Source organism: Arthrobacter sp. ISL-85, assembly GCF_018613675.1.
Taxonomy (GTDB): domain Bacteria; phylum Actinomycetota; class Actinomycetes; order Actinomycetales; family Micrococcaceae; genus Arthrobacter.
The window spans coordinates 1-87,100 of sequence record NZ_JAGGPQ010000026.1 but is presented as its reverse complement, the minus strand read 5'-3'; the positions used below and the strand labels follow the sequence as shown (position 1 = coordinate 87,100).

Below are 87,100 nucleotides of genomic sequence, written 5' to 3'. Positions count from 1 at the left end.
GCTCGTGAATGAGTCCATGCGAACTGCGCTTGCCTCCACCCGGGCAACCGCAGCCTTCCTCAGCACGGATTGGTTTCGTGAGTCCGTAATCAAGCCTGCAGTCCGCGAGGCGACGGTAGACGGATTATTTGAGACTCTTCGTGGGCTCCACGGTGCCGGCCAACTCACTGAAGAGATTGACGACATATTCAGCGAGATTCCTGGCTCGAGATTGTTGCTCGGCGAAGCGGAACAACAGCTATCGCTCGTGCTTCCTTTTGGGCACGACCTTGCAGTGAGACGCGCCCTCCAAATTGTCGTGATGATTGCCGTGGCAGCGGCAAATTTTCGGCATCAACCTGCTAGCAGGTCCTCTCCCAGCCATATTGGCGGCCGTGGGTACTCCAAAGCCGACGGAAACCTGGAAGGCAGTCGGCAACGCGTATGACCGCCTCTACGGTGTGGGCCAGTACCACCCCGGCAAAGCCATTGCCATCAAGGGAGATCAAAAAGGCCCGAACCTTTCGGAGCGACGAGGACGTAGTAGTTGGTAGCAGGGCGCGCCCAGGATTTAGGACGCAAGGCGATGTCCGCGTCTCTTGAGAGACGCGGACATCGGCATCCTGCTGTTTACACCATTGAGCATCCCACAGGACCCGCGCGGGAACGGAAAGCAAGGTGGTTATAAGCCGAACACCATCGGCTACGCCAAGGTATCGACCAGTGAGCAGGATCCGCAGCTCCAGCTAGAAGCGCTAAAGGCAGCCGGGAGTGTCCGCATATTCCAGGACACGTGGATCTACATAGGCAGTCCACTACGGGTCACCCTGATCGACGTCCTCTGCTTCGTTGAGGTCGTAGCGAGCCCCGGCAGTGGTGCTTAAGTAGAACAGGGCCACGATAATGTGGGGCTTGTTGAGTAAGCGTGCAGGTCAAGCCAGTCGATGTAGCTGCTAATGACCGCTGAAACACGCGTTGCCTGTTCATCTGAGGAGATTCACCATTTAGGCTCCAGAGAGAAGATCAATAGAGGAGTGGCTTTGGGGGATATGAACAGCAACTTCGCTTTACTGCAGGTGGAGTGGCCGGCTATTGCGAAGGAAGCACGGCTGGCCGAGCTATACGCGCGGAAGGACCCCCGCTCTTCCCTTCTCTATGCACGACGGACTATCGAATCCCTGCTGGCGTGGCTCTTTGAAGCCGACGCTTCCCTTACCTTGCCTTACAAGAGCGATCTTAACGCCTTGATGTCGGAGCCCACGTTCAAGCGGCTCGCAGGCGAGACGGTCGTCAGCAAGTTCCACCTAATTCGCAGAGTCGCGAACAGTGCCATCCACACGAATGCGTCGATCACCGTCCAGCATTCGGAGCAAACACTTCGGGAACTGTTCCACGTCTGCATCTGGCTAGCGCTCAACTACACCCGGAATCCCGCGAACCGCCCGAGCCCAACACTCATGTTCAACGGGCAGTTCCTGAGCCCGACACCGAAACAAGGTGTTCCAGCACCTGTTCTGAAACCCAGTACCGCGGACCAGACCGCGAAACTTGCCGAGGAGCTCGCGGCCAAGGATGCATCGCTGGTTGCACAAAAGCAGGACAATGAGCAGCTGCAGGCCCAGCTCGCAGCCCTGCGTGCGGAGATTGCCCGGGCGAAGGAAGAAAACAAGAAGCTCCCGGACAGCCACGACTACTCGGAAGCTGAAACGCGGGTCTACATCGACCTGTATTTGGGCGAAGCCGGATGGGCACTCGACAAGGACGAGGATCGCGAGTTCGAAGTTCACCACATGCCCACGCACGCCGGCCCCGTGACCGGCACTGGGTTCGTGGACTACGTCTTGTGGGGTTCCGATGGCAAGCCACTTGCCGTTGTTGAAGCCAAACGGACGGCCAAGTCGCCCTACGAGGGTCAGCAGCAGGCCAAACTGTATGCCGACGCGCTAGAGGTGGAGAAGGGCCAGCGCCCCGTTATCTACTACAGCAACGGGTACGAGCATTGGATCTGGGATGACGCGTCCGGCTATCCTCCTCGGCCACTCCAGGGCTTCCATACCCGGGATCAGCTCCAGCTCATGGTAGACCGCCGCACCACCAGGAAAGCCTTGTCCACAGCAGCCATCAATACCGAGATCGCAGGCCGCAGCTATCAACAAGCCGCCATTCGGGCCGTTACGGCTGCCCTGGAAACGGACAAGGAACGCAAAGCGCTGCTCGTTATGGCGACCGGTTCCGGCAAGACGCGTACCGTGGTGGCACTCTCCAACCTGCTGATGCAGGCCAACTGGGTCAAACGCGTATTGTTCCTCGCCGACCGTGTCGCACTCGTTGACCAGGCCGCCCGTGCCTTCAAAACGAACCTCCCTGGTTCCTCGCCTGCAATTTTGGGCTGGGACGTGGAGGCCGACAGCCGCATCCATGTCGCAACCTATCCAACCATGATGAACCTGATCAACGAACGGACCGATGACGGGAAGGTACTTACACAACGGTTCGGAATCGGCCATTACGACCTGATCATCATCGATGAGGCACACCGATCCGTGTACCAGAAATACCGGGCCATCTTCGAGTACTTCGATGCATACCTGGTGGGCTTGACCGCTACCCCTCAATTTGAAGTGGACCGCAACACCTACTCCCTGTTCGACATCGAAGACCATGTCCCCACGTTCGCCTACGAGCTGCCTCAGGCCATCTCCGATGGCTATCTCGTACCGCCTCGGACCGTGTCCATTCCGTTGAAGTTCCCGGTGGAAGGTATCCGCTATGAGGAACTTTCGGAGGAGGAAAAAGAGGAGTGGGACTCCGCCGAATGGGACGAAGAAGGCGAGATCCCGGACGCGGTGGATCCAGCCATCCTGAACACTTGGCTGTTCAACGCCAACACCGTGGACAAAGCACTAGAAGTGCTGATGACCCGCGGGCACAAGGTTGCCGGGGGAGACCGGCTCGGAAAGACGATCATCTTCGCCAAGAACCAGAAGCACGCAGAATTCATCGCCGAGCGGTTCAACATCAACTACCCCCGGTACGCCGGCGCCTTCGCGAAGGTCATCACGCACAGCGTCAACTACGTCTCCACGTTGATCGATGCTTTCAGCCGGAGCGAGGACAGTCCGCATATTGCAGTGTCCGTGGACATGTTGGACACCGGCATCGATGTGCCCGAGGTTGTCAACCTGCTCTTCTTCAAGGCGGTTCGCTCCAAGACAAAGTTCTGGCAGATGGTGGGCCGGGGAACGAGGCTCAGGCCGGAGCTGTACGGACCTGGTGAGGACAAGAAGGACTTCTTCATTTTTGACGTCTGCCAGAACGTTGATTATTTCAATGCCGAGCTGCCCGGTTCCGAAGGGTCCCTGGGACAGTCGCTGGCGCACCGCAGCTTTGCTGTCCGGACGCAGCTCCTGGCGGAAGCGCGCGCTGCAGGCTTAGACGGCGACTTTGTGCTGGTGCTTGAGTCAGGCCTGATGGGGCAGGTAGCAAGGCTGCCGAGGGAGAACTTTCTAGTACGACCGCAGCTGCAGTGGGTGGAGAAGTTCGCCCAAACCGAATCGTGGGCGGCACTTGGGACGCAAGACCTTACAGACCTGCAGGCAAAGCTGGCCCCCTTGGCGACGCTGTCTTCCGCTGCCGATACTGAGGAAGCCAAGCGCTTCGACCTGCTGATGTATCAGGCCCAGTTGGCGTCACTGGACTCTGCGGCCGCCGTTGAGCCCTACCGCAAGAAAATCGCCGAGATTGCTTCGGCACTTCAGGATCAGTCGAGTATTCCCGCGATCGCAGCCCAGCTGGTCCTTATCCAGTCGATCCTTGAGGGCGGGGAATGGGGCCAAGTGTCACCGCAGTGGCTTGAGTTGATTCGTGTGCGCCTCCGGGCGCTGGTGCACCTGATTGAGAAAAAGCGTCGCAAGGTTGTCTACACGAACTTCGAAGACACACTCGGCGAGCTTGCGGAAGGCGAGCTGAAGGGGACCCGGAGCGGATCGCTGGATCTTGCCCGCTACCGCGAGAAGGCGCGGGCGTACCTCCAGGGATTCCTGGACCACGTCGCAATTCATCGACTTCGCCGGGGACTTCCCTTGACTGAGACGGATCTCGCTGAGCTGCAACGGATGTTGATCGAGAGCGGCGCCGGTTCACCCGAGGAACTTGAAGCGGCCACCGCGCAAGCCCAAGGTCTTGGGCTATTCGTACGGTCTCTGGTTGGCATGGATAGGCAGGCCGCTTTGGATGCCTTATCCGATTTCATTGGGGACAAGACCCTCAACGCCAACCAGCTGCACTTCGTCGACATGATCGTCCAGCAACTGACAGAGAATGGTGTCGTGGAGATAGGCGCCCTTTATGAGTCTCCCTACAGTGACGCTGCTCCTGCCGGGCCCGAGAGCTTGTTCCAGGAGGAAGACATTGACCTGCTGGCGGAGGCGCTCCAGCGTGTTCGTTTTGCTGCGATGGCAGGCTAACGCGGCTTATCCGCTCCAATCTGAGCAGGGGCGATAGTGCTGGCTTCAGGAGAGGTTCAGGAAGGACTGGCAGGAGTTGGGCTCTTCTGGTCGATCCCATGTGTGCGCTCCAGCGTCGCTCCAGCTGGTAAGGCTGCTGGCTGATTAGGATCATCGGATGGCTACACGCACAGTGATTGAACTCATTGATGACCTCGACGGATCAGCGGCGACTGAAACTATCCACTTTGGGTTAGACGGCACTGACTACGAAATCGACCTTGCAGGACCAAACGCTGGCGAGCTACGCGGACTGTTGGCCCACTTCGTGGACGCGGGCCGCAAGACGGGCGCCACGAAGCAGGCCCCTTCTGTCCGTCTCCTCCCGCCGGCGGCCCACACAAAGGCCGTCCGTGCTTGGGCAGCAGAGAACGGCATCGAGGTGAACGCACGCGGCCGCATCAAGGGTGACGTCGTACAGCGCTACCAGACCAGGTTGAGCTGAGCGCCTTATCGGCAGCCTTGATCGTGCAAGGACTCGTTTGGCCTGAAACTTGCACTACCCGGAGTCTGACCCTGATACCTTCAACAGCGTCCCCATAGATGGGACAGGAGACGCAGGAGAGCAATGACAGCAGCATGGGTGGTCCGGCAGGGCCGCGGCGGACAGTTTGCCGACGAGATGATCCGTAACGGGTACATCGGCGTGGACTTCATCGGGGACTATGACATCCGGCCGCACCTGGGCGGGGGAGCGGAGGTATTCCGCGGAGCCATGAATGACATCTACCAGGAGATGTACCCGGAGAAGACCCGGGTATCGGTCGGCTTGGCCATGGGCAACCTGTGGGCCGCCTCCGAGGGCATCGCTGTCGGCGACCTGGTCCTGGCGCCCAAGCCGGACCGGACCTACCAGTACGGGACGGTGGCCGGCGGGTACGAATACCACCCCGGCACCGACCTTCCGCACCGGCGGCCCGTGGACTGGAAAGGCTCGATCAACCGGGACGACATGAGCCCGACCTTGGCCTCCACGGCCGCGGTCCCGATGACAGTGTTCCAGCTCGAGGCCCACGCCGCCGAGCTGGCCACCCTCACACAGCTTGCCGAACCTGGGCAGCCGGTAGTGCAGGCGATCGCGTCCGAGGTGCAGGAGCAGCTGGCCTTTCAGATGGAAAAGCAGCTCGAAGACTTCCTGGTGCACAATTGGGCCAACACCTCCCTGGGCCGCGAGTACGACATTTACGAAGAGGACGGGCAGCCCGTCGGCCGGCAGTACCCCTCCGACACCGGCCCCATGGACATCCTGGCCATCAGCAAGGACCAGACCCGGCTCCTCGTCGTGGAGTTGAAGAGGGGAAGGGCCAGCGATGCCGTCGTCGGCCAGATCCAGCGCTACATGGGCTTCGTCCATACCGAGCTGCTCGAACCGGGCCAGAGCGTGGAAGGCGTCATCATCGCCCAGGAAGACGACCTGCGGATCCAGCGGGCCCTGTCGATGACCAGCAACATCCGGTTCATGAAGTACCGCGTGGAATTCCACCTAGACGAAGCGGAGTGATGGCCCCGGTTTGACGGTCCGGCAAGAAGCGGCCTGGGCCGAGCGCATTCCACTTAAGGTTACCGGTCCAGATAGCTGCACGTCCTGCGGGTCCAGTTCTGGCAGGGGACGTATCGGAGTCCTCACTCAGAATCGTAGATATTCTCGGAGGCGGAAGCGATCCACGCGCGGGTACCCATGGCCGCCCTCGCGGCGCAAAAACGAGTACAGACATGTGTGGCGCGGGCCCACCGCGGAGTGCGAGCGTTGATGGACCACAGGCAATGCAGCAGGGCCCGAATAGGGGGACGTTATGAAGCTCGTATGGTTCTCACGCAATGATGGCAGTCTTTTCGCGAACTGCAGTGCGGGAAGGTATCGCATCCATTTCGACGATGAGCAGGGTGTCTATGTCCTCTCCCGCGGTGAACGACATATCTTCCAAACCGTAAGCCTGGAAGAAGCCAAGAGCTGGGCCGAAGAGTTTGTGGACTCGCTGCTGGACGTCGAACGGCGACTACGGCAGCTGCCGCGGCTGAAGGCGGGGACACAGCAAAAACCTACCCGGACCCGCCGCCCCAACGACGAAGCACTGGCCGATGAGTACCTAAACTACGATCCCGACACCGAAGCAATGCTGGAAGGGTACAGCCGCCGAATCAGCGAAGTCAGAGTCGAAGAGACGACGGACTGACTCCCGGAGTCAAACGGCACAGCCTTCGATCGCCAGCGTCCATTTGGATGTGGAAGCGCGCGGACCGGTTGTTGGCACCGGGTGTACCGCGTTTGGCGGGCCCCCTACGCATGCCTGTCGGCGACGGACCCACCTGCCACAGATAGGCTGAGACCATGACGTTGGGGGACGCGGCGGAGCCGCTTGTGCGCATTCAGGACTTCAGGATGGACTTCGGGGACACCACGGTCATCCGGGACCTGTCCTTCGATGTCCGGGCGGGGGAGACTTTCGGCTTCCTGGGCTCCAACGGGTCAGGCAAGACCACGACGCTGCGGGCACTGCTCGGCATCTACCAGCCCACGGCAGGTACCCTGCACATCGGCGGGAAAGTCTTCGAACCGCGTGACGGGGCACGGCTCGGATACCTGCCGGAAGAGCGGGGCCTGTAAGAAGGAACCGGTCCTGGACGTGATGGTCTACTTCGGCCGGCTCAAAGGCCTGTCCAAGGCCGCGGCCCGGTCCTGGTCGGAGTCCTACCTGGAGCGGGTCGGGATCCCGGAGAAGGCGAAGACCCGGCTGGACAAGCTCTCCGGCGGCCAGCAGCAGAAAGTCCAGCTCGGGGTCACCATCATGAACAACCCGGAGCTGCTGATCCTTGACGAGCCGACCAAGGGCTTCGACCCGGTGAACCGGCGGCTGCTGATGGACATCATCGACGAGCACCGGCGGGGCGGGGCGACGGTCATCATGGTCACCCACCAGATGGAAGAGGTCGAACGGCTCTGCGACCGGGTGATCCTGCTCAAGGACGGGGTCGCCCGCGCCTACGGCACGGTCGAGGAAGTCCAGGAGGAGTTCGGCGGCACGGTCTACCGGGTCACCTACGACGGCGTCCTGCCCGAATCGCACCTCTACGACATCATCTCCACCAGTGATGGACGTGCCGAACTGGCACCAGGGCAGGGAGCCTCCGAGGAGAAGGTCCTGCGCGAGCTGGTCGAGACCGGCGTGGGCCTGCGGCCCTTCACCCCGGCCCGGATTTCCTTGGATGAAATCTTCATCAAGGTCTACGGCGAGCAGAACGAACTGGCGGAAGCATAATGGCACTGGCACAGCACAACCTCGGCACCGTCGTCGCGTTCGAGTTCGTCCGCACCATCAAGAAGCGCGGCTTCGCCATCGCGACCCTGGCGATCCCGATCCTCCTGATCGTCGTCTTCGCCCTGGTCTTCGCCTCCAACGAGAGTTCGAAAAGCAGCGCCGAGGCCCAGAAGAACGCCCGCTTCGCCTTCACGTACAGCGACGCCTCCGGCATCCTCATGGCGCCCGGGGCCAAGGCCGCCGGCGGGACCTACACCGACAACCCGGCCGCCGCCATCGAGGCGGTGAAGAACGGCGTCAGTGAGGCGTACTTCCAGTTCCCCGCCGACCCGACCAAGGAGCCGGTGAAGGTCTACGGGGCCGACAAAGGCATGTTCGAGAACGGCAAGTACGAGGCCGTCGCCAAGCAGCTGCTGGAGGCCTCCGCCCAGTACGCGGTCGGGTCGCCGCAGCTGACGGCAGCCCTAACCGGCAAGGTGAAGTTCGACTCCGAGACGTTCAAGGACGGACAGACCGCGGCCGGCGTCGGCGGAGTGATCCCACCAATACTCTTCCTGGTCGTCTTCTACATCTCGATGATCCTGCTCTCGAACCAGATGCTGAACTCCACCCTGGAGGAGAAGGAGAACCGGGTCACCGAAATGATTTTGACCACCCTGAACCCGACCACGCTGATCACGGGCAAGATCATCGCCCTGTTCATGGTCGGGCTCGTGCAGATCCTGGTGTTCCTCGCCCCGGTCGGGCTGGCCTACCTGTTCTTCCGCGACTCCCTGGCGCTGCCGGAGCTGAGCCTGTCGTCCCTGGTCTTCGAGCCCGGGCCGATGATCCTGGGGGCGCTGCTGTTGCTGGGCGGGTTCACCGTCTTTACAGGCACCCTCGTGGCCATCGGCGCGATCATGCCCACCGCCAAGGAAGCCGGCACCATCTTCGGGCCGCTGATGGCCATGATGTTCATCCCCTTCTACACATTCAGCCTGGTCATCTCCAACCCCGGCGCCTTGATCGTGCAGATCTTCACCTACTTCCCGTTGACCGCCCCGGTCACCGCTCTGCTACGGAACGCCTTCGGTACCCTCACCACGGTCGAGGCCGGCATCGTCATCGTCGAACTCTTCATCGTCGGCATCGCCATCCTGCGCCTGGCCGTCCACCTGTTCCGGTACGGGTCCATCGAATACGGCCGCAAGCTCAACATCGCCGCCACCTTCCGGCGCAGTGAACTGGCCGCCAAATGAGCCTCCTCGACCATCTCGAGCAATTCCTGGGCACCTTTGCTGAGGGGTGGTCCAAAGATGCCGACGGCCACCCGCAGCCCGCGCAGGTCGTCAAATTCATCGACGGGCCTCTTGACGGTGTGACCTCGTACTCGACCCTAGGCCTGAGCCGGCGCCCGCTGGATTTGCCAGGCAAGGCGCCGGTCCGGGTGGAGTTTTTGATGATGGTCCGAAGCGGCCACTTTGAGCGCTACGTCCCGTCGATCATGCAGCAGCTTGTGGGTGAAGTAATCCACCGGGGGCAGGCTCCTCTGCGGGGTGAAGTCATCGGCCCGTGGGGGCCGCTGGATCCAGACACTCGCCTTGAAGCCTTCTACTTCGGTATCCCGGTTTACCAACCGGAAGAGTTCGCAACCTACGAGGACGCTGATGGACCGATCATCATCTCCTGGCTCGTTCCCCTCTTTCCTACTGAAGCCGCCTTCGTCGGCAGCCATGGTTGGTCCGCACTGGAGGACCTCCTCATCCAGCATGATCCGGATCTTACCGACTGGCGTCGGCTGCCACTGCCTGTGGACTCGCCATAGAGCAATGGATGCTGCCAGCCACCGGTCTTGGCCCCGGGCGGCGCCGTACACATAGAATCCGAATTCAATCACCCACAGAAAGACCCCCGTTGAAGCAGAGTATTTTCGCCCGCGTTGCCCAGCTCGCCAAGGCCAATCTGAACGCCCTCCTGGACTCCGCCGAAGACCCGCAAAAGATGCTGAACCAGATGGTCCGCGACTACTCCGAAAACATCCGCGAAGCCGAGGCCGCCGTCGCCACCACCATCGGCAACCTCCGGATGGCTGAGGACGATTACAACCGTGCCATGAACGACGCCAACACCTGGGGCAGCAAGGCCATCGCCGCCTCCAAGAAGGCCGACGAGCTCCGCGCCGCAGGGAATCCCGTGGACGCCGACAAGTTCGACAACCTGGCCAAGGTCGCCATCGGCCGGCAGATGAGCGCCGAAACCACAGCCAAGGCCCAGGAGCCTTCCCTGGCAGCCCAGAACGAGGTCGTCGACAAACTCAAGGGCGGCCTGGACCAGATGCGCGGCAAGCTCGGCGAACTGACCGCCAAGCACAACGAGCTCGTCAACCGGGCCCGGGTCGCCTCCGTCCAGACCCAGGTCAACGACGCCCTCCGTGCCCTCGACGCCGGAGACCCCACCTCCGCGATCGGCCGGTACGAGGAGAACATCCGCCGCAAGGAAGCCACCATCCGAGGCCAGCAGGAACTCGCCGCCTCATCCCTGGACGCCCAATTCGCCTCCCTCGAAGACCTCGGAGAGCAGACCGAAGTGGAAGCCCGCCTCGCCGCGCTCAAGTCCATGGACCGCAAAGCCATCGAATACTAAGACCGACCATTCTCGCCGTTTCGAAACCCTAGGTTTCCGAGGCGCTGAGGTTACGAGACACATGAGCCGGGCTGCGCGTAGCGCCGGGTGCCCATAAGGGGATCCCTGAGAGGACATGCTTTGGAGTTCCAAGTTGTGGAATGCGCATGATGGCAAAGACGCTAGGGACTTGTCGGCGTCTTTTCTCGGCACCTACTGTCCCCCGGGCTAGGGGGACAGTAGGTGCTGGGCGTGGTTTCTTGCCAACGACTTGGAGTTGGCTGCTCCATTTCGTTGGAACTCCGTATGGGCTGGAGTCGCAATCCGACCTAGCTACTTCACGAGGCTAGGGCCATATCCGCCTGTAGTTCCAGAGAGCAGCGCGGGCTGGCCCCCGGCACTGGCAACTTCAAAAAGGTGGAACGTATAGCAGTTTGGCGTGCCGTCCAAGCATCGGTCGTACCCGGCGAAGACCACCGTGCTTCCATCTGCAGAGACTCGGGGGTAGTAGTCCCGGTAAATGGTGCCCGGCATGAGCTGCTGCGGTAGGGCCGCGACGGGTGTACTGAATGCGTCGGTGGAAGCGACGTACTGGATCCCATAGATAGTTGTGTCGAAGTAGATCCGGTCCCCAGCCGGAGACCAATCGGGATCGAAATACTGACCGTAATCCCCACCAACCAAGAGCAGGTGTTCATTGGTGCCATCAACGTTCATGACCGCCTGGCCAGACGGGACTGAAGTGAACACAAGCCGTGCCCCATCGGGTGACCAGGAAACCGGGCCAACGCTCACGTGGTCCGAAGACAATTGGCTTAGTGAATGGCCGTCTGCCGAGAGCATGAACAGGTCAAGGTACCCATTACCGTTGTAGCCCCCCTGGTCCCACGCATAGTTTCTACTGATACAGATTTTCGTACCATCGGGCGTCCAACGTGGATTCGAGTCAGCGTAGTCGTATGTTTGCCCCAGAGGGTCCAGAGCAATGGGATTAGTGCCGTCGGCGTTCATTACCCACGTGACCATTGTTCCCACGTTAGGGTCAGGGTTTTTGGCAATGTAGGCTATCTTGCTGCCATCAGGGGACACGTCGGCCATAGTGCCGTCCCCCAGCTTTGCTGTCGAGCCGTCAGCGGAGTGCCTGATCCAGATCTGGGTTCCGGTTCCATCGGTAGGATCAACCTCGTAAACCACGTCACCCGTGTGCTGATTCACGGCCTCAGCAGTCAAGGTAGCGGTGCCGATGACACCGTTCATGACGCCCTTCACCGAGTGGATTCCCGCCGCACTGGTCGTACAAACCGCTCCATTACAGGAGCCTTCAGGTGAAATGCCGAACGTCGTACCCGTGGTTACATCGCCCAGCGGCTTCCCAAAGGGATCGATCGCGGTAGCAGCGTAAGTCTGGGGCGTGCCCACGGGAGCGGTCACCGTGGCCGGTGCGATCTCCAGATGGTCTACTACGCCAGGAAGCTGCTGCAGCAGGGTCGTCGCGATCGCGGAGCCGATGTTCTTGACCATCTGGTTGTTCTGGTAGCTCAGTACGTGGGTGTTGTAGGCAGCACTGAAACTGGTTTTACCGCTGATGGAAGCCCATGAAAAGTCACAGACGAGGTCGCCTAGATTGCAGATGTCGTAGGTACTCGATGGCGTCGGGACATCCCTTTCGCCTAGTTCTAGGGCGCTACGGATCCCTTGTGCGCTGAGGTCGGCGGTCCCGAAGTGCATTGCGGCAGTCTCACTCTTTTTTCCCGGGTCCGCTATCAAGGCGGTCGCGGTGATCCGTCGCAGAAGCGCGTTACTGGCCGGGTCGTTCTTGTCGCTTAAATTTAGAAGGAGGTCATGCATGACCAACGCGCCCTGCGAATATCCACCAAGGACGAATCGCGCGTTCGGGCACTGTTTTGCTTCTGTCGTGAGTTCATCGGTGGCGGATTTGAGGCCTTCCGCGACACTTGCCAAGTACACATCTACGTGGTTTTTCACGTAATAGTCGGTGAAGCCGGCAACTCCACCCAACGCAAGGGCTGTCGCAAGTTGTGTTGCTTCTGTCTTGGAGAGGCTCAGTGTTTTTTTGACATCGGCCGCTGCATAAACGACCAAGAGACTCTTCACTTTTAGGGTTCTGCCCAAGCTGGGTACGGGGGTCGCTGCTAGATCGGTTGCCATTTGTAGGTATAACGAGTCGACCTCCGGGCCCATCCCATGGTACGGGTGGTCTTGTTCGCCGGAACCGCGGGCCCCGATGAATAACACGTCCGGGCAACCTGGATTAGACGGCGTCGTTGCAGCGGGCACAGCTGTTGTTGGAACGGCAGCCGTCGCTGCTATCGCACCTTGCGAAACGCCTATCACGGACAGCATCAGACTCAATGCAACACTGAAGGCCAACATTCGGCCTGTTGGGTGGGTAGTGCTTGCCTGCGACCAACTTTTTGACTTTTGCCGCAACTCGACACGCGTGGAGTTGAGCTGGGCGCTCCTGCTTCCAAACAAGGTGAACATGGCTCCGCCTTTCGTGCGAGACCATGTTCATCGGAAGTTCCATATGACAGACTTTGGCTTCCCCAAACCGAAGATCCCCAAGTCATATCCGGCATCCGGCTGGCGGTCAAGAGCACGAGCATAATCTTGAGCTGTGCCCGTGTTGAAGAGGAGGCCGCATCAGACTCTGCACCGCCTTGCTCTACGCGCTGCCTATTTGTCCGTATGAGCTATAGCGGTCACCCTCTGCGCGCGGCTTTTGTCGGGCGTCTCATATCCCTTGGGTAGCGGGACGTCTCAATGAGTGCCTACTCTCCGCACCTTGACAGTCACAGATTTTCGGTCGAACTACGGACCCGCGATGGCAAGTGCAATTCTCGAAACTATGTCTCGTACCCTTTTGCTGGAATTCGCCCGGGGTGTTCATCGATAGTTACGAGACAGGTGACACGGCACCTGAAGGATCTCCTCGGTGCGCCCAGGTCAAGGCACCCTCCGTGCCCTCGACGCTGGCGACCCCACCTCCGCCGTCGGCCAGTACGAGGAGAACATTCGCCGCAAGGAAGCGACCGTCCGCGGTCAGCAGGAACTCGCCGCCTCGTCCCTGGACGCCCAGTTCGCCTCCTTGGAAGACCTCGGAGAGCAGACCGAAGTGGAAGCCCGACTCGCCGCGCTCAAGTCCGTGGACAGGAAAGCCATCGAATATTAGACGACGCCCACCTGCCTTGGGAGCTCTGCCTAGGGTTGGGCGTCGATAGTGCGATTCCGGGCCGTGATGAAGGCGTTTTTCCGGCGCAGGTATTCCAGGTATTCGTCTTTGGTTTTCGGGACCGCAGGAGTCTTGAAGTCATCGAAATGGTGAAAGTACTTGACCGTTGCGCCGTCTTCTTCCAGAAGGTCCTTCAATAGGAAGAACTCGACGTAACCGTCGAAGTCGCTGAACAGTTCGAAGAACGTCCCATACCTGTTGAGGACATCCTTGAGTGGGTTCGGCTCCATTCCGAGATAGTGGCGGCGGATGCACTCCAACGTGAGGTCAAAGCGGTCGGCGATTCGAGGGTGGAACCCCCGGGCGCCGTTGATCGTCATCTTTCTGTCAATGATGTTGCCAGGGAACACCAGGGCGCTTCCCGCCGTGTAGCCGCCGTAGGGAGGAATTTCTGCCTCGGGAATGGTGCGTATGACACGGGCGGCCCTGTGCAGCAGCCTGGTGGTAATGGCATCACTGGAGAGATGGAAACGCCCAGCGGGGATCGGTAGTCAAGTCTGGATCCGGCTTTCGGTGCCAGGCAAAGGGTGCCACGGCGCTTGGGCAGTTCCCTGCTCCAGAGGATCTGGTGATGCCTTCGAAGGGTTGGGCTGTACTTGTCCGGATCCTTTCCGTCAGAATCGTCGTGGTAGTTGAACGATGTATCAACGCCGGCGGTCATGCTCTTCTCCCTTGTCGGCTGGCGGCCAGAGCGGCGCGTCACGGATCAGGCGCCGTACTTCATGCTCCCGCCCCCTTCCGGTGGGGGCATCGGGTACCGCCCCCGGCGGTGGAACCGGCCGTGCCGTATGCGGCTGTCTACCGGTTTGAATCCCACTCATGCGAATACGTCCCCCTGACGTGCTTAGCCCTGATGCTGCCTGTGGGAACACTCTAGGAAGCGAGAGGATCGTGGCGGTAGGGATTCCTGCAGTCCTAGGGAACTCTTGTGCCGATCTTGAGCGGGCCCTCACTGGTCGATAACCTCAAGGCGGGTGCGCGGGCGGCAAGTCACAGCCCGGCGTGCCGGCCCTCCACATAGGATGATCCGGTGACTGACGTACGCCAAACCAAGCCGTCCCGCTTCATGACGCCCACCCAGGCTGCCGAAGAGCTGAACGTGAAGCCGGGCCAGATCCAGGCGATGATCAAGGCCGGGGAGCTCCGGGCCCTACAGGTTGGTGGCCGCGGGATGTGGCGCATCGGCCGCCAGGACCTCGAGGACTACATCGGCGAAGCCTACCGCCGCACCGCTGAACGAATTGCTGCCGGTGAGATCGCCGACGACCGATCAGGGGCTGAGCAGGTGTTTCTCAACCGAGGAGTAGTCGGCCTTCCCGACTAGCAGCGTGGGCTTGCCTTGCAAATTGACTTAGCGGTTGCCGCCAACCCCTCCAGCAGGCCCTCAGACTTTTGGGCGAGCTCACCAGAGCCTTTCAGGGCATTGCGTGCTTCTTCACCCACTTGGTTGAAGGAGGGGAGTGGAGCGGCAGTCGCGGCGGCTTCCTTTTCAGCGGCTGCCCAGGATGCTCCGCATGTCCCCGACGAGGTCGCTACGCCCAGTCCTTGTTTCAGCAGTTCCCCAGGGTCGTACTGAGGAGAAAGGACTTTTGGGACCTTCACAGCAGCGTCATAGACAGCTTTCGTGCAATCCCATACAGCTTTTCGAACCGCGGAGCCCGATGTTGCGCCCTTCTTGAGTGCGGCAGCGGCTTGCTTTAGCACGAATTCGTTGGTCATCCAAGCCAAGCTGAGATCAGGGTGGATGGCCCATTCGAACGAGTCGGGTGGAGAGTCGACACGGACTGTTTCCGATGGGGCCATGAAGCTATAAGCGTACATGCCCGCTGATGCCAAGGCGTGAAATTCTTGGACTTCAGGCTCAGCGGCCACCTGCGAGGGATACACCGGAGTGTCTGCATAGAACACCCACACCATGTCGCTCTTATTGGTCAGCGTGACTGATCCAGTCGCGTCGTTCACACAGGCCACAATAAGATCGACGTATTTGCGCCCCTCCGTGGTCTGGGCAACCGGCTGTTCTCTCCGCGGCCACTCGGGAGTGCACCCTGCATCGGGAATCACCGCCGCCGGCGTGCTTACGGCCGGCGCGGGGACATAGGGTGCCGGCGCGCTGCCGTGAGACCCGCTGTCGCCGTAGTCTTGGGGCGGCTGCTGCCCCCCACCTCCGCCACCGCCGTTGCATGCGCACAACTGAACGGCCAGCATCAAAGCTGCGCAAGCGGCAAGCAGACGCCTAGGACCGATGCATTGATGAAGGCTCTCCGCCCGATGTCTCCCCAGCTCATAAAGATTGCTGCCCATAGCGCCACCCCAATGGAGACGAGTGATGGGAAAAAAGTTACGTCGGCTGAGGCCTGTCTTCAAGGCATCTGACACCCCCCTTTTGCTAAAGGGGGTGCCCCTATAGCGTGTGTTCGGCTGCTTCTCTTCGGAGCAGTGAGCTTCCCGGTCCGGTCATTGATGAGATGGGTGTGCAAGCTCAACTCCTGGCGGCGCAGTTAAGTTATTGCCCTCTCCATTCCGAGACTTTGCTAATTCGAAAGGCCTTCCTTTTGAGGTTGAGGCTGAGAAACCCTCCCCTGAGCAGTTGCAATTTATGCCCTTAAGGAGTTTGACCATAGCGCAAAGACTGCTGCAGCAAGTAGAGTCGAGGAGAGGTCGTAAATGTGGCTGCGTCGAAACTTTGGAGGGGTTTATGGGCTTCTGGGATGAGCTTAAGCAGGGCTTGCGTGACCAGGCGGTAGGTGCCGTGAAGTATGGAGCATCGACTTCGCCTGGGCACAATCGACAAGCAATGCTTGCGGCGAGAGAGGAACGTTTAGCCCGCGAAGAGGCAGCGAGACGCAGAATGGCTGACGTTGCATTGTCTCAAAGCGACCTTACATCTGTGGCACGCGCGGCATATCGGGAAGCTCAAAAGCAAAAAGGACGAGACGTCCAGTTTGAACAGGGGGGCGTAAAAGTCCTTGTGCAGAATGGGTATAGTCGGAAATTCGACAAATACACTACTGACGTTATTGTTATTGACCCGGCGCGCCGCGGCGAACATCTGCATGTCGTCTATGACGAGAACGGTGCAGAGATTCATAATAAATGGACGAAGAACCATTAATCGTACCGAGCGGACCTGCATGGCAAGCGGTCCAGCGTCGGGACCAGCTCTCTGCAGCTCTTCTTCCTGGCTTGGGCGATCATCTTTGGCAATCAGCAACTTGGCGTAGGGCCCGATGATCTACGCTGCCGATCATTCTCGCCCTTTTGGTACAGCTATGGCCGTTATGCCTAGCAGGAAGAACGGCCTGGCACCGCGATCCCAGCGGGAAACCTTCTAGTACCGCGATGAGACGGGCGTCCGTTACTTCGGTGTCCGGTATGCCCACGAACGGAATCCGCCCACGGCATGACGGTGCCTGGGCCTCAATGCGAAGAACAGTACGCAAACTCTCCTGCGCTGGCACACTCCGGCGCAAGGAACTGGCAGCCATGTGACGCACAGCCTCGCTGGATCTTCCATGCCCGACCGCTGGGACTATTCGCCAACGAGACGACCACCGTTTTTTCTCTTTTCGGTCCCATGCGGGCCGAGTAGTGTGAGTTGTCTGATTAACCGACCATCGGCAACCTCCGGATGGCTGAGGACGACTACAACCGTGCCATGAACGACGCCAACACCTGGGGCACCAAGGCCATCGCTGCTTCGAAGAAGGCCGACGAGTTCCGCGCCGCTGGGAATCCCGTGGACGCGGACAAGTTTGACAACCTGGCCAAGGTCGCCATCGGGCGGCAGATGACCGTCGAGTCCACGGCCAAGGCACAGGAACCTTCCCTGGCAGCGCAGAACGAGGTTGTCGACAAGCTCAAGCAGGGCCTGGACCAGATGCGCGGCAAGCTCGGGGAATTGACAGCCAAGCGCAACGAGCTGGTCAACCGCGCCCGGGTCGCCTCCGCCCAGACCCAGGTCAACGACGCTCTCAAGGCTCTCGACGCAGGAGACCCGACGTCTGCCATCGGCCGCTACGAGGAGAACATCCGCCGGAAGGAGGCCACGGTCCGCGGTCAGCAGGAGTTGGCGGCCTCCTCCCTGGATGCCCAGTTCGCCTCCCTGGAAGACCTCGGCGAGCAGACCGAAGTGGAAGCCCGCCTCGCCGCGCTCAAGTCCATGGACCGCAAGGCCATCGACTACTAGAACGCTTGCTTCGGAAAGACCCTGGACTTGTGGCGGTCCGGGGTCTTCTGCTGCCGGGCGCGGGGCATGAGGTACAGCAGCTGTCCCCACATAGGATGGGCGGTGACCGAAGAACCAAAACCGCGCTTCCTGACTCCCACCCAGGTTGCCGAAGAACTGAACGTGAAGCCGAGCCAGATCCACGCCATGATCAAGGCCGGGGAGCTTCGGGCTATTCACCGGCTGCTTGGCGCTCATTAAAGGTTTCCACGCTCACCTGAGAGTTTCCCCCGCCACGCCGCGAACGTAACCAATCACACAGCCCAGTGGATGAGCCCGTTCACTGAACCGAAGCAACCAACCTGCACCAACAGACGAACGCAGGCTCTTTGAGATCCCCACCCGCCCGAGAGCACAGAAAAGGCTGCCCCTTTCGCTGAGCGCGCCCTTCCCGTAGTGCCTGGAGACATGACAAAGGCGTTATTGGATCCTGTTTCTGTCCTTTCACAATGCGCCGGCTTCGTCGAGGATGGCCCGTACCAGTGAGCGTGCTGTCCATGCAGCAATCTCCCGTTCACGCTCGGGCGCGTGTCCTCGAATATCTTCCAGGACGATCATTGCTTCCCACCCCAGGACGATGGACAGTGATGACACCAGGCGGTCGTACTGTTCGTCGGTAAGGCGTTCTCGTAAGGGCTCAACTGCTCGTTCGATCCAGTCGACCCGCCGATGGCCCCGTGTGGGGCCGGCCCGAGACGGGGTGGCTGCGGTCAAGGCGACCATCCGACGCCCCAGTGGCAGCCAGTCGCGGCCATGACCCCAAAGAGTGTCGACGATCATTTCAACCCGTTCGGTGGCGTCGCTTTCTGGCGCAAACTCGGCTCGGATTTCCCGGCCTGCAAGTGCCCCCATAGATGCGTCCAGAATCAGCTGATCGAGAGTGGGGAAGTGCATGTAGATCGTCCGGCGAGACACTTCCGCCGATGCGGCGATTTCGTCAAGCGTGGGCCTTGTCCCGTCTCGCAGTAAGCGCTCCGTGGCGTCAAGGATGGCAGTCCGTGTGCGACGGCGTTGGGCGGGCCGACCGGTTTTTCTGGGTGTTGACGCAGCAGCCATGACAGGAGTATACCGATGTGCATCAATTGCATAGCAGTGCAAATAGGAGGTTTTTCGATGTCCGGCTTTGATGATGCAATCGTCGAATTTGACCTTGCCCTGAACCACTACCTGAACGGGGATCCCGGCGCTGTCCAGGACGTCTTTTCCCGGGGAGAGGACGTCACCCTCTGTAATCCTGTCGGGCCGCCCTGCCGCGGACGCGAGGCCGTAGTTCGGGCAGCGGCTGAACCGAGCTCCCACTTCACCGGCGGGAATCTCAAAGGAGTCGAGGAGGTCTCTCGGTTCGTTGCCCCAGACCTGGGTTACGTGGTCCGGATCGAGCGGGGACAAGCCCACGTTGACGGAAGCAGTGAGCCAATCCCGTATGCACTACGGGTGACACTAGTCCTCCGCCGCGAGGGGGAGTCGTGGAAAATTTCTCATCGCCATGCGGACCCCATCATGGCGCCACGGCCACTTGCCACCGCAATGGAACAACCACCGGCATGACGTCCGAGCGAATTAAGGCGTGCGACCGCATGATCGCCAGGAGTAGACCCAGTTCGACTGTCATTGAGGCACGGGAAAGGCGCGCCCCGTTCGCTGAGCGCGCCCTTCATTTTCCCATTCCCCAAGCCGATCCCCTTCGGCTACAACCATCATAAGCACGCTTAGGAATGTGCTCGCAAGCCCATTTTCGTATTACCAGGCGAACGTTCGCCCCGAAATGTCTCGCTCCTTAGGGCAGGCGGCTGCTGCCCCTAGCCACTGCGTCGACCGCGGTCAGGTGTCACTGGGGCGTGGACGGGTCGTCAACGGGGACCAGTTCGAAGCCTTCCGCAAGTCGACAGCGTGGGACCCCTGATCCAGGGGCGGGACCCCTTCGGGGGCAAACTCTGTCCAAGCGAGGTTTGCCGGGCTGGTATCCACCATCGCCAGGAGTGCTCGCATCTCATCTCCGCCTGTCGGCTCCACACGGGGGGTGTCCAGTTCTGGAGAGTTGATTTCCGCGATCTCCTCGCCGCTTTCGCTGAAGACTGTGCAGCGGACAAATCGGTCACCATCCGGCTCAAGGACAACATAGGCGCCGTCCTCATGAGCAGCTAAGACAAGGCGGCCGAGGAGACCGACCCTGGACATTCCCAGTGCCGCGGACACTTGGTCGCCCATCCGCTCGGTTGCTGTGATCGCCTCCCTGACTTCGTCGTCGTTGAGCCGAGCGGGATTGATCTGCAGGTCGGGAAAGCCGTGCTCGCGGGTCCATTCCCAAGCCGCGTCTTCGCGGCCGGCCCAGTCGTACCCACCGGAGTTTCGCAGTTTCACGATCGGCCAGCCGCTCGCGTAGAGATGTGTCTCTGCCCAGAATTGAATTGCCTTCACGGTCGCCCATGGGAGGCGGTAGGCCCAGTCCGGGTGGTCCTCGCCGGTCTGGTAGATGTAGCAGCTAGCTGCCAAGTAGATTTGCACGAGATGCTTGGGTTCAAGCTTCCCCGTCAGGATTTCATCGACCGGCGTGAAGATGTACTGGGGCTCGGCCTTTTCTTCCTGGTAGTCCTCGGAGACCGCCACGTTGTTGAAGAGGGCCATTGCTTCTCCGATTGACTGAGCGGTAGCAGTGTCCTCGTAGTCGAAGAATTTGTCAGGCATTCTGCCGTTCCGTATCCTTCGGGCCGCTGTCGCCAAGAGGTCGATGTGATCCGTGCCGACGATGAACGAGCTCAATGCGTTCCCCCTGTCTCGCGAGCCGCCGCCGACCCGGTTTTCGCAGCCTATCTACGAAAGATGATCCTGCCTAGGACTGTGCCTGCCGCACCCAGCCAACCCGGGGACTACGTGTCCGACCGTGGAAGCCCCCTGGCCCAGAATGCGATCATGAGTCCGACGGTGGCGGCCCCGCCGGCGTAGGTCCAGGGCGAGGACCAAGAGCCTTCAGGGGTTGGAATGGCGAAGGCAATCGAGACGGTCGCTATGGCCAGGAGAAGCTCCACGGCCGCCTGCAGCCGCTGCCCGGGGTAGGCGAACCTGACCAGCGGAATGACCGGCAGCACGAACAGGCCCAGGCTCGGGAACGGGTAGATGACGTTGAACGTGAAGATCAGCATGCCCAAAACCAAGAGTCCGAGGAACTTCAGCAGCTGCACGGGCCGGAGTGGGCTCTGCCGGGTCCATCGGCTGAGCAGCAGCCCCCATGCCGGCAGGCCGAGCAGCCAGCCTCCGGCCCACCATCCCAGGTTCAGCAGCGCCAGGGGAACGAGCAGGGCGCCGGGCAGCAGGAACGCCACAACCTGGCGCGGCGACGGCATCTTCCTGGTGGGCCCGAAGATGCAGGACTTGATCAGCAGGTAGACGGCCACGTACCAGGGCACCAGCTGGATGGCGGGATCCGCCAGGCTGAACACGAGCCCGGCCAGCGCGGGCACCATGACGCACACCGCGGCGAAGGTCCATGGCGCGGTTCGGATCATCCTCCGCTAACCACAGGCCGTGACCCCTGCCCGACAAGGGCGGGGGTTGGCATGAAGCCCTTGAAGGTCAGGTACAGGCCCAGGGACAGTTCCCAGAGGAAAATCGGCAGGGTTGCCACCGCTGACAGAGTGGAGACTTGGGTGTTCAGGCCGAACATGGTCATGGCCGCGGACAGGAGCAGTAGAGGGGCGCCGATCAGGCCCAGGATGGGGATGGCGCGCGGGACGAGCCGGGACCGGAACAGCAGGTAGCCCAGCAGCAGCGCGTTGATCGCCGGGATGGTTCCAGGGCCCAGAAGGAACGTCCAGTCCCGGACGGCTACCAGCGCTTGGCCTGCGCCGATCAACGGCTCGGCATTGGCTCCTGCGGCCACCGACTGTCTGAGCGTCACCACCGCCAGTAGGCTGACCACGCCGATGGCGATAACAGCCGCCTCAAACAGGCGGGACGTAACGAAGCCCAATGCCAAGCTCTCACCGTGTCGCCTGATGCCCGGGAACAGCGCCACGGCCGTGCCCACGCAGGCGAAGGCATTGACCAGGTCCAGAACGCAGCCCCAGATAACACTGGCGTCGCTGCCGGTGCCGGCGACATAGTCCGGGTTGTCCAGCACAGGCCCCAGGAGGAAAACCGCCGGGATAGAGCTGGCAAAAGTGACGAGGTAAAACACTCCCGCGGCAAGCGCGGCCTTCCGTGCTGAATCCAAAGCGACTCTTCTCAAAGGACGGTCTGATAACTGTCGGGCGGTGATGCCACGAGGCACGCGTAAGCAGCCACGCCCGCCCTTATTTCGCACAATACAGTCGCGGCCTACAGGATTCAGTGGAACGCCGGCAGTGTTGGTGTCCTCTTCACCTGGACAAAGCCGTCGTGGAGTCAGGCTGACTACTCCGCACACATGCAGCCCATGACCAAGATTTCCGTTCCCACCCTCAACGTTTACCAGCCCGGCCATGAGGTCCTTGCCCCGGGGCTGCCGGAGGAGCGCTGCATTCTGACGGCAGAGGCCAGGGACAACCTCCCCGAGGGGACCATCACCATCGGCGCCGACAACTGCCTTGCTGTCGCCGACGGGCAGGGAGGGTTCAACGACGTGGGGCTGGAAGGACCCTACTCGCCCGAGGACAGTGTCGTCATCCCCGCATACGTCATCGCCGGCCCCGATCTTCCCGTCCTGATAGCCGGCCCCGGCGCGGTCTTCTCCAGCCAAGCCGAGGTCGACCAGATCAGCTTCGGGTTCCATGCCGTTGACGCCAACGGCTCACTCTTCAGCTGGGAATGGCTCGACAACTGGGAAGCCTTTGGGCCGATGGTCTGGGCGACGGCCGGCAAGGACGGCGTAGCGTCACCCGTCTTTCCGGTCACCGCCTGGCTCTGAAGCGGCGAAGCCCGCCTAAGGGCACGATTTGGGATCCCTTACTGGCACAGGATGTAGCGGAGTACCGGTCGGCCCCGGACTCGTGCATGAAAGGGGCTACGCGGGTGGACTGTAAAACAGACCCTTTGCCCCATCGCATTTACGGACTACGACATCGCGTCGATTTCCTGAGCGACCTCCTCGGGGTGGTTAGGGAAGCCCATGTGTCCGCCAGGTACTGTCCGGTGGCTGACACCAGCTGTGGAGGCTATCCACTGGGCAGCCTCCACGAAAAACGGCGCTGTCTGCTCGGCACTGAGTATGGTAAGCGGAAGGCTCATTTCCGCCAATGCCTCCGGCTCGGGCCGCCATGACGAGAATGATCCGAACTCCGCTTCCAGCAGGACCCTGGCGTTAGTCCGCAGACCTTCGAGAAAGTCCGGAGGCAGCAGGGCGGCGGCGTCGCCTGCGGCGAACTGGACGAAGGACTCGGCGCCGCCGGCAAGTCCACCGGCCTCCACGCCTGCCGCGATGACCGGCTGCACTGTGGCCATGGCGTCGTCGGGGTTGGCCAGAACGCCCAGCAGCGCAGGCTCGTGCAGCACGACGCCGGTAAAACGCCCGGGTGCCTTCAGGGCAGCGGCCAGCGCTATCAGTGCACCGGTGCTGTTGCCGAATACGACGCCTGGTGACGTCCCGAGCGTTTCCAACAAGGCAATTACGTCGCCCGCGTGCTGGTCCACTGAAGTCTTTGACCAGTCCGGTTGCTGTGGACTGCGTCCATTGTTCCTGCGGTCGTAGGCGACGACTGTGTGCTTTTGGGCCAATACTTGGGCCAGTTCGGCGTATTGCCTAGCGTCACCTCCAGCGCCGGGGACCAGGAGAACAGGCGTGCCGTGACCTGCCACGTCAACGTGGAACGTAGCGCCGCCAGCCTTCACCAGGGCGGTGCCATCAATTGTGCTCATTGTCTTCACCTTTCCGAGCGGTTTACCTGTCCCCTTTATTGGACGTCCGGCCGCACCCTGCCGTCCAAGACCGCTATGGACTCGGACGATCACAAATTCTTATGATGAGCCATGGAACTCCGCCAACTCCGGCGATTCCTTGTACTGGCCGAGGAACTGCATTTCGGTAAGGCCGCCGCCCGGCTCCACATCGCCCAGCCTGCACTGAGCCAGGAGCTCAAAGCCCTGGAAAAAGACCTGGGGCTCCGGCTCTTGGACCGAACCCACAATCACGTTGCACTCACGGACGCAGGCCGACGCCTCCGGGAAGAGGCTGCCCATATCATTGAGGCCCACGATGCCGCGGCGGCAGCAATGGAAGAATTACGCAGTCCTCCGCCCGGCACCCTCAAACTGGGCGTGGCCGTGGGAGTCGCGTACCCGCTGTTGGCTGAGCTGCTTAGCGGCCTGGGTTCAGGTGAGAATGCACCGGGGGTAGAGGTTAAACTTGCGGCAGCAAGGGAAGGGGTCCAGAAGCTTCTTGACGGAGAGTTCGACGCTGTGTTCATTCACGCCGTGCCACCCTCGGACGAACGGCTCGGCGTGCTTACCCTGGAGACCGAGCCGATGGGGGTTGCTCTTCCGTCCGGCAGTCCGCTTTCAAAGCTTGCAGCGATCGCCCCCGCCGATCTGAACGGGCAGGCCTTGATCTGGTTACAGCGCGACGGCGACCCGGACGTTCGTGAACGCGTATTGGGGCTTCTAATGGGCGGTGGAATGATTCCCGGGCCGCACCGCTGGTCCCCGAGCATTGCGACGACCATGAGCCTGGTGGCCGCCGGTCTTGGGGTGTCTTTCAAAACGCCGCATCAGGTGGTACCGGGCGATCCGCCCGGAGTTGTGTGGCGCCCGTTTGCCGGGGTGTCCCTTCCCATGCCGACGGTACTGGTCTGGCTCCGCAACGGCGCCTCGCCATTGACTACCCGGCTGGTCGTTCACGCCAGGCGGTACGTCGCTAAGAAATCCTAAGGCACCGGTGTGAGCTCCCTGGTTGGTGCCAGTAGCCACACCTACCCCGACCTTCGAACGCTTCTCGCGGCTACTCTTCCTTTCATGGATGCCCCGTGCCAACCGAACTGGACAGGCTTCGTGGCGCTGTCCGAACCTGACCAGGTCGACTGGAGCCAGCTGGAGCACGCCTACGGGAAAAGCGCCGTCTCGCTGGGCCCCGGTGCGGGCTTCCCTACGAACATTGACGGCGACGTTGTACGTTCCCTTGCTGCCCTGCGAACCGACCCTGGCCAGGCATTCAACGCCCTTTACTCGAACATCTGCCACCAGGGCACGGTCTACCAGGCAACGGCCCATGCAGTGCCGTTCATCGCAGCTGTCGCGGCCGGCGATGTTCCGGATGGAATCCGGACACCTCTGCTGGCGCTCCTGGGCGGCATCGCGATCGGCGGCAGCTACGTTGCCCCGAACGGCTACCACTCGCGTGCGTTCGGAGAAGGCGTAGACGTCTTGGTCACTGAATCGCTTGCCGCTTCGGTGGAGGGCCTCGCAACGATTCGGTCGCCCCGGCTTGTCGCACTGATCCACCCAATCCGGTTGCTCCTTGAAGAACCGACCGACGCGCGCCGAGCCGCAGTCGAATCCGCCGTCGACCTTGCGGTTGCGCCGCTGCCCACGCTTGGAGACCTGTAGCTCGCACACGGATCCCGGGACCGGCCGGTTACTGCCTCAAGATCTGACGTCAGTGATGCTTGTGGGGTCTCGCGCCCAGAACCTAGACGATGGCCCGTGATTGAGCCCCAATACCATGTGGTTTGAAAAGTCTTTAGCTGATCCTCGTTTGACCGCCCAAAGCAAACAGGGCCAGGTCTACCTGACGGGGAGACCAACGGTGCCCACGACGTTCGGCCTCGGACGCCAGCCCAACGACGATGGTCATGTACCTCCCGTACCGACCGCTTGCAGCGGAGAGCGAAAGCCCAAGCTTTTCCAGACCCGTTTGGGCCGGCTGATCTGAAGTTGGTGAGCACCAATGAGAAACAGCACGGCTGGGGCAAACGGTTGGCGGAGTCACGCCCGCTAATCAACGTCTCAACCGTTGACAGATAAGAGTGCCCACAGCAGACCATCGAATCTATGTCGAGCGGCCTAGGCCCAATCAGTTTTCGCAAGAGGGCGGGCCGAGCTCGCTCAGTTTGCCGGCTTCCTGAAGTCGGTGACAGGAGGTTGGAACGTAGCCGAAAGCTCTTGAAGCTGCTCCTCAATATGGCCTAGCTGGGCGCTGAAAGTTCCCGCTGTTGGCCTGACAAAGCCTGCACCGCACAGCAACCGAATTTGTCGACGGACCGTGGACATCGACAGGTCCAAGGCGAGAGCTGCATCTGCGCAAGACGATGGACCCTGCGCGATCAGGAAGCGAAGGAGTCGGCTTCGCGTCCGGTTCATCAGTATGTCCTCTACCAAGGAGACCACCACCGAATGACGTTGGGAGGGTTGAACCCCCTGTAGACGGGTCTACAGGGAAACCATACTCTCATCCGCGCGGGGTTGGAAGTGTCCCGGCAGCCCTCGTTGCAGGCGGCGTTCGCCAGAGGAATACACTGGGCACCAGAGCCGACTTACGCATTGGACCAGGAGGGAGGCGGGTCTTGTCTTCTGACCAAGGGGCATTCAGTGCTGGCTTGTCTCCGCAAGCAGAGTTGGCGCGACGCCTGAACCTTCTGCTAGATGTTGTGGTTGCCGAGCGAGGTCTGCCCGTCACGTTCCGTGAGGTTCAGCAGAAGCTGCAGAGCAGGGGAATCAAGCTTTCCAGGGCCCGCTGGTTCTACATGAAGGACGGCACGGGGAGACTCGTCAGTGACCCGGCATTGCTTGGAGCTCTGTGTGAAATTTTCAATGTCGACCCTGGGTATCTGCAGGGTGGCGAGGCCGCTGACCTGCCCGAGCGCATTGATTCACAGCTTGAGTTTGTGAAGTCCCTGCGCGCAGCCCGTGTGAAGACCTTTGCGGCCAGGACTCTTGGTGATGTGTCCCCGGAGACCCTTCGTGCCATCACGGAGTATTTGAACAGGGACATCAGCCGACGGCCGGAGGGTGAGCAAGCAGCGGCGGGTTCGTCGTCAGACACGGGTGAAGCAGCGGAGTAGGTCGAATAGGTGCGACCGCTGTCGCAGCGCTGCGACTACTTCTCGAGCAGGTAGCTTAGGTGCGCGTTCAGCAGTTCCTGTATTCGGACTGCGTTGGCAGAATACCGGGGCGACCGTCCGTGCCGGCGCCCAGGTTCGACGTCGACTATCACCACGCCCGCGTCCTCCAAGGCCGCGAGGTGCTTGGCAACGCTGGGTTCGCCGGCGCTGACTGCGGCGACAATGTCGCCGCGCGTCGCTGGTCCGTTAGCCGTTAGGAATCGGAGAATTTCGTTTCGCGACCGGTTGCCGAAGGTAGCGACGGCAGCCTCAACGTCGGCCGACCAGGCTGCGTCGTTTGGCTGGGTAATCCGCGGCATAGCCACATTCTTCCCGAAGGTTGCTGAAAAAGTAAGAACGGCAACCTTGACGATACTATAAGTATCTTCGACAATAATTCCTGTAGCTTCTACTGATCGTTGCTGGATCTGCGTATCCACGTCCGCGAGTGGCCTCTTCAGCGACTCTGCTAACTAATCGATCTGAACAAAGCGGGAAGTCGTGGAAATCGACGCTAGGCCAATTCAACATAGCTCGGAACCCTCCAAGACCATCTCTGTCGACGTCTCGTTGCTGAACCCTCCTGCGGCAGGGCAATCCAACGTCCCGATCGACCAAATTATGAGCGCGGTGAACAGCGTGCAGGGTTACGTCGTCTCCCGCCTGGCACGGATTGGGCGCACCTGCGATGTGGACGACATTATGCAGGACATTCGGGTCGCGGTCTGGGACGGGGTGACGAAGGGGCGCTACCGGGAGTTGCCGGGAATTCCGTTCGAAGCTTGGGTCCAGGGTGTCTGCAACAAAATGTGCGCGGCACACGTCCGGCGCGAACTCAGTCATCAGACTTTGCCGCTGCTTATGGATTTCTCGACGATGGAAGCGTCACCTGAAGTCCTCGCTGTCATCGGCGCAGGGTTGGGTTTGGACAGCACTGAGAGGTATGTCGACCACGCGTGGGCGCAGGCCATGCTCGGCTTGGTGCAGAGAAACGTCAAGGAGGACACGTGGCAACTCGCTGTCTCTAGTCTGGTTGGGCCTCGGCACTACGGACCGCCATCGCCAAGAGACAGACGACGCTGGCACGCCGTTACTGTCGTGCGGCAGACCGCTATGACGATCAATGCCGCCCTGAACTGCCACCCCGAGCCGGGGCTAAGCATGGAAGGTCTTTGCCGATGCGCTGCCGATTGCCTTCCCACTGCTGTTCTGAGAAGAGTCGCGGAGACCATAGTCCGTCCAGGGCTGCGCGGCCTGCCTAGGTCCGTGCAGATGGCGGCGCTAGCGACCGAGCTTGGTGTCACTGAGCGGTATGTCGCCGTGAACATCGGCTTCGCGCGGCAGTTGTACCGGACAGCTTGGCGTGTGCTCCAGCACGAGGCCAACAGGCAGACCGCCTAAGCCATGGTTGGCTGGGGGACGGGAAGCCGGGTACTGCGCACACTCCATGCGGTGGGCCGCCAGCGCTCGTTCGTTGCCGTACTCTTCGTTGTCTTGCTGATAGGCGGTCTCCTCTTCCTATTCTGGCCGGGCCATAGGCCGGGTGCGGTGTCGGCCCAAGGCCCGACAGCAAGCACGCCTTCAGCGTCGGCAGCTTCCATGGCGCCCAAGGCAACGGGCGCGCCCCCTGCTGTCCCTGGCGAAACCGATGCGGCCGCACCTGCCTCACCTGTTGATCTTTCTCCAACAAGGGACTTCCGCGTGCTCGCTGTTGAGGCTGCAAGGGAAATCTACACCTGGGACAGCCGCTCGTCGTCGTACTCGGATGTGTACGCACGGGTGCGCTCGTGGTGGAAGTTGCTCCCCGATGGATCCAATCCCTTTTCGGTGTTGGTCAAAGAGTTCGAGGCCACTGGCGTGACTGCCACTTCCTTTGCGAGCCTTGGACAGCAGTCGGCGCGGCGGACCGGCACAGCGCAATCTGTTCGCTGCGATCTTGAGTTGGCCAAAGTTCAGGAATTCCCACCTCCCTGGGCGGGCCTTCATGTGTGCACTGTGATTGTGCAAGTGGTCGATGAGACCAGCAGGGATCGAAACACTTATTCAGCACCTATAACGGTGATGCTGAACTGCCCGCCGGCGGTTACAGCTCCTGCTGACCACTGCGCCATGGTTGCCTTCTATGCGACCCCGGACCGAATCGTCTACTGATGGTCGGCCTCGTCGCCGTGGCAGGTCTGGTCAGGCGACGGGCGCTGCTAAAGGGTGTCGCTGCCGCTGGGACTGTCCTTGTGCTTCTCGGCCTGATGGCGTTCGTCGCGGGTGTCGCTCTACTTGCAGGTCTGAGAGGCGAGCCAACTTTCGCTTGTGCTCCGGCTGATGCTGCATCTCTCAGCGCGGGCAAGGGGACTGGCGATGGGCTGGAGGTCCGCGATGGCAGCCAGTTGCTATACGAGCTGAACTCGCGACAGGAAAGTGTGGCTCGCGCGTACATTGGGGTCGGAGAAGAGCTTGGCGTACCCCGTTCGGGACAGATCATTGCCATCATGATGTCGATGCAGGAGTCGAGTTTGCGCGTGCTCGCAAACCCCAGGGTGCCGGCTTCCATGGGCTTTCCGAATGACGGCGTTGGGAGCGACCACGACTCAATAGGCTCGGCCCAACAACGTCCCACGGCGGGATGGGGGAGCGTTGAGCAGCTTATGGACGTCTTCTACAACGCCCGCGCCTTCTACGGCGGCCCTTTGGGTCCCAACCGAGGAAGTCCTCGAGGGCTGCTCGACATCCCCGGTTGGCAGGCAATGGACAAAGGCCCCGCAGCTCAGGCCGTCCAAGTATCAGCATTTCCGGAGCTCTATGCGCGTTGGGAGCGTGCGGCGACAGCAGTCGTGGCTGCGTTGGAAACGGATACGTCGCCAGCTCCTTGCTCATCTTCAGCGCCCAAAGTAGGTCCTGCGGCCTCTTGGAAAAACCTGAGTCAGCTCCGCCAGGATATCCTGCGGTTCACGCAGGAAGGTCTAGGCGGACGGTATGTATGGGGTGGCGCTTCATTCAAAGCATGGGACTGTTCGGGCTACGTGCAATGGATCTATCAACAGGCTGGTGTCCAACTGCCTCGGGTAGAGCAGTGGCGTGGTGGGGTACGGACCGACGATCCGCAGCCGGGGGACTTGGTGGTTCAGAATCCGCAGGGGCCTGATAACTGGGGCCACGTGGGCATCTACGCAGGCAACGGCATGATGTGGAGCGCTCTGAACCCGGACGTGGGGACGTTGCTACATCCGATCAGCTGGAACACTGGGACTGCTTACTTCAACCTTTTAGAGCGGTAGACATCGCTCGCGTTACTACAGCACCGAGCAGGCATTCTGGCTTATGAGTCGATCTTTGCGTACGCACAGCAGCGGGAGCAGCCCCAGCCCCTCAGGCCTCAGGGACGGAAGGTTCGGGAGTGCGCCCAAGTGCCTTTTCATGCTTTTCGGGGTCCGACAGTTCCTGAATTAGTGTGGCCACATAAGCCTTCGTGTAGACGTGATTCTTGTGGGCCTTGCTATAGATGCAGTTTGTGCCATCGGCGAAGGTGGCGGAGGCGCCATGACCCTTCTTAGGACCTACACCATCTCGATGCCGCATTTTCGTGAAGTCGTTCACGGAGAATCGGAACTTAGTTTGCTCCTGGACGGCATTGGCTGCAGCAGCAGGAAGCATCTCGTCGTCGAAGCCATTGGCTTTCAACTTTTCGAAGATAAGCACCTTTCCCGTTTTTCCGGCTGCTATGGCTTCTGCTAACTCTTCCTCTGAAAGCTCTTTGGCGTTTACGAATTTGAAGGCCAGGTCCGCTTCGTCCTTGACTCCGCGGATTGGCTGAAGCTGGATTCTGTACTCGAAACGAGGATCCTGGCGGATAGCAGCGGGGATAGTGGCCTCGAACTCTGAAATGTACGTCTTCGCTTCCAATGGCAGGCCGCGGCGGAGGTTTCTTTGCTCATCCATGCCTTCGGGCGAAAGTGACTGCACAAACACCGGAAATCTTAGTTCGTCAGCAAGGGACTCCGTTGCACCAAAGTGCCGCGTGAGTTCGGCTTCGAAGTTGATTACGTAGGCATGAGCATGAGCTGCTGTGGCGATCAACAAGCTTCTTTCGAAACGGTGCTCGATTGAATTCCGCAGACCTATGAAGAACTCTACGTTCAGCCGAATCGGGTCATGCTCCTTATATGAAACATCCAGGCAAGTTTGCAGGTCCCATGACTGTTTTTGCCCGTACTTATCTCGCTTGTAGAGGCGACTGCCCTTAGATGCTCGGAAGTAGATGTTGGTTTTCTTCCTCATAAGCTGGGCGTGAAGAAGGTTTTGCCATGCCAAGTGCATGTGAACAACAAAATCAGCATAGCTTTGGCGCTCGCCTGGCCTGTTATAGAAGTCAACCGCGACACAAGCTTGGCGCCGAGCCTCGCGCATTGTGTGCCACCAGTCAGCCTTGGCCAAGTTTCCCCCTTGATCGTTTATCCGCCGCGGTTGCAGTTGCGACAACGGCAAAACTGCTCAACGCGAACTCTTATCAAATCTTCTCACGACAAAAAATGTCATGTCGTTCGGCCCCGCTTCCTCCATGAACCCGTGAGCTCATCTGCTCACTCCATGGAATACAACAGACGGAGCACCCATGTATTTTGCAGCGGTGGACCCAGGGATCACGCCGAACGCGAGTTTTCCCTTCCTTGAATCGCTCAAACAAATCGGCGGCGGAATACTCGTCGGCGCCTTCATCATCATTGCCATCGTGGCGATCATCGGCGCAGCGCTACTGCTAGCGGGCAAGCTGAGCCAATCGTCGCGCCTGGCCTCCAGCGGCGGCGTGATCCTCCTCTGGACAGGCCCTGTGGCTGCCATCCTCGGCGGCATCAATGGCTACATCCTTTGGTCGCAGACCGCGTTTCATCTCGGGTTCTAGGTCATGCCCGTTGAGTGCGACCTCAATGGATGGTGGCCACCCGGATGCGGCCTGGTCTCACAGGCTAACGACAACGCCCTCGGCGCGGTCACGTCACTGTTCGCAAACATCCTGCAGAACATGGCGTCGTGGCTGTGGGCCTTCATCACGGGTGCCTTCACTGTGTCGAACGTCGACGATTCCCAATGGGTGTCGATCGAAGGACTGACGAGCTGGTGGGTGGTTGTAATGCTGACTCCGCTCGCCGTCGTCATGATTCTGCAGCTGCTCTCCGGGCTCATTAGTCAGCAACCCAGACGTATTGGAAGAGCGATGATAGGCGGAGCCGTCGCGATCCCGTTGGTGGGTGCCGCCGTCTACCTCGTCCGGCAGTTGACGAGGGCAACAGATCTAGCGTCCGCCGCTCTGCTTCAGTCAATTGGCTCTGATCCCTACCTCGTCTTCATGCGGCTCTTCGGCTTTGAACGAGCGCCACAGGGAAGCGGCCGGGAATGGAATCTGGTCTCGCTGGCTCCCGGCAACACCGGCGGGCCGGCAGGCGCGGCGGTGGTAACCATGATGGCCGTTGTGGTCGTCTGGATACTCGCCTTCATTCTGATGTGCTCGATGATTTTCCGCTCCTTTGCCCTCGTTGTCCTCGCCGCCGTGGCTCCCGTGGCCCTCATGCTGCTGCCCTGGGACAAGACAAAATCATGGACTCGTCGCTGGTGTGAGGTCGTCACCGCGTTGGTTGTGGCCAAGCCCTTGGCTGCAACCGTCTTAGCCGTGGCCGTAAAGCTCTTTGCCGATTCCAAGTCGTTCGCGGGCTTGGCAGCCGGGACCGTAGGCATGGCCCTGGCGTGTGGGGCACCCATGATTGCCCTGCGTTTGGTGAGCTTCGCCGGAGGGGAACTGGCTGCAGCTGCCCAAACGGCGGGCGGTGGCCACGTCCTGGCCCGGAGCACCAGCGTTGCCGCACGGCAGATCAGCCGGCAGGCAGGGGGCCGATTGACGCTCGCCAGCCTGGTGAGCCGCTCCGCCATGACACGGCCTATCAGTTCAAGTCGTAACGTCTTTCCGACACAGGTGTCAGCTCCTCCTGTGCCCGCCGGGTTGACCTCACCGGACCGTGATGGAAGACAGAGAGCCTTAAAAACAGGATCCTCAACCGGATCACCGGAAGCGCCACAGTCCGCCGAACCGACAGGGTTCGTGAGCGTTAGTCCGCGAAGCCAGGGCAGCAACGCTCCAGCACCGGTCCGGCAGAGCGCACCTGCAGAACCGGGACCGCGAGCGCAGCCTTCCGCTAACACCTCCGGGCCGTCGAGCCCGCAACCTCCGAAACCCCAGCCACCAAGAATTGACCCTCCGAAGGGAGGCACCCCTCATGTCTGAAGACGGGCGCGGGTTGGAAGCCGTCAAATTCCCAAGGTACGAGCGCCGAGGCTTTTTCCTCGGGCTCAAGTGGTACCAGTTGCTCATTGTGGCCGGGGGAGTTGCCGTCGCCATCGTTGCCTCCGCAAGCCACGGTCCGGTCGGATTATTCACCACTGGGCCTATGTGGCTCGCGCTGATATTGCTCGGAATACTGCAGTACTCCCGTGTCCCATATCCAGTCTGGGCACAACAGATCGCCATGTTCTTCTGCCGCGCAGCTTTGGGTCAGACGAGGTTCCTCGCAAAGCCGGAAGCTCCACGCCTCGCCGGCCGACTTGCCCTCCCCGGTGGCTTGGGCAACCTGGAGATTCGAACGACCGCCCGTGGGGATTGTTTCCTGGTCGATGGACACGGCAAGGAGGCAATCGCGGTTCTGCGGTGCAGCACGCGTTCGTTCGCTCTCCTGGATGCTGACGATAAAGCGTGGGCAGTCCAGGCTTGGTCACGCGTTCAGGCTGGCATGGCCCAACGGCAAAGCGTTGCCCGCATCGCCATACAGGACTACACGGTGCCCTACCCGTCATCGGCACTCTGGGATTTTTACAGGGAGAACGCCCTGCCGGCTCGAGACGACCAGGAAGACGCTGGATGGGGCCAGCGTGCGTACGAGGACTTACTGGGGGCCGCCGGCGCAGCTATGAGCCATGAGCTGGTCGTGGCGGTTGTCCTGGACACGAGCAGGGCGCGACGGCGGATCAGGGAGTCGGGCGGGGGCGTCACCGGCCTTGAACACGTCCTGCGGCTCGAAGTCGAGGCCATACGAACGTCGCTGGGTACCCACAACGTCAAGGTCGAGGAATGGTTCGGCGAGCCGGGGCTGCTTGCCATGATTCGCGGCGCTTTCGATCCCGCCCTTTTGCCTCCAGGTAAATTGCAGGCGGCGGCAGTGCCGCCGTCGAGCGCACCATCAGCAGAGTCTACGGGTGACCTCGTGAGGCAGGGACCAATGGGCGTAGAGGAGCACTGGACGTACCTGCAGACGGATTCCGGCTTTCATCAGACGTTCTGGATCGCTGAATGGCCGCGGCAGAAAGTCTTTCCGGGCTTTCTTCACCCCCTGATCTATGTCGGTGAATTCCGCCACACCTTCACCGAGGTTATTCGGGCGGTACCTACCGCTGAGGCTCTGCGCGACATCCGTTCAGCCCAGGAAGCGCATGAGACCCGTCGACGCATTAACGCCCGCTTCGACAGGCCGCTCACCCGTGAGCAAAGGGCCGAGGAGGAAGAAGTGACACAGCGGGAGGAAGAGATTGTCGCCGGCCACGGTGACGTCCGGCAGGCCGCTTACATGACGGTGACGGCGACTTCACTGGAGGATTTGGCGCGGCACCGCCAGGAGCTTGAGTCTGCGGCAGCAGGAGCATTCGTTGAGCTGCGGCTTCTCTATGGACAGCAATGGGCGGCTTTTGTTGCGAGCGGCCTGCCACTGGGAAGGGGACTGCGATGAACAAGACCAATGGCAGTTTCGAGTACGTTCTGTCGGGCAAGAACCGGGACGAGCGGAAAGCACGACGGCGGCCGGCATCGCGGGCGTCCGGGTGGCGGATTGCTCCGTCAGAGCCTGAACAGCCAGGACTTCAGAAGTTTGGCTTCACGGGTGACTGGGGGAGCAAAGAGCCGAACTCGCTCCGTGGCCCACACCGGTTACGTCCAGCGCCGCACCGCGCTTCAACCATGACCTTCGCGGCCGCTTACCCGTTTCTTACCGAATCGGGGCTGGGGCACGAAGGCACCTACATCGGAACCGACGTCTTCGGGTCGGGAGCATTCTCCTACGATCCCTGGATCCTTTACGACAAAGGAATCATCAGCGGACCATCCATCGTCGTGATCGGAACGGTCGGCACGGGCAAATCGATGTGCGGGAAGTCGCTCGTTGCGCGGTCCATAACACTGGGACGGAAAGCCGCCGTCGCGTCCGATCCCAAAGGTGAGTGGGTTGCCGTCGCCAAAGCTGTTGGCGGAAAAGTCATCTCCGTTGGACCCGGCCGTCCCGCACGAGTGAACCCGCTTGATGCGGGGCCGCGGTCGAGCGCCCTCACTGAAGCACAGTGGCAGGCTGTCGTCCGGCAGCGGCGTCGCTATCTCCTGGTGGCACTGGTCTCCCTCATGCGTCAAGGCCTGCCGCTCCGCCCCGTCGAGCACACGGCCTTGGATATCGCCCTCATGGAAACCATGGCGGAAAACTCTAACCCCACGCTGCCCATGGTGCTTGACCATCTGCTGCGACCGTCCAAGGAGATGGTGGCCCTCGTCGGGGTGGAGGGCGGAACCGCCGTCAGCCATTCCCTTCGGCGCACGGTGTCCGGTGATCTTGAGGGCATGTTCGATGCTCCGTCCACCGTAGCCTTCGACGCGGACGCCCCAATGATGGTCATGGATACCTCCGCCCTCATCGGAGCGTCAGAGCAGGCCCTTTCGCTAGCCGCTGCTTGTGGCGCCACCTGGCTGGAGGCGGCAATCACCAATCCGGACGGCGGCAAGCGCCTCGTCGTGTACGACGAAGGTTGGCGGATGCTCGCCGATCCCTACATGTTGGCGAAGATGAGCGAGCAGTGGCGCCTCGCCAGAACATATGGCATTGCCAACCTGCTGATCATGCACAAGGTCGCTGACCTCAACGAGATCGGTGACAGTACCAGCGGGCATCGGCAGAAAGCCCTGGGCCTCCTCACCGAAGCAGATACCAGGATCATTTACCGCCAGAAGCACGATGCCATGCGACTTACAAAGGAAGCCTTGGGCCTTACGGAAGCTGAGTGCGAGCACGTTGAGAACCTTCCGAAGGGCGTAGGTCTCTGGAAAGTCGGGAACCGCTCCTTCATCGTTGCCAACCGGGTGACAACGGACGAGCTGGCCGTTTTTGGGACAGACGAAAGGATGCTGTGAGACCGCCAGCGGGTTCCCGGGCTGCCAGCGACAATCCGCTCGTCACCGCTGCCCTCGTCGGAGCGGCAGCTTACGTATGTCTCTGCTCGCTGGTTCAGGCCGCGGCGCAGCTCGCGACCTCTTGGCACTGCGGCGCCTTGCCGCCGTCGCCCTTCAACCCGGGTGCCGTCGTCGGACTTTTGGCCAACCGGATGGACTTGATAGTCATCCGCCGTGGTGACTGCGCAATCGGCACGGACAGCGTCTGGTGGATCCTGGCTCCGGCCCTGCTGCTGGTCGGAGCGCTCGCCATGGCTGCGCTGGTTGCGTGGAGGCGGTGGAAGCAGTCGGGGGCGTGGCTCCGGCAGGACATCCTGAACCGCGAGGGAGTTGCCCGTCGCGCCGAAATCATCCACGACTTTGGGGCGAGGGCGGTTCAGAAGCGGGGGAAGTTCACGCGCCCGGGCCTGGTGAAGCCTTCGGTCCGGGACCTGTCCTGGACCCTGGGACGTTCCCGCGGCGTCACGGTCCACGTCTCCACTGAAGAATCGATGGTGATCCAAGGTGCTCCCCGGTCCGGCAAGGGCCTCTACGTGGTCATCAATGCGATCCTCGATGCGCCCGGTGCCGTCGTAACGACATCTACTCGGGCGGACAACCTTGTAGTGACCATGAAAGCAAGGGCTTCTGACGGGCGCCCGGTGACGGTGTTTGATCCCCAGGGTATGTCAGGTTTGCCGTCGTCGCTCCGCTGGTCACCGGTGCGGGGATGCGAGGACCCGGACGTTGCCACCCGGCGAGCGTTGGTCATTACCGCGGACACGGAGATGAAGGGCGAAAACGCTGCGTGGCAGAAGCGCTCGCTGATCGTCCTCCAATGCCTGCTCCATGCTGCTGCATTGTCCGGCGAGGGAGTGGCTGCATTTCGACGCTGGTCCTCCAGTCCCGTGCTGGCCCGGGAGGCGCTCGAGGTGCTGGGCCGTCCGGGCGCAGCCCTTGGCTGGCAATCAGACCTGATGGGAATCCTGGAAGACGACCCGCGGAATACCTCGAACTCCTGGATAGGTGTCTCGGCAGCGGTTGCCCCGCTGTCATCACCGAAGGTTTTGGCGGCATTGAACCCGCAGGACGAGTCAGAGGAGTTTGACCCGCAGGCGTTCATTCGGGATCGGGGAACGCTCTATTTGATCGGCACGCGGGCAGGCGCAGCTGCTGCCGGTCCATACCTTTCCGCGCTGATCGACGACATCGACAGCGCGGCACGCGAAATGGCCTTCGTTTCACCAGGCGGCCGGCTTGAGCCGCCCCTGTCTCTGATACTCGATGAGATCGCCAACCTGGCTCCCTGGCCGGGCCTGCCCGTGGCGCTGGCTGATGGCGGCGGCATCGGCATCTCCACCCTCGTCGTCCTTCAATCCCTCTCCCAGGCCCGTTCGGGCTGGTCCGTCGATGAAGCGTCCACAATCTGGGACTCCGCCATTATCAAGGTGGTTTTCGGAGGCGGATCTGACGAACACGACCTCCGATCGCTCGCCGGTCTGCTCGGCGAGCGCAGCCTGACGCTCACCACGCGTTCCTGGTCGTCACAGGGCCGGCAGGACGGTGAACAGCTTCGCGACCGTCCGGTGATCGCCTTGGACGAGATTCGACGCCTCCCTGCTGGCACGGCGCTCATGCTGGGTCGGCGCACGCGGCCCATTTTGTTGGATCTTTTGGAATGGCACAAGCGCAAGGACGCGGGGGAACTGCGCCGCCTGAAGGCTGAGATGGAGCGCCTGTTGGCCGAGGGGCACAAACAGCGTCAACAGAAGAGCGAAGGGACTCCTGATGCATAGCCGTGACAACGTCGATGAGTTTGATGTTCCCTCCTCAGGTTCCTTTGGGGACGACGAGATCACAGCACAACTTTTCAGGTCGGCATTTGCCGGGCCGGCTGGGCCCAAATCCGTGACCCGCCGCTGGCGGGAGATGACCAGAGAGCAATCAGAGGAGGCCTGGCGTGGCCTTTTTGCATGGGTGAGATGGCTTGTCGCCACATATCAACTGACGACGTCGGTCGTCCCGGACTGCTGGTGGCGTCACCCTGAGATCGTGGCCGAGTTGTACGCGCTGCACCGTGCGGAGCTGGCCTCCTACACGACGGACGACCCCGGCTTCGGACCGCTCGCCTTCCATGAAAGGCTCCCACACGCCGTCGAACGCCTGAGGACACACACCAGGACGGCCGGATGCGTCGGACTGCAGACGCACAAGGAACCTGCACCGCGCATCCTTGCAAACGACGACCCCGCCTTCCTCGACTGGTGCAAGGCGGCCCATCAACTGGTTCCCGAATTCTGAGTCATGTCGCTCCAATGACCTGACAACCATGAACCGGTGTCTGCGCAGCTTAGCTGCGGCCCAAGAAGCAGAAGGGTGGCTGTCGTGGCCGCTGCACCCGAAGTTCCGTCAAGCCCAACCACTGGCCTGAACTCCGCGTTGGAGACCCGGCGAATGGCGCCGGAGGAGCGCGTTGCTGCTTTGATGGACGGACTGCACTCGATTCTTGAAAAGGCTGTCGAGTCGCCATCGCATTGGCAGGTTCTCCTTGACGCTTCCGCGAGCCTGTGGCGCTACTCCGGCGGGAACGTTGCCCTGCTGATGATGCAGATGGCACAGCGCGGTACTGATGAGCCCACGCTCGTGGCCGGCTACAAGGAATGGGAGCGGCACGGGCGGACTGTTCTTCGCGGTGAGCATGCTTTGTGGGTGATTGCCCCAAGGACGGCCCGCGTTCGCCAGGTGCTCTTGCCTGACGGCACACGTCACCGCGTCCCTGTTGACGACAAGGCTCCCAAAGGCGCGGTTGACGAGGGGAAGAAGACGCTGATAATTGGCTGGCGGGGCCAGGCGGTCTTCGACGTCTCCCAGACCGAGGGTGCCCCGCTGCTGGTTCCTCGATCAGCTGGACTCACTCCAGTCGAAGTGCCGCGGCTGTGGGAGTCGCTGGCCGGCGTTGCGCGCGCTCATGGCTTCTCAGTGCATGTCACGGACTCGCAGTTCGGGCTCACAAGCGGCTTCACAGATTTTGCCAAGCACCGCGTTCAGGTAGGTGGCTGGTTGAACTCAGAGGAACGCGCAGCCGTGCTCGCGCATGAGCTGGGGCACGTTCTGCTTCACGGGCCAAACGACAATGTGGGCAAGTTGTATGGAAGCAGCGTGGACCACCGCGGGCTGGCCGAAGTCGAGGCGGAGTCAGTGGCCTACACGGTGCTTAAGGCGCACGGAATTGATAGAGGGCCTCAATCAGCAAGCTATCTGTCCGGCTGGGCTGATGCAGTTATCGAAGCGGAGCAGTCAGCAGCCGGAGCTACCCCCGGAAAGCCGCCGGCCTCGCGGGTGGATATTGCCAAGTCGGTGCTCGGCCGCGTCACGTCAGCAAGCAAGGAAATTCTCGAAGCGACCGATCCGCCAGGACTGGGTGGGAAGGTTCCGCCGGCAGAAGCCTCCGCGCAAGTTGAAGGCCAGGAGACATATGCGGGGCTGACTCCGGCAGAGGGACCGCCGCGGGGTCTCGAAATTTCTGGGCCATGAGGCCAGCCGATAGAGCGTGGGATGGGAAAGCCCCGTCCGCGAAGGAAGGACGCACGATATGAGCACCAAAATACCGATCAACATCGCCGGCAACCTCGTGGCAGATCCGGATCTGACCTACGGTGAGTCGGGGGTGGCCCACGCCAAACTGCGCGTTGCGGTGAACCAGCGCGTTCAGGGTCCAGATGGATCCTGGCATGATGGTGAGCCTGTTTTTCACAATGTCTCCGCGTTCCGGGCGCTCGCCGAGAATGCCTCCAATTCGCTGAAGAAGGGCGACCCCGTCACCGTTTCGGGCGAACTCGAATTCCGTTCCTTCGAAAAGGATGGGGAGCGGCGTGAGGCTCGTCGGATAGTCGCCGAGACCATTGGCCCGGACCTCCGCTTCGGTACCGCCGCATATCAGCGTTCTGCGCGTGCCGCTGGGCCGGGCGCTTCAGCAGAGGCTGGCCTGCAGGCGGCGCCGGAGTCTGCCTACAACATCGCAACCAAGGGGCCGGTATCCCCTTTCGGCGAGCCGGCGCGGAATGAGGTTAGTCTCTGACCCTGCGTCGTTGGGTGGGCCTACTGAGCTTGCCCGCTAGCGAGACATGGCAATGGCCTGGTCCTTCTGTGGAGGACCAGGCCATTGTCTTGCTGTCTCGCTGATGGACCGCGGTGCCTGCTACAGCCGCGAACTGCCCTTCCACTCGTCCGGTTCCACCCGCTTGATGCTGGAAGAGTGAGCCCAACCCATGTGGTACTTGTCGGCGGAGTCCAGCCACTCGATAAGACCATACTTGTGGGTCCAGCCAACAGCCTTGCCATAGATTCCGCCGACATACACTAACGGCCGGCCGTACTTCGGGAAATCCCGAATAGGCGCCGGATCATCAATCGGACGGCTCGACTCAGCGTCCATCCGGGCAATCATGCGCTCGAGGTCTTCGGGAGAGCCGGACTTGATCACGCAACAACTATAGAACATATGTTCGAATGAGGACTGCCCGGGGACCGGTCAGCGCGAGGAGCTTCACATATCAGGTGCATTCACTGCGGATGGCATTACGGCACTCATCGGGCGCCCCTGGGCAGGTGCACACGCCAAGCAATCGACCGCCTGAATGAAGTACGTGTCAGGCCATGGCGCGCCAGGGATAACTTGGGCAGCGTCCGGGGAGATGAGCAGGACTGATCCGGGCCAGATTGGTTCCGGCAGCGACTCCAGCCAGGCGCGCTGAGTGTGGTTGAAGCGGTTCCATCGGATTGTGACCCAGGAGCCCGTGGGTTGTACTGCGTCAACGCTGACCAGCGTTACCTCCGCTGTTGTGCGGCCGAGCGTTTTGGCATTCCTGAAGGATCTCCACTGTTCCGTCGCCTGTTCCAGCCAGGCCCGCCGTTGCCTGTTCCGTCGCCACCAATGCCATCCGGTGAGCAGTGCAGCCGCGAACAAGGTGGCCTCGGCCATTAACTTTGCAAAGAAGGGGACACCGGCGGAGGGCAGGAGAACCAGAGAAAGGGCAGCCGCGGATAGAACAGCCACGCTGGCCAGTACCAAGCCGGCTGTCGCAACTCTCGGTTTCACCGCTGGGTTCACGACCAATGTTTTGCCTCTACATCAGCTTAGATCTGCCAGCCGGAACTCGTAAGGACGACCTGCTGGGATCGATGCATATCAGATGGACTCATCTCTTGGTGAGGGCCAGCCTGGCGGTTTCCGGCGCTCTCGATTGCCTCCAGAATTCTTTCCCGTTGGTGCAGCTGTTCCCACTCGTAGTCCGCCGGGGGAGCTCCCAACGGCAGGTGAGAATCCGAAATTCCCCATCTGTCCCTAAACAGGGCAACTTCGCGAATCAGTCCGCGCAAGGATTCTGTCGCACCCACGGCCGCAGTCAGCTCGTCCTTCCAGGGAGCATCCTGCGTCAGGGCAGCCCAGGTGACACATTCCATCCTTTGCCGGATGCGTTCGCGGACCTGGGCGATCATGTCCGCCAAGCCGGGCCCCAGCACAGGGAACGATTCGCGCAACGGGTCTATCGCCGTCGTCGGTGTTCCTTTTGCGTAGCGACGAAGCCGTGCGCTGAGGAGGGCTATGGGGTCGTGCACTGAATGGCTGTCCTGCACAGTTTGCTCCATGACATGCTCAGCGCCGTGACGGCTGAGTGCTGATGCCTTACGCCAGACTGCAACTGCGGCCCCCCACGATGGCGACGCGCTTAGTTCCTGCACTGTGCGTGGGGCACGCTTTCCCAGACAGCGTCTGAGGTCCTCACCGGCAGCAATCTGGGCGAGGTAGTCGTACTCGGCATACAGTCGTTCAAGGCTGTCCGCCTTCGTCCGCTCTGCCTCGCGGACCTCGTGTGCAGTCCGCTCAGTCCCCTCTGCAGCCAGTACCTCGCCGAGGATGCTGCGCCAGGGCAGCTGCTGCGAAGGATCGACGGCCTGGTGGTCAGAGTCCTTGCCTTGGCTGACATATGCGTAGTTGCCGGACCGGCCGCGGGTCATGCTCACGTAGAGCAGCTCGCGGGTCAACCGACCCTGTGTGATCACCGTGTGCCCGGTATCGACAGTGAGGCCTTGGGATCGGTGGGCGGTAGTCGCATAGCCCAGCTCAACGGACGTCTCAAGATAGGTCCGGGGGAGTGCGACGCTTGCCCCAGTCTCCCGCCGCACTGCGAGAACCGAGCCATCGTGCTTGTTGACGGCTCTGACGTCAAACAACGTGCCGTTTCGGACGAATTCGCCTTCGCTATCGATGAGTCGGCGATTGTTTGCGCGGGCGATGATGGTGTCCCCGGAACCCGCCCGCAAGCCGTCGGTGAGGTGAGCGGCAAGCTCTGCATCCACAACTCCCTGGGCCACCAGGTCTGCTCGGGCGCGCTCGTTGAGCATGTTGACGGTCTCGTTGTCAGCGGCGATCAGGATGGACGACTTACCAGTGCGCCTGTCGGCCTGCCACGCAAGATACGCCTGGTCCAGCATGCTTAGGTAGCAGCCGTGCCGGATCCGCCGATGCTGCTCGTAGTCCTCGATCGCCGAGTAGTCTCCTGCCCGCAGTTTGAGGGACGATGCGCGTTCCCACGCCTCATGGAATCTCCAAATGGTGCTAAGGCGCGTCGTCATGCCTAGGCGATCCAGCCAGCCCAGGACCCCGCCAGCGTCGACTGCGTCCAACTGAGCTGGGTCTCCCACCAGCAGGATTTTCGCACCGGCTTCCTTTGCTTGTTGCACGAGTGCAGCAAGCTGAAAGGTGGACACCATGGAAGCTTCGTCAACGATGACGAGTTGATTCGGGTGGAAGCGCCATCGCTGGTGAGTCGCAGCGAGCCGGGCAGCTTCCTGAGCAAATGCAATGCTCGGGCGGTCGCTGTACTTGTACGAACTCAGGAGTTCCTGAATGTGGAAGAAGCGGTCAGCCCGTGTGGCAGCACCGTATCCCATCGACTCGTGCAGCCACTTGGTAACGTTCTCGGTGACCATGCGAAGTTCCTGGCCCAGCACCTCTGCGCTCGCCGCAGCCGGGGCCAGCCCTATGACACTGCCTGCCCCGTACTCTGCCTCCCAAACTGCCTTCACCGTGCCCAGCGTGGTGGTTTTTCCCGTTCCCGCCGGGCCGACGATGGCGTCCAGCCGGTTTCCGCTAAGGACGACGTCGGCAACGGCCGCGCGCTGATCGGCATATAGCCTCGGCACTTGCAGTTGGCGGGCGCCGTCCAGCGAGTCCATGATGACTGCTGGGCGGACAGTGGGTCCGCCGTCGTCCTTTCTTGCTGTCATGATGGCGTCCTCGCAAGCGAGCGTTGAGGTGTCTGTGTAGAGGCGTGACCCCTGGAAGTCGAAAACGCTCCGCTGGTTAAGCCGCAGGTCCGAGCCAGCGTTCGATGGAAGGCAATAGCGGTAGCCGTTTAGCGGCACTGATTGTTGTTCGGCAGTGGTGGCGACGGCATCGATTAGGGCGGAACGGTCAGATGAAGTGCTGCAGCGGATTTGGGCGCAGACTCTTTCCGCTTCTGCTAGCAGGTTCCAGCGGTTCCAGGTTGATCGTTTTGCGGCAACCCGTTCCCTGGCAATGGTCGCGACGGCGGAGGTCCAGTCAGGGGTGAAGTCCACAAAGGTAAAAGGGGCGACGCGGGAGCGCTTGATGGTACGGGCGAGGACGTCAGCTGGCTGAAAACCTTTGGCAATTGCTCGAGCCTGCCACTGTTCAGAGAGTTGGTGAAGCGGTGCGGGACTCTCGGGCTTGGGTGCACGTGTAGCAAGGGTTGCCTGCTGGCGGAGCCTGATGATGGTCGTGGTGGTTGGGGGATGGCCGTGTTCTGCGGTCCATGAAGTCACCAGCCGGTCAGTTTCCAAATCAATGAGGCGGGAGCGATTGGAAAATTCGCGGATGAGATTTTCATCGATTCCGGTGAGCTGTTGGCTAGGGTTGCGCATTGTGGTGAGAGGAGTGCGGATCTCGGGGTCGCACCCGAGATTCCGTTGGAGGGCGTCGAACAAGAGTCCGTTGTAGTGTTCGCTCGCCGCGACGGCTGCTTTGTAAAGAGCCCGGGAGTCAATAGTGACCCAGGCTCCGTCGGTGACGCGCTGCGTACGGTTGGCGATAACCAGATGCGTGTGGAGCTGCGGATCGCCGGTGCGTGACTCCCAGTGGTCGAAGGCGGCAGCAAGAGTACCCTGCGTGCCGATTTGGGCGACGCCATTACGGCCGGCCCTCGTGTGGATCACGTTCGTTTCCAGCCACGCAAGGGTCGCCTCGACCGCTTCGTGGTGCGTTCTCAGGATCCGCTGCTGCTTGCTGCGGGGGCTCAGAGCCCAGAGTACGGACACCGACTTTGGCACGCTGAACGTCAGGTCGAAGCCAACGACCGCGTTCCGTTGAGCTGATTGCCCGGTCTTGTTCTCGACAGCGGCAAGTTGGGCGTGTGGCCGGCCGAGGGGAGTGCCGGTTCGCGGATGTATCGCCAAGTCGAAAACCGCCTTTGCGTCGATTTCCGTGACGACGTCACCTGGCGTTTTGCTAATGCCGTTTAGCCCGCCGCCAATCCAACGGCCCTCGGGTGTGCGCGCCTTCATGTAGTACATGGTGGAGTCCGGGGGAGAAACGGAAACGTCATCCATCATGGTCGTCTTGAACAGGTAGCGCAGACCCGACTGGGCGGACAGACGTGCGATAGACATGGTCACAGTCGCGGTGCCCCTGCTTGCTGTTTGCTTGGATCCCAGCCCCGCCGTCGGAGGATGTCCAAGGTTCGCACGTCAAGAGCCACTCCCTTGGCGCGGGAGATTGAGACAAGCAATGCAGCCGTGTGGGCCAGATCCTGCACATTAGTCCGCTGAGCCCGTTTAAGGCGTGCGACCTCCGACTGGAGGAGGTGGATGCTCAGCCGCTGTTGCGAACTCTCGGCTTCGAGCCGGTCGATCTCTGCGGCTTGAGAGCGGAGCTTGGACTGAACCACTTGCCGTTGGCGCTCGCAGGATATCCTCTCGGACTCCAGACGACGCTTCGTGGCCTGCAACTGCGCTTTGAGGTGCGGCGAGCTCAAAGTTGTTGCCGGCACTGTGGAAGATCGGATGGTGTTCCGGTGACGACGACTCCGGTGTCTGTTTGCGCAACGGATGGAGCAGAACCGTTGGCTCCTTCTCGTCGGTTCGAAACCGGCATGGCACTCTTCGCACTTCTTCTGGTTCACGTTGATTCATCAGCAAGTCTCGGCGGGGCGACATGACTGGCCGTGATGGCACCTGACGCTGACGCCTTGGATGCCAGAGGTGTGAAGACTGGACCTTATCGAGCTAGGCGGGTTGCCGAGCGGCTCTCGAGTAAGAGTTCGGCGCGTTCGACTACCCATAGGTGGTGTGCGTTGAGGCGCTCGCGGGCTTGAGGGCTGGCCATTTCGCAATCTCGAATTTCAACGAGGCGCCTGTGGAGCTGGGTTTCAGCATGTCGGCTGAAGAGTACAAGCAAGGCTGCGCGGCGGTCCTGCAGGATCAGCTCACGCTGACAGTTCGTCACATCGTTCCAGACTGGACTGATCTTCATGAGAAGCAGCCTTGCTTGCAGGGCGAAGATCCCCTGCCTAAGGCGCCCTGCCAGACGGGGGAGTAGTAGTCCGAGGCTGACGAGGAGCACAGCAGCCGTCTCTCCAATCCAGTAAAAGCTTGTCAGGGCGGCAGCTGTTTGACTGTCGGCGCCTTCAGCTGCAATGACAGCTCCGTAGATCAGCCGGTCCAGTAGGACGAGGGCGAACAGGACGCATCCCCCTGCGATAAGAGTGAATGCCGACCGGAAGGCCGGTGCATGCATGTGCGGGACGTTGCTGCGGCAGACTCGGGCTATGTCGAGGCAGACCCACATGATGAAAGCGGAGCCTGTCCAGAGGAAGATTGCCATCCCGGGCTGGTCGGCGTAGGTCAGGGGCAGATTGGGATCAGTGTCATCGACGCGGCTGGTGAGAAACCCGGCCGTCACTGTGCTGCACACGGCGGCAGCAGCGAACCTGCCCAAGGCGAGCTGCCGCCGTCGTACTTCTGTATCTGTAACCGCTGCGAGAAGAATCGCCGTGCGAAACTGCCAGAACCCCAGTAGCAGGGACAGGAGGGTAACCAGCCCGACGCGGTTGTGTCCGCCTAGCAGTGGATCGACGGTGTAGTAGACCGCCGGAACATAAAGGGTGCAGGCGATTGCGGCGAGGATAGTGGCGCGGAAGACGCTTCCCCGGTGTGCATCGAGCGCTGTTGGAAGCCTAAGGATGGTCAGGACCCAGAGTGCGGCGGCAGGGACCGCTTCCATCAGCCGAATACTTGGCGAAATGCCAAGGGCTCGGGCATGGCATCGACGTCGCCGTTGATGATCCGAGTTGCAAGCTGGTCCGCCAAGGCTTCAGCCATAAGTTCTGCGCCATCGGTGTAGCTGCTGCGTCCGAGCACGCGGAGTACGTCCTCGCTCAGGTCAGGCAAGAAGGTCGCGGCGAGGTCCGCATTACTGTCCTGGAGATCATGACAGAGAATCATGTGGCTGAACTCGTGAAGGACGATCTGCTGCCGGTGCCAGGCCGACTTCACGGGGGCATGCAGGACGATGTCCCGGTCTGCGCAAATGAGCCAGACGCCGCAAAGTTCCGATCCGGACAAGCCGGGCAGTTCGTCGACAATGATGGGACGATTTCTTTGCAGTTCCAGTTTGTCTTTGATGAGCTGGAGCGTTGGCGCGTCGGGCAAGCCGAAAGCTTGCTCCGCCTTGCGGGCTACTTTTCGAGCTTCACGATAGTTCATTGCTTCGTAAGGTTGACGGGGCGGGAATATTGACGGGGCCGATTTGGTCGAGGGAGTAGCCGCCCGGGTACAAAGATGAGCCCGCCTTTCCCGGAGTGAAATGAGGCTTTCGCTTTAGAGGCCGTCTGCGATGGAGGGCGTTGTGGACGGCCAGCAGGGTTGCCAAGGAGCCCCGCGATGTTCGGCTGCTGTTGGGGAGCCCAAGGGCGTCCACAAGGCGGGCATCAGCCAGCATCGCACTGATCAGCCGGGCTGCAAACGGTCGTAGGGGAAGCGGCAGACGGCTCTGGAAGACCTGAACGGTGGCGTCCATCAACTTTTGGCCTTCAGACGATGGAGAGACATGCGTTGCCTCGTATTGGTCGAAGAATCGCTCCGCTTCGGCGTAGGTCCCAGGCATTCCGTGTATGTTCATCCGGGACCCCAGCTCAGCGAAGAAGCGGGATGCAGCTGCCAGCTCGGCTCCTGTGGGCTGGCGCCACGAATGGTTCTGGGCCCACCGGATCGGGACGACTAACAGGGTCAGGAGGACGTAGAGGTAATCGTCTGGGCCGCCGGGTACGTTGCGGTGAACGCGATTTAGTAGGGCGACCATCTGCTGTCCCCGGTCGCTATCGAGGCCGCTTGCTATTAGCTCGTAGATGACGATGGCAGTGTCATAGGAGCGCTTCATGGGACGCTCCTGGATTTCGCCGTTCCTGCAGAGAGTTGCCGCGATGCTTGGGATAGCAAAATTCCGGTAGTACGAGAGGAAGAAGCCAAGCTCCATATCTGTCGCCAGGTCGTAAAGGACCATGGTGCGGAAGGTAGCTTCCCAATCATTCGGGGAGGGGGCCTCCTGGCGGCGGAGGCTCTCCGCGAGGGTGGGATGAAGGTTCACCGTGGCCCCCCGTTCTTAGTGGCTGCTTTTGCACGGTCGAACTGTGGGCTGCTAAAGCTCCCCAGCTCGGCTAACTTGCTTACATCGTAGAACTGTTGCCGCGGCCTGACTAGGCGAATGTAGACGGGTCTACGCAGGTTTTCTTATCCTTTTGTTGGGCAGTGCTTGCTCTAAGCCCTTTTCCCCCTGCCGCATCATCAGGGCGTGTGCTGCCTTGAAAGCTGGAGCGGCAATCGGTGTCAGCACATTCATCCACCGCTGTGTAGGCCGCACGCGCCACTCAATGTCCATACGGGTCGTCTTGCCCTGTTCTTGCGGGACAAGGGTTACTCTGCCCGTGCCCTGCAGATGGCCGCCGGCATCGAACTTTATCTCACCCGGTGCGAGGACCTTTGTGGGGTGGATCGTGATGGTGAGCGTGTAGCCGAGGAACGCCTTGAAGTTGAGATGGGCTGTGGTGGCTTTCAGGATCTCATCCTGACCAGCGCTTGCCGCTTCGGTTCGCTCCAACGGCGCAGCGAAAGTGCAGTGCGGCCACCACTGAGGCCAACTCATATCGGTGTCTGCGATGACGGCCCACACCTCTTCGGGCGAGGCGGGGAGTAGCCATGTGGAGCTGAGGTCGAAGAGGCGCGGCTTCATATAGTTATCTTGGCACCAACTCTCAAGCAGGTAAGCAGGGAACCCATTGCCGATGCGTCCACTGTCGCTGAAACAAACCCTCGACTCCGACGTCATCATCTCCGGCCAGTGCTCCTGCAGGCCCGGATAGCTGTCAGGTTTGAGTTTTAGACGCGGCGGTAGAAATAAATGGGGCCCGGGGCTGTCAATGGCTAGAGCGGGAGCAACCACCGCCGTTGAACCAAGAGAATCTGCGGGCGTCATTGTCCTAAGCCCGCGGGCGGCCGACCCTCCGCCGCCCCCGTAGGCTCAGCCTCGGTCCACGATACGAGACGGCGGTGAACGGGCCGGAACGTCAAGATGCTTATCCTGTTGGGGGTCGAGGATCCAATTCTCGTGTTGTCTGGTGGCTTGGCCATCGAGCCCATGCTCAACCTCATCAGCACTGGAGACTCATTGAAGCAGGGCTGTGCCTGGCCGTAGCGGTCATTAAGGCGTCTGGGGCCTTGGTCCAAAAGGCGGCGCTGAAGAGCCTGCCTGATAGGGGTTAGTCCATCGGCTACGTCGCCGCACGTGGCTTACCAAAGATTCAATTTTGATCCCTGCGGCAAACAGACCAGCCTGGCGGGCACTCGATGGTGGTCCCGGGTACTCAGAGGCAGTGATGCCTCGGTGAGGGCCACGGACAAGGACAAGCACTGTGGCGGGAACGTCGCGAGAAATTTGTGATGCGAACGTATCGTTCGGGTCGAGTTTCCCGCGCTCTACAGCCAAACCTGGGCTTGGGAAACCTCATGGCGGAAGTAGCCGTGCAGTTCCGGACCTCCGGGTTGAACTGGCATTAGTCTGCAGAGCTGTTGCCTCTGGAAGATTACCAAGGGGGCCAACGCGGGTTTGTCGGATTTTCTAGTACCAAATTGCTCAGCCCGGCTGGCATCATCTATCAACACTCGATCAGAACGTCGTGAAACTTCGCAGGCTGCACAGTGGCCACAAGCAATCCGAGATCCGTCTGGTTGGTCGCGAGAGGGGGGGCGACCAAGGCTCGAAGTACGGTGGCGGCCCGGGAACCCTAGATTACTTACCAAGAAGGCAGTGGTTATGGACAGCACTACAACACAACTGGCGACCGAACGGGCGCCGCAGTCAGGGCCACATCTAACCGGCAAGATGGGCAGCTTAGGGCTCTTCTTCAGTGTGATGGCTTACAACGCCCCCATGGTGGTCGTGATCGGCATTATCCCGATCATGGTCGCCACCGGCAGTGGCCTTGGGACGCCTATCTCATTCGTGGTGGCGGGCCTCATCCTTGGATGTTTTGCGGTGGGGTTCACCCGCATGTCCAAGGTTATGCCGAAACCCGGCGGCTTTTACTCGATGATCACGGCTGGACTCGGACGGGAAGTCGGTCTGGGATCCGGATTAGTCGCGTTGCTCGGCTACTTCTGCGTCTATGCCGGAACCCTTCCGTTCGGTGGTATCGTTCTGGGCGAACTTGTACACACCACCATGAATGGTCCTGATCTCCCGTGGTGGGTATGGGCGGCCGTTTTCTGGGCCGGAAGCGCGGTCCTTGGTTATTTCAACATCGAGCTTTCCGCGAAGTTCCTGACAATCTTCCTCTTTCTCGAGATCATCATCATTGTCGGGTACGATTTCTTCGTCTTCGTCAACGGCGGAGCCAACCACGCCGGCATCTCTTTGGCCCCGCTTCTCCCGACCCACTGGTTCGATGGTTCCTTCGGCTCTGGCCTGCTTTTGGCTCTCGGCATGTACGGCGGCTTCGAAGTCACCGTCCTGTTCCGTGAAGAGGTCAAGAATCCCAACCGCGTCATTCCCCGCGTCACGTTCGCGGTCATTGCAGTGGCGATGACCATCTACGCCGTGTCATCGCTGGGGTTTATCAACGCACTTGGCATCGACAAAGCAGTCGAACTCGCCGTCGCTGATCCGACGGGGTCGATGACCGGCACGCTCGTGCAGTTCGGGGGCACCGTGTTCTCCGACGTGGCGACAATCCTGGTCAACACCAGTACTTTTGCCGTTATTCTTGCCGGGCACAATATCACCGCGCGCTACTTGTTCAATCTCAGTGCCGACAAGATCTTTCCGCGCAAGCTCAGCACAGTGCACCGACGCCACGGATCGCCCTACCTGGCCTCCATGGCAACGAGCGCCGCCGGCCTACTTATGAATCTCATCGCGGCCATCGTTGGGCTGGGACCATTGGACCTCTACACTGCAGCCCTCGGAATCTCGAGCTTCGTGATTCTGGCGGTAATCTTCATCGCCAGTATCGCTGTGCCGCTGTACCTTCGTAAACACGGAGCACGCCACACCGCATGGAGCAGGGTCGTATTCCCGGTTCTAGGGATCATTGGGCTGGGCACCGGACTGACGCTGGCGGCCGTGAATTTCGCTTCACTGGTTGGGGGATCGACGGTGCTCGCCACCGCTCTGATGGCTCTGATCCTGGGCCTATTTGTTCTCGGGTTTGTCATGGCCATCATCTACCGCCGCACGAAGCCAGCGACATTCAGCAACATCGGCCGCCAGTGACGGCAAACAAGAGTACCGGCTCTACGCCTCTGACGCCTGCGTTGAACTAAGCATACGAGAAGCGGCCGGCCCAAGAAAGTCGGCCGCTTCTTCCAAACCCGAGACCGCAGATGGTGAGCAGTTCGGCGCCCTTTGCCGAATTGGCGAGCCGGCGGAAAGTCGACGATCTGGCGGTCTGCCTCGGGAGCGACGAATCCTTCTCCGGCTGGACAAAAAACCTTCGCCGGGCCCCGCCTCTGGGCGGCCATCGTCGATAGGCTCACCTTCAACGGGCCATCGAAACAGGCACCGACTCGCTCACACCCTCGCCCAACAAGCCACCTAAGACGGGCCGGTAGTTTTAGAGCTGTCCCTAAGCGGATAGAGGCCGGATCAGACGTCAAAGAGGGCTGAGGGACGTCGGTGCCGTTTCCCAGCGAGCATCCGTGGAGAAATCCTCCTCGACCATTGCCCGAGCCGCACCGATCATTCGGTTCAGGTGCCCCGGCGGCTCAATCTTTTTGCTAGCAGGGTCGACCGAGTGGCCCAGTGTGGTGACTTCGTGACTGGCGGATTCGAGGGGCCCTTGGCGACGAGGGACTGCAGGACTTTGCACCTGTCTTAGGTGTCTTGGGCGCCGACCATGGCGGAGGTGAAATTCAGGCTGAGGATGGCGTCCATCGCCGCCTCTTAGTCGTCATCCCTGATGGCGTTGATGATGCGGTCTTTCCGTTTGGGCAGCAGGTCGAAGTAGTCGGACAGGAAGCCAAACACGAGGTCTTCATTGCCGAGGTTGCAGGCGAGGGTTCGTATCACCTGGGGGCCAAACAGGGCTCGTCCGTTAGTCATTGATGCCCGTGGTGGTTTTCTCCGGTAGTTTGCGCCAGATACCGACCAGCATGCCGATGACCAGGACGGCTGGGCCCCGTACATGAGGGTGTTCGGGACCAGCGGCCGCCGGATGGCCCTGATGGCTTCACCGACGTAGGGGACGGTCAGGGCGTGCCGGTCCACAGTGGGGGGTGCTGATCGTCGTGAGCCAGGGGTCCAGTCCGTTGTTCGGGTCGCCCTTGGTCTGTACGGCAGGCAGACATAGGATTTGCCGGCGGTGCTCGGGCGACGGCAGTAACATGGCTACCGCAGGGAGGCGCCAAGCATCCCGGCCAATCTAGTCCGGCTGCCATGACTTGCCGTTGAAGCGGATTACCACGCCGGTGGCCTCGCTTCCATCGCCGCGATGCCTGGTCACGATGGTGGCTGCGCGCTCAGGGCGTTGACCACCTCGAGGGATGTTTTGGCGCCATGCCCGACTTCGCAGAGGTGCCCGATCAACGGGTCCACAACGATGTCTCCATCCAGACCCCCTTGAGTTATCTGGAGGAGCCGCATGAGCCGCGGGCATCAGCTAAAGGTCAACTTCGCTGCTCTTATGGCGTCTCGGCCGCGGGACGCCATGTAGTGGCCATACCGTTGTAGGCAGGAAAAACGTGCCCTTCCGAGAAGGGCTGAACCACTTGCGGTTCCCCTTCCGGGCTCCAAAGTCCCGTGGCTGGGCAGTGGGAGCCGGTGGCTACCACGCGAGCGGCACGGTCAGAAAACAGTGTGATGCGCTTCATCGTTGAATCTCACCTCTGTGTTGCAGATCAAGCGGTATGGGACAAGGCTACGAAGCACCAGGACTCTGCCCAATGGGCACAAGAACAAAAATCACGTGACTGAGAATGCAAACGTACAGGGACCCCAAGACAACCAAGGGCGAGTACGGATACGTCAAAGCCGGACCACCTAACGCAATCTGGACCGCTCACCACGACGGCGTCCGGGTCGGGTTCGTCAAGCCTGTCCGCGGGCTAATTGGGTATGCGCGGCCCGAAGGTCCTGGCCTGCAGAAGGCCGAAATTGCAGTTCGTTGATAACGGTCACGATGTTCTCGGTCCCCATTCTGACAGTTCAAGGGGAAGGGGATTGATTTGGGCCGGCTCGCACAAGGTCGAAATAGTCCATGGGCAGGTGCGCATGGGCTGCGGTAACTAAGCTACGTGTCTCCGCTGGCTGGGTGTCAGAAAGCAAGCGGAAGCTCTGCCTAATAAGCCAATTCCTGCCTCGGCAGAGGGTTGTGACGTCAGGGTAAGGGTGTGCCACAAGCTGACGGTCGGTTAGAGGAGTAATCGCAACCACCGCCTAGGGAGTTCCGAACAGAAACAGGCAATAGCGGCCCCCAATGGTGGTGACCTGAACCGCGTCTTTCGCCCACACACCGTCGATGAGGCCAACTGACAAGCCCAACCCCCTCAGTCCCCGAAACACCAACCGCGGCTGGCCCACGCACCACCGGGACCGCCAGCGGGCGCACGCTGCTACTGAAAAACCGGCCGATCCCGGACCACCTGGCCCGAAGGAAGAATCGGCGGTCCATGCTTCACCACCCCGACCCGCACCCACAGGACCTGCCTCTGCGGCTAGGGCGGGCTGCTACTCGTTGGCTGAGGACGTAGGCGCAGACTCACAACTCCACCGGACTTGACCACGGAAGGCTGAGTCCTGCCATCGTGCTCTCGCATCGTCGTGTCAATCTCACCCCCTTGACGTGCATGCGCGACAAAGGACAATATAGACTGGACCACACAACAAAACGCAGTTCCGGCTTGTGGAACAACGGCGAAGCGATAGATTTACCCGTCTTGGCAATGACGCCAGATAGGGATCCGTAAATCCGGCGCTCGTAAGCGCCGCAGAGAGGTGAGACGCAGTGAGGCCACGTGAACGAGCCATGGGTGAGGCGGGTGCCTCGGCCAACGGGCCCATGCCGTCGTGGGAGAACTCGGAGCGCGGGGTCCTGCTGACTGGGTGGAGGTGTCGACGATGCGGTGAGCGAGGCCGCCCACGTCAATATTTCGGCTGTGCGCGGTTTGGAGCACCTCGTGATGAGATCGGGGAGTCCAAATTCGAGGCGCGCGGAGAGCTGCGCAGCTTCGCCGTGATCGGGCGTCACGCCGCCTGGCCCGGTCCCGTCCACCTTTGGAGAGGTCAGCCTGGACAACTCCCACACACTCCACGCGTTCCTGTCTGATGAGATCTCCTGGCACCCGGGTGCGGGGGTCGTGGGCCACGGCCCCCACGAGATGCGCAGGTCTTATGTCGTCTTCACATCTGGCTGGAGAGATCGGAGTGATTCCGGTGTCCGGCGCGGCGATCTTGCCCGACTGATCACGATGGGACGGCGAGCTGCTCCTTCACGCTACGCGAGTCCACCGTCATCTAGTGGGTACAGCCCACAGAGCAGACCTCACTCCTGGATGGGATTACAAGCATGAATATGGATAGCTTCACGGACGCGTTCTCTCTGCAGGGGCGTGTGGCTCTCGTCACTGGTGCCGCGGGCGGCCTCGGCCTGGAAACCGCGCGGTGGTTGAGTGCCCATGGCGCCGTCGTGGTCATCAGCGACGTGCGTTCCGAGGTCGCGGCGGCTGCTCAGCAGCTGCGGGGCGAGGGACTTGATGTGCATTCCCGCGTGCTCGACGTAGCCAACGCAGATGCCGTGTTTGCCACAGTCGAGTCGGTTCGAGCGGAAATTGGCAGCATCGACATTCTCGTGAACAATGCTGGCCTCAAGCACAACCACGGCACGGCAGCAAAGATGGAACCATCTGCTTGGGACAGGGAGATCGCGATCAACCTCAGCGGTGCCTTCTACTGCGCGCGTGCCACTCTTCCCGGGATGATCGAGAGAAGCTGGGGGCGCATCATCGGGGTCTCGAGCTTCGTGGCTCTGTCGGGCCTTCACGGAGCTCCGGGATATGCCGCCAGCAAGTCGGGCCTCAATGGACTGACCCGCACCATCGCGCTCGAGGCGTACAGATACGGAGTGACCGCTAACGTGGTGTGTCCCGGCCCGATCGCCGTCCCTGGTGCTTCTTCTGATCCGAAGATCGCCGAGCGGTTCCTGTCACGCCTACCGGGCGGAAAGTTTGGAGAGGCGCAGGACGTCGCTGCGGCGATCACCTATCTGGCTTCGGATGCGGCTAAGTTCGTCAACGGGATCGAACTCCCGATCGATGCCGGGGCGCGCCTCTTCTACACTGGCAACGCCCCGAAGCGGGGGTAAGCACGGCATGAACGCCTCGGCTGACAACAACCGCTTCCGGCGCCCCGGGACTGCCAAGTCCTAACATTTAGGACGTAGTTCGCCCCCCCCTTGTGTTTCCATCTAGGTTGACTCAGCCTCATTTGGACGTCTCCGAGGCGGCAGGGGCGCCAGTCCAGGTGGAAGCCGAAGCGGTCAATTTCATATCGATGAGGAGTAGAACGTTATGCAGCAACTCGCGCACCGTCTCAAACGGCTGGGCACGGAAACTGCCTTCAGCGTCGCGCAGGCCGCGGCGTCCTGGAAGGCGCAGGGGAACCTCGTCTACCCCTTCCACCTGGGCGACATCAATATCCCCACCGCGCCGCACATCGTGGAGGCCATGAACAGGGCGATCGCCGACGGCTACACCGGCTACTGCCCTGGCCCCGGCATCCCGCAGCTGCGAGAAGCGCTCGCCGAAGACCTCGGCTCCCGCCGCGGCATCACCTTCTCCCCGGACAATGTGGTTGTAATGACGGGCGGCAAGCCCGTCATCACCAAATTTCTCCAGGCTGTCTTGAACCCCGGGCAGGACGTGCTCTATCCCAACCCGGGCTTCCCCATCTACGAATCCCAGATCGAGTACCTCGGCGGCAACGCGGTGCCCTACCGCTACGTGCCGACTGACGCGGGCTTCGCGATCGACCTCGACCAGGTGCGGGCATCGATCACCAAGAACACCGTCGCCATCATCTACAACGACCTGCAGAACCCGATCTCGGCAGAGTCCACCGCCGCGGAGCGCGAGGCCATCGCGCTGATCGCCCAGGAGCACGACCTTTGGATCCTCTCCGACGAGGCCTACTTCGAGACCCGGTACGAAGGGGTCTCCCAGTCGATCGCATCGCTCCCGGGCATGGCCGAGCGCACGGTCATCCTCTACACCTTCAGCAAGAAATTCGCGATGACCGGCTCACGCCTAGGCTGCGCTGTTGCCCCGCTCGAGATTGCCAGGGTATTGGGCACGCTCAACACCAATGACGAGTCCTGCACCACGCACTACGTGCAGTGGGCCGGGATCGAAGCACTCCGCGGCCCCCAGGAGCCGGTACAGCAGATGCTGGACATCCTGTGCGAACGCCGGGACGCTGCCTGCGATCTGGTGAACGCCGTTCCGGGCATGCACGTCGCTGTGCCGCAGTCCACGTTCTACCTGTTTCCTGACGTCACTGAAGTCATGGAGCGGATGGGCTTCACCGCGGTCGGCGCTTTCGCCACCGAGGCCCTGCGCAAGACCGGCGTTTCCTTCTGTACGCGGGAACATTTCGGCCGGCGCCAACACGGCGAAGACCGGCAGTACATCCGGCTCGCCTATTCAGGCATCGACGTCACCAATATCCGTGAAGGCCTCGGCCGCCTGTGTGAATGGATCGAGACGGCATAAGCCGGATCGTCGTCGTTGGGCGTAACCCGGAAGCAGCAATTGAGAAGACCGCCCAAACGTGCGTACTGATTCGGACTGCAGGCAAACGACTAGTCGCCGCCCTCGACGTAATCCTTGAGCGTGCTAGCCATCGGCGGAACAGGAAAGTTGGCTCGCCTTATCAGTGTTGCCGTCAGGGGTTGAGTCATTTGGCACCCTGGCTCAGGATCGGAGGCTACACAAGCTTCCGGGTATTTAGTTGGCGAATGTCTTATGGTTCACCCCGAAAATAGCTGCTTAGGTATTCCTGCCGATGCAGACCCGCGGCTTTTGACCTGCGATCCATCGCGACCCCCTCACGTACCATCAGCAAATCAACGAAGGATACCAATGTCGACTGGAGAGCAAAGCTTTGGGAATGCCACCGGCGTCCGGCTTGGCAAGCGACGTTTGACACTAAGCGACATCCGCATTGTCAACAAGGCCGCCCTAAGGCGCGCTGTCGCCGGAACGGTCGTCGGAAACATTATCGAATGGTATGAGTTCGGCGTATTTGCCTACCTCATAACCGTGATTGGCCCTGTTTTCCTGCCGCAGGCCGACCCGACAGTCCAGGCTCTGTACCTGTATGGCACCTTCGCAGTAACGTTCGTTGCGCGACCGCTGGGCGGTGTTTTCTTCGGATGGCTGGGTGACAGGATTGGGCGGCGGAAAGTCCTGACATTCACGCTGCTGCTGATGTCGGTCGCTACGTTTGCTACCGGTCTGCTCCCGGGCTACGCCGTCATCGGGCTATGGGCCCCGGCGCTCCTCGTGGTCCTGAAACTGCTGCAAGGGTTCTCGGCCAGCGGCGAGTACACCGGCGGTGCGACGTTCCTGAGCGAATACGCCCCGGATCGACGACGGGGTTTCTATGTTGGATTCATGGGCTCAAGTTACCTCGGATTCGCCGTTGGAGCCGGTTTGGTAGCTGTTCTACAGCTAAACCTTGGTCAGGACGCGATGCAGTCCTTCGGCTGGCGTATTCCGTTTCTCATCGCCGGGCCGCTTGCCGCCATTGCCCTGTATTTCCGCTACAGGATCGAAGAGTCACCGACTTTCAGCGCCGTCTTGAAAGAGCGGGCTGAAGCATCCCGGAAAACCGGTGAGTTGGCAAGAAATCCGGGTATCCTGCAGGTCATTCGGGCCCACGGGCGCTTCATCCTGCCCGTCATGGGGGTCGCGGCCGCCGGCAATGTCATTGCTTACACCCTGACATCGTTCACTCCCACGTATCTGAACCAGACGCTCGGGTTCCAGGGAGCTCTCGGCAACCTTGTGATCTTTCCCCTGTTCGTTCTTGCGGCCTTCGCAACCCAGTTCTTTGCCTCGCTCTCGGACAGGATCGGCAGGAAGCGGATCCTGTTCAGCGGCGCCATCCTGGGCGTCGTGCTTCCGGTTCCGGCGTTCATCCTGATGGGCTCCGGCCAGCTTTGGGGCGCTCAGCTCGGAACACTTTTCATCATGATCTGTGCCACCCTCTTTTCCTCGAGCTACGCTTCTTCTTTGCCTGAGCAGTTCCCGACACCGTCGCGCTCCAGCGCTCTTGGGCTTGCATATAATGTCGGAAATGCTGCCTTTGGCGGTACAGCTCCACTGGTAGTTGCGGCGCTTATCGGAGTTAGCGGGAACAAAATGGTGCCCGCCTACTACCTCATGGGCGCCGCCCTCGTGGGATTGATCTCCGTCCTTTTCCTCAAAGAAACAAGTAGGAAACCACTAAACGGGTCCATGCCCAATGTGGAAACAACGGAAGAGGCAAAGTCGCTCGTAGACACCCAGGACACCAACAACCTACTCGATCCTGCGGAAATGCCTCTCACCCCAGTTGCTAATTCGGATAACGAGGGCGGAAGGCGCATCTAGGAGTTCAAAGTGCGCTCGGCCGGCTATCCAGCCGTCCGAGGGGCACGGGGACGTTAGTTGAGAATGAGTGCATGCGCAGCAGCATTGGTCTCAATGTATCGACATGAACTGAGTCCAGGACGCCCGGACCCCATTCAGTAGCATCAAAGCCGCCCAAGGCCGCCCACTCGCTCGCAACTGGATGGCCTTTCCACGAGCCTCCTGCTCTCTATCAATCTGCTGAGCTCGTAAGGACCGGGAGACTCTGGGCACGACGGACATAATCGCATGCTGTGCGCGGGTGACAGCCGAACGAGGGAGGTAGAACATGCTGGTTTAGCAGTGCCCGAGGCATGATCCTGATTTCAGGGTAGGGGCGCTCATGTTTGTGCATCAGGCGGTGTGGGACTCAATAGGACCCGTTGTGCCCCCCTGCGGGTGCTCCCGAATCGGAAGGGTCCAGCAGGCAACGACTTCCTGTCAGGAGTTCGTGATTTGGAACTGTTCGTGGGAGCCTGCAATTTCGTCCACCTGCCTGCTGCTGACACTGGCGTTTCCAATCCGCGCGTCGGCCGGACTGAATGCCGCTGCGGTTGGTCCTCAAGCGCCCCGGCGCGCCGCCTGGTCAACGTCAGCGCGCACTGGTGCAGGCCGCGTTCGCGCGGCAGGCGGCAGGCGGCGGCAAGCTGGGGTCCTACGAAATCTGTCGGAGCATGGGCGCGCCGCCACGCCGGAACTGCTGTAGGAGGAAAGGGTTGCCTTCTGGGCATTTGGCAGCGGCGCGTGAGCTTGAACGGTAGAGGCTCTTGGCGCGAGCTCCCGTCTGAAGGGGATCGCCGTCGAGTGCTGGCGTCGGAGGGGTTAAGACGGAGATACTCGCCTTGCCCCGGCCGGTTGGTTAGTCCGGCCGTGTAGCGGCCCATCGAACGAAGAATAGACACTTCGCCGCCGAGCGCCTGCAAGCACCGCAGGGTGCATTTCTACACGAACGACAGCCTGGAATTGTATCCATTATTCCCTAAGCACCTCCGCTAGTTGAGGACTTCTTTATCGAAATGGAATGTTTCGCGACGGCATGTTAAGCGGCGTACTCTGGCATCAATCTTTCTGCCGGATCTGCAGGATTTTGCCTTTGCATTAGAAGTTCGGGGTGTGCGGGATTGCAAGGAGGGGAGTGGACTCGAGTTCAACGGTTTGAGCGCTGCTAAAACGAGTATTCGGGAGATGGAAACTCCCCGGAGCGTACTTCCTCGCCATAGGCCTTGGCCGCATCGGCCAATACAGACCGCAGGTTGGCGTACTGCTTGACGAATCTCGGCATTTTCCCAGCGCGCAGTCCTGCCATGTCCTGCCAAACCAAGACCTGGCCTGTAGTTGCATTACCGGCGCCGATGCCGATGGTCGGTACCCTAACGGCTGCATCAACCGCGGCGGCCGCTACGGCAGGGACCATCTCCATAAGAACGCAAAAAGCACCAGCCTCCGCTAGAGCCACAGCATCGTCGATAAGCATTTGAGCCCTGTCTCCTCGCCCCTGAACGCGGTATCCACCGAGCGAGTGTTCACTTTGTGGTGTGAAGCCGATGTGGGCCATAACCGGAATGCCGGCGTGAGTCATTGCTTGGACCGTTTCCGCGTAGGCGCTGCCACCCTCGATTTTTACTGCGTGCGCCAGACCTTCTTTGAGGAACCGGACACCGGTACTGACTGCTTGTTCGGGAGACACTTCGTAACTGCCAAACGGAAGGTCGGCAACTACCAACGCCCGTTTGGCCGCACGGGCAACCGACCTGCACAGCGGTAGTAGTTCATCCACCGTGACTGGCAGGCTGGTCTCATTCCCGAACACGTTGTTTGAAGCTGAGTCACCAACAAGGAGCACCTCAATGCCCACCTGGTCGAAAACTTCTGCGGTGTATTGTTCGTACGCTGTGAGCATGGCGAAACGTTCGCCGTTGTCCTTCGCCTGCTGCAGGTGGTGGATGCGTATCCTGCCGCCCCGCTTCTCTTGGTACGCCAGCGCATCTACGTCGCCGCGATTGGGGCCGGTTCCATACGGATTTGGCATTTCATTCGACGAGCCAGCCGAGGAATTGTCGCGGGGCTTCAAAGGGAAGTCCCGGGCGTGGAGTGCAATGCGAATGGCGGTCGTGTCAGCCCTGGTATCTGACTTTCGGCGGGGTCCGTGCCGAGCTGAATAATTTCGTTACGCTGATCCACATGGACCACCCGGGGGAGATATTCGAGGGCGTCTTTAGTGGACATGTGTGCATACGTAATAAGGATGACCGTGTCGTTCACATGGATCAGGTGCGCCGCGGGTCCGTTGATGCCGACGACGCCGGATCCGCGTTCGCCAGCAATAGTGTAGGTTTCCAGGCGCGCACCGTTAGTGACATCGACAATCGAGACTAGCTCCCCGGGCAGAATGTCGGCTGCGTCCAACAGGTCGAGGTCCACAGTCACAGACCCCACGTAGTGCAAATCTGCGTGGGTAACGGTAGCACGGTGGATTTTCGACTTGAACATTGTCCGGCTCAAGGGCATGGTGACTACATTTCTTTGATGTTCGGGGAGTATGGTCGCACCCACCTGGTGGGCGATTCAGAACGGCGCCTGCTCGTCGGTCGCTAGGTTGCGCCTTCGGCACTTAAACGTGTGAGGGCCTCAGTGACTTTGCTTGCAAAAGGCTACGCTGAAGGTCATAGTTGTGCAACAAGTATTATCTGCGTGGCACAGGGGAAGGGCCATGCGCGGAGCACTCGATCATTCCCTGGTCGGCCCCCATATCTTGGCCCTTGTGCACGACAACGCAGGCAGGGTTTGCCCTGCTGCAGATGCCGAGTCGCCCGCCAAGGTTTTGCAGTGGGCCGCGATGCTCTTCCTTAAGGTGTGCCACAACTCGCTCCCTTGGACCGTTTAGTCGCGACTCTCAACGCTAGGAATGAATTATGACAATGCCGACCCGCGCAACGCCTCTACTCGGTGATCTTGGTGCCCAACCCATCCGCAGACTCTCTGCAAACGTGAATCTGACAGAAGTCCAACTGCCTGGAGCAGGCACCTTCGCTCTTATTACGTTGACCGGCGGTGAGGGCAGCAAGCCCGCCACCTTTGGGCCCGAGTCCCTGGAGGCACTGCGAGCGCAGCTTCAAGAAGTCGCGGAACGGGTCGCTGCCGGAGAAGTGACTGGCGTTGGCATTACCGGCCAAAACCGGTTCTTCGTGGCCGGCGCAGACTTAAAGGCTCTGAGAGGCATAACGGACCTGGAGTCGGCCCGGGCTATGGCACGCCTGGGTCATCAAGTGTTCGGTGCACTCGCAGCTCTGGACGTTCCGACCTTCGCCTTCATTAATGGTGCGGCTATAGGAGGGGGCCTGGAAGTTGCCCTGGCAGCCCGCTACCGCACAATCTCAACGGACGCAAAAGGCATCTCTCTGCCTGAGGCCTACCTTGGACTGCTGCCCGGCTGGGGCGGCGTGTACCGACTTCCTCGGCTCATCGGTCCCGCTAATGCGGTGAAGGTGATGATCGAGAACCCTCTGGGCAACAATAAGGTTCTTGACGGCCGGTCAGCCTATGAGCTTGGTATTGCAGACGCTATATTCGACAATGCCGATTTCTTGAGTAAGTCCCTCGCTTGGGCGGACGGCATCATCACCGACGTCGCAGACAGGCAGGAACTTGACCAACGGCGGGCCTCGTTTGGCGGCTCCTCCAAGGAAGAGTGGGACGAAGCCGTAGCCGCGGGCCGGGCCATCGTTGAGTCAAAGACCTCCAATGCCGCACCGGCCCCAGGTCGACTGCTGGATCTTCTCGAAGTGGGCAGGGGTCTTGACCAGGCACAATCCGCGGATTTGGAAGTCAACGCACTCGGCGAACTCATCTTGACGCCGCAGTTCAAGGATTCCGTCTACGCGTTTCTTGATCTTCTCCAGAGTCGAGCCAAGAATTCGTCGATCGCACCAGATGCGGCTCTGGCCCGTCGTGTGGACAAGGTTGGCGTCGTCGGTGCGGGACGCATGGCCTGCCAACTGACCCTGCTGTTCCTCCGCGAGATGGGGGTCCAAGTGGTGATGACGGACATCGACCAGGACCGTGTGGATAAAGGTGTAAGTTACGTCCATGCCCAGGCCGACAAATTGTTTGTCCAGAAGCGCATCTCCTCGGAAGATGCCAACCGCATTAAGAATCTCGTTAGTGGATCAGTGTCCAAGGCCGCTTTGGCGGATGCGGACTTCGTGATCGAGGCGGTTTTCGAAGACCTCTCCATCAAAAAGCAAGTACTCGCTGAGGTCGAGTCTGTCGTTTCCGAGAAGTGTATTCTTGCCACCAATACGTCGTCGCTGCTGGTTGCGGAGATGGCCGCTGACCTCCTGCGTCCGGAACGTGTCGTCGGATTTCACTTCTTCAATCCGGTCGCCGCTATGCCCTTGCTTGAGATTGTTCAAGCAGCCAAGACCAGCGATGAAGTCCTGGCCACAGCGTTCGTTCTGGGCCGTACGTTGAAGAAAACCTCCGTGCTCGTCCGCGATTCCACGGCATTTGTCGTGAACCGTGTGCTCCTGCGCCTTGTGGTGGAGGTCTTGCGGGCCTTTGATGAGGGCACCCCCGCTGAAGTCGCGGATAAGGCACTCAAGCCAATGGGCCTGCCGATGACGCCGTTTACGCTTTTGGCCATGATTGGTCTTCCAGTTGCGCAGCATGTGATCGATTCCCTCCATAGCGCCTTCGGCAACCGGTTCCCGCGTTCGGCGAATCTCCAGACACTCATCGATCATGGCATCACCTCGCTCTGGACCACCGGACGCGACGGCAGCTGCCCGCACATCCCACCATCCACCCTAGGCCGATTGGAATTCGGACACTGCCCATCCACGTCGGAACAGCTGCTCGAGCGCGTCCAAGACGCCCTGGCAGAAGAGATCGGGTTTCTGCTGGAAGAAGGAGTGGTTGCCTCCGCGGAGGACGTGGACTTGTGCATGCTAACGGGCGCTGGTTGGCCGCTGCACCTTGGTGGCATCACCCCCTACCTGGACCGGATGGGCGCCTCCGACAGGGTAAACGGTAAGCCCTTTCACCCTAAGAGGCGGTAAACTCCAGCGGCTAGTGGCGGAGAACAAAATGTTGTGTCCCCACAGTGGGTGAGGGCTCGAGAGGGAAGTGCTGTTGGGCCGATTGCGGGCGGTCGGCATGAATTGCCTGGTGCGCGCAACCGACTGTCCAGCGCCGTAGAGGTTGGCCACACCGTCAGATCTACTGCCACTGTTCCTTAGGAGGCTGGCTTGTCGGTATTACTGGAGGCGGGTGGAGCGGCATCAAAGCCTTTTCACGTCCTCGTTGGCTTTGCTCGCGAGCATAGGAGTTGCCGACCTGCTAGATTCAATATTTGATGGTGAATCACTTAACAACTTGCCGACGGCTGATCAGTAAGTCGTTGTGAGAGGTTGATCCAAGGAGTAGTACATGGGTAAAGAACAGGCTGTGCAGGAAGCGGGAGGATGGCTTTCACGGAGTGCAGCCGGTCAGGACCGGGTTGTGTTGCCGAAGCCAGCTGTGCGGGGGAGCATGGGGGCAGGAATCGGGGGCACGCAGTCTGGGGCTCCTCGCCGCCGCACGCAGCAGGAGCGGCGCGAAGAAGCCGAGGCTCGGCTCCTTGACGCCGCCCTCACCCTACTTTCGCGCAAGGGATGGGTGGGGATGACCCTGGCGGAGGTCGGCCACGCGGCCGGATATAGCCGGGGACAGGCTGCTCAGCACTTCGGTAGCAAGGGTGCGCTTTTGCGGGCTCTGACCCTGCACATCACCAGCTCTTTCGCCGAGGAGATGAAGGCTGTGCCGCCGCCCGCACCTGGCCTGCAGGCGGTGCTGAGCTATGTCCGCGTCTACCTTGGGCGCAGCGATCCGAAATGGACCAACACGCGCGCACTTCTGTTGTTGCTGGCGGAGTCGTTACTGGAGAACTCGGAGACGGCCGGAGTCGTCGCCGAATATCACCTGGAAATGATTACTTGGCTGGAGGACAACCTGCGGGAGGGAATTGCTCGAGGCGAGGTGCGCCACGATATTGATCCGGCGCTGGGGGCTGAGTTTGTCGTTGGTGCCATGCGGGGGCTGGCATTGCAGCGTCTCCTGCAGGGCCCGGTGGCAGACATACGTGGGATCAGGGATCCGGTAGTGCAATTAGTCGAACACATGTTCACAGTACCGACAGTCCGCGATCTGAACGAAGGAGCAATCGATGGATGACGACATCGGAGAGTTGCTCCATCAAACGGCGCTAAGCTTCTACCCCAATGGTCCCTTTGACTTCTAGCTGCTGGGGAGCAGAGCCGCGTCGGCGTGGTTTCGGCGATGAGACGCAAACTCCTTGGGCCTGGCCAGCGAGCACTGCGCCCCCAGGCGTTGGCGCCGTACTTATCTCCCAAGGCCGTCACTCCTACAGGCACTGACAATCAAGGTCGTTTTCGATCCGATACTCCTTCGGCCCGGCTTCGTTTGCTCGCGTTGTCGCTGCAGGGGCGACCGCCAAAGACAACTCATCGGCTCAATATATGAGGCTGTAGAGGCCAGTTAGTCGTGCCGGGTCGCCATTGTTCGGTAGCGCGAAAAGGTGCCGCATTGCGCTCAAGGACGTTGCTGCCTCCATAGTCCGGAGACGCCAGGCCTCGGCGACCGGCTCGCAGAAGCCTCGACCGAACTAGGGTTCTATAGCTGGCACCCAGCGGGCCGGCTAATTCAGATGAGGGCCGAGTAGATTTTCAACCCCGCTTGATTAAGTTCAAAGGGCATGGATTCGTCGCGTTTCAACACCCGCTCCACCTGCTCGAACCGGGCGATCTATGCCGGAGTGGGCTCCAGCTGTCTGCGGCGTCCGTCGGCGAATCAGATTCACTACCTCAGCCTGTGTCAAGAAGGAGTCGGTCGGAGATACGTTGCCTTCGCCGTAGGCGCCGGCAAACAGCGCTCCTACGTGTGGGACCGGCAACCGGCCGCATAGGACACGGCAGCGGCCCAATGCCATGGCGTGGATCTGCCATATAAACAGGAAGGGAACTACATCCACAGACCCTTCGGCACCACCTCCAGCGACCTCAATCGTTGCGCCCGTGGGTGGGGCAGGGGCACGATGACGGTGCAGCGCACCATTGAGGCGTTTGCAGCCTCAGTCCGAACGGCCCGGGAAGTGTGTTCCAGTGGGCTGGAAACTCCTTTTCCCTGCCGTACCTGATGCATCTGCTCGTCATCGAGGAATTACTTGATGAGCAGCTTCGAAATCTGTTGCTGGCACCAGCGTTTGAGGAACTGGTCTTCACCTAGTTGTAAAGTCCCCAGGTTCTGCCAGTTTACTGGTCAAGGCGGAACCCGGCCTTCAGGAGAACCCGGACTGAAGCGCGATAGCTGGACAACTGGAGCAGGTTCCTCCTATCCCAGTCGCCTGGGCTGGACAAAGGCATACCCATCTCGGAAAGTCCTAGCTACTTGTTTGTCGATCAGCAAGTGGTACGATTGGGCGACACCTGATCAGAGCCGGAAGGGCTCGGATTTTTTGCTCCACATTCGTGTGGCAGAACTGGAGTAACTATGACGGACCGGGGAAGGGACTGAACTGTTGAATCGCTTCCAAGAACGCCCCCTTACACGCTCGGGGCTGCACAGCACGGTGCTGGGCTTTGGTGCGATGGAGTTGCGGGGAGGTTCGCACCGCCTGCCTCGAATGCTCGATGAGGGAGTCGCGCAGGTACTACTTAATACGGTGCTCGATGAAGGAATCGAATTCATCGATACTTCAATTGACTATGGCGAGAGTGAAGGGCTCATTGGGCGTTTCATAGGTCACCGTCGATCGGAGTATCTATTGGCCTCAAAAGTAGGGTGTCCATTGGATCACCAACCTGATGGGCCGTCCAACGGACCTCTCGTCCATGACTATTCGCCTTCAAATATCCGTGCCGGAATCGAGCAAAGCCTGCAGCGTCTGCGCACTGATTATCTGGACTTGGCGCAGGTCCACATTGGGCCTTCGTTGGCGGTTCTTCAACGTGACGACGTGCTGGGGACACTGGAACGTGCCCGGGACGAGGGCAAGGTGCGGGCGATTGGCATATCCTCAACTCTTCCCGAGCTCCTTGATCACATTGACCTCGGCGTATTCGAGACGTTCCAAGTGCCGTACTCGGCACTCGACCGTTCTCTGGAAGGTTGCCTTCCGTTGATCAACGCCACCGGTGCCGGTGTCATAGTGCGGGGAGGAACGGCACGGGGAGCATGGTCCAAACGAACCCTCGGCAGCCGGGCTGATCTTAACTTTGACGATCTATTCGACGGGGACAACTTGCAGGGATTCCTCCTTCGCTTCGTCATGACCCGCAAGGAGGTGTCGACCGTCATTGTAGGGACAGCCTCACCCGCTCATGTCCGGGAGAATGCCAAGGCTGCAGCTCGAGGACCCTTAGCGGAAGACATATACGCAGAAGCACAGCGGCGATTGGACATCGCGGGATTCCGCGCTTCGGAGCCACGTGGAGAAACTATTTGATACGCGCCACGCATAAACCTGGCCGTACAGCGCCAAAATGGCTGCAAGGCGAACCAGCCGGATGGACCAAGCGCCCGGCAGTCGCGGTCATGATCGCATCCTGCCCTGGGCATTACAGAAAGCAAGGGATGAAGAGCTCCACTTTTCTCGTGTCGACTCCTATCCCTGAGCCAGGCAGGAGCATCCTGGCAAAGGCTCGCAAACTTGTATCGCCCTTTGTGTCCGACGCATGACCGGCTCCGCGCCCCCGCTCCCTGCAGGGAGCGGCCCTTTTTAATCCTGACAAGTTGCCCCTTGTCTTCACCTTTTTAGTAACACTAGCAATTCACCTCAGAGCAAGGGAGACCCAACATGGAGAAAATCATCGTCCTGGACGGTGCGCGCACCCCTACCGGCAGTTTTGGCGGCATCTTTAAGGATGTCCCGGGCCATGTGCTGGGGGCGACGGCCAGTAAGGCGGCCTTGGAACGTTCCGGTGTTCGCGGCGACGACATTGAGGAGGTCGTTATGGGTTGTATAGGCCAGGTGGGGGCCGATGCGTACAACGCCCGGCGTGTCGCGGTCACGGCAGGATTGCCGACACGGGTTCCGGCCTACAACGTCAACCGGCTGTGTGGCTCGGGCTTGCAGGCTATCTGGTCTGCGGCGATGGAAATGCAGTGGAACCAGCTTGACTTCGCTCTGGCTGGTGGCAATGAGTCCATGACGCGGATGCCGTATTACGACTTCGGTGCGCGCCAGGGGTACCGTCTTGGTGACCGTTCCCTTAGCGACGGGACTGTCATGATGCTTACAGACCCCTTCGACGGCACCCATATGGGGGTTACCGCTGAGAATGTAGCCAGCAAATATAATGTTTCCCGCTCGGAACAGGACGAGTTTGCTGTTGAATCTCAGCGCCGCGCCGCTACGCCGGAGGCCACGGCGGCGTTCGCGGAGGAAATTACGCCGGTCAGTGTCGCTGGTCGCAAGCCTTTCACGGCTGCGACGGACGAGCATCCCAAGCCGGAGACCACCATTGAGGCCTTGGCGGGATTGCGTCCGGCTTTTGCCCCTGGCGGGACTGTCACGGCCGGCAACGCTTCGGGCATCAACGACGGCGCCGCCGCCGTCGTTCTGGCTCGTGAGTCGGTGGCCGCGGAGCGTGGCCTGAAGGGCTTGGTGAGTCTTGAGGCTGTCGCCACGGCCGCCATGGAACCGGAACTCATGGGGTACGCGCCCACGTTGGCTTTGAGGTCCTTGTTCGAGAAGACGGGCACGACGCCGAAGGATATCGGTTCGATTGAACTGAACGAGGCCTTCGCCTCACAGGCGGTCGCTGTTATCCGGGATTCCGGACTTGATCCGGCTCAGGTCAATCCCTATGGCGGAGCCATTGCCCTGGGCCATCCAGTCGGGGCCACCGGGGCGATCCTGACGCTGCGTCTTGCCAAGGACATGGCACGCCGGGACTTGGAACTGGGGATTGTGACCATGTGCATCGGCGGCGGACAGGCACTTGCAGCACTCTTCCGGAGGATCTGATGTCTGAGCCAGTAACTTTGACTACTGCCGGCGGTGTCGGACACCTGCAGCTCAACCGCCCTGAGGGAGCCAACACGATCAATATGCTCTTAGCCGAGGCGCTCGGGGAAGCGGTTGACCGCATCGCGGAGGATGATGCTGTCAAGGCGGTCTTGCTGACGGGTAACGGCAAGCGGTTCTGTGCTGGTGGAGATATTTCCGCGTTCGCAGAGTCCTCCGACCAAGGTCGATTCCTGACTGAGCTGGCGGCAACGGTTGATGGGGCTGTGCAGGCGCTCGAATCTCTGAACAAGCCCGTGGTAGCGGCTGTCCACGGAGCCGTTGCAGGTGGTGGACTTGGCATCATGCTGGCCGCGGACGTCATCATCGCAGCGGAAGGTACAAGCTTTGTTTTTGCCTACCCTTCCATTGGCCTGACGCCGGACTGTGGCACCGCCGCCAGCTTGCCCCGGGCCATGGGGCAGCAGCGCGCACTGGCCTTTGCCCTTTCTGGCCAGCCGTTGAACACCAGTCAGGCGCTCTCCCAGGGACTTGTTACAGAGGTCGTCGTCGACCCGCTGGCCCGCGCTCGAGAGGTGGCCGCAGCTTGGGTGGCGGGGGCGCCCGGTGCGCTCGGCGACGTCCGTAGACTGCTGCGCCAGGCCCCCGGACTTTCGCGCGCGGAGGTAGGCGTGCGGGAGGCTGTGACCATCGGTGAGCGCATGGCCACCGATGAGGCTCAAGCCCTCGTCGCCGCGTTTGTTAATCGTTGACTTGAGGGAGGCTTACGCTTTCGACGTTCTGACGTACACAGTTCACTTGTCTTCGCCATCCGACACCCTGCGGTAATCCTCAAGAAAATAGTTGTCCAGTAACTAGTATTTGGGCCGCGGTGACCGTAGATTGGATTACGGAACTGAAAGTCATTAGCCCGCCGAGGAGGGTTCTCCATGAAGATTGTCGTGTTGGCGAAGCAGGTGCCGGATACATGGTCCGATCGGAAGATCGACTTAGAGTCCGGAATGCTGGACCGCGCCGCGTCCGAGGCCGTGCCGGACGAGATTAATGAACGGGCCCTGGAAAACGCGCTGCAGTTCAAAGATTCGCATAAGGACACGGAAGTTGTGGTGGTCGCAATGGGGCCTGAGGATGCGGGCAAGGCCCTCCGGAAGCTTTTGTCGATGGGTGCTGATTCAGCTGTGCTGGTCTCGGACGATTCACTGAAAGGTTCCGATATGGTGCAGACAGCGCGGGTGTTGGCCTCCGCCGTCGCAAAGCTCGGGGGAGTGGATCTGGTAATCGCCGGCAACGAGGCTACGGACGGGCGGGGCGGAATGGTCCCGGCGATGGTGGCTGAGTTCCTGAAGTGGCCGGTGCTGCCGGGCTTGGATGAGGTGGTTATCGCCGCTGACGCCGTGTCGGGTTCGGCCCAGGTGGACGGCGGCTCCTTGCGGATCTCGTCGGCATTGCCTGCCGTTGTGTCCGTTACGGAGAAGACCGCGGATGCGAGGTTTCCTAATTTTAAAGGCATTATGGCGGCGAAAAAAAAGCCGCTGGAGAGTTGGTCGTTGGCCGACTTGGGAACCGCTGCCTCTCCGGAAGTCGCATCGGTGATGGTCTCGGTGTCGGCCCGCCCGGCAAAGCAGGCCGGCCCCAAGGTTTTCGACGACGGCACCGCAGCCGCACAGCTGGCCGACTTCCTGGCCGCAAACCGTCTCATCTGAACGCTGGCGGTCCGCCTTGTATATAGCAGTTGAGAGCTGAAGGAAAAACACTATGGCAAACACCGGAAACGTTCTGGTCCTCATCGAGACGACCGGCGAGGGATCGCCGAAATCTACAGCGGCCGGCCTGCTGAGGGCGGCTACTGACATCGGCAGCCCCGTAGCCGTTGTGGTCAGCGCCCCTGGGCAGTCTGGCGGCATCGTCGCTGAGCTTGGGGCTATCGGCGCGGCACACGTTTATTTGGCGGAGTCCGGGAGCGCCGCTACCGAGTTGGGATCGGCTCAGGTTGGTGCACTGGCAGATGCGGTGCAAGCGTTCGGAGCCACTCTCGTGTTGGTGCCAGCGACGAATGACTCCAAGGCGGTTGCCGGCAGACTAGCCGTCGTCACTGGGGGTTCCGTAGCCGCAGATGCGGTTGATGTCCGTTTTGATGAGGAGAGCCGGGAGGTCATTGCTTCGCATTCAGTGTTCGGCGGGGACTTCACAACGGAGTCGACGGTGGAGGGCGGCCTGATGGTGGTCACGATGCGTCCGGGCTCCATTGAGGGCGTCGCCGATGCCGTCGCTTCGCCGGAAGTCACGACCGCGCAGGTGACAACCGCGACGGCGGCCGGAGCCAGGATCGACGCGTCAACTGAGGCCGTGACCAGGGCCGGCCGGCCGATGCTGAGGGGGGCTAAGACCGTGGTCTCCGGTGGACGTGGGGTTGGTTCCAAGGAGGCGTTCAGCGTCGTTGAGGACCTTGCCGACGTCTTCGGGGCCGCGGTGGGGGCCTCCCGTGCGGCGGTGGATTCCGGGTTCGTGCCGCAGTCCTACCAAGTTGGCCAGACCGGTGTGACTGTGGCCCCACAGTTGTACGTCGCGCTGGGCATCTCCGGGGCGATCCAGCACCGGGCTGGGATGCAGACTTCCAAGACAATTGTTGCCATCAACAAGGACGAGAACGCTCCGATCTTCGACGTCGCGGATTTCGGGGTCGTCGGGGACGTGTTCACCGTGGTGCCCCAGCTGATCAAGGAAATCAACAACCGACGCAGCTGAACCAGCGCCGGCAAGCCTTTCTCTGCCAAGGGCCGTTACGAAGAGCCCGGGGGAGGGCTGCCTCCACCGATTGAACCAAAGATGACACCAGTTGAGGGACTGACACTTATGACCAGCGAGAAGAACCCCGGTCGGACGCCGGCCCGGCGCCGCATGGCTGGATACACGCGTCTAGTCACTGAAGGCACAAAGGCGGAACCCGTATCGGAGGAGCGTACACAGGCCTCTGCACGACAACAGCAGGGCGGGTCGTCGGCAGGTGACGGGGACACGCCGTCGCCGACGCCAATCGAGGACGCCTCGACTCGTGTCGACAGGCTGCAGGCCCAGGGGGTGGACCTGCCGGCGGGGCACACGGAGCAGGAACCCAAGCAACGCCAACACCCTGCCACGCCGTCTCCTGCTCGCAAGCGCCGTATGGGCGTTACTCCCGCGACGGCCGCCGTGCGTGATGTCGATGGGCGTTCGGCTGCTTCAGCGGAGGTAGATTCCGCCGCGCAGCCCGGCGTGATTGCACCGACGGGCGCCACACCTTCTTCGGCCGGTGTGACGGGCACAAGGGAAGTGGTTGGCGGTGACGCCGCAAGCAGGTCAAACGTGGTCGGCCCGGCATGGTTGAAGCCCGCCCTGATCACTGCCGTAGTGCTGGTTCTCTGCTTTCTAGTGGTGTTGGCCGCCCGCGGGCTACGCACCCTTGAGGGTGTGCAGGAGTTCGTTCTCGCTTATGACGGTCACGCCTGGCAGCCGGAAGTCGCTCCGGACGGGATCCCGGCATGGCTGGGCTGGCAACACTTCTTCAACGTGTTCTTCATGGTGCTTATCCTCCGCACCGGTCTTCAGGTGCGCACGGAGCGGAAGCCCCCAGGGTATTGGACCGCGAAGAAGGACTCGTTCTTCTCTCCAAAGGGAAATAGCCCTAAGAAGGTCTCGTTGTCCCAGTGGCTGCACCAGAGTCTGGACGTGCTTTGGGTGGCCAACGGTGTGATCTTCTTTGTGCTGCTCCTTGTCAGCGGCCATTGGATGAGGATAGTGCCGATGAGCTGGGATATTTTTCCAAACATGCTCTCCGCGGCCGTTCAGTACGCCTCGTTGGACTGGCCTGCCGAAACCGGCTGGCAACACTACAATGCCTTGCAGGTGGTGGCGTATTTCCTTACCGTGTTCGTCGCTTCCCCCTTGGCGATTCTGAGCGGGGTCCGGATTTCGACTTGGTGGCCTGAACGCGCCAAACGCCTCAGTAAGGTTTACCCCGTGGAGTGGGCGCGAGCGTTGCATTTCCCGGTGATGCTCTACTTTGTGGCGTTTACGGCGGTGCATGTGTTCCTGGTGATTTTCACCGGCGCACTGCAGAACCTGAATCACATGTTCACCTCTCGTGACGTCGTGGACTGGTGGGGCTTGGTCATCTTCCTGATCTCATTGCTGGTCATCGCGGCGGCCTGGTTCCTGACCAGGCCGTTGTTCACGACACCAGTCGCAATGCGTATGGGTAAGGTCACTAAGTAGTCAAAACAAAGCTCTTCCCCGACGCAGATATGGGTGTCATTTGCTGCGAACCCTGAGTGGCGATCAAGACGGCGTCGGCGCCTGACCGAGCTGGTGGGCGTGTCGAGGTCCGCGGCCTGGTTCCTGGATAAGGCGGTTGGCAAGAGTTCGCCCCGGCTGATCGGATCTCCTACGTTCCGGGGGAGCAAGTGCAGCGCAACCCCTGGTTTCAGGAATGTCCGCATACCCGCTGGGGTCAGCAATCCCCGGCCGTTGTCTGAGCTGGTATTGCTCTGCTGATTCGCCTGCATCGTCGGCATACATATCGTGCAGTTCAAACCCCATGAACCGGACGCCAAGAGCGTGGTCGACCGGGCCAAATAGATGCTAGTGATTGGGTCATCGCGAACGGAGCCCAGAAGGACGGGCCGAACGGTGTACCCACCTGAGGATGCGTGTGAGGCACCAGCGGGCAGCTGCTGATAACGAGTGGGACTGCCCCGGCTTTTGATGACTCGGGGTCCTAGGCCGCTAGGAGTGCGGTCCGGTTGACTGTGTCATATTAGATCGGCGTGGGTTTTCCCAGCCGTCTTCGCCGTCGCTGGCGGTGGTACGTCCTTTCGATCGGTGGTGATCGCCAGCCTGAGATCCTGCCGGTTGAGCCATTGTTGGCGGTCCAGGGCGTTTTTCTTCAGCTGCGAGAAAAAGGATTCCATAGCGGCGTTTTCCGCGCACGCGCCGATCCGCCCCATCCACCCTGTCAGGCCCCGTTGCGGCGGAGCGATTCGACGAAGCGGCGGGACCGGAACTGTGATCCCCGATCAGAGTGCACCACCGTTCCGACTGGCCGGCGTGAACGCACCGCGTTCGTAAGTCTGGCCAGCGCCAGGATCATCCGCGAGTCCATCCAGTAGCCGACGATCCTTCCGGCATAGACGTTCTTCACTGCGCAGAGGTGGAGCTTCTCCTCGGCAATGGGGATGCTCGGTGATGTCGGTCAGCCGCGGCTCGTTCGGTGCCTGGGCGGTGAAGTCCTGTTCCACCCGGGTCGTCGTGGACCGGTGGTCCCGGCTGCCAATTCAGGCCACGCTTCTTGGCGAACACTAACCAGGTGCCGTGATCCCTGCACAAGCGCTGGACCCGGTTTCGCCCGCCTGATTGTTCGAAGATCATCGCCCGGATGGCTCTAGGCAGGTTGTCGGGCCAATTCGAGGAGGGGAGGCCTTGACAAGTGGAAGCAGGGCATCATAAATTCAGCTGTACTGGTTTCCGGTACGGCGTTCCGTACAGCGGTACATGCGAATCCCAACATCTGGGCCGGCTCAGCTCGGCAAATGGACTAAATATGTGTACGTGCAGTGCGGGATCATCGCCGAATCAGAGCACATAATCAATCAATGAGGAGTGAGAATGGCTGCAAGAGACACGAACTCGTGGGAGACTGCGATCTCGAAAATCGAGCCACACGACGTGATAATCCGAGGCGAGCGGATGAGTGAGCTCATCGGCAACGCTTCATTCGCCGAGGTGGCGTACCTGATCCTGTCTGGCAAGCGCGCAACCTACGGGCAAGCGAGAGTTCTTGAAGCTCTCCTCATCTCGGTCATGGATCACAGCATCGCGCCATCGAGCACGGTCGCCAGGCTTCTGGCATCGTACGGTGTTCCCATCCAGGCGGCCATCGCAGGCGGCGCATTGACCTTCGGAGATATCCAGGGCGGTGCTGGTCAGGAGCTGGCACGGAACCTCAGCGCAATCGTCCAGCGGGTCGCAGCAGAGGGCGATGTCACCGACGAGGCGCTGCGGAACGCGGCCAAAGAGCTGGTCGCCGACAGTAGGGCGCGTCGGGTACCGCTCGACGGGTTTGGTCACCCGCAGCACGATCCTGATTTTAGGACGCCCATCCTGCTGGAATTGGCCAAGAAAGAGGGTGTCTTCTCTCATCACTCCGCTTTGCTCAGCCACCTCGAGGACGCGCTTGCCGAGGCAATCGGGCGTAGAGTCGGGGCAAATATCGATGGTGCTTCTGCTGCCCTCCTTCTCGATCTTGGGCTCAAACCGGATGTGGCGCGAGTCCTTATCGTGACGCCTCGCACTGTCGGCCTCGCCGCACATTACCTGGAGGAGATTGAGCAGGGTAACACATGGCGGCACGTTCCCGTTGAGCAGGTCAAATACACTGGCGTGCTGCCAGAAGAGTTGTGATAGGGCCGTGAAGGGTACGGATACGGTCAAACCGCTGTCGGGAGTAACCGTTGTTGATTTGACACAATTAATGGCGGGGCCGTCAGCGACGATGTTGCTCGGCGATATGGGGGCTGAGGTCATCAAAATTGAGCAGCTCGAGGGTGAGCTGTCTCGGCGACTCGGCACTTCGGTGAAGTCGCTCTTCTTGGCGAACAACCGCAACAAGCGATCGATGGCGATGGACCTCAAGCACCCCCAGGCGAGGGAGATCGTGCGCGAGCTGGTCGCACGAAGCGACATCTTTGTTCAGGGTTTCAGTCCCGGGGCAATGGATCGACTAGGCCTAGGGTACGAGGATCTGATAAAGGTTCAACCGCGCCTCGTGTATGCGTCGTTGTCCGGCTTTGGAACCTCGGACAGGGGGATCAGCCGGAAGGGAGTCGATGCGGTGGTCCAGGCTGAGACAGGGATCATGGCCGCGACGGGGGAACTGAATGGCTCTCCGATGAAGGTTGGCTTTCAAGTGGTGGACGCAGCGGCGGGCCTGGCGCTCGCGCAAGGAATATTGGCATCGCTGCGGTTGCGAGACATGACTGGTGAACCTCAGTACCTGAGTACCTCGCTTTACCAGGTGAGTGCCTTTCTCCAGGCCCACTATTTCGTGGAGGCTTCCATCACGGGTGCCGAGGTGTCAAGAATAGGCAACACAGGCGGGACGCTGGCCTATCCCACTGACCTGTTCGTGACGGCCGATCGGGGATATGTCCAGGTTGCCGCGTATTTGCCGGAGCAGTGGCGGCTGCTGTGCGCAACCATCGAGAGAGCGGATCTTGTGGAGGACCCGCGTTTCGCCGACGTATCCGCGAGGGTGCAGAATCAGGCACTACTGCGGACCGAATTGCAGAATGCCTTCAGTACTCGTTCGAGGGATGAGTGGACCTCCCGGTTCCGCGCCAGTGGCATCGTGGCCGGCCCTGTGCTGAGCCATGGTGAGGTCATGCGTAGTGAGGAAGCGAGCCGCACCAACTGTTTCGTCGATGGTGAGTTCGATGGCCAGGCGTATAAGAGCGTGCGCATCCCTATCACGTCCGCACCATACGAGAAGAACCTAGTCTCAGCTCCTCGCCTAGGAGCCGACACCGAGGCCATTCTCGAGGAGCTCGGTTACACCGAAGAGCAAATTTTGGCGCTCCGCGAGGCGGGGACAACCGTCGCTCGCTGACTATTGATCCTCTTCGGAAGGCATCCCGTCCACGTAGACGTAGAAGTGGACTCAACAGAAGAGTTGTTGAGACGAACTCTGACTAGACAGACGATCAGCCGCCTTGGGATTTACAGGGCGACGGGCTATCAGCGTGACGTCGCGGCAGGAGCGCGCGACGAGATTCGGTGCTGCATCGTGCAGCGTAATGCTAGAAAGGTAGTGGAACATGGGTGTTCTTGAAGGTCGCGTTGCGATTGTTACCGGTGCTGGGCAGGGGCTCGGGCGCGAGCACGCGTTGCTGTTTGCCGCAGAAGGGGCTCTGGTCGTGGTAAACGACGTCGGCAGATCGACATCCGGTTCGGGCTCGAGCCTTGCTCAAAGCGTGGTTGACGAAATCACGGCGTCGGGTGGGCAGGCGATAGCGAACACCGACAGTGTCAGCGACTGGGACGGTGCGCAGCGATTGATCGAGACGGCCGTAAAGCACTTCGGTGACTTGCACGTCGTGGTCAATAATGCAGGGATCCTTCGCGACCGGATGCTGGTCAACATGACAGAGGAAGAGTTCGACACGGTCATCAACGTCAACCTCAAGGGAACGTTTGCGGTGAGTCATTTCGCCGCGGGGTACTGGCGCGAGCAGTCGAAGCTGGGGATAGACGCAGATCGGGCTATCATCAATACCTCGTCGGGGGCAGGGATGCAGCCAGGTATCGGGCAGACCAACTACGCTGCCGCGAAGGCGGGTATCGCAGCAATGACGCAGGTCGCGTCGAAGGAACTGAAGCGGGTCGGTGTGCGGGTCAACGGCATCGCGCCGTTCGCGCGGACTCAAACCACCCAGGCGACGCCGGGGCTAGTCGAACGCCTCGCTGAAGCCGAGTCGCGCAACGGCTTTGACCCATATCATCCCAGCAATGTATCTCCGCTGGTGGCCTATCTAGCGTCGAGCCAATGCCTCATGACGGGCCACATGTTCCGCGTCGTTGGCGACTTTATCGGTGTGTATGAGGGGTGGCACCTCGTCGACTCCTTCGAGAACGGTCAGCGATGGGAAGTCCCCGGCATAGCACAGGCACTGGCCGACGTTCCCTCCGAACCTGTGGCAGACGCACCCAAGATGCCCTCCTAGGTGCGTGCATGAGCCCGCGAGGCATCAATCGAGGTGCGTTTCCTGTGAAGAGAACTCCCCGGAAGAGGACAGGAAAAAGGTGATTGCAGTGCCAGAGCCGCACGTCTTTCTTACCCGTCCATTGTCCGAACGGGTGATGCGGTGCGCCCGGGGGTGGATACCCGCCGAATTTCGAGTGCATGCCGATGTGGACGGCCCCCCGGGTCGGGGGTCGCTCCTCGCGGGCTGCCGCGGCGCTTCAGGCATCATCGCAATGCTGACCGAGAAAATCGACGAGGAAGTGCTGGAGGCAGCAGGTTCACAGCTTAGGGTCGTCGCCAATGTCGCCGTTGGCTTCGACAACATTGATGTGCAAGCCGCAGCTCGACGAGGGGTCATCGTCACCAACACACCGGGAGTGCTTGACGAGGCCACCGCTGACCTCACACTCGCGCTGATCCTTTCAACCGCGAGACGGGTGGTCGAAGCGGACAGGTTTGTGCGCTCAGGACGGCCATGGATTTGGGGTCCGCAGAGTTTCGTGGGTCTCGACGTCAGCGGCGGTGCCACCCTGGGAATAGTAGGCCTCGGACGCATCGGGATGGCGACAGCGCGTCGCGCTCATGCTTTCGGTATGAAACTCCTCGCCACCGGCAGCCGAGCTACGTCGCAGGAGGCCGTCAGCCTCGGGATTGAGGCGGTAAATCTCGAACAGCTCCTCGCGCGCAGCGACGTGGTCTCCCTGCACTGTCCCCTGACTCGGGAGACCCGGCAGCTCATAGGTGCCGAGGAGCTCGCCACGATGAGGAAGGGAAGCTATCTCATCAATACCGCTCGCGGTCCTCTCGTCGATGAGGAGTCCCTCGCCGATGCCCTTGAGAGCGGCCACTTAGCGGGTGCGGGTCTCGACGTGCACGAGTATGAGCCGCAGGTCAATGAGCGGCTGCGTCGGATGGAGCAGGTTGTGGTTCTGCCGCATATCGGCAGCGCCGGCGCTGCGACCCGCGATGCAATGGGGACCATGGCGGTGAAAAACGGTTCTGCGGTGCTTCTCGGACGACCGCCCCTGACTCCGGTTGTATTGTGAAGGCGAGAACGTGCGGGCTCTTCGGGGTTAAATAGGGCAAACAAGTGGATGGTGTCGGACGTGTCATGATCGTCCAGCCCATCCGCTTCTTGTCCAGAGACCTACTTCGGCGTTGAGTCGGGTGTGGTAAAGGGCTGGTCCGTCGGATTCTTCGGGGATCGTTGTGGCGATGAAGTTCATTTGAATGTGGAATAGGCAGCGTTCCTGTTAGTCCGAAGGTACGTTGGCCCCATTGGCCGGGTTCCGTTGCGTCCCCAGCCGAGTTGCCGCCCAGACCCAAGCGATCGGGATGCCCGCACTGCTTGCCTAAAGGGCTGAGCGCCGAGATCGCCAAAATCGAGGCTCTCACCGACAAGCCGTACGCCATCAACTTGTTGCTTACAGATTCGCTGCCAATGGAAGATGACTCGGCTTGCGCACCGGTGCGGGAGCTGTGGGCAAGTTGTCCGACGACGATCGTGGGAAGGGCCGGGGTCGAGGCGCTTTTGACGCAAGGGCCGTACCCGGTCAGGTTGAGATCGTCCTCGACAGAGCTCCTGCTGCCGTGAACTTGACCTTCGCGGCGCCGCACTGGTTCATGAAGGAGTGCAAGAAGCGCGGAACCGCGAAGATCGCGCTGGTCGGTTCGGTGGGCAAGGCGCGAGTATGCAGACCCTGGCGTCGACTTCATCGATCGTCGACGCCAGCGTCTGCCCGTGCTCGCTGCCGGTGGTATCGCAGATCCGCGTGGGTTCGCTGTCGGCCTGGGACGCGGGGCCTGTGGTGCCTGGCTCGGAACTCGATTCATCGCAACACCGGAGGCCTACGGACACGACGCGTTCAAGCAGCGCGTGATCGACGGTCGCTTCCAAGGCGCGGCGGTCACCTTCTCGTGTAGCGGTAAGCGCATGCGAGCCTTCTGCAGACGCATGGCTGCACAGGCCGAGGAGATCCTCAGTGGTTTCAGCAATCGAGCCGGTTAGGCTACGGCTCCCGAAATGACGAGAGACGGAGCCAGGATGGCTGAGGTAGATACCACGCGCGCCCCGAGTGTCTACGAACCTACCGAGACATTGTTGGCACGTATCCGACCTAGTTGGCACTGGTCGACGACGAGGCGATATGACCTACGAACGACTCATCGCAGTTGCCGGCGAGCGCTCCGAACAGCTCACTCGTTCCAGCGTGACGGAAGGCGCATGAGTCGCACCGTCGTGGACAGCTCTGCGCTCTATGTGGCCACGGTACTCGCGATCTGGAAGTTGCGCGCGGTGCTCGTCACCGTGTACTCGTCCTCCTCTGGAAACTTATGCCGAAGTGCGGCCCCTCATGTCTGAGGACCGGACCCTCATCAGTCTCTCCAAGGCATGGCTTTACGGTCTTGCCAGCACACTTCTGGCTGTGCTGTAGGGGGGCGAATCCGTCGTCGCCCGGCGAGCGAAGCCAGAAGTCCTTGCCGAGCTTGCAAGTCGGCACCAGGTCACATTCATTGCAGGCGTGATGGCTATCTACGCCAAGTTGACCCATCATGGGCCTCAGGACGACGTTCGTGAAGCATTCTCCAGGCTCAGACGGACAATCTCAGGAGGCGAACCCAGGAACGAAGCGGTGTTCGACGGCTGGAAGCGCCTCACGGGGAGCGCAGTCCTCGACGCCTACCGCGCGTCTGAATGCATCCCTCTGGTCGGAAAAGTCGCCCCAAGGCAGAAGTTTCGCGTGGTGGACTCTGAGGGCAATGATGTGCCAGCCGGAGAAGTCGGCGAGGCTCTCGCGGGTGGCTGCCTTCGAGGGTGTGTCGGCGAGGGGTGTCTCGACTCGTGATCTAGAGGGCGACGCATCGACGACCGAGTTCGTGTCCGACGTCTCTAGTAGTTATCGGTCGGAGTGAAGGGCAGGAAGCCTTACATGGACATGTCAACCATTGCGGCCGCATGGTACCGTCGCATCAAACCGGAGATCTACCGCAGAATCGGTCGTCAGTGACTAATTTCGTTCGATAGCCCGTTTGGCCATCGGGCGACGTCATCGCTGGCATCGGCTGTCTTCCGCGGGGTAAGAATGCCGCACGTGGCTGCGGAAATTGTTTGCTGTTTGTTCGGTTGGCCGTTCCGAGAATGTCACAAAATTGAGGTTATGGCTGCCCGAGTCGCCATCAGCATCGTGGTGACACTTATAGCTCGACGCCCTGTTCGGAAACTTTCCAATGTTCAGAGGGGGGCGTCCAAGACGATCATGAGACATGGGCCACACCGTCAGGGATAGCGCCACCTTCACGACGAAGGTCAGCCGAATTCAATGCTTTCGTGAAGATGGCCAAATCCCCGCGGTAGTGGATGTCGGAAAGATCCACATTGCACACCGAAGTGGCAAGAGCCTCGAATGTTACACAGCGCAAACCCTGAACTAAATGATGACCGTCAAGAGATGGTTGGACCGAATGGTTGAGCGCGGATGCGCGCGACCACGGATGACAGTAGAGAAGGTACTATGCAAGTCCTGAAGCAAGGTCGGACGATTGGAAAGGTACGCCGCGGTAGACGGCTCGCAGCGGGCTTGATCGCCGTGGTGCTTGGAGTGGCGGCCCTCACCGCGTGCAGCAGCAGCGGCGGCTCCTCGTCAGGGTCGGTGTCCGACACACTCACCGTCGCACTCCCTATCGATTCGCCCACGAGCTTTGAGCTGACGCAGCAATGTTCGAGCCCGATGTTCCAACTGGCCTACGAACCGCTAATTCGAATCACGAAGGACGGCGGCTACGAGCCCGGGATTGCTGAATCATGGCAGTACGCAAGCGACAACACGGTCTTCACGATGAAGATCCGCAGCGGGGTCAAGTTCGCAGACGGAACAGACGTGACGCGTGATTCGGTGCTGAACACGCTGAACTACTACGAGTCGGTACCCGGGCTCAATGACGGCTTCATTAAGCCGTGGAAAATCGCCGCGGTCGGTACGGACTCCGTCGCGATCACGTCGCCCGCACCGTTCACCGGTATGGAGTCGATCCTGTCGGACAGCGGTAACTGCAACAACGGCATGATCATCAGCGCTGCTGGGCTCGCCAACCCCGACAAGCTGAAGACTGCGACGTTCGGCGCGGGACCCTATGTCTACGACGCAGCGCAAAGCCAGAACGGCGACCACTACACGTATACGCCGAACCCGCTGTACTACGACAAATCGCGCCAGAACTACAAGAAAATCATTTTGCGTGTGATCGCAGACCAGAACACGGCGATGAACGCGCTGGCCTCCGGACAGATCCAAGTGAACATGACGGGTGGCGCCCAGCTGGCCGATCAGGCCAAGTCGAAGGGTTTCGACAGCACCGTAGGACGAGTGCAAGCAACGACCATTATGCTGTGGGACAGGGCAGGCGAGCTTACCCCCGAACTCGGCGATGTGCGCGTGCGGCGTGCCATGGCAATGGCCTTGGATCGCGACTCGATCGCCAAGGCCGTCGGAACCGCGATCACTACCCAGGACCAGTTCATCGGCGCCGGTTTCCCCGGCCACGACGACAACCTGCCCTCGAAGTACACCTACGACGTCGACCAGGCTAAGAAGCTGTTGGCCGACGCCGGCCACCCCGACGGTTTCTCGATGACTCTCGAAGTGAACAGCGACGACCCTGACGCGACCATCGCAGTGAACGCCGCAGCGGCACAACTCGCCAAGATCGGCATCAAGCTCGACCTGAAGTCGCTCCCGAACTCGTCGTTCTTCACAGACTTCGCGGCTAAGAAGTACTCCGCCGGCGCTGTTTCGTACGGGCTGTACGGCACGCTCCCGAACGAAGCGTACCGGCTGTACAAGCTGCCTTACTCCGCCGTATGGAACCCGTTCGCTTCAACCGATCCGGATCTCGATAAGGCGTACGACGCGCTGAACGCCTCCACAAAAGATACCTTCGAGGCGAACGCGAAGCAGTTCAACGACACGATGACGGCTAAGGCCTGGTACATTCCGATCGTGTCGGTTCCCCAATTCATCTACTCCAAGGGCATTGACGTCGGAAAGCGCGATCCCATGGGTCAGTTCGCCATCTCGGCGTGGACTGCAAAGAAGTAGTTGGTTTGGCGCTGCGGCTCCGTCACCGGGGGCCGCAGCGCCACTCACCCGAGAGCACCTCGACTCGCGTTGAAGCGCTCTCGTGATGTGATATTCAAGGAGAGATCATGCTAGGTGTCGTCATACGACGATTAATTGTGGCGGTTCCGCTGATGGGAGTGATCTCATTCATCGTCTTCATGCTGAGTTCGCTCGCGGGCGGGAGCGTCGGGCAGGCCATCCTTGGCCCTACCGCTTCCGCGGCGTCTGTCGCTGCTCTCAATGCGAAACTCGGGGCCGACCGGCCAGTACTCGTGCAATACGTTGATTGGCTCCGCCACGCAATTACCGGCGACTTGGGTTTGTCAGTCGTCTCTGGTGTGCCAGTGGCCGATACCATCGCATCTCGAATTCCGGTAACGATGTCACTGGCCGTGGGGGCCTTGCTCCTCGTCATCATCCTCGGTGTGACGTCCGGCGCGATCGCTGCCATTCGCGGGGGTGTCACCGGACGGTTGGCGGAGGTGCTCGCCGTCCTCGGTCGAGGCCTCCCCAGCTTCTGGCTCGCATTGATCGCCGTTCTCGTATTCGGCGTGAACCTCGCCTGGTTGCCCGTCTCCGGATACGTGCCCTTCGCTGATTCCCCATCGGGATGGATCCAATCGCTGATTCTGCCTGTTGTCGTCCTCGGCGTCTCGGAAATCGCGTTGGTCGCGGTCGTCACAAGAGCCGAGATGTTGTCCGCGATGCGCAGTGACTACGTCCGCAGTCTCCGGGCGAACGGCTATCCGTGGAAGCGGATCGTGTTCAAGCACGTTGCGAAGAATGCCGCTGGGCCTGTGCTGACCATGGTCAGCCTGGTGTTCGTCAGCCTGATCGGCGGCACTATCCTCATGGAACAAATCTTCGGCATGCCCGGTCTCGGCACTCTGATGGTGAGCGCCACCACCAAGCACGACCTGCAAGTCATCCAGGGTCTGGCGGTCTTCTACACGGCAATGGTCGTCGTGGTATTCCTCTTGACCGATATCGCTTCAGGATACCTAAACGCGAAGGCGAGGGCGCGATGAGCGCAGTCATTGAAGGTGCAGCAACCCAAGAACAGTCTCGTCGGGCGGCGGAACGCGGGGCCGGTTTCCTCCCGCGTCTCGTCAGACAACCCATCGCCGTCGCATGCAGCCTCATTCTCCTCGTGGTCGTCTTGGCCTGCGTATTCGCCGAGTGGGTCTCGCCCTACGGGCCTCTCGACCAGGATTTGCAGAACACGGCCGCAGGGCCAAGCGCGAGCCACCTGCTCGGAACTGACCAGCTCGGCCGCGACATCCTGTCGAGGCTGCTCCACGGTGGCCAGGTCACCCTGTTGGGAATCGTGCAGGCAGTGGTGGTGTGCGCCGTTATCGGACTGTTCCTCGGTCTGACCGCGGGTACACTCGGTGGGTGGGTCGAAACGGTCGCCATGCGACTGTGCGACTTGCTGCTCGCTGTACCGGGATTGGTGATGCTGCTGGTCATTCTCGGCATTTATGGGAACAACGAAGCCGCGGCCATGATCACACTGGGTGTGATCATGGCTCCGACACTGGCCCGAGTGGTGTATTCAGCCACGATCGCCGTTCGTGAGGAGCTCTACGTCGCCAGCGCGCGGGTGGCCGGACTGACGAGTTTCCAGATCATGCGCCGCCACATCCTTTCGGGCGTGACCGGGCCGGCGCTGACGCAGATCAGTATTGTGGCCGCGGTGGCGTGCATCGCCGAAGCAGGAATCGGCTACCTCGGACTCGGCGTTGCGCCTCCCGCACCGAGCTGGGGAAACCTGGTGACAGACGCCCAGAACATGATGCCTATCAGTGCATGGATGCTCGTACCAACCGGTGGCATCATCGCAGTCGTCACTCTGAGCCTCACGCTTCTAGGAAACGGCATCCGTGATGCCTATATGGGCCGGTCGAGCGGTTCGTCGAAGGCTTTCAGCTGGCGCGCGCTCGCTGTAACGGTCTCCCAAGCTGCGTCTCCGGCAGGCGGAGGAGCCGCACCCCTGGGGCAGGAATCGATATTGAGCGTGAAGGGCATGACGATCAGATTGCCGCGGGGCTCGAGCGAAGTCACGGTCGTCGACGACGTCAACTTCGATGTGGCGCCGGGAGAGGCAGTCGCGATCGTCGGCGAGTCCGGTTGTGGAAAGTCGATGACCATCTCGGGAGTGCTTCGTGTGCTTCCCATGGGTGCCCACGTGGCAGCCGCCTCGATCGCGTTCAAAGGCGCGGAATTGACCTCGCTAAGCGAGCACGAGATGAACGCCTACCGGGGAACGGGCATCGGGTTCATCTCGCAGGAGCCGATCTCCAGCTTGAATCCCGCATTCACGGTCGGACATCAACTGGAAGAGGCGGTCAGGTTGCATCGGGGTGTCGGCAAGGGCGAGGCACGTCAGATCGCCAGGGAGCTCATGGTCCGTGTGCGGCTGCCTGAGCCGGATGCGGTGGCCAAGAAATATCCGCACGAACTCTCGGGCGGTATGGCGCAACGCATCGCCATCGCGCGGGCGCTAGCCGGGGAACCAGAACTCCTGATCGCCGATGAGCCCACAACTGCTCTCGATGTCTCGGTGCAGTGTGAGATTCTCGACCTGCTCAGAGACCTGCGCGAGCAGACTGGGATGGCGCTGATCCTGGTCACCCACGACTGGGGAGTCGTGGCAGAGGCCTGTGATCGCGCGCTTGTGATGTACGCCGGGCAGGTCGTCGAGAGCGCGGACGTGCGATCGATCATCGCCCACCCTGCGCACCCATATACTCGGGCACTGTTGCAGTCATCGTCAGTCGGTATTGCTCCACGTCAACTCCTGCCGGTAATCGCTGGCACCGTGCCGGTGCCGGGTTCCTGGCCGCACGGGTGCCGGTTCGCAAGCCGGTGTGAGCTGGCGGAGGACGCCTGTCGCACGGGGCCCATTCCGATGGTGACGCTCGACGAAGGCTCAGCTGCGCGATGTATCCGTACCGACGTGGATGAATTGGTGAGAACATGAGCTCGTTGCTAGAAGTCCGGGACCTGACGGTGATGTACCGGGGACGAGGTCGCCGGAAAGACAAGGTGGCTCTCGAGGGAGTCAGTGTCAGCCTTAATGAGGGAGAAACCCTCGGGCTGGTCGGGGAATCCGGTTCGGGCAAGTCGACTCTGGGAAACACGGTGCTCGGGCTCGTGAAGCCGGAGAGAGGGACAATTCGCTTCGACGGCAGTGACATCGCTGGTTTCACCGGCGCGGCGCGTCGCAAGCTGAGCACCCAGATCCAGGCCGTCTTCCAGGATCCGTACACCTCGTTCAACCCGCATCGAACAATCGAACAGAGCATGGGCGAGACTTTGGCGAATTCGCCGCCGATGTCGCGGGGGGAGACGCGGGCGCGGGTCGTCGCCATGCTGGATCGTGTGGGCCTCGATAGCTCGGCGCTGTCGAAGTTCCCCGCTCAATTCTCTGGTGGACAGCGACAGCGCATTTCGATCGCGCGAGCGCTCCTCCCCGAGCCGAGGCTCGTCGTATGTGACGAGTCAGTCTCCGCACTCGACCTGTCGGTGCAAGCTCAGATCCTCAACCTGCTCCTGGAACTACAACGCGAGCGCGGAGTGGCCTACCTGTTCATCACCCACGACCTTTCTGTCGTGCGACACATGAGCACACGCATCGCTGTACTCGAGCACGGCAAACTCATCGAGCAGGGCGACGCCGCGGGAGTGACCGACGAGCCTTCTCAGCCGTACACCCGCCGACTCATTTCGGCGTCGTTGAGTGCCGATTCTGAGTTGCAACGAGACCGCCGATCAACCCGTAGGGCAATGACACGGCTCGCTGCGGATGCGACCGGTGACCGCAGCAAGCGGGCTGACGAGGTTCTCCGAACACTTGAACATCAAGCTGTGACCGAGGTGTTCGCCCAACCTGTTCCTCAGTCTCGAGCGTTGGCGCTTCCGCTTTCCCGGGGCATTGCGGGAGTCGCCGATGTCGACGGCGTCACCGCGCTCAGGGCGGCTGTTCTCGAGCTGGCGCCCCGGACCGCTGAGGCCATGACCCCCGCAGCAATGTTAACTCTCGTCCAAGAGGCGCGAGCGAGAAAGTGCAGCGCCCTCATCTCCCGTGGGCAGGCCGGCGTGCTGTACGGACGAATCCGAGATCTGGCGGTTGCCATCGAAACAGGCGATCGAGCACGCGCACTAGAGCTCGTCGGTTCATTCGACGAGCCGCTCGAGCCGAGGCCTCGTTCAAACGGAGCCAGGGCCGGAGCGCACACGATCGAAAGCCAAGGATGAACGAAGAAAGTGTCGCCGTGATCTCGTCAGTGATCGCCCAGCCGTCCGTGAAGGTCGAGTTGGACGTTCCCGCGCGGATGCTCCCTCGGGCAGATGTGTACCGACCTTCGAGAGACGGGCCGAGGCCGGCCCTGGTCGCCCGCACGCCGTACACCAAGTCCGGCGCACCTGGAAAGCCTGTGGAACGGTTTCTCGCCGACCGAGGTTGCCCGCCAGGGCTTCATGATGGTGATCCAAGACGTGCGTAGACGCTATGCATATGACGGCGCCTTGGAGCCGCTGCGCCACGATGGTCACGATGCTGACACTATCGCGTGGGCCGCGGAGCTTCGTGGCTCTTACGGTCGCGTTCGTATGCTCGGCGGCAGCTACTGCGGCCACACAGTGGCGGGCAGCGATCGAGCAGCCACCCGCGTTGAAGGCGTTGACGCCGTTGATGACATGGGCTGAACCGACCGAAGCCCTCGTCGCCCGGGGTGGCGCTGCGCAGTTTTCGGGGATCGTAGGATTGGCCATGGCTGCGGCGTCCGACTGGTGTCACGTCAAGGTCTGACTTAGGAGGAGGTGGCCAATCGCTCGGCTGCGCTCATCAAAGATCTCGACAACCTCGAAGCGGACGGACAGCTGATATGTAGATTCCGT

At 60.9% G+C, this 87,100-nt stretch carries 70 protein-coding genes and 5 pseudogenes; 53 read left to right on the top strand and 22 right to left on the bottom strand.

The genetic code is table 11. The features are described 5' to 3' along the window. From J7I84_RS19125 to J7I84_RS19085, 9 genes and pseudogenes are all read left to right on the top strand, one after another. A partial coding sequence (locus J7I84_RS19125; protein WP_214946105.1) for a hypothetical protein occupies nt 1–427 on the top strand: 427 nt, incomplete at its 5' end. A 601-nt stretch (nt 428–1,028) separates the two neighbouring features. Beyond that, a complete protein-coding gene (locus J7I84_RS19120; protein ID WP_214946104.1) occupies nt 1,029–4,445 on the top strand; it encodes a DEAD/DEAH box helicase family protein in 3,417 nt (1,138 codons plus the stop codon). A 157-nt stretch (nt 4,446–4,602) separates the two neighbouring features. Continuing rightward, entirely contained in the window at nt 4,603–4,929 is a 327-nt protein-coding gene (locus tag J7I84_RS19115) for an Lsr2 family protein (RefSeq protein ID WP_214946103.1), read from the top strand. Nucleotides 4,930–5,052: 123 nt separating this feature from the next. Then, on the top strand, nt 5,053–5,985 hold the full coding sequence (locus tag J7I84_RS19110; RefSeq protein WP_214946102.1) for an endonuclease NucS domain-containing protein: 933 nt from the start codon (nt 5,053–5,055) through the stop codon (nt 5,983–5,985). Nucleotides 5,986–6,277: 292 nt separating this feature from the next. Then, nucleotides 6,278–6,658 carry a hypothetical protein gene (locus J7I84_RS19105; RefSeq protein WP_214946101.1) on the top strand — a complete coding sequence of 127 codons (381 nt, stop codon included), beginning with the start codon at nt 6,278–6,280 and terminating at the stop codon, nt 6,656–6,658. Between the two features lie 155 nt (nt 6,659–6,813). Beyond that, a pseudogene (locus J7I84_RS19100) lies at nt 6,814–7,741 on the top strand (ABC transporter ATP-binding protein). Then, a complete protein-coding gene (locus tag J7I84_RS19095) occupies nt 7,741–8,979 on the top strand; it encodes an ABC transporter permease (protein ID WP_214946100.1) in 1,239 nt (412 codons plus the stop codon). The pseudogene J7I84_RS19100 and the gene J7I84_RS19095 overlap by 1 nt, the downstream one beginning before the upstream one ends. Beyond that, entirely contained in the window at nt 8,976–9,545 is a 570-nt protein-coding gene (locus J7I84_RS19090) for a suppressor of fused domain protein (protein ID WP_214946099.1), read from the top strand. Before J7I84_RS19095 ends, J7I84_RS19090 begins: the two co-directional genes overlap by 4 nt. A gap of 89 nt (nt 9,546–9,634) precedes the next feature. Further along, on the top strand, nt 9,635–10,363 hold the full coding sequence (locus tag J7I84_RS19085) for a PspA/IM30 family protein (protein WP_251046836.1): 729 nt from the start codon (nt 9,635–9,637) through the stop codon (nt 10,361–10,363). A 312-nt stretch (nt 10,364–10,675) separates the two neighbouring features. Here the strand turns inward: J7I84_RS19085 and J7I84_RS19080 are convergent, their stop codons facing one another. Next, complete coding sequence (locus J7I84_RS19080) at nt 10,676–12,847, bottom strand: cutinase family protein (protein WP_214946097.1); 2,172 nt, start codon at nt 12,845–12,847, stop codon at nt 10,676–10,678. 484 nt (nt 12,848–13,331) lie between these two features. On the opposite strand from J7I84_RS19080, the pseudogene J7I84_RS19075 reads away from it, so the two are divergent. Beyond that, nucleotides 13,332–13,535 (top strand): annotated as a pseudogene (locus J7I84_RS19075) (PspA/IM30 family protein); the annotation flags it as partial. 29 nt (nt 13,536–13,564) lie between these two features. Here the strand turns inward: J7I84_RS19075 and J7I84_RS21655 are convergent. Both J7I84_RS21655 and J7I84_RS22100 read right to left on the bottom strand, forming a co-directional pair. Further along, nucleotides 13,565–14,029, bottom strand: a complete 465-nt coding sequence (locus J7I84_RS21655) for a DUF6994 family protein (protein WP_396020090.1) — start codon at nt 14,027–14,029, stop codon at nt 13,565–13,567. Beyond that, complete coding sequence (locus tag J7I84_RS22100; RefSeq protein ID WP_396020086.1) at nt 13,912–14,256, bottom strand: DUF6994 family protein; 345 nt, start codon at nt 14,254–14,256, stop codon at nt 13,912–13,914. Before J7I84_RS22100 ends, J7I84_RS21655 begins: the two co-directional genes overlap by 118 nt. A 369-nt stretch (nt 14,257–14,625) precedes the next feature. Between J7I84_RS22100 and J7I84_RS19065 the strand changes: the two genes are divergently transcribed. Continuing rightward, entirely contained in the window at nt 14,626–14,919 is a 294-nt protein-coding gene (locus J7I84_RS19065) for a helix-turn-helix domain-containing protein (protein ID WP_311381169.1), read from the top strand. Here the strand turns inward: J7I84_RS19065 and J7I84_RS19060 are convergent. Beyond that, nucleotides 14,916–15,557 (bottom strand): hypothetical protein, encoded by a 642-nt coding sequence (locus tag J7I84_RS19060; RefSeq protein ID WP_214946096.1) that lies wholly within the window; start codon nt 15,555–15,557, stop codon nt 14,916–14,918. The two genes, J7I84_RS19065 and J7I84_RS19060, sit on opposite strands and share 4 nt — an antisense overlap. Before the next feature lie 736 nt (nt 15,558–16,293). On the opposite strand from J7I84_RS19060, the gene J7I84_RS19055 reads away from it, so the two are divergent. The 3 genes and pseudogenes from J7I84_RS19055 to J7I84_RS19045 all read left to right on the top strand — a co-directional run bounded on the left by J7I84_RS19055 (nt 16,294) and on the right by J7I84_RS19045 (nt 18,024). Beyond that, nucleotides 16,294–16,710, top strand: a complete 417-nt coding sequence (locus J7I84_RS19055) for a hypothetical protein (RefSeq protein WP_214946095.1) — start codon at nt 16,294–16,296, stop codon at nt 16,708–16,710. Nucleotides 16,711–17,208: 498 nt separating this feature from the next. Continuing rightward, a pseudogene (locus tag J7I84_RS19050) lies at nt 17,209–17,784 on the top strand (PspA/IM30 family protein); the annotation flags it as partial. 102 nt (nt 17,785–17,886) lie between these two features. Next, complete coding sequence (locus tag J7I84_RS19045) at nt 17,887–18,024, top strand: AlpA family transcriptional regulator (protein ID WP_214946093.1); 138 nt, start codon at nt 17,887–17,889, stop codon at nt 18,022–18,024. 243 nt (nt 18,025–18,267) lie between these two features. Here the strand turns inward: J7I84_RS19045 and J7I84_RS19040 are convergent, their stop codons facing one another. Continuing rightward, nucleotides 18,268–18,879, bottom strand: coding sequence for a TetR/AcrR family transcriptional regulator (locus J7I84_RS19040; protein ID WP_214946092.1), 612 nt, complete (start codon nt 18,877–18,879; stop codon nt 18,268–18,270). Nucleotides 18,880–18,894: 15 nt separating this feature from the next. Between J7I84_RS19040 and J7I84_RS19035 the strand changes: the two genes are divergently transcribed. Beyond that, nucleotides 18,895–19,371: a nuclear transport factor 2 family protein gene (locus J7I84_RS19035; RefSeq protein ID WP_311381168.1), complete on the top strand. Its 477-nt coding sequence runs from the start codon at nt 18,895–18,897 to the stop codon at nt 19,369–19,371. A 273-nt stretch (nt 19,372–19,644) separates the two neighbouring features. Here J7I84_RS19035 and J7I84_RS19030 read toward each other — a convergent pair whose 3' ends face one another. The 3 genes from J7I84_RS19030 to J7I84_RS19020 form a co-directional block, all read right to left on the bottom strand. Further along, complete coding sequence (locus J7I84_RS19030) at nt 19,645–20,583, bottom strand: hypothetical protein (protein ID WP_214946090.1); 939 nt, start codon at nt 20,581–20,583, stop codon at nt 19,645–19,647. Between the two features lie 107 nt (nt 20,584–20,690). Continuing rightward, the gene (locus J7I84_RS19025) at nt 20,691–21,326 is read right to left on the bottom strand and encodes a hypothetical protein (RefSeq protein WP_214946089.1); all 636 of its coding nucleotides are present in this window, start codon (nt 21,324–21,326) and stop codon (nt 20,691–20,693) included. After that, entirely contained in the window at nt 21,323–22,033 is a 711-nt protein-coding gene (locus J7I84_RS19020) for a DUF4386 domain-containing protein (RefSeq protein WP_214946088.1), read from the bottom strand. The genes J7I84_RS19025 and J7I84_RS19020 overlap by 4 nt, the downstream gene beginning before the upstream one ends. A 201-nt stretch (nt 22,034–22,234) precedes the next feature. On the opposite strand from J7I84_RS19020, the gene J7I84_RS19015 reads away from it, so the two are divergent. After that, the gene (locus J7I84_RS19015; protein WP_214946087.1) at nt 22,235–22,705 is read left to right on the top strand and encodes a hypothetical protein; all 471 of its coding nucleotides are present in this window, start codon (nt 22,235–22,237) and stop codon (nt 22,703–22,705) included. 146 nt (nt 22,706–22,851) lie between these two features. Here J7I84_RS19015 and J7I84_RS19010 read toward each other — a convergent pair whose 3' ends face one another. Then, entirely contained in the window at nt 22,852–23,652 is an 801-nt protein-coding gene (locus J7I84_RS19010; RefSeq protein WP_214946086.1) for an alpha/beta fold hydrolase, read from the bottom strand. A 111-nt stretch (nt 23,653–23,763) separates the two neighbouring features. Here J7I84_RS19010 and J7I84_RS19005 point away from each other — a divergent pair, with 111 nt between their 5' ends. Then, the gene (locus tag J7I84_RS19005; RefSeq protein WP_214946085.1) at nt 23,764–24,660 is read left to right on the top strand and encodes a LysR family transcriptional regulator; all 897 of its coding nucleotides are present in this window, start codon (nt 23,764–23,766) and stop codon (nt 24,658–24,660) included. Between the two features lie 84 nt (nt 24,661–24,744). Then, on the top strand, nt 24,745–25,335 hold the full coding sequence (locus J7I84_RS19000; RefSeq protein WP_214946084.1) for a hypothetical protein: 591 nt from the start codon (nt 24,745–24,747) through the stop codon (nt 25,333–25,335). Between the two features lie 498 nt (nt 25,336–25,833). Here the strand turns inward: J7I84_RS19000 and J7I84_RS22095 are convergent, their stop codons facing one another. After that, a complete protein-coding gene (locus tag J7I84_RS22095; RefSeq protein WP_214946083.1) occupies nt 25,834–26,088 on the bottom strand; it encodes a helix-turn-helix domain-containing protein in 255 nt (84 codons plus the stop codon). A 203-nt stretch (nt 26,089–26,291) separates the two neighbouring features. Between J7I84_RS22095 and J7I84_RS18990 the strand changes: the two genes are divergently transcribed. Next, nucleotides 26,292–26,789: a hypothetical protein gene (locus J7I84_RS18990; protein WP_251046834.1), complete on the top strand. Its 498-nt coding sequence runs from the start codon at nt 26,292–26,294 to the stop codon at nt 26,787–26,789. A 35-nt stretch (nt 26,790–26,824) separates the two neighbouring features. Here J7I84_RS18990 and J7I84_RS18985 read toward each other — a convergent pair whose 3' ends face one another. Beyond that, nucleotides 26,825–27,148: a helix-turn-helix transcriptional regulator gene (locus J7I84_RS18985; RefSeq protein ID WP_214946082.1), complete on the bottom strand. Its 324-nt coding sequence runs from the start codon at nt 27,146–27,148 to the stop codon at nt 26,825–26,827. 181 nt (nt 27,149–27,329) lie between these two features. On the opposite strand from J7I84_RS18985, the gene J7I84_RS18980 reads away from it, so the two are divergent. From J7I84_RS18980 to J7I84_RS18970, 3 genes are all read left to right on the top strand, one after another. Beyond that, nucleotides 27,330–28,229 (top strand): hypothetical protein, encoded by a 900-nt coding sequence (locus tag J7I84_RS18980; protein WP_214946081.1) that lies wholly within the window; start codon nt 27,330–27,332, stop codon nt 28,227–28,229. A 198-nt stretch (nt 28,230–28,427) separates the two neighbouring features. Continuing rightward, nucleotides 28,428–28,979, top strand: a complete 552-nt coding sequence (locus tag J7I84_RS18975) for a hypothetical protein (RefSeq protein ID WP_214946080.1) — start codon at nt 28,428–28,430, stop codon at nt 28,977–28,979. Further along, on the top strand, nt 28,979–30,100 hold the full coding sequence (locus J7I84_RS18970; RefSeq protein WP_214946079.1) for a C40 family peptidase: 1,122 nt from the start codon (nt 28,979–28,981) through the stop codon (nt 30,098–30,100). Before J7I84_RS18975 ends, J7I84_RS18970 begins: the two co-directional genes overlap by 1 nt. 91 nt (nt 30,101–30,191) lie before the next feature. Here J7I84_RS18970 and J7I84_RS18965 read toward each other — a convergent pair whose 3' ends face one another. Beyond that, nucleotides 30,192–31,256 (bottom strand): DUF3644 domain-containing protein, encoded by a 1,065-nt coding sequence (locus J7I84_RS18965; protein ID WP_214946078.1) that lies wholly within the window; start codon nt 31,254–31,256, stop codon nt 30,192–30,194. A 178-nt stretch (nt 31,257–31,434) separates the two neighbouring features. Here J7I84_RS18965 and J7I84_RS18960 point away from each other — a divergent pair, with 178 nt between their 5' ends. The 8 genes from J7I84_RS18960 to J7I84_RS18925 all read left to right on the top strand — a co-directional run bounded on the left by J7I84_RS18960 (nt 31,435) and on the right by J7I84_RS18925 (nt 40,126). Beyond that, nucleotides 31,435–31,722 (top strand): hypothetical protein, encoded by a 288-nt coding sequence (locus tag J7I84_RS18960; RefSeq protein ID WP_214946077.1) that lies wholly within the window; start codon nt 31,435–31,437, stop codon nt 31,720–31,722. 3 nt (nt 31,723–31,725) lie between these two features. After that, nucleotides 31,726–33,096 carry a type IV secretion system protein gene (locus J7I84_RS18955; protein ID WP_214946076.1) on the top strand — a complete coding sequence of 457 codons (1,371 nt, stop codon included), beginning with the start codon at nt 31,726–31,728 and terminating at the stop codon, nt 33,094–33,096. Further along, nucleotides 33,089–34,588, top strand: a complete 1,500-nt coding sequence (locus J7I84_RS18950; RefSeq protein ID WP_214946075.1) for an SCO6880 family protein — start codon at nt 33,089–33,091, stop codon at nt 34,586–34,588. Before J7I84_RS18955 ends, J7I84_RS18950 begins: the two co-directional genes overlap by 8 nt. Nucleotides 34,589–34,815: 227 nt before the next feature. Further along, complete coding sequence (locus J7I84_RS18945; protein WP_214946074.1) at nt 34,816–36,030, top strand: ATP-binding protein; 1,215 nt, start codon at nt 34,816–34,818, stop codon at nt 36,028–36,030. Next, nucleotides 36,027–37,844 (top strand): type IV secretory system conjugative DNA transfer family protein, encoded by a 1,818-nt coding sequence (locus J7I84_RS18940; protein ID WP_214946073.1) that lies wholly within the window; start codon nt 36,027–36,029, stop codon nt 37,842–37,844. The genes J7I84_RS18945 and J7I84_RS18940 overlap by 4 nt, the downstream gene beginning before the upstream one ends. A 256-nt stretch (nt 37,845–38,100) precedes the next feature. Continuing rightward, a complete protein-coding gene (locus J7I84_RS18935; protein ID WP_214946072.1) occupies nt 38,101–38,349 on the top strand; it encodes a hypothetical protein in 249 nt (82 codons plus the stop codon). A gap of 84 nt (nt 38,350–38,433) precedes the next feature. After that, nucleotides 38,434–39,582 carry an ArdC-like ssDNA-binding domain-containing protein gene (locus J7I84_RS18930; RefSeq protein ID WP_214946071.1) on the top strand — a complete coding sequence of 383 codons (1,149 nt, stop codon included), beginning with the start codon at nt 38,434–38,436 and terminating at the stop codon, nt 39,580–39,582. Between the two features lie 58 nt (nt 39,583–39,640). Next, nucleotides 39,641–40,126 (top strand): single-stranded DNA-binding protein, encoded by a 486-nt coding sequence (locus J7I84_RS18925; RefSeq protein WP_214946070.1) that lies wholly within the window; start codon nt 39,641–39,643, stop codon nt 40,124–40,126. 120 nt (nt 40,127–40,246) lie between these two features. On the opposite strand, the gene J7I84_RS18920 is transcribed toward J7I84_RS18925, so the two are convergent. The 6 genes from J7I84_RS18920 to J7I84_RS18895 all read right to left on the bottom strand — a co-directional run bounded on the left by J7I84_RS18920 (nt 40,247) and on the right by J7I84_RS18895 (nt 48,598). Further along, entirely contained in the window at nt 40,247–40,531 is a 285-nt protein-coding gene (locus J7I84_RS18920) for a hypothetical protein (protein ID WP_214946069.1), read from the bottom strand. A 653-nt stretch (nt 40,532–41,184) separates the two neighbouring features. Beyond that, on the bottom strand, nt 41,185–44,739 hold the full coding sequence (gene mobF, locus J7I84_RS18915) for a MobF family relaxase (RefSeq protein ID WP_214946068.1): 3,555 nt from the start codon (nt 44,737–44,739) through the stop codon (nt 41,185–41,187). A 607-nt stretch (nt 44,740–45,346) separates the two neighbouring features. Next, a complete protein-coding gene (locus tag J7I84_RS18910; protein ID WP_214946067.1) occupies nt 45,347–46,351 on the bottom strand; it encodes a hypothetical protein in 1,005 nt (334 codons plus the stop codon). Next, nucleotides 46,351–46,833 (bottom strand): hypothetical protein, encoded by a 483-nt coding sequence (locus tag J7I84_RS18905; protein WP_214946066.1) that lies wholly within the window; start codon nt 46,831–46,833, stop codon nt 46,351–46,353. Before J7I84_RS18905 ends, J7I84_RS18910 begins: the two co-directional genes overlap by 1 nt. After that, the gene (locus J7I84_RS18900; RefSeq protein ID WP_214946065.1) at nt 46,820–47,629 is read right to left on the bottom strand and encodes an oxygenase MpaB family protein; all 810 of its coding nucleotides are present in this window, start codon (nt 47,627–47,629) and stop codon (nt 46,820–46,822) included. The genes J7I84_RS18905 and J7I84_RS18900 overlap by 14 nt, the downstream gene beginning before the upstream one ends. Nucleotides 47,630–47,842: 213 nt before the next feature. After that, nucleotides 47,843–48,598, bottom strand: coding sequence for an SRPBCC family protein (locus J7I84_RS18895; protein WP_214946064.1), 756 nt, complete (start codon nt 48,596–48,598; stop codon nt 47,843–47,845). A gap of 837 nt (nt 48,599–49,435) precedes the next feature. On the opposite strand from J7I84_RS18895, the gene J7I84_RS18890 reads away from it, so the two are divergent. Next, nucleotides 49,436–50,893, top strand: a complete 1,458-nt coding sequence (locus J7I84_RS18890; protein ID WP_214946063.1) for an APC family permease — start codon at nt 49,436–49,438, stop codon at nt 50,891–50,893. Nucleotides 50,894–51,562: 669 nt separating this feature from the next. Here the strand turns inward: J7I84_RS18890 and J7I84_RS18885 are convergent. Beyond that, nucleotides 51,563–51,721: a hypothetical protein gene (locus J7I84_RS18885; RefSeq protein ID WP_214946062.1), complete on the bottom strand. Its 159-nt coding sequence runs from the start codon at nt 51,719–51,721 to the stop codon at nt 51,563–51,565. A gap of 2,461 nt (nt 51,722–54,182) precedes the next feature. On the opposite strand from J7I84_RS18885, the gene J7I84_RS18880 reads away from it, so the two are divergent. From J7I84_RS18880 to J7I84_RS18870, 3 genes are all read left to right on the top strand, one after another. Further along, nucleotides 54,183–54,977, top strand: a complete 795-nt coding sequence (locus J7I84_RS18880) for an SDR family NAD(P)-dependent oxidoreductase (RefSeq protein WP_214946061.1) — start codon at nt 54,183–54,185, stop codon at nt 54,975–54,977. Between the two features lie 205 nt (nt 54,978–55,182). Next, nucleotides 55,183–56,382, top strand: coding sequence for a pyridoxal phosphate-dependent aminotransferase (locus tag J7I84_RS18875; RefSeq protein ID WP_214946060.1), 1,200 nt, complete (start codon nt 55,183–55,185; stop codon nt 56,380–56,382). 369 nt (nt 56,383–56,751) lie between these two features. Next, nucleotides 56,752–58,266 carry an MFS transporter gene (locus J7I84_RS18870; RefSeq protein WP_214946059.1) on the top strand — a complete coding sequence of 505 codons (1,515 nt, stop codon included), beginning with the start codon at nt 56,752–56,754 and terminating at the stop codon, nt 58,264–58,266. Nucleotides 58,267–59,449: 1,183 nt separating this feature from the next. Here the strand turns inward: J7I84_RS18870 and panB are convergent. Both panB and panD read right to left on the bottom strand, forming a co-directional pair. After that, a complete protein-coding gene (panB, locus tag J7I84_RS18865) occupies nt 59,450–60,313 on the bottom strand; it encodes a 3-methyl-2-oxobutanoate hydroxymethyltransferase (protein ID WP_214946161.1) in 864 nt (287 codons plus the stop codon). A 38-nt stretch (nt 60,314–60,351) separates the two neighbouring features. Then, complete coding sequence (panD, locus tag J7I84_RS18860; protein ID WP_214946160.1) at nt 60,352–60,786, bottom strand: aspartate 1-decarboxylase; 435 nt, start codon at nt 60,784–60,786, stop codon at nt 60,352–60,354. Between the two features lie 410 nt (nt 60,787–61,196). On the opposite strand from panD, the gene J7I84_RS18855 reads away from it, so the two are divergent. From J7I84_RS18855 to J7I84_RS18820, 8 genes are all read left to right on the top strand, one after another. Next, nucleotides 61,197–63,341 (top strand): 3-hydroxyacyl-CoA dehydrogenase NAD-binding domain-containing protein, encoded by a 2,145-nt coding sequence (locus J7I84_RS18855; RefSeq protein WP_214946058.1) that lies wholly within the window; start codon nt 61,197–61,199, stop codon nt 63,339–63,341. 370 nt (nt 63,342–63,711) lie between these two features. Further along, nucleotides 63,712–64,494 (top strand): TetR/AcrR family transcriptional regulator, encoded by a 783-nt coding sequence (locus tag J7I84_RS18850; protein WP_214946057.1) that lies wholly within the window; start codon nt 63,712–63,714, stop codon nt 64,492–64,494. A 1,363-nt stretch (nt 64,495–65,857) separates the two neighbouring features. Next, the gene (locus J7I84_RS18845) at nt 65,858–66,784 is read left to right on the top strand and encodes an aldo/keto reductase (RefSeq protein WP_214946056.1); all 927 of its coding nucleotides are present in this window, start codon (nt 65,858–65,860) and stop codon (nt 66,782–66,784) included. A gap of 351 nt (nt 66,785–67,135) precedes the next feature. Beyond that, nucleotides 67,136–68,308, top strand: coding sequence for a thiolase family protein (locus J7I84_RS18840; RefSeq protein ID WP_214946055.1), 1,173 nt, complete (start codon nt 67,136–67,138; stop codon nt 68,306–68,308). Further along, nucleotides 68,308–69,060, top strand: coding sequence for an enoyl-CoA hydratase/isomerase family protein (locus tag J7I84_RS18835; protein WP_214946054.1), 753 nt, complete (start codon nt 68,308–68,310; stop codon nt 69,058–69,060). The genes J7I84_RS18840 and J7I84_RS18835 overlap by 1 nt, the downstream gene beginning before the upstream one ends. 177 nt (nt 69,061–69,237) lie before the next feature. Then, nucleotides 69,238–70,011, top strand: coding sequence for an electron transfer flavoprotein subunit beta/FixA family protein (locus J7I84_RS18830; RefSeq protein WP_214946053.1), 774 nt, complete (start codon nt 69,238–69,240; stop codon nt 70,009–70,011). Between the two features lie 52 nt (nt 70,012–70,063). After that, nucleotides 70,064–71,053 carry an electron transfer flavoprotein subunit alpha/FixB family protein gene (locus tag J7I84_RS18825; RefSeq protein ID WP_214946052.1) on the top strand — a complete coding sequence of 330 codons (990 nt, stop codon included), beginning with the start codon at nt 70,064–70,066 and terminating at the stop codon, nt 71,051–71,053. A gap of 81 nt (nt 71,054–71,134) precedes the next feature. After that, nucleotides 71,135–72,559: a cytochrome b/b6 domain-containing protein gene (locus J7I84_RS18820; RefSeq protein ID WP_251046832.1), complete on the top strand. Its 1,425-nt coding sequence runs from the start codon at nt 71,135–71,137 to the stop codon at nt 72,557–72,559. 541 nt (nt 72,560–73,100) lie between these two features. On the opposite strand, the pseudogene J7I84_RS18815 reads toward J7I84_RS18820, so the two are convergent. Next, nucleotides 73,101–73,696, bottom strand: a pseudogene (locus tag J7I84_RS18815) (DDE-type integrase/transposase/recombinase); the annotation flags it as partial. Nucleotides 73,697–74,029: 333 nt separating this feature from the next. Between J7I84_RS18815 and J7I84_RS18810 the strand changes: the two are divergent. The 11 genes and pseudogenes from J7I84_RS18810 to J7I84_RS21835 all read left to right on the top strand — a co-directional run bounded on the left by J7I84_RS18810 (nt 74,030) and on the right by J7I84_RS21835 (nt 86,908). Beyond that, nucleotides 74,030–74,743, top strand: a complete 714-nt coding sequence (locus tag J7I84_RS18810; protein WP_214946051.1) for a citrate/2-methylcitrate synthase — start codon at nt 74,030–74,032, stop codon at nt 74,741–74,743. Between the two features lie 7 nt (nt 74,744–74,750). Beyond that, nucleotides 74,751–75,947 (top strand): CaiB/BaiF CoA-transferase family protein, encoded by a 1,197-nt coding sequence (locus J7I84_RS18805; protein WP_214946050.1) that lies wholly within the window; start codon nt 74,751–74,753, stop codon nt 75,945–75,947. A 208-nt stretch (nt 75,948–76,155) separates the two neighbouring features. Further along, nucleotides 76,156–77,061, top strand: coding sequence for an SDR family oxidoreductase (locus J7I84_RS18800; protein WP_214946049.1), 906 nt, complete (start codon nt 76,156–76,158; stop codon nt 77,059–77,061). Nucleotides 77,062–77,197: 136 nt separating this feature from the next. Continuing rightward, nucleotides 77,198–78,127, top strand: a complete 930-nt coding sequence (locus J7I84_RS18795; RefSeq protein ID WP_285291248.1) for a D-glycerate dehydrogenase — start codon at nt 77,198–77,200, stop codon at nt 78,125–78,127. A gap of 695 nt (nt 78,128–78,822) precedes the next feature. Continuing rightward, nucleotides 78,823–79,089, top strand: a complete 267-nt coding sequence (locus J7I84_RS22090) for a nitronate monooxygenase (protein WP_214946047.1) — start codon at nt 78,823–78,825, stop codon at nt 79,087–79,089. Between the two features lie 439 nt (nt 79,090–79,528). After that, nucleotides 79,529–79,927: pseudogene (locus J7I84_RS22085) on the top strand (AMP-binding protein); the annotation flags it as partial. Nucleotides 79,928–80,593: 666 nt separating this feature from the next. Beyond that, on the top strand, nt 80,594–82,177 hold the full coding sequence (locus J7I84_RS18780) for an ABC transporter substrate-binding protein (RefSeq protein ID WP_214946046.1): 1,584 nt from the start codon (nt 80,594–80,596) through the stop codon (nt 82,175–82,177). A 107-nt stretch (nt 82,178–82,284) separates the two neighbouring features. Next, nucleotides 82,285–83,226: an ABC transporter permease gene (locus J7I84_RS18775; protein ID WP_214946045.1), complete on the top strand. Its 942-nt coding sequence runs from the start codon at nt 82,285–82,287 to the stop codon at nt 83,224–83,226. Then, entirely contained in the window at nt 83,223–85,181 is a 1,959-nt protein-coding gene (locus J7I84_RS18770) for a dipeptide/oligopeptide/nickel ABC transporter permease/ATP-binding protein (RefSeq protein WP_214946044.1), read from the top strand. The genes J7I84_RS18775 and J7I84_RS18770 overlap by 4 nt, the downstream gene beginning before the upstream one ends. Next, complete coding sequence (locus tag J7I84_RS18765; protein WP_214946043.1) at nt 85,178–86,458, top strand: ATP-binding cassette domain-containing protein; 1,281 nt, start codon at nt 85,178–85,180, stop codon at nt 86,456–86,458. Before J7I84_RS18770 ends, J7I84_RS18765 begins: the two co-directional genes overlap by 4 nt. 93 nt (nt 86,459–86,551) lie before the next feature. Further along, on the top strand, nt 86,552–86,908 hold the full coding sequence (locus J7I84_RS21835; RefSeq protein WP_285291246.1) for a CocE/NonD family hydrolase: 357 nt from the start codon (nt 86,552–86,554) through the stop codon (nt 86,906–86,908). Nucleotides 86,909–87,100 lie beyond the last annotated feature (192 nt).

Bases quoted from the DNA above. Each gene is read 5' to 3' on its own strand.
- J7I84_RS22095 (WP_214946083.1), bottom strand. From the start codon at position 26,088: ATGAACCGGACGCGAAGCCGACTCCTTCGCTTCCTGATCGCGCAGGGT.
- J7I84_RS19025 (WP_214946089.1), bottom strand. From the start codon at position 21,326: ATGATCCGAACCGCGCCATGGACCTTCGCCGCGGTGTGCGTCATGGTG.
- J7I84_RS18985 (WP_214946082.1), bottom strand. From the start codon at position 27,148: ATGCCGCGGATTACCCAGCCAAACGACGCAGCCTGGTCGGCCGACGTT.
- J7I84_RS18875 (WP_214946060.1), top strand. From the start codon at position 55,183: ATGCAGCAACTCGCGCACCGTCTCAAACGGCTGGGCACGGAAACTGCC.
- J7I84_RS18820 (WP_251046832.1), top strand. From the start codon at position 71,135: ATGACACCAGTTGAGGGACTGACACTTATGACCAGCGAGAAGAACCCC.
- J7I84_RS18855 (WP_214946058.1), top strand. From the start codon at position 61,197: ATGACAATGCCGACCCGCGCAACGCCTCTACTCGGTGATCTTGGTGCC.
- J7I84_RS19005 (WP_214946085.1), top strand. From the start codon at position 23,764: ATGGAACTCCGCCAACTCCGGCGATTCCTTGTACTGGCCGAGGAACTG.
- J7I84_RS18950 (WP_214946075.1), top strand. From the start codon at position 33,089: ATGTCTGAAGACGGGCGCGGGTTGGAAGCCGTCAAATTCCCAAGGTAC.
- J7I84_RS18775 (WP_214946045.1), top strand. From the start codon at position 82,285: ATGCTAGGTGTCGTCATACGACGATTAATTGTGGCGGTTCCGCTGATG.
- J7I84_RS19120 (WP_214946104.1), top strand. From the start codon at position 1,029: ATGAACAGCAACTTCGCTTTACTGCAGGTGGAGTGGCCGGCTATTGCG.
- J7I84_RS18910 (WP_214946067.1), bottom strand. From the start codon at position 46,351: ATGGAAGCGGTCCCTGCCGCCGCACTCTGGGTCCTGACCATCCTTAGG.
- J7I84_RS19040 (WP_214946092.1), bottom strand. From the start codon at position 18,879: ATGGCTGCTGCGTCAACACCCAGAAAAACCGGTCGGCCCGCCCAACGC.
- J7I84_RS18795 (WP_285291248.1), top strand. From the start codon at position 77,198: ATGCGGTGCGCCCGGGGGTGGATACCCGCCGAATTTCGAGTGCATGCC.
- J7I84_RS19110 (WP_214946102.1), top strand. From the start codon at position 5,053: ATGACAGCAGCATGGGTGGTCCGGCAGGGCCGCGGCGGACAGTTTGCC.
- J7I84_RS18945 (WP_214946074.1), top strand. From the start codon at position 34,816: ATGACCTTCGCGGCCGCTTACCCGTTTCTTACCGAATCGGGGCTGGGG.
- J7I84_RS21835 (WP_285291246.1), top strand. From the start codon at position 86,552: ATGTGTACCGACCTTCGAGAGACGGGCCGAGGCCGGCCCTGGTCGCCC.
- J7I84_RS18960 (WP_214946077.1), top strand. From the start codon at position 31,435: ATGTATTTTGCAGCGGTGGACCCAGGGATCACGCCGAACGCGAGTTTT.
- mobF (WP_214946068.1), bottom strand. From the start codon at position 44,739: ATGTCTATCGCACGTCTGTCCGCCCAGTCGGGTCTGCGCTACCTGTTC.
- J7I84_RS19090 (WP_214946099.1), top strand. From the start codon at position 8,976: ATGAGCCTCCTCGACCATCTCGAGCAATTCCTGGGCACCTTTGCTGAG.
- J7I84_RS18895 (WP_214946064.1), bottom strand. From the start codon at position 48,598: ATGACGCCCGCAGATTCTCTTGGTTCAACGGCGGTGGTTGCTCCCGCT.
- J7I84_RS22100 (WP_396020086.1), bottom strand. From the start codon at position 14,256: ATGACCGCCGGCGTTGATACATCGTTCAACTACCACGACGATTCTGAC.
- J7I84_RS18905 (WP_214946066.1), bottom strand. From the start codon at position 46,833: ATGAACTATCGTGAAGCTCGAAAAGTAGCCCGCAAGGCGGAGCAAGCT.
- J7I84_RS18825 (WP_214946052.1), top strand. From the start codon at position 70,064: ATGGCAAACACCGGAAACGTTCTGGTCCTCATCGAGACGACCGGCGAG.
- J7I84_RS19010 (WP_214946086.1), bottom strand. From the start codon at position 23,652: ATGAGCACAATTGATGGCACCGCCCTGGTGAAGGCTGGCGGCGCTACG.
- J7I84_RS18765 (WP_214946043.1), top strand. From the start codon at position 85,178: ATGAGCTCGTTGCTAGAAGTCCGGGACCTGACGGTGATGTACCGGGGA.
- panB (WP_214946161.1), bottom strand. From the start codon at position 60,313: ATGCCAAATCCGTATGGAACCGGCCCCAATCGCGGCGACGTAGATGCG.
- J7I84_RS18890 (WP_214946063.1), top strand. From the start codon at position 49,436: ATGGACAGCACTACAACACAACTGGCGACCGAACGGGCGCCGCAGTCA.
- J7I84_RS18770 (WP_214946044.1), top strand. From the start codon at position 83,223: ATGAGCGCAGTCATTGAAGGTGCAGCAACCCAAGAACAGTCTCGTCGG.
- J7I84_RS18900 (WP_214946065.1), bottom strand. From the start codon at position 47,629: ATGGTCCTTTACGACCTGGCGACAGATATGGAGCTTGGCTTCTTCCTC.
- J7I84_RS19095 (WP_214946100.1), top strand. From the start codon at position 7,741: ATGGCACTGGCACAGCACAACCTCGGCACCGTCGTCGCGTTCGAGTTC.
- J7I84_RS18840 (WP_214946055.1), top strand. From the start codon at position 67,136: ATGGAGAAAATCATCGTCCTGGACGGTGCGCGCACCCCTACCGGCAGT.
- J7I84_RS18880 (WP_214946061.1), top strand. From the start codon at position 54,183: ATGAATATGGATAGCTTCACGGACGCGTTCTCTCTGCAGGGGCGTGTG.
- J7I84_RS18800 (WP_214946049.1), top strand. From the start codon at position 76,156: ATGGGTGTTCTTGAAGGTCGCGTTGCGATTGTTACCGGTGCTGGGCAG.
- J7I84_RS18810 (WP_214946051.1), top strand. From the start codon at position 74,030: ATGAGTGAGCTCATCGGCAACGCTTCATTCGCCGAGGTGGCGTACCTG.
- J7I84_RS18970 (WP_214946079.1), top strand. From the start codon at position 28,979: ATGGTCGGCCTCGTCGCCGTGGCAGGTCTGGTCAGGCGACGGGCGCTG.
- J7I84_RS19105 (WP_214946101.1), top strand. From the start codon at position 6,278: ATGAAGCTCGTATGGTTCTCACGCAATGATGGCAGTCTTTTCGCGAAC.
- J7I84_RS18870 (WP_214946059.1), top strand. From the start codon at position 56,752: ATGTCGACTGGAGAGCAAAGCTTTGGGAATGCCACCGGCGTCCGGCTT.
- J7I84_RS18835 (WP_214946054.1), top strand. From the start codon at position 68,308: ATGTCTGAGCCAGTAACTTTGACTACTGCCGGCGGTGTCGGACACCTG.
- J7I84_RS19080 (WP_214946097.1), bottom strand. From the start codon at position 12,847: ATGTTCACCTTGTTTGGAAGCAGGAGCGCCCAGCTCAACTCCACGCGT.
- J7I84_RS18850 (WP_214946057.1), top strand. From the start codon at position 63,712: ATGGGTAAAGAACAGGCTGTGCAGGAAGCGGGAGGATGGCTTTCACGG.
- J7I84_RS19035 (WP_311381168.1), top strand. From the start codon at position 18,895: ATGTGCATCAATTGCATAGCAGTGCAAATAGGAGGTTTTTCGATGTCC.
- J7I84_RS19000 (WP_214946084.1), top strand. From the start codon at position 24,745: ATGGATGCCCCGTGCCAACCGAACTGGACAGGCTTCGTGGCGCTGTCC.
- J7I84_RS18975 (WP_214946080.1), top strand. From the start codon at position 28,428: ATGGCGCCCAAGGCAACGGGCGCGCCCCCTGCTGTCCCTGGCGAAACC.
- J7I84_RS18955 (WP_214946076.1), top strand. From the start codon at position 31,726: ATGCCCGTTGAGTGCGACCTCAATGGATGGTGGCCACCCGGATGCGGC.
- J7I84_RS19055 (WP_214946095.1), top strand. From the start codon at position 16,294: ATGGGCTTCTGGGATGAGCTTAAGCAGGGCTTGCGTGACCAGGCGGTA.
- J7I84_RS19015 (WP_214946087.1), top strand. From the start codon at position 22,235: ATGACCAAGATTTCCGTTCCCACCCTCAACGTTTACCAGCCCGGCCAT.
- J7I84_RS18780 (WP_214946046.1), top strand. From the start codon at position 80,594: ATGCAAGTCCTGAAGCAAGGTCGGACGATTGGAAAGGTACGCCGCGGT.
- J7I84_RS18925 (WP_214946070.1), top strand. From the start codon at position 39,641: ATGAGCACCAAAATACCGATCAACATCGCCGGCAACCTCGTGGCAGAT.
- J7I84_RS18830 (WP_214946053.1), top strand. From the start codon at position 69,238: ATGAAGATTGTCGTGTTGGCGAAGCAGGTGCCGGATACATGGTCCGAT.
- J7I84_RS19115 (WP_214946103.1), top strand. From the start codon at position 4,603: ATGGCTACACGCACAGTGATTGAACTCATTGATGACCTCGACGGATCA.
- J7I84_RS18885 (WP_214946062.1), bottom strand. From the start codon at position 51,721: ATGACTAACGGACGAGCCCTGTTTGGCCCCCAGGTGATACGAACCCTC.